Origin of the sequence: Rhizobium sp. C1, assembly GCF_021026335.1 — a bacterium.
Classification (GTDB): domain Bacteria; phylum Pseudomonadota; class Alphaproteobacteria; order Rhizobiales; family Rhizobiaceae; genus Ensifer_A.
In genome coordinates this window covers 618,521-733,519 of record NZ_JAJNCY010000001.1, presented here as the reverse complement: position 1 = coordinate 733,519, position 114,999 = coordinate 618,521, and the positions used below count along the sequence as shown (strand labels likewise).

The following is a 114,999-nucleotide window of genomic DNA, read 5'->3' as shown; positions in this document are numbered from 1 at the left end:
GGCCTTTCCGTAGAAATTTGCGCCAGTTTGAGATTTGGGAGCGTCACGCTTGAAACATCAGCAGCAACGGAGAACGGCGGAACGGAGGCTTTACGCCCTCTCCACCGGACTGCTGACAGCGTTTGCGCTGTCGGGCTGCATGTCTTCATCATTTGAAAACTCGTTCGATCCCAAGCTCCTCAGTGACGCGCGCTCCAAGGAAACCAAGGAAGCGCATGCCGCGCCTATGGCGCAGTCCAAGACGCAAAGACTGGCGATCAATCCGGACACGACGCAGGAAGTCGAGATTCGCAACGGCGAGCCGGTGGCGACCGACCAGCAGGCTGTCATCGCTGCCGCGACTCAGGCCCGCATGGGCGCCATACCGATCCCGAAGAATGCCGCAGCCTTCCGCCCCACGTCGACGGACAAGCAGCTGCAGGTGGCGCTGAATGCCGCGCGCGGCAGCATTTTCTCCACCGCCCCCGCCAAGCCCGAAGAAAAGGCCGCCGCGCAGAAGAGCGGCGTCACGGTCCCGACCTCGGTCCCTGCCCCGAGTTTCAATCCGTCGGTCATCAATATCTATACGCCGCCCGAGGCCGATTCGGCGGCGGAAGCAGCAAGCCCGCAAGCCCAGACCCTTGCCACGGAAGAACGCCCCGCAGCCCCCAAGGGTGGACGTGTCCTGACGCCGGCGGAAACACAGACGCAACCCAAGGTCGCCGGCCTCTTCACCATGCAGCCCCAAAATCCGGTGGCAGTCCCCACGCCGACTGAGCCGCCGGTGCAGGATTTCAACGCGAGCCGCTTCAGCCAGCCGCAGAGCGAGGACAAGACCGCCAAGCTGGAGCCGGCGAATCCCTTGCGCCCGCAGACGCCCCAGCCCGCCAACCCGTTGAGCGCAACCCCGGATGACGGCAGCCGCCCGGTGGCCAAGCTCAATGCCTTCTTCCCGCCCAAGCCCGCCGCCGTCGAGGGCGAAGGCGACGATGGCGACAGCGGCGACGACAATGCGGACGACAGCGAACCCGCAGGCCTAGCACGGCTGATCTCGGCTCCCGGCCTTGCCCGCGTGGCGCCGAACGGCATCTGGATCCAGACGCCCTATGTCGAGACCGACTGCTTCAAGCCGGAGCTTTTGAAAATGCTCCATACCGTCGAAAAGCACTACGGCAAGCCGCCGATCGTCACGTCTGGCTATCGCCCGCCGGTCTGGAACTCGAAGTCCGGCGGTGCGGAACATTCGCTGCACACGACCTGCAACGCAGCCGACATCCAGGTCAACGGCGTGTCGAAATGGGAACTCGCGAGCTATCTGCGCTCCCTGCCGGGCCGTGGCGGCGTCGGCACCTATTGCTACACGAACTCGGTGCACATCGACACCGGCGACCAGCGCGACTGGGACTGGCGCTGCCAGCGCAAGAAGAAGCGCCGGTAAGACGGGTTAAGAATCTGAATTCGTTTTGAAATGCAGCACCGCCTGCGCCCATCCCGATCTTCATGAATTTTTTTTGAAAAACGCGAATTTCCCGCTTGCGGGATGAAATTCCGCTGACTATAAGGTCGCCACACCGCAAGACGGTTCGAAATAAACCTTCTGCGGCACGGCATGCGCCCTTCGTCTATCGGTTAGGACGTCAGATTTTCATTCTGAAAAGAGGGGTTCGACTCCCCTAGGGCGTGCCACTCCCTCCCTTGAATTTCTTCCAGATATCGACATGCGGGCTGCGGCTTGGCATCCTGTTATCTTGCATTAAGATAGGCAGATAGAGCCATGACTTCGCTTGCCTTTTCATCATCCACAGATAAGCAGGAAATCTCCACGCGACCGCGTCGAAAACTGAAATTTATGTCTTGCGGGAATCCGGAACGCTGACTATAAGGACGCCACGCCGCAAGACAGTTCGAAAGAAATGTCTGCAGCACGGCATGCGCCCTTCGTCTATCGGTTAGGACGTCAGATTTTCATTCTGAAAAGAGGGGTTCGACTCCCCTAGGGCGTGCCAACCCTCTTCTTCCTTCATCTCGTTTACGTCTTTTCGATCGGCCAACTCGGCCGGAACAGTTCGAACACGTCACCGGCGTCGCAATAATCCATATAGCCAAGCCTCCCAAGCGGGCGCGCGAGTGCCATATCGAGCCGCCCGTCCCGGATCGCTTCATCACGGATGTGGACGCCGACGACCTGCCCGATGATCATCGTATTCTCCGACGCGAGGCCATCGAGCCCAACCAGCGGCTTGACCTCGACCACGTGGCATTCCAGCGCCGCATAGGCCTCCGCCACGACCGGTGCGTCGACGAGCGTTCCCGCGACCGGTGTGAGGCCGGCCAGAGCAAATTCGTCAGTATCCGAGGGCGCGGGGGCAGATGTGAGGTTCATCGCATCCAGAAGCGCGCGCCCGGCGAGGTTGGTTGTGAAGACGCCGGTCTCCTCGACGTTGCGCTGGCTGTCCTTGCGCCCGCTGGAGGAAAACATGACCAGCGGCGGGCGATCGGCAATCGCCGCAAAAAACGAATAGGGAGCGAGATTCAGCGCGCCCTCCTTCGATTTCGTCCCGATCCAGCCAATCGGGCGCGGCGACACGATCGCCTTGAAGGGATCATGCGTCAGAACGCCAGGTCGATGTCCGGTCTCATAGAACATGGCTCACGCCCCCATCCAGGTGATTTTTTCGGCAAGTTCCGGACGCGGCCGCTCGACCGCAGGGAAATCCGAGGAACCGATATGGATGAAGCCGGCAACCTTCTCGCCCGGCTGAACCCCAAGCAGCGGAAAGGCCTTCTCGTCGAAGGCGAACCATTCCGTCAGCCAGTTGGAAACAAAGCCATGTGCGTTGGCGGCCATCAGGACATTGAGGCACAGCGCGCCGGCCGACATGACCTGCTCCCACTCCGGCACCTTGACATGCGGGGCGGCGGTGCTGATGACGCCGATGACGACGGGCGCGCGGGTGAAGCGGCTGCGCTCGACCTGGATCATCTCACCCGAAAGCTTCGGATCGCGCTCCAGCGCCATCTTCAGCAGTTCTTCGCCGATCTGGGCGCGGATGTCCCCGGTGTAGACGATGAAGCGCCAGGGCGCGATCTTGCCATGGTCAGGCACCCGCACCGCAAGCCGCAGGATATCCTCGATCCCGGCCCGGTCCGGCCCCGGTTCGCGCATCTGAAAGGCCGGAATGGAGCGGCGGACCTTGAGATAGTCGATGAGCGCAGCATTGGTTTCCATGGCATATCCTCTTTTGACACTGATCGGTTCCCGCTTATTGCCGACCGCTCAGGCGGATGCAAGCCAGGGCGTGGGCGCAAAGCGTCGCGGTCATCAAATTGCCGGAAGCCGGCGCTTTATGCTCGCATCCGCAGTTTTGCCTGTGATATGACGGCAATGGTTTGGGCTAGGCCGGACTTCGGCTTCACGCAGGACGACATGACGCGCAAGACATCCACCGCCGCTTTTGCCGCCGCCAGCGCACTTCTTATTGCGATGATGCCGGCGACCGCGGGCGCTGTCGATCCGTTCGCCACCTCCCCGACCGGACAGCCGAAGCTGAAGCTACCGGGGATCAACAGCTTCTCGCCGAACCCAGAACCGCCGCCTGTCCCAAAGGACGGCCGCATCGTGCGCTGCGATGCCAAGCTCACGGCCGATAGCGCCGCGATGCAGAGCGGCATTTCCTGGCACGTATTTTCCACCATTCCCGGACAGGATGGCAAACTGCAGCTGATCGCCGCCTTCGATGGCGGATCGCACAGCTTTCGCCTCGCCCCCGGCGAATACTTCCTCAACGCCGCCTTTGGCCGCGCCACGGCGACGAAGCGCGTTACAGTGCCCGCGAGCGGCGACGTTCCCAATCAGGAACTGGTTCTTGATGCGGGCGGCATTGTGCTCCACGCGGTTTCCGGCAACGACACGAAGATTCCCGACAAGGACCTGAAATTCTCCGTCTATACCAATGACGTGCAGGACGATGGCGAGCGGGGTCTGGTCATGCAGGATGTCGCGCCCAACACGATCATCCGGCTCAATTCCGGCACCTATCACGTCGTCTCGACCTATGGCTCGCTCAACGCCGTCATTCGCGCCGATATCCAGGTGGCGGCCGGCAAGCTGACGCAGGCAACCATCCAGCACCGGGCGGCCCGCATCACCTTCAAACTCGTCTCGTCCGTCGGCGGGGAAGCCATCGCCGATACGGCATGGTCGATCCTCACCAGCTCGGGCGACATCGTATCCGAAAATGTCGGCGCCTTCGCCACGATGGTCCTGGCGGAAGGCAACTACACCGCCGTGGCCCGCAACAAGGACAAGATCTACCAGCGCGACTTCGACGTGAAGGCCGGTCGCAACGCCGATGTCGAACTGCTTCTGAGCCGCGATGCCGCCACGCAGAACCAGATCCCCGCCGGCAACGCACCGAACGCTGCCAGCGAAATGACGACGCCCGACTGAGAAGCCTCCCGAGACGCCCCCGGAGGCGTCGGCGCCCCCCATCTATAGAAGATGCGCTCGAGCGCGCTGCCACCTTATACTCGGCAGCGCAACCGGCTTTGCGAAACCGCTCAAGACCAGTCTCATATTCCGAAACAGAAAAAGGCGGCCCGAAGACCGCCTTTCATGTCTTTTCAAAATCAGACGCTGACGATTATTCGTCGGCAGCCTTCTTCTTGGCCGGAGCCTTCTTCTTTGCAGCCGGCTTTTCTTCAGAAGCAGCCTCGTCGGTAGTTGCCTCTTCAGCAGCGGCTTCCTTCTTGGCGGCAGCCTTCTTCTTCGGAGCGGCCTTCTTGCCTTCAGACTTGCCTTCGGCTTCGTCGTCGGCGAGCAGCTCTTCCTTGGAGACCTTCTTGTCCGTGACAGAAATCTCGTTCAGCAGATGGTCGATGACCTTCTCTTCGAAGATCGGCGCGCGCAGCGAAGCGGCGGCACCGGGCGTGTTGCGGAAGTAATCGAGGATTTCCTTCTCCTGGCCGGGGAACTGGCGCAGCTGTGCGAAGAGCGACTGCTGCATTTCCTCGTCGGAGACTTCGATCTTGGCCTTGTCGCCGATTTCCGAGAGAACGAGGCCGAGGCGGACGCGACGCTGTGCGAGCTTGTTATACTCTTCGCGCGCGGCTTCTTCCGTCGTGTCTTCGTCAGCGAAGGTCTTGCCGGACTGGGCGAGATCCGTGTTGATCTGGCGCCAGATGTTGTCGAACTCGGCAGACACCAGCTTTTCAGGCGTCGCAAAGTCGTACATTTCATCGAGCTGGTCGAGGATCTGGCGCTTCAGCTTCTGACGGGCAACCGAGCTGTACTGGCCTTCGAGCTGGCTGCGAACGATTTCGCGCAGCTTTTCAGCAGATTCGAGGCCGAGCTGCGTTGCCAGTTCGTCGTTGATTTCGACGTCCTTGGCAGCGGCAACATCCTTGACCTTGATGTCGAAAGTGGCTTCCTTGCCAGCAAGGTTCGCAGCCGGGTAGTCAGCCGGGAAAGTCACGGTGATGACCTTTTCGTCGCCAGCCTTGACGCCGACGAGCTGGTCCTCGAAGCCCGGGATGAAGCGGTTGGAGCCGATGACGAGTTCAGCGTCTTCGTCCTTGCCGCCGTCGAAGGCAACGCCGTCAACCTTGCCGAGGTAATCCATGGTGACGCGGTCGCCCTGAGCGGCCTTGCCCTTCTTGGTTTCGTAGGTCTTGGCGCTTTCGGCGATCTGCAGGACCTGCGTATCGACTTCCTCATCGGCGATATCGACGACTTCGCGCGTCACCTTGATCGAGGAAACGTCCTTCAGCTCGAACTTCGGGATCACTTCGTAAGCGATCGTGAATTCGAAATCGGCTTCGGCTGCGAGGATCTTGTCGGCTTCCGACTCGTCCTCGGTCATCGAGATATCCGGCTGCGTCGCGGACTTTTCGCCGCGCTCGGTCAGGATTTCGTTCGGACGAACGCGGACGATCTCGTTGACGAGCTCGGCCATGACCGACTTGCCATACATCTTCTTGAGCTGTGCGAACGGCACCTTGCCCGGACGGAAACCGTTGATCCGAACGCGATCCTTCACACCCTCAAGGCGCTCGTTCATCTGAGCTTCCATGTCCTTGGCCGGGATGACGACCTTGATTTCGCGCTTCAGCCCTTCAGCGAGCGTTTCGATTACCTGCATGTTAAAACCTTCATTTCCAAGCGGCTGCGCGTAACTTGTGCCTCATTGATCGCGAGGCGCGCTGCCGGAACCTCGATTTGCCGGAGTGGCTTCTATGCAAATTCAGGGCGCTTTGGCAAGCAAAATGCCGCATCGCGCGCGCAAAAGCCTCTCGATTGCCTGCCTGTCTGCGACTTTATATATATGGTGCGGGTAGAGGGACTCGAACCCCCACGCCTTTCAGCGGTGGAACCTAAATCCACTGCGTCTACCAATTCCGCCATACCCGCTCTCACGGCAGGCCCGCCCTCTCCTCAAGAAACCGGCCCGCTCGGAAGCCGCCTCTATATCACCCGTCCGGAAGATCGCAACAGAAAAGAGCATATTTCACCCGGCATTGCTTATGAGCATTCCAATGTAACCTCCCTATATTTACGGAGTGCAGGCGCGTGGGCATTAGCAGCTCCTTAAGAGAGCACTGCTATAGTCCCTAAAGATGATAGACAAAAGCCATGCGATATGCGCATGCCACGTATGTCCATTTCGCACTGCACAAAACGGAACGGACAATCTATATTGTGACCATAAGCCGAGCGCAGGAAATTGCTGAACGGCTTGAAACGCGAAATTCGAATTCGGGACTGCCCACTCCTCCTCCCAGGGCGTCTCGTTTAAGACTGACAACACTCCTCCTCCCAGTTGTCAGTCACCTATATGACGCCCGCCGCACCTCCTCCCGCGGCGGGCGTTATAGTTTCAAGGCCTGTTTCCACGCCGCCACCCACATCGTTTCTTCACAATCCACACCACCAATCCGGCCATCTTCCCGTTACCGGAATAGACATTCCAGAAAAACGGTGCCCAGAAGGCTCTTGCATCTCGGAGACCGGAGCGCGCCTGGATGCCGGCCGATTTCAGGCCCTTTTGCGCCCACGCGGACGCACTGCCACAACAATCGATTTAGTTAAAAATTCCTGAACAAAAACGAGCTCTTGCAGATTGCCATGCGCAACGCGCATGGGTGACCTGAGACATTTGCGCTTCATCAATGCTGCGACGCAGCATATAAACGTTTTCAGAGACGAAGAGGCAGCCAGACGCGTTGCCAAACCCTAAAGAAGGAAAAGGCCATGAACATTGCTCGCTCTTTTAACAACTGGCGTAAGTACCGTCAGACGGTTGTCGAACTCGACCGCATGTCGAACCGCGAACTCAGCGATCTTGGTATCGCCCGCGATGAAATTCAGCGCGTTGCCCGCGCCGCCGTTCGCTAATCGGCACAAACACCTTCCTTTGAAAGCCCCGCCGGCTCCGCCTGCGGGGCTTTTTGCTGTTCGGACATTGCGCCAAGCGTTCACAAATGCTTAACACTCAGGTTTAAAAGGTGTTTTCGCACCGCGAGCGACGTCGCCTAGCTCAAAAACGACACCATCATCTGCCTATTTTCGCACCAGCGATTGCGCCGTGGGCAAGCATTTGCACAAATGCATGGCAGGTGATGAAATTCCGCACTGCACATTGCCGCTGCAATGCACTATACAGTCCTCATCGAAAGACCACAGCGATGACGGGGCGGTTATGCGACGCATACCGGCGCATGTGGATCTGGAAAACTTTTGAGGAAACGACCATGAACCCGATCCGTCTTGCCAAGAACTGGCTGTCCTACCGCCGCACCGTATCCGAACTGAGCAACCTGCCTTCGCACACGCTCAGCGATATCGGCCTGACGCGTTACGACATCCGTATGGTTGCTGCCCGCCAGGCACGCTGAGCCACACGGAAGATTGATGCATGTCTTGAACGGCGCCATGAGGGCGCCGTTTTGATTCTGTCGGGAAGCGTCGAACCCGAATCTTGAATTTTTTGTCGTGCTTGCGCCCACGCTCATGATATGGAGCCGCCCATGACAAACATCATCGCCACCTCCATCTCTCCCGTCCACGTCGTCGGCGGCGGCCTTGCCGGTTCAGAAGCGGCTTGGCAGCTTGCCCGCAGCGGCGTTCCCGTCATCCTGCACGAGATGCGCGGCGTCAAAGGCACGGATGCCCACAAGACAGACGGCCTTGCAGAACTCGTCTGCTCCAACTCATTCCGCTCCGACGATGCCGAGACCAATGCCGTGGGCGTCATCCATGCCGAAATGCGCATGGCCGGCTCGCTGATCATGTCATGCGCCGACAAGCATCAGGTTCCGGCCGGCGGCGCACTCGCCGTCGACCGCGACGGTTTTTCGGAAGCGGTCACCCGCGCGCTGGAAGCCGAGCCACTGATCACCGTCGTGCGCGAAGAGATCGACGATTTGCCGCCGGAAGACTGGGACCTCGCCATCGTGGCCACCGGCCCGCTGACCTCGTCCGGTCTCGCCAAGGCGATCCAGAAGGCGACCGGCGAAGACCAGCTTGCCTTCTTCGACGCGATTGCGCCCATCGTGCACCGCGACTCGATCGACATGGACATCTGCTGGTATCAGTCGCGCTACGACAAGGTCGGCCCCGGTGGCACGGGCAAGGACTATATCAACTGCCCGATGAACGAAGAGCAGTATAACGCCTTCGTTGACGCGCTGATTGCCGGCGACAAGACCGGCTTCCACGAATGGGAAGGCACGCCCTATTTCGATGGCTGCCTGCCGATCGAGATCATGGCCGAGCGCGGCCGTGAGACGCTGCGCCACGGTCCCATGAAGCCCATGGGCCTCACCAATGCGCATAACCCGACCGTCAAGGCTTATGCCGTCGTGCAGCTGCGCCAGGACAATGCGCTGGGCACGCTCTACAACATGGTCGGTTTCCAGACGAAGCTGAAATACGGCGCGCAGGCTGAAATCTTCCGCATGATTCCCGGCTTGCAGAATGCCGAATTCGCCCGCCTCGGCGGCCTGCACCGCAACACCTATATCAACTCGCCCGTCCTGCTCGACCGATCGCTGACGCTGAAGTCGCGCCCCGGCCTGCGCTTTGCCGGCCAGATCACCGGCTGCGAAGGCTATGTCGAGAGCGCCAGCATCGGCCTGCTCGCAGGCCGCTTTGCGGCGGCCGAACGGCTGGGCCGGGAGATCGTGCCGCCGCCGCCGGAAACGGCGCTGGGCGCGCTGCTTGGCCACATCACCGGCGGGCATCTGACCACCGACGAAGAGCCCGGCAAGCGCTCCTTCCAGCCGATGAACGTCAATTTTGGCCTCTTCCCGGAACTGGAACCCGGCTCCATTGTCAGACCCGAAGGCATCAAACGCTTCCGCGGCAAGGACAAGGCTATCGCCAAGAAGAAGGCCATGAGCGCCCGCGCTCTTGCCGCCTGCAAAACCTGGCTGGGAACCGCGTAAGGAAAGCAAGCGGGGCTGAAAATTTCAGCGATTCGATGTGCTGATTGCACCCCGTAACGGCGGCCCCGCTCAGGCGGGGCTCAGTACCGTCGAATCGTCACCGCCGCCATTGGCGGCGAAACTGCCGAGAAGCCATAGCGACACTTCCGCCGCCTGTCGCTCGGAAGCAAAGACGAATTCGCCGCTGTCGGTCACGGAATTCTTGAACTCCAGCTGCACCGCGTTGCTGGTTGCCCCGGGCAGAACCGTCACCGTGCCAGGATGCAGCAGCCGACACGACATGGTGCGTCCGCGAAACTGCACACAGCCCACCTTGTTGTCGAAAAGCCTGAGAAACACCGTCTGCCGGTCGGCCGTCGCCACCACATCGCGCACCGCTTCCTTGGGAAAGGCACGGCCGAATTCGATCAGCGCCGGTCCCGCCTCCTCGTCCTCCTCGCGATGACGGGCGGCAAGCTGCATCGAATAGATGGAAAACATGGTGATCAGGAAGATCGCCAGCAGCCAGACATAGATTGCAGGCACGGATCATCTCCGGGGGTTCACACGAAAAACAGGCTTCACGTCTTAAAAGCCGGAGCTTGTCCGAATTTTGCCAAGCACAATTCGACCGGCGCGCAGAAGCTCGAACCAGCTGACCGAGGCTGGTTCAGAGCGAATGCGTCCGCAAGGCGCGCCAAAGGCGCCATTGCGCGCGGAGTTGCCCCGGCGCAATCTCGGTCCCGAACAGCCCCGCCTTCGCCTTGAGCGCTCTTTGCAGCACCGTCCGCGTCAGCGCCGCCGGCAGGAATGGCAGAAAGGCCTCCGTGGAGCGCGGCAAGGCACGACGCGCCTTGTCGAGATGCTCGAGCCCGAAGCTCGCAAACATCTCGATGGCCGCGTCAATCCGCGCCTGATCGGCGCGCGCGAGAAACGCATCGCGGTCGAGACCCGCCGCCGTCAGCATGTCGAGCGGCAGATAGACCTGGCCCCGCGCCGCATGACGCGGCATCAACAGGAGTGCACCGGCCACCGCCTGCGCCACCCCGGCATGTCCCGCCGCCTCCGCATGTGCCTCAACGGCAACGGGCGCGGCAATCATCAGTCCGAGCTGGATCAGCGCCGAGGCGGTTTCCCCCGCGTAGCCTTCGAAATCGTTCCGCGACGGCATGGCATCGTCATAGAGGTCGAAGATCCGCGCCTCGCACATCCGGAGGAAAGCGTTGCGCGGCAGCCTGTAGCGTGTCACCACGTCGAACAGCGCCATTGCAAGCGGTCCTGCGTCAGCGCCGGAGCCTGCCCCCTCGAAGAGATCGCGCCACCATTGCAGGCGAATTTCGCCCGGCAACGGCTCGCGCACCGTGTCACGGATGCGGGCGATCTCGGCATTGAAAAGATAGAGCGCCGACATGTCGCGACGTGTCGCCTCCGGCATCAGCAGACAGGCAAGGTATCGGTCGCGATCCAGTCCCCGCAGCGTCGACAGGCAATAGGAAAAGGCATCATCAAAGGCGGTGGGCATGGAGGTGGACATAAGGACCTGCGTCTCTTTGGCCAGACGGCGCGACAAAAGATCAGACGGCGATGAAGGCCGCAGCCACCGGCCGCTTTTCCGAAAGCATGATATTATAGGTGCGCACCGCCGCCCCCGTGCTCATGGGATCGGAGCTGATGCCATGCGCGCGGAAAAGGGCCTTCAGATCGGCCGATAGGGGACGGATATCAAGTCCGGTTCCAACCAGCAGAAACTCGATCCGTTCCGCCTCTGCGATCACCTTGTCGAAGTCCCGCAGCTGCAAAGGTGTGCCCTCCACCGCCGTCCAGGCATGAATGCCGGACGGCAGGCAGAGGATGGAGCCGCGATGCGACATGTCTGCAAAGCGGAAACCGCCATTGCCATAGACGTCGATCAGCGCCTGCTCTGGGAGATAACCGGGACCTTCGCCCCGGCTCATTTTGCGCCTGCCGGCTTTGCACCCTGATCCTCGACATCCTTCGCATCAGCACCGTCGTCCGACCGCAGCTTGAAGAGAATGAGGATCGGGGCTGCGATATAGATCGACGAATAGGTGCCGACGATCACACCGAACAGCATGGCGATGGTGAAGGACCGGATCACTTCGCCGCCGAAGATCACGAGCGCCAGGATCGCCAGCGAGGTGGTGATCGAGGTCATGATGGTGCGCGACATTGTCTGGTTCGTCGACGAGTCGATGATCAGCGACATCGGCATTTTCTTGTACCGCCGCATCGTCTCTCGAACGCGGTCATAGATGACCACCGTATCGTTGAGCGAGTAACCGACAATGGTCAGCACGGCCGCGATACTCGAGACGTTGAACTCGGTTCCCGTGATGACGAACATCCCGATGGTCAGCAGAACGTCATGCACCGTCGCGATGATCGCGCCCACGGCGAATTGCCATTCGAACCGCAGCCAGACGTAGATGAGAATGCCGATCAGCGCGACCGTCACACCGATCGCACCCGTCTTGGCAAGCTCACCGGACACGGTCGGCCCCACCACCTCGACGCGCGAGAAGCTGTAGTCCTTGTCAAGCTCGCCGCGCACCAGCGAATCGACCGACTGGTCGCCATTGTCGCCGCGATTCTGCGCCTGCACACGGATCAGCGCTTCCTCGGGCGAGCCGAAGCCCTGAACCATGACTTCGCCAAGGTTCAGCTTGGACAAGCGCTCGCGCAACTGTTCCAGATTGGCTTCGCCATGGATCGCCTTGACCTGAAATATCGAGCCGCCGGTAAAGTCGATGCCAAGGTTCATGCCCATCGTCATGAAGCCGACGACGGAAGCAACCGACAGCATGGCCGAGAGACCGAAGTTGAAATTGCGCAGCCGCATGAAGCGGATGTTCGAGCCGTCGAAGAAGCCGGTGCGGACACCCTTCGGCACGGCCTTCGGCCGCGCACGGCGCACCCAGATGGCCACCATCCAGCGCGTCAGCGTATAGGCCGTGAAGACGGTCGTTACGATACCGATCATCAGCGTGATGGCAAAGCCGCGGACCGGCCCGGAGCCGAGGAAGAAGAGCACAGCCGCCGCGATGAAGTGCGTGACGTTGGCGTCGACAATGGTCGCAAAGGCGCGGGTAAACCCGCTTTCGACGGATTGCAGGAACGGCTTGCCGCTCTTGAAGTCCTCACGGATGCGCTCATAGACAAGCACGTTGGCGTCCACCGCCACACCGATGGTCAGAACGATACCGGCAATGCCAGGCAACGTTAGAGTCGCCCCCAGCATCGTCAGGATCGCCAGGATCATGATGACGTTGAGCGTTACTGCCAGATTGGCGATCACACCGAGCAAGCCGTAGAAGACCATCATGAAGACGACGACGAGGACCGTGCCGATCACGCCGGCAATGACGCCGCTCTTGACCGAGTCGGCGCCAAGGCCCGGGCCGACCGTCCGCTCTTCGACCACCGTGAGCGTCGCAGGCAGCGCGCCTGCTCGCAGGAGAACGGCAAGATCGTTGGCCGACTGGACCGTGAAGTTACCCGAAATCTGACCCGAACCGCCAAGGATCGGCTCGCGGATGACAGGTGCGGACAGCACCTGATCGTCGAGCACGATGGCAAAGGGCTTGCCGACATTCTCGCTGGTCGCCTGTGCAAAGCGCGTGGCGCCCTTTGAGTCGAAGCGGAAGGTGACAACCGGTTCGTTGGTTTGCGAATTGAAGCTTGCCTGCGCATCAACGAGGTCTTCACCCGAAACGAGCGCGCGCTTCTCGACGAGATAGGGAACCGGCGGATCGTCCTTGGAATAGAGGATTTCATCCGTCGGCGGCGTCCGGCCGTTCAGCGCATCCTGCGCCGACATGGTCTGATCGACCATGTGGAAAGACAGCTTCGCCGTCTGGTTCAGAATGTTCTTCAGGCGCTGCGGGTCCTGCAGACCAGGCACCTGAACGATGATGCGATCAGATCCCTCGCGCTGGATGGTCGGCTCGGTCGTGCCCAGTTCGTCGACGCGGCGGCGGATAACCTCGGTCGACTGCGTCACGGCGGACGCCATACGGTATTCGATACCCTGATCCGTGATGTTCAGTTTGAGAAGACCGTCACCGGCATCCGAAAGCGTTGCCTCCACAATCGAGCCGCTGGTGAGCGTACCGGCCGAAACCGGCTGCGTCAGCGGCGCCAGCGCCTTCTTGGCGGCGTCAACCTGGCTCAGGTCACGAACGCGGACCTGCACGGTCTGGCCAGTGCCGGTCAGGCCCGTATAACCGATATTGGCCTCGCGCAGCTTGGAGCGCACGTCATCAATGGTCGACTGCAGCCGTTCCTTGACGATGTCGTTGCGGTCGACCTGCAGCATGACATGCGAGCCGCCCTGAAGGTCGAGACCCAGGGTAATCTTGTGTTTGGGGAACCAGGAAGGAAGCTCCGAGAGCGTCTTCTCGCTGATCGCATTCGGCAGCGCGATGATGACGCTGACCGCGATGACGAGCCAGATGAAAATGGTTTTCCAACGGGAATAATAGAGCATGGGACTCTCGGACTCTCAGTAGAAGAAGCCCGCCCGGTTGAGCCGGACGGGCGCAATGTCACTGCTTGGCGACCGGCTCGCCCTTGACGCGAACCTCGGTGATCAGCGAGCGGATGACGCGGATCTTCACGCCGTCTGCAATCTCGACTTCGACTTCCTTGTCGTCGTCATTAACCTTCGTCACCTTGCCGATGATGCCGCCACCGGTCACGACCTGATCGCCACGGCGCACGTTGTTCAGCATTTCTTCGCGACGCTTCATCTGGGTCCGCTGCGGGCGGATGATGAGGAAATACATGACCACGAAGATCAGGAGGAAGGGCGCGATCGACAGCAGAATCTCGGCCGGGCCGCCACCTGCGGCAGGCGTGCCTGCGCTCTGGGCGAATGCTTCGGTGAAGAACATGAAAACTCCTTGCAATTCATGTGTGGAGCGCGATTGCCGCCCCTGGTCTCAAGCCGCCGGAATATAGTGTTCGCGGTCACGAATGCAACAAATAGCTACCTCTTGCGAACGTTTTCCGGACATATCGACCTTTCTGCCAGATTTGCCTCATGTTAGGCCCGGGAAAATCAAGAGAGACACCGGAGGAAACGGCATGTCGAATGATGCGACGCGCGAACTTCTCATCGAGATCAGGCAGCTGCGTGAGGCGCTGGAAAGAATCGCAGGACCGAAGCCAGCCGAAAACGACTGGTCCGCCGCCGACTGCTTCGTCTGGTCGCCCGCCCGCAGCTTCCTGCAGCCGGTCGCGCGCCCGAACCGGGTGAAGCTGGAGCTGATCCACGGCGTCGATCATGTCCGCGACATCCTGTTCGAGAACACCAAACGCTTTGCCGAAGGCTTCCCGGCCAACAACGTGCTGCTGTGGGGCGCGCGCGGTATGGGCAAGTCCTCGCTCGTCAAGGCGGTTCATGCACGGCTCTGCGAAGACCGGGCGCTTGCGCTGAAGCTCGTCGAAATCCACCGCGAGGACATCAACAGCCTCCCGTCGCTGATGGAAATCCTTCGGACAAGCCCGGTGCGGGTCATCCTCTATTGCGACGACCTCTCCTTCGACCATGACGACACCTCCTACAAGTCGCTCAAGGCAGCACTCGACGGCGGCATCGAAGGTCGCCCCGACAACGTCATCTTCTACGCGACATCGAACCGCCGGCATCTCCTGCCACGTAACATGATCGAAAACGAGCAGTCGACCGCGATCAATCCGTCTGAGGCTGTGGAAGAGAAGGTGTCGCTTTCCGACCGCTTCGGTCTGTGGCTCGGTTTCCACAAATGCAGCCAGGAAGACTATCTCGGCATGATCGACGGCTATGCCGCCCATTTCGGTCTGGAAGGGGGTCGCGAGGACCTGCATCACCGCGCGCTCGAATGGGCGACCACCCGCGGCGCCCGCTCCGGCCGCGTCGCCTGGCAATTCGTCCAGGACGAGGCGGGGCGTCAGGGCAAGGCGCTGGGTTGAGGGGAAAACGTCAGGGCAGGCTGCCGGTGACGGCGAGGATAGGTCCCAGCGGCTCACTCTCGTCACGCCGGCCCCAGGCGGGGACCATCATGCTGGAGATCGATCCGTCGAGAAACAGCGCATTCCTGCAGTTCAGGACGTCGCGAAAGAATACCGCGAAATCGTAGAAGCGTACGGGGTCTTTCGTGACGACGAAGACCACCCTGCCCTTGTCATCGACGCCGACGCCGTTGCGCAGTTTCAGGCTGTCGCTCTGTGGCAGGAAGGCCGGGTGGATCTGGCCATCAATGACCAGCATCGGGCCGGATTGCGTGGCAAGCCTCGGCTGGATGCCACTTGACGCATAGGCCTCGGTTTCCATGACACCGGCCTTGCCGTCGTTGCCGATAAAGAACACGCCGTTCGGCCGGAGGAAAAAATTGCCCCAGCCGCCGCCGCGCACCAGCGGATGCTTCTCCACGCCCTCTTCGACATAAAGACCGACCGGCTTGAGGCCGAAATCATACATGCCGGCATTCATGGCGAAGCGGATGACATGCTTTCCGGAGAACCAGATGTCGCGCCCGAGCGCACGGAACCCGCCATAGGGCTTGCCGGTGGCATCCGCATTATAAAGCCGGATATGGTCCTTGGCCGGGTCAAAACTGCAGACGGCATAATCATTGCCGAGATAACCGGTCCATTCGCACGGCGCGGTCGCATGTGCGGAAAGCGGCGCAGCGGCAAACAGCCCCGCCGCCAGCGCCAGAACCCGCCAGCGCGCCAAGATCGTCAGCCCTTGGCCACAGCGTCGAAGGCGAGCAGCTTCTCGAGAAGCCGCGGCATGTCTTTGATGTTCACCATGTTCGGCCCGTCTGACGGCGCATGGTCCGGATCCTCATGCGTCTCGATGAAGAGGCCCGCAACGCCCACGGCGACAGCCGCCCGCGCCAGCGTCTCGACAAACTCGCGCTGGCCACCCGTCGAACCGCCCTGCCCGCTCGGCTGCTGCACCGAATGCGTGGCATCGAAGATCACCGGCGCGCCCATCGCCGCCATGATCGGCAGCGAGCGCATGTCGGAAACCAGCGTGTTATAGCCGAAGGACGCGCCGCGCTCGCACAGCAGCACGTTCGGATTGCCGCTGGCGTTCAGCTTGTTGAGCACGTTCTTCATGTCCCAGGGGGCGAGGAACTGGCCCTTCTTCACATTGATAGCCTTGCCCGTCTTCGCGGCAGCGACCAGAAGATCCGTCTGGCGGCACAGGAAGGCCGGGATCTGCAGGACATCGACCGTCTCGGCGACGATCGCGCATTGCTCCTCGGTGTGAATGTCGGTGATGACCGGAAAACCGAATTCCGCCTTGAGATCCGCAAAGACCTGCATAGCCTTTTCCAGCCCGATGCCGCGCCCGGCCGAAAGCGACGTGCGGTTTGCCTTGTCGAAGGACGACTTGTAGACAAGACCGATCCCGAGCTTGGCGCAGATTTCGGAGAGCGCGCCGGCCATCTCGAAAGCATGGTCGCGGCTTTCCATCTGGCAGGGCCCGGCGATCAGCGAGAGCTTGCCGGTGTTGGAAAACGTCACAGCACTTGCGCCTGAGCCGATCGTCACGCTCGCATTGGTCTTCACGTCAGTCATGCTTTTTCCTCAAACGTATAAAGAACGCCCTGTCCGGGCGCCTCTGGAACGACAAGCCTTGCGCCGATCGTCTCGTGAACCACGCCATTGCGGCGCAAAAGTGTTGCCGTCACCTCAAGCGAGGCGACATAAAACGACACCGCCCGGCCTCTTAAGCCACGCGCATGACCGCAATATTTCTGTCCGAAACGGGCTTCGAATTCCGCATGCGTCACCACGCAGAGACCCGCATTGCCTGCGCGCATGTCAAGACCGCCGCTGATGCGCTCCGGAAGGCCACCACGCGAGGCAACGCCGAGGAAGTCGGCGTGATCCTGCGGATGCGGCTCGCACAGCGTGACCGCTGCAAGTCCGATCACGCCGTTCTCATGCGCCATCAGGGGCGCGCGATCCGCTGCCGGCGTGTTCATGCGCTGACACGTAAAGGCGTAAAAATCCGGCGACCGCAGATCGGCAGCGAAGGCAAGCCGGAACGAGGCCTCGCTTTCCGCCCCGTCCGGTGTCCGGAACGGCCGCGAGAATTCCAGCATTGCGCCACCGGAAAAGCCGGCAGAGACATAGTCCTCATGATCTGCCCGCGCATCGGCGGTCTGGAACACCACGGCCTCAAGCCCTTCGTCCGCGTGACGGAAACGGAAAGCGCGGTCGCGGGCGGTAAAGACATTGCCGGCGCGCGCCGTGTCGAGACTGTCCGCCTCGGCTCCGATCGCCAGCGGCTCGAGATAGGTCCCGTCCTTGAGAAAGACACAGGCGTTTTCGGTGCCGAAGGGATGGCGCGCATCCGGGGCAACCGTGAAGCCGAGCGAACCAAGACGCGCCCGCGCCGTTGCAAGGTCGCTCACCGCCAGAACAAGATGGTCTATCGCCCTTGAAACGGTCATGCCGCACCCCTTTTTTCGGATGCGCTCCATGTGCAACGTTCGCGCGCCGATTTCAAGTGCGGGCCACGATCGGCTCCTCGTCGCCACACTGGTAAACCCACACTGGTAAACAAGGCAGGCAAAATAGAATTAGACTTCCCTAAATATTTACCAAATTGTTTTACAGCATATAATAGAAGTTGCGATAATCTGTGCCTGTCTATGAAACAGAGGGTCCTCATGCTTTAGGACAGTCAACCATGGCACAGGTAATCACCGTGTCGCCTCCCACGGCTGCAGCTGTCAGTGACAGCTTCAAACAGACAACGATGCGGGCGGCGAATTTCAACCCGATGGCGGCAGCCATCGCGGACTGGCATGCCAAGGCTGTCGCCGATGGAGACATCGCCGACCGGCCGCTTCTGCAATTTGTGCATCCGCCGTCACTGGCGCTCACATTTCTGACTGCGACCCATCACAAGGTTCCGCAAACGACGCCTGAACAGGCGACGGCGGCCTATATGGACAACGGCGAAGGCAAGTAAAGCTTCCCGTTGAAGGGTGCTTATGATCGCGCGGCAGCAATGCCGCGCCCGAAATGTCGTGCGCCAATCACCGGCCACGCCGTCCCGTTGCGACATTTTTTTATGTCATAACGTCATTTCCCTCTTGTCAAACGACATGCTGTCAAAATAATTGAGACAACCCGTTGGGAGAATCCAGTCGTGAACGCGACTGGTGCCGAAGGAGCAACCGCCCCGGAAACTCTCAGGCCAAAGGACCAACGGATCGGAACTGCACTCTGGAGAATGGCGGGAAACCGCATGCCGAAGGGATAACAATCTCAGGCAAAGGGACAGAGGGGGCTCAAGGAGAAACCGGCGCGAAAGCGCCCGATCGAATGAGCCGGCGTAATCACGCCCTTGCCCGGAGACCCGCTCTTGAGCGCCGAGACAGATCTGAAAAAGACCCCGCTTCATGCGCTCCATCTGGAGCTCGGCGCCCGCATGGTGCCGTTTGCCGGCCATGACATGCCGGTGCAATATCCCGCCGGCGTACTCAAGGAGCACATCCACACCCGCACCGCCGCCGGTCTCTTCGACGTGTCGCACATGGGCCAGGTTATCGTGAAGGCAAAGTCCGGCGACAATGCCGATGCCGCCAGGGCTCTCGAAACGCTCGTCCCCGTCGATGTCCTCGGCCTCGCACCCGGCCGCCAGCGCTATGCGCTTTTCACCAACGAGACCGGCGGCATTCTCGACGACCTCATGATCGTCAATCGCGGCGACCATTTCTTCGTCGTGGTCAACGCCGCCTGCAAGGACGCCGATTTTGCTCATCTGGAAAAGCATATCGGCGACACCTGCACCGTGACGCCGCTGCCCGAACGCGCGCTGGTCGCGCTGCAGGGCCCGAAGGCGGAAGCCGCGCTTGCCAGCCTCGCGCCCGAAACCGCCGCCATGAAATTCATGGATGTCGCAACCGTCAGCCTCGTCGGCACCGACTGCATCGTCTCCCGCTCGGGCTATTCCGGCGAGGACGGCTACGAAATCTCCGTGCCGAACGACAAAGCGGAAGCGCTCGCCCGTGCGCTCCTCGCCATCGACGGCGTCATGCCGATTGGGCTCGGCGCACGCGACTCGCTCCGCCTCGAAGCCGGTCTTTGCCTCTACGGCAACGATATCGACACGACGACAACGCCGGCGGAAGCCGCGCTGAACTGGGCAATCCAGAAGGTCCGCCGCACCGGTGGCGCGCGCGCCGGCGGCTTTCCCGGCGCGGATGTCGTGCTCAAGGGGCTGGACGAAGGCGTTTCGCGCCTCCGCGTCGGCCTGAAGCCCGAAGGCAAGGCCCCGGTTCGCGGCCATACCGCACTCTTTGCCGATGACGCCGGAACGCAAAAGGTCGGCGAAGTCACCTCCGGCGGTTTCGGCCCGACGGTCGAAGGCCCGGTCGCCATGGGCTATGTCGCCTCCGAATTCGCCGCCACCGGCACAACCATCTACGCGGAAGTGCGCGGCAAATACCTGCCCGTCACGATCTCCGCCCTTCCTTTCATCACACCCGGCTACAAGCGCTGATTTCAGACTCCCAACACTGAGACATAAGGGGAAATCCATGCTCAAATTCACCGAAGAACACGAATGGCTGCTCGTCGAAGGCGATGTTGCCACCGTCGGCATCACTGCCCATGCCTCCGAACAGCTCGGCGATCTCGTGTTCGTCGAACTGCCGGAAGAAGGCGCAACGTTCGCGAAGGGCGCAGCTGCCGCAACGGTCGAGTCCGTCAAGGCCGCATCGGAAGTCTACTGCCCGCTCGACGGCGAGATTGTCGAAGTCAATCAGGCCATCGTCGACGACCCGTCACTCGTCGGCTCGGACCCGGAAGGCGCCGCCTGGTTCTTCAAGCTGAAGCTCGCCAACCCGGCCGATGCGGCCGCGCTGCTGGATAAGGCAGCGTATGAGGCGCTGATCGCTTAAGGCGCTCAAGGGCGCGCTGAGCCAGACCGTCCCCCTCACCCCGCCTCCGCTTCGCTCGGCGGACCTCTCCCCGAAGGGGCGAGGAGAACCGAGAGGCTGCGGCAAACTCCCGCTTCTCCTCATCGGGGAGAAGATGTCCGAAGGACAGATGAGGGGGCGGCCCGCAAGGGCCGAGCAAGCGACAGTCCAAGATGCGAAGACGAGGGACCAGAAAGGCCCCTCAGTACGACACCACTCCCATAAACCGGAACCCACACCGATGACCCGTTACGCCGATTTCACCTTCACGGACTACCAGCCCTATGACTTCGCCAACCGGCGTCATATCGGCCCCTCGCCGGACGAAATGGCCGAGATGCTCAAGGTCATCGGCTATCCGTCGCTCGACGCGCTGATCGACGACACGGTTCCGGCCTCCATCCGCGTCAAGGCGCCGCTCGCCTGGGGTCCGGCACTGACCGAGCGTGAAGCGCTCGACCTGATGCGCGAGACGGCCAACCGAAACCAGCGGCTCACGTCGCTGATCGGCCAGGGCTATCACGGCACGATCACCCCGCCGGTGGTCCAGCGCAACATTCTGGAAAACCCCGCCTGGTACACGGCCTACACCCCCTACCAGCCGGAAATCAGCCAGGGCCGCCTCGAAGCGCTGCTCAACTACCAGACCATGGTCTGCGACCTGACCGGCCTCGACATCTCCAACGCCTCGCTGCTCGATGAGGCCACCGCCGCCGCCGAAGCCATGGCCATGGCGCAGCGCTCGGCCAAGTCCAAGGCCCTGACCTTCTTCGTCGACCAGAACTGCCACCCGCAGACGATTGCGCTCCTGAAAACCCGCGCCGAGCCCTTCGGCTGGTCGATCAAGGTCGGCGATCCGCTCAAGGATCTGATGCCCGGAGTGGTCTTTGGCGCGATCTTCCAGTATCCCGGCACCTACGGCCATGTGCATGACTTCACGCCGCAGATTGAGGCGCTGCATCAGGCGCAGGCGCTCGCCGTCGTCGCAGCCGATCCGCTGGCGCTGGCGCTGCTCAAGTCACCCGGCGAAATGGGTGCGGACATTGCCATCGGCTCGACCCAGCGCTTCGGCGTGCCGATGGGCTTCGGCGGCCCGCATGCGGCTTACATGGCGGCGAAGGATGCGCTGAAGCGCTCCATGCCCGGCCGCATCGTCGGCGTCTCGGTCGATGCGCGCGGCAATCGCGCCTATCGTCTGTCGCTCCAGACCCGCGAACAGCATATCCGCCGCGAAAAGGCGACGTCGAACATCTGCACCGCGCAGGTCCTGCTCGCGGTCATGGCCTCCATGTATGCCGTCTTCCATGGGCCCAAGGGCCTCAAGGCGATTGCGCAGTCGGTGCACCAGAAAACCGTGCGTCTGGCCGAAGGTCTCGAAAAGCTCGGCCTCAAGGTCGAACCGGAAACCTTCTTCGACACGATCACCGTCGATGTCGGCGGTCTGCAGAAGGTCATCCTCAAGGCGGCTGTGGCAGAGGGCGTTAACCTGCGCGCCATCGGCGATACGAAGATCGGCATCACGCTGGATGAGCGCACCCGCCCCTGGGCGCTGGAAGCCGTCTGGCGCGCCTTTGGCGGCGACATGACCGTGGACGAGGCCAAGACGCCGGAATGGCGCCTGCCGGAGAAGAACATGCGCAAGACCGAGTATCTGACGCATCCGATCTTCCACATGAACCGCGCCGAAAGCGAGATGACGCGCTATATCCGCCGCCTCGCCGACCGCGACCTCGCGCTCGACCGTGCCATGATCCCGCTCGGCTCCTGCACGATGAAATTGAATGCGACAGCCGAAATGCTGCCGATCACCTGGCCGGAATTCGCTGAAATCCACCCCTTCGCGCCGGATGACCAGACGGAAGGCTATCGTGCCCTGATCGCCGATCTGGAAGCCAAGCTCTGCCAGATCACCGGCTACGACGCCTTCTCCATGCAGCCGAATTCCGGCGCGCAAGGCGAATATGCGGGCCTCCTGACCATCCGCGCCTATCACAAGGCCTCCGGCGGTGCGCATCGCCACATCTGCCTCATCCCGACCTCGGCGCATGGCACCAACCCCGCCTCGGCCCAGATGGCCGGCATGACGGTCGTTCCGGTCGCGGTTCTGGAGAATGGCGATATCGATATCGCCGACTTCCGCGCCAAGGCCGAAGAGCATTCGGAAAACCTCTCCTGCACCATGATCACCTATCCGTCCACGCATGGCGTGTTCGAGGAGACGGTGCGCGAGATCTGCGAGATCACCCACCAGCACGGCGGTCAGGTCTATCTTGACGGCGCCAACATGAATGCCATGGTCGGCCTCGCCCGCCCCGGCGACATCGGCTCCGACGTCAGCCACCTGAACCTCCACAAGACCTTCGCCATCCCGCATGGCGGCGGCGGTCCCGGCATGGGCCCGATCGGCGTGAAGAGCCACCTGATCCCGTTCCTGCCGACCGACCCACGCTCGGGCGAAGCCGGCGCCGTCTCGGCCGCCCCTTACGCGTCGGGCTCGATCCTGCCGATCTCCTGGAGCTACTGCCTGATGATGGGCGGCGAAGGGCTGACGCAGGCGACGAAGGTCGCGATCCTGAATGCCAACTACATTGCCGCCCGCCTCAAGGGTGCCTATGACGTGCTCTACAAGTCAGCCAAGGGCCGCGTGGCGCATGAATGCATCCTCGACACCCGCCCGCTTGCCGCCAGCGCAGGTGTCACGGTGGACGATGTCGCCAAGCGCCTGATCGACTGCGGCTTCCATGCCCCGACGATGAGCTGGCCGGTTGCCGGGACACTGATGGTCGAGCCGACGGAATCCGAAACCAAGGCCGAGATAGACCGCTTCTGCGATGCCATGCTGTCGATCCGTGCCGAGGCGCAGGCCATCGAAGACGGCACGATGGACAAGCTCAACAACCCGCTGAAGAACGCCCCGCACACGGTCGAAGACCTCGTCGGCGAATGGGACCGGCCCTACAGCCGCGAACAGGGTTGCTTCCCACCCGGCGCCTTCCGTGTCGACAAGTACTGGCCGCCCGTCAACCGTATCGACAATGTCTATGGCGACCGCAACCTCTTCTGCATCTGCCCGCCTGTGGAAGACTACAAGGAAGCGGCCGAGTAAACCGCGCCCGCCAGAACAGGTATCGTCAAATCAAGCCGCCGCGCCGCCGACCCCGCAGCGCGGCGGCTCTCTTTTGTGACAGCCTCATGCACAAATCGGATGCACTCGCGGAAGTCGATTTAGAAAGACTAAAATCTTAACAATGCTTCATGACCCGATTGTAATGCAAATAATCGGACCTCCGGCGTTATTCTGTCCTCGACATCAAGGATAAACCTCGGTGCCGCAGCAGAACAAACAAGACGGAGAAGTATGATGACCATTCACAAAAGTTTGGCAGCGATCCTGATCGCAAGCACTGTTATGAGTGGTGTCGCTTATGCAGCGGATTCGGCAGCCAATACTCAAGCACCTGCAGCTGCAAAGCAGGACACGAAACTCAACAAGGCGATCGACAAGGATGTCGGCAAGCTTTCCAAGGACGGCGCACAGGCGCTGCAGGACATCCAGGCAACGCGCATCGCCATCTTCAACGCTGAGCCGGACCAGGCAAAATCGCTGATCCAGAAGGCCCGGGATGAAATGCAGAAGGCCGCCAAAGACGACAGCGTCTTCATGAAGGCGGTTTCGGAACTGACGCCGGCGAAGAAGGCCGAGCCGGGTGACAAGGCAGAAGCGAACAAGGCAGACGCGACCAAGCCCATAGCCTGGCTGCCGGTCGACTCCCAGATTTCGCTCGGCGAGGATTTCCAGGCCACGCCCGAGAAGATGGCGGCCGTCGCTGACGCCAATCAGAGCCTGAAGAATGCGGATCGCAAGGGAGCCCTCGAAAAGCTCGCCCTCGCCGATGTCGACGTCAAGTTCACCACCGCGGTTCTGCCGCTCGAACAGACGACGAATGACGTGAACAAGGCGGCAGACCTGATCGACCAGGGCAAGTTCTACGAAGCCAACGCGCTGCTGAAGGGGGCGACCGACCACGCCATGCTCAACATCGTCGACATCTACGGCCAGCCCTACAAGGCCAAGGAAACGAAGGCGGCCGACACGAAGACGCCCGACAAGACACACGACAAGGCCGCTGCCAAGGACGAAGCCAAACCCGCAACTTCGACGACCAAGTGACGCCTTTCGGGTAGCCAAAGCAATCAGGCAATATAACGGGCTTGCTGCGGCAGGCTGCGAACGGGGGGCGCTTCAACGCCCCCTTCAACTGGGCATTTCGGAGAAAACGCTTCTCTGAAGTGCCCCTTTTCGCTACGAGACGATCAAACCTCGCCAATCAACCGATCGCAGCGACATCCACCCAGAAGGCGGCGAAGGCGCGGGCGAAACGTCGGTAGAGCTCCATGGTCAGCGGCTTCTCGACATAGGCATTCGCGCCAGCGGCGTAACCATCGGCTATATCGCGGTGGCTGGCCGAGGAAGAGAGCACGATCACCGGCAGGGTCGAAAAACGTTTGTCGGCCCGGATCGCCTTCAGAACATCCATCCCCGCGTCACCGCCGAGGCTGAGGTCCAGCAAGGCGATTTTGCAGGCCCGGCTTTCGAGAAGCTCGACCACCCGGTCTGCGGAGGGACAGTGAAACAGTTCCACCGGTGCATCCACCCCCTCGAACCCCTTCTTCACCAGAGAGAAGTCGATCGGATCGTCCTCGATCACCAGAATGCGCATCGGTTCCACGCTCACGAGGACTGCTCCTTCAGGTTCACATTCTGCGGCAGGCGAACCACGAATCGCGCACCACCGCGATAGGTGGCATCGAGTTCAATAACGCCGCGATGGCTCTCGGCGATCTGCTTGCAGAGCGCCAGCCCGATGCCAAAACCCTCATAAATCTTGTCGTCGCTGTGAAGCCTCTGAAAAGCTGTAAAAATCCGGTCGGCAAATTTCGGGTCGATCCCGATGCCGTTGTCCTCCACCACAAGATTCACCATCGCCCCCTTGTCCGTCGCATAAATCCGTATCCGCGGCGCAACACCCTTGCGCCGATATTTGACCGCGTTGGCGATCAGATTTTGCAACAGATGACGCATCAAATCGGGATCGCCATTGATCGACGGCAATTTTGACAGCAAAAGTTCGGCTTTGGCCTCCTCGATCTGACTTTCCAGATTCTGGATCGCCTGAATGGCGATATCCGCCAGGTTGACACGGCTGAAGGCCGCAATCTTGTAGGCGATCTGCGAATATTCAAGCAGCCGCCTGATCACCCGGTCCATGCGCTGGGCCGAGCTGCGCACCTGTTGCGCATAGACGGTGACATCGGCAAGATTTCCGTTCGCCGCCTCTTCAACGATCATGTCGGCGAACACCGAGATATGACGGAGCGGCGCTTTCAGGTCGTGGGAAACAACGGCCGCGAACTGTTCGAGCGACCTGTTCTTCTTCGCCAGCTCCTCGCTCTGGTGTTTGAGCTCCTGCTGTTGCGAATATTCCAGCGTGATATTGCGCCCGGTTGCGACGATGCCAACGGGCTTGTCGCCATGAAACAGTCCGTGTGCGCTCCAGCGCAACCAGACAAACGAGTTATCGGCCTTGCGCAGACGCTGGTCGAAGGAGACAGGGGGAGCGCCCACCGACAGCTTTTTCAACATGTCCTGCAACGACGTCCCGAACGTATCGGCAAAAAACTCCGGCGAAAGCGCCTGTCCCGTCTCCCAGCCATCCAGACCCAGCGCCTCGGCAAAGGGCGCGTTGATGAATTCCGGCTTGCCGTCGAGACCGATATGAACCACGAAATCCGGCAGGTAGCGCAGGAGCGAGAGGAAATACTCCGCCGTCGCCGCCGGCTTGATCTCGTTGCCGGTCGGCTCGTCGATCCTCTCGTAATAGGTCACGATGAAGTCATTTTCGCAGACATGGGATGTGATCTTCACCCAAAGCCCGTTTGCCAGGCGTTCGATGGTGGCTGCACCGGAAATAAAAGGCCGGCTGAGCCAGCGTTTGGACGCGAAATCCTCCAATGAAATCGCCATCCCGGTAAACTTGGCGCCAAACAGTCCGGCTTTCAGCCCCGCATACACCGTTTCGATCCGGTTCACGCCCGGCACCATCGTAACTCCATGCGAATGATAGAGATCGGCGATGGATTTGTTGGCGACAAGCAGTCTATCCCCAGCATCCCAGACCGTCAGCCCGAAGGGCAGGCTGTCGAGCGCCCGCTGTATATATGAAGGCGCCTCCTCCAGCGCGGCTTCGCGCAGCGGCCAGGCTTCAAGACGCGCGCAATAGCCGATGACGAGATTGCGGGCGAGAAGCGGCTGCACCACCACATTCAACGGATTGGCAATACCGGCGAGCGAAACCGTAAGCCGCGCACAGGCGAGGCTGCAGAGTGCGTGCGACGATATTCCGGGAACCTCAGAGCCGTGCAACTGGTCTTCGCAGAGGCCGAAGCGCGACCTGAATGCCGCGTTGTCGCAGGCATAGCGCCCGTCCAATGTCACGACAAAGGCAGGTTCCGCGATAACCGCAGCGAGGGCATGCCGAATGGCAGAATGGGATAACACGCGTTCAGGGCCTCACCATGCCGGAAGCATCGCGATCTTTCCGTGCCGACAAACCGGCACGACCGACGCGGCAACCGACTCTTACCCCGCTTTGCAGACTTCGGGTAGCGCAAGAAACGTCCAACCCTGAAGATTGTCAATGGAGCGCTTCAATAAGCTGAAACAAATGAAACGCCGGATGGCGGCTCAGGCGCGCGCTTCGAGACCGGCAAGCTTGGCAAGGTCCGCCGGCTTCAACTCGACCGATTCGCCGCAGCCGCAGGCCGACGTCTGATTGGGGTTATTGAAGACGAAGCCTGAGCGCAGCTTGGTGGTCTCAAAATCCATCTGTGTGCCGAGGAGATAGAGCACGGCGGCCGGATCGATCCAGACCTTCGCGCCATCGCGCTCGATGAAATCGTCCTTCGCATTCGGCTCGGAGACGAGGTCAACGGCATATTCCATGCCGGCGCAGCCGCCCTTGCGGATCGACACGCGAAGGCCCTGCGCTTCGGCACCACTGTTTTCGACGATTTCCCTGACCCTACCGGCCGCAGCCTCAGTCAGCGTCATGACCTGAAAAGCCATCTGTCTCTCCTTCCGCAACGGGTTCAAGGCCCGCGCTTCGTGAATCAAAATGTAATCCCGCGCGGTTAAGCCTTCAAGTTGGGCCGCGAAAGATAAAACTCAGTACCAGCCGAGCGCGACCTGCGCCTCTTCCGACATGCGGGCCGGCGACCACGGCGGCTCGAACACCATCTTGACCTCGACGCCGGATACGCCCTCGACCGCACCCACGGCATTCTCGACCCAGCCCGGCATCTCGCCAGCCACGGGGCAGCCGGGCGCCGTCAGCGTCATGTCGATCTTGACCATGCGGTCATCCTCGACATCGATCTTGTAGATCAGCCCGAGCTCGAAAATGTCCGCCGGAATTTCCGGATCATAGACCGTCTTCAGCGCGGAGATGATATCGTCCGACAGACGCGCCAGCTCATCGGCCGGAATGGACGATTGCACAATGCCCTCGCGGACACCGGCCTGGGCCTCGTCCTGAACGGCTTCGCTTGCGCTCTCTGCTTCGTTTACACTCATGGCCATCTCACTTTCAGGCAAAGAACTTGCGCGCCTGTTCCAGCGCCTCGGCCAGTTTGTCGACCTCGGCGCGCGTATTGTACATGGCGAAAGACGCCCTGCATGTGGACGTCACGCCGAAGCGTTTCAAGAGCGGCTGGGCGCAATGCGTGCCCGCCCGAACCGCGACGCCCTGCCGATCGATCACCATCGATACGTCATGGGCATGAATGCCTTCAAGTTCGAAGGAAAAAATGCCGCCCTTGCCCGGCGCATTGCCGAACACTTTGAGCGAATTCACCGCCCGGAGACGTTCCGTCGCATAGGCCGTCAGATCCGCCTCATGCGCCGCAATCGCCGCACGGCCGACCTTTTCCATATAGTCGAGCGCATAGCCGAGCCCGATCGCCTGAACGATCGGCGGTGTGCCGGCCTCGAAGCGATGCGGCGGATCGTTATATGTCACAGCCTCTTCGCTGACGTCGACGATCATCTCGCCGCCACCCATGAAGGGCCGCATCTCTCTCATCCGATCCATCTTGCCGTAAAGCACGCCGATGCCCGACGGACCATAGAGCTTATGGCCGGTCATGACATACCAGTCGCAATCGATGTCGCGGACATCGACGGGCATGTGCACGGCGCCCTGCGATCCGTCGACAAGAACCGGAATGCCCCGTTCATGCGCAATGCGGCAGACTTCCTTGACCGGAACGATCGTGCCGAGCGCATTCGACATATGCGTGATGGCAACGAGCTTCGTCTTTTCCGTCAGCGACTTCTCGAACGCCTCGATATGAAACGCGCCGTCATCATCGACCGGAACCCAGACCAGCTTCGCGCCCTGCCGCTCGCGGATGAAATGCCACGGGACGATGTTGGAGTGATGCTCCATGATCGTCACGACGATCTCGTCGCCCTCGCCGATATGCGGCATGCCCCAGCCATAGGCGACCGTGTTGATCGCCTCCGTCGAGGACTTGGTGAAGACGATTTCGTCCACCGAGCCTGCATTCAGGAAACGACGCACCTTCTCGCGCGACGCTTCGTAGGCTTCCGTCGCGGCATTGGACAGGAAATGCAGGCCGCGATGCACGTTGGCGTACTCGTTGGAATAGGCATGCGAGACCGCATCGATGACGGCCTGCGGCTTCTGGGCCGAAGCGCCGTTGTCGAGATAGACGAGCGGCTTGCCGTAGACTTCACGCGACAGGATCGGGAAGTCCCGGCGAATAGCCTCGACGTCGTATGCGGTCGCGGATGCGTCCATGTCAGTTACCATGCCTTTCGAGCCAGCCTTCGATGACATCTTCCAGCGCTTCGACCAGCGGTTCGTCATCGAGTTCCTCGACCACTTCCGCAACGAAAGCCTGCACCAGAAGCGCCCGCGCCTTCTTTTCCGGAATGCCGCGCGCCATCAGATAGTAAAGATGGTTGCGGTCGATATCGGCGACCGTCGCGCCATGGGCGCACTGCACGTCGTCGGCAAAGATTTCCAGCTCCGGCTTGGTCGAAAAATCGGCCTCTTCGGAGAGGAGCAGCGTGTTGCAGGCCATGCGCGCATCTGTCTTCTGCGCGTCGGGTGCCACCCGGATCTGGCCCTGGAAGACACCGCTTGCCTTGTCGAACACGACATTGCGCACGATTTCGGTCGAGGTCGTGTCCGGCACATCATGACCGAGCGTCATGGTCACATCGGTATGGCTTTCACCGCCGAGCAGGTTGACGACCCGGAAGGTGAAGTCCGAGCCCTCGCCCACCGTCACGCCATGCACTTCCTGGCGGACCAGCTTGCCACCGGCATTGACGATGAAGAGGCGGAGCTTGGCATCCTTTTCGAGCCGGAAATTCATCTGGCCGAGATGGGTATCCGAAACGCCCTGCTCCTGCACGATGACCCAGGTGACATCCGCGCCGGCCTTCAGCGTCAGGTCGGACACGCTGGACACGAGTGCCTGTGCCGCGCCATTGCCCTGCTGACGCTCGACGATGCGGGCGGAGGCCCCGGCGCCAACCGACACGACGAAGCGCCCATGCGACTGCCCGCCCGAATGCAGAACCTGCAATTCGATCGGCTCGGCCAGCGCCGCACCATCGGCCACCGCAATTTCGAGCCCGTCGCGCAGAAAGCCGCCATTGATACGGCCGACCGCATCATCGTCACCGCGTGGCGACATCAGGAATGCGCCCGTACCGTCTTCCAGCATGGCCGCAATACCACGAACGGAAACACCCTCGGCCTTGGCCTTGCGCACGACCTTGCCGTTCTCCAGCGCCAAAACCGCGCTGCCGGCAATCAAGGGCTCAAGGGCTTTCACATCACCATTGGCATGATCCGGCACCTGACGCAGCAGATTGCGCAGGTCCGTATAATGCCAGGCCTCGACGCGGCGCGTCGGCAGGCCACGGGTCTTGATGTCGGTTATCAGGCGGTCGCGGGCCACCAGCACATCGCCATTGCCCGGCAGGTCGCCGACCTGTTCGGTGTAAGCTATGAGAAGCGCATTTTCCGCTTCCGTCAGCTTGATCTGGGGTTGAGCACTCATCGCTTCGTCCTCAAGCCGCCGCTTCGATCACGTCGGCATAGCCGTTGGCTTCGAGTTCGAGCGCCAGAGACTTGTCGCCCGACTTGATGATCTGCCCCTTGTAGAGAACGTGAACCGTATCCGGCACGATGTGTTCCAGCAGACGCTGGTAGTGCGTAATGACGATGACGGCGCGATCCGGCGACCGCAGAGCATTGACGCCATCGGACACGATCTTCAGCGCGTCGATGTCGAGGCCGGAGTCCGTTTCATCGAGCACGCAAAGCTTCGGCTCCAGGAGAGCCATCTGCAGGATTTCGGCGCGCTTCTTCTCGCCACCGGAGAAGCCGACATTGAGCGGCCGGCGCAGCATTTCCGGCGCGATCTTGAGATGCGCGGCCGCATCCTTGACGCGCTTCATGAAGTCCGGCGTCGTCAGTTCGGCTTCGCCGCGCTGCTTGCGCTGCTCATTCAGTGCCACCTTGAGGAACTGCATCGTGGCAACGCCCGGAATTTCGACCGGATACTGGAAGGCCAGGAAAATGCCCTTCGCGGCACGCTCTGCCGGATCAAGCTCCAGAATGCTCTCGCCATTATAGAGAATGTCGCCCTCGGTGACTTCATAGTCCTCGCGGCCCGACAAGATGTAGGACAGCGTCGACTTGCCCGACCCGTTCGGCCCCATGATGGCCGCCACTTCACCGGCCTTCACCGTGAGGTTCAAACCACGAATGATCTCGGTGCCATCCTCGGCGATCCGCGCATGAAGGTTTCTGATCTCAAGCATCGTTTTCTTCCTGTTCATCGGGCGGATCAAAAGCCGCCTGTTTGATATTCCTGTCGCCGGACTAGGTCTGGCATGTTCTTCTTTTGGCGAGGGCGCAACCTCGACCTCCGTCATCCTCGGGCCTCAACGTCGTTATCCTCGGGCCTGTCCCGAGGATCTGCTACGCTCGCCAAAGCAGCTCCGTAAACGGACCCTGCCGCGCCGCCCGCTTCACCCGCAGCTCGCTCGCTGCACCGTCTCATTCTCGTCTTCGTCAGTAGATCCTCGTGACAAGCCCGAGGATGACGTTGAGGGTTTGAATGCCGCTCCAGGTGATCCAACCTTAGTTATAATCATCCCACATCCGCGTATTCGGATGCGGCCTATAGACATTCTCAATCTCGTCAATCCTCTCGAAAAGGTCCAACCAAGTTGGATTGAAATCTTCGATCAGCTTTATCTTCCACTCCCGCACATACCGTTTCAGCGCCTTCTCCCGCCGGATCGCCAAAACGATATTCGGATGGCTTTCGAACCAGACCAGATATTTGGCCTGATACTTCGCCGTAAAACCCTTATTCACTCCATTCCGGTGTTCCCAACTGCGCCCATGAAGGTCGCTAGTAACACCGGTGTAGATCACACCCCGCGGCTTGTCCGACATCATGTAGACGAAGCCGGTCATGCGATGCGCTGCTCCCTCTCCGTCATCCTCGGGCCTGTCCCGAGGATCTGCTACGCCCGCCAAGCCCGCTCGGTGAATGGACCACGCGAGGGAGTCGCTTCACCTGCAGCATTCCATCTGTACCGTCTCAATCTCGTTTTCATCAGTAGGTCCTCGGGACAAGCCCGAGGATGACGACGTTCTTGCCTCACATCCGAACCAACATTCCACATACCCTCTTCAACCCGGTCGCTTCTCGTCCAATTTCCCCTTCTCTTCTGACGTCTTCGCACTCTTGAGAGAGCCGAAAGGCCAAAAGGCAGTCACCTCTCCAAAAGGCGAGAAAATCAACAACAGAAACGCGCCAACGGGCAGAAGAACCAACTTACCGCCAATGTCGCGAAGCGACTCCTCGCCAGAAAGACTACCGACCAAAGCCAAAGCCAGCCCAACGACAAAACTCAACCCGAGTAACACTCCAACAGCAGCGAGACAAAACCTGAAACACTGCCTGATAAACTTCATCGTGCGTTACCCGTGACCAACCCAGCCCAAGCCAATCACCCCACGCTACCCTCAAGCGAAATCCCGATCAGCTTCTGCGCTTCAACCGCAAATTCCATCGGCAGTTCCTGGATCACGTCCTTCACGAAGCCGTTGACGATCAGCGCGATGGCTGCCTCTTCCGGGATGCCGCGTGCGAGGCAATAAAAGAGCTGGTCTTCAGAGATCTTAGAGGTGGTCGCCTCGTGCTCCAGCTTGGCCGTCGCGTTCTTCGCCTCGATGTAAGGGACGGTATGCGCGCCGCACTTGTCGCCGATGAGGAGCGAGTCGCACTGGGTGAAGTTGCGGGCGTTTTCGGCGCGGCGGTTGATTGCCACCTGGCCGCGATAGGTGTTCTGCGAGAAGCCGGCCGAGATACCCTTGGAGATGATGCGGCTCGACGTGTTCTTGCCGAGATGAATCATCTTGGTGCCTGAATCGACCTGCTGATGGCCGTTCGACACGGCAATCGAATAGAACTCGCCGCGCGAACCGTCGCCGCGCAGAATGCAGGACGGGTATTTCCAGGTGATCGCCGAACCGGTCTCGACCTGGGTCCAGGAGATCTTGGAATTCTTGCCCCGGCAATCGCCGCGCTTGGTGACGAAATTGTAGATGCCACCCTTGCCGTCCTTGTCGCCCGGATACCAGTTCTGGACGGTGGAATACTTGATCTCGGCATCGTCCAGCGCGACCAGCTCGACAACAGCCGCATGCAGCTGGTTCTCGTCGCGCTGCGGCGCGGTGCAGCCTTCGAGATAGGAGACGTAAGCGCCTTCTTCGGCGATGATCAGCGTGCGCTCGAACTGGCCCGTATTCTTCTCGTTGATACGGAAATAGGTCGACAGTTCCATCGGGCAACGCACGCCCTTCGGGACATAGACGAAGGAACCGTCCGTGAAGACGGCGCAATTCAGCGTCGCATAGTAGTTATCCGTGACCGGCACGACGGAAGCCAGATATTTCTTCACCAGCTCCGGATGTTCGCGGATCGCTTCCGAGATCGACATGAAGATGACGCCGGCCTTGGCCAGCTCTTCCTTGAAGGTCGTCACGACGGAGACCGAGTCAAAAACGGCATCGACGGCGATCTTCGACGGCTTCACGCCGGCCAGGATTTCCTGTTCTTTCAGCGGAATGCCGAGCTTTTCATAGGTCTTGAGCAGTTCCGGATCGACCTCGTCCAGCGACTTCGGGCCGGACGCCGACTTTGGCGCGGAATAGTAATAGATGTCGTTGAAGTCGATCTTCGGATAGTTGACGCGCGCCCAGGTCGGCTCTTCCATCGTCAGCCAGCGGCGATAGGCGTCGAGACGCCATTCCAGCATCCATTCCGGCTCCTGCTTCTTGGCAGAGATGAAACGGACGATATCTTCCGAAAGACCTTTCGGGGCCTTGTCGGATTCGATCATCGTCTCGAAGCCGTATTTATATTGATCAACGTCGATCTTGCGAACCTGATCAATGGTTTCCTGAACGGCGACCATGGTGTGCTCCAATCTTGCCGGCTCAAGAACCGGCAGCTTGTCATCTTCATCTGTTGGCCGGAGCTTTTGCAGCGATTGCAGCGGCTCCGCAAGGAAAATTGCTTTTCCTCAAGTCTTATCTTGTCACGTATTCAAGCGGCAGCGCCCTGCCGATTGAGCCGCGCCAGAAGCCGTTCAAAGGCGGCAATGGCGTGGTCGATATCGTCTTCCGTGGTTTCCGGCCCAATCGAGGCGCGCAGTGCGCCAAGCTTCGGGTCGAAGCCCATCGCGGCCAGCACATGGCTTTCGCCCACCTTGCCGGACGAACAGGCGGAGCCTGCAGAGAGTGCAACCCCTTCAAGATCAAACGCAATCTGCCCCGTCTCGGATTTCAGCCCTGGCACGGAAAAGAACGATGTATTGGGTATCCTCAGGCTATCCGCGCCATGGATGATGATCTCCGGGCAGACGCGGCGCATCGCGCTTTCCAGCCGGTCCCTCTTAAGCTGGAGGCTCTCAGCCCGTGCTTCAAGGTTTTGGCGTTGATATTCCGCCGCCGCGCCAAAGCCGGCAATCGCAGCGATATTCTCCGTCCCTGCCCGATGCCCCTTCTCATGGCCGCCGCCACGCAAAAGAGGTGCCGGCATCATGGCTTCACCACGCGAAACCAGCGCGCCTGCTCCCTTCGGCCCGCCGATCTTGTGGGCCGAGAGGATCAGGAAATCCGCACCGATGGCATCGATGGAAACCGGCACGCGACCCGCAGCCTGCACGGCGTCGCAAACAAAAATGCCACCGGCCTTGCGCACCAGCGCCGCAACCTCTGCAACGGGCTGAACAATGCCCGTCTCGTTATTCGCCAGCATAACGGCCACCAGCGGCAACCCTGCCGCCATGTCGTGCCCCGAAAGCAGAGTATCCACAGCCTCGAGATCGATGACACCTGCAGCCGTCACCGGTATTTCAACGGCATATTCTTTCGCAAACCGCCCACCCTCGCGAAGCGCAGGATGTTCGATAGACGAAACATACGATTTTGAAACCTTAAGGCGTGAGCGCCCCATACGGAAATCCGGCGTCAGCACCAGATTGGCAGCTTCCGTCGCGCCCGAGGTGAAGACGACATTCGCCGGCTTTGCGCCAACCAGCGCCGCCACCTTGTCGCGCGCCCGGTCGATCACGGCCCGAGCAGCCCGGCCCTCGACATGAACGGACGAGGCGTTACCCGGCAGCGCCAGCGCGGACAGCATCGCGTCACGCGCTTCATCAAGAAGCGGCGCAGTCGCGTTCCAGTCCAGATATGTTCGCTTTCCAGCCATGACTTGCCGTCTATTTCGCCAGCCTTTTGGGATGACGCATTTTTCTTGAAATTTCAGCATTGCATGCCGTAAGAGACATGCCCATCAGGAAAGCGGGCCTAAGTCCGACTTTTTCGAATGGTTCTAAACTAGGTTTAGAAAAGCTGACTTGTTTCGTCAAGTACTAACACGTCCTTTTCGCGGTTAGAACCGGCAACAGACCGGAGAAATTATGCCCGAAATCATTTTCAATGGCCCGGCCGGCCGTCTTGAGGGTCGCTACCAGCCGTCCAAGGAAAAGAACGCCCCGATCGCCATCATCCTGCATCCGCATCCGCAGTTCGGCGGCACGATGAACAACCAGATCGTCTACCAGCTCTTCTACATGTTCCAGAAGCGCGGTTTCACGACGCTCCGCTTCAACTTCCGCGGCATCGGGCGCAGCCAGGGCGAATTCGACCATGGCGCGGGCGAACTGTCCGACGCAGCCTCGGCGCTCGACTGGGTGCAGTCCATGCACACCGATTCGAAGAACTGCTGGGTTGCAGGTTACTCTTTCGGCGCCTGGATCGGCATGCAGCTCCTGATGCGCCGCCCGGAAATCGAAGGCTTCATCTCGGTCGCGCCGCAGCCGAACATCTATGACTTCTCCTTCCTCGCCCCCTGCCCGTCTTCCGGCCTGATCGTCTCCGGCGATGCCGACCGCGTGGCACCTGAAAAGGACGTCAACGGTCTCGTCGAGAAGCTGAAGGCCCAGAAGGGCATTCTCATCACCCACAAGACCATCCCCGGCGCCAACCACTTCTTCTCCAACCAGATGGAACCGCTGATGGCCGAATGCGAGGACTACCTCGACCGACGGCTGGCCGGCGATCTGGTCCCGGAACCGGCGGCGAAGCGGATCCGGTAAGGACGCAGTTTGGGGGACATGCTAACGCTCGCCCCTCACGAACCGTCATCCTCGCCCCTGTGGCGAGGATCTACTGACGAAAACGAGATTTCAACGATCTGGCAGAGCCACCGTGGCTTAAGCAAACTCCCGTTTCAAGCCATTCACGATGGGGCGAGACAGACCATAGCAGATCCTCGGGACAAGCCCGAGGATGACGGAGTGAAAAGCAGCACGCGTCTTCACTTGTCGTTTGCGAGAGAAAACTTTTAAGCGCATCATGCGCCCCATGTGAGTTCTGGTTTCAAACGGATCGGAAGCATGGGCACCATCGTAATCGAAATCACTGCAGAGATAGAAGAGAAGGTTCACGCTGCCGCGGCAATCAACGGGATCACGGCGAGTGAACTGCTTGGAAAAGCAGCGGCTCACATAGCAAAAGACTACGACGCTTATCTGCAGTTTCGCGACATGCAGGAGCGGGGTAAAGGCCGCGTAGAAGAAGGCTTAGCCCTTCTTCGCAAATAGAACGATCGGCCTTAAAAACCCAGCCGCTCTCCCGCATTGACAAACCCACCCCGCCTTGCTCTGATCCCGCTTCCCTTTACGTCTCCGTCAATCAGCAGCACTCAACGATGTCCCAATCCATCCGTTTCGATGCCATCGGCTTTGCCGGGGGCGGCAATCGTTGTTACTGGCAGTCCGGCTTTTGGGAGGCTTTCAACGGCCTTCATCCGCAGCGTCCGGATTACTATGTCACCGTCTCGGCCGGCGCCTATCACTGCGCGATGAATCTCGCTGGCAAGGCGCGGCAGGTGCGCGAGGCGGCGATTGCCTTCGCGGAGAAGGGCCTGCCGGATGTCGTCTGGAAGAACCTCGTCTTCGGCCGCTCGCCCTTCGTTGTTGGCGGCCTGTTCGATGAATTCCTCGCAACCATGTTCGACGACGGCGATCTGGAGACACTGAAGGCCCAGCCGCCCATCCTCATGCAGGTCTCACGCCCGCCGCCGCTCATGCCCTCGGCGATTGCGGCTCTCGGTTCCATTGCCGCCTATCAGCTTGAGAAACGCGTCACCGGCGGAGCCTATTCCAAGGCGGGGCGCTATCTCGGCCTGTCCCCCGCCTGGATTTCGACGCATGAGATGCAGACCGCCCGCGACCTGATCGACGGCCTGCTTGCCACCGCATCCGTGCCGCCCTTCATGCGCGTCGGCCGCATCCATGGCCGTCCCTGCCTCGATGGCGGGCTGGTCGACAATCCGCCGCTTCTGATGCTGGAAGGAACCGAGGAGCAAGGTGGCCGCACACTTCTGCTGACCACCCGGCACGGCCGCGTGCCGCCTTCCACGCCAAACCGCACGGTTGTCAGTCCCTCGGAACCCGTGACCGTGAACAACTTCACCATCCGCGATCCGAATGGATTGCGCCGCGCCTATGAGATCGGCCTGAAAGATGGCGAGGCTTTCGCAAAGACGTTCGGACGGTGAGGCAACCGCTCAGCTTCGATCGGCCAACCAAAGGCAATATGAGCTAACTTACGACTGAACTTTGGTCTCTGGCAGCACCAGCACTCCACCAGACACCGGCGCCCGCACTCCAGTGGTCCCCGGATAGGTCAGCGGCAAGTCCTTGAGAGAGCGCACGGCGAGATAGGCCCAGGCCTCCGCCTCCATGCCCGCGCCGTTGAAGCCCAGATCCTCGGCGATCACCACCCTTGCGCCCTCCTCGCCCGCCATCCGGTCGAGGTCGCCGACAATGGCGCGGTTAAGCCGCCCTCCACCACAGACAATATAGGTGCGCGGCCTCACCGGCAGGTGACGCGCCGATTTCAGGATCGCGGCGGCGCTGACATGGGCGAGCGTCCGCGCGCCATCATGCAGACCGACCTCATGGCTCTCCGGCGGCAGAAAGTCGTTGCGGTCCAGAGAGCGGCGTTTCTCGTCGGTGAAGAAGGAATGCGACAGATAGCGCTCGGCCAGAACCGTGTTCACCACGCCCTCCGAGGCAATCGCCCCGCCGGCATCATAGGGAATGCCGGCCTCCGCCTCGACCCATTGGTCGATCAGCGTATTGCCCGGCCCGCTGTCAAAGGCGACGATCTCGCCATCCGCGCCGATATGGGTGAGGTTCGAAATCCCGCCGATATTGACGAAGACGACCGGGAACTGGTCCCAGTAGAGCCCGCGCGCCAGCGCCGCATGATAGGCCGGCACCAGCGGCGCGCCCTGCCCGCCATGCGTCATGTCATTGGCGCGCATGTCGAAAACGACCGGAATGCCAATTTGTTTAGCCAGCGAAAGACCGTCCCCGATCTGCACCGTATAGCCCTGATCCGGCCGGTGGATGACCGTCTGGCCGTGAAAGCCAACGACCCCGATATCCTCGGCCTTCAGCCAGTTCGCCGCCAGAAAGCGCCTCACCGCATCCGCATGCAGATCGGTGATCTCGCGCTCGATGTCACCGAGGCTCCCCGGCCTCTCGCGGCGCTCCATGATCGCCTTGGCATCCTCCAGCGAGGCCGCCAGCCGCCGGCGAAAGTCGGGCGCATAGGGAAATTCCATTGCCGGGCCGCGCTTGACATAATCTTCGCCATCCGTCTCGATCAGCGCCACATCGACCCCGTCCATCGAGGTTCCGCTCATCAGGCCAATCGCGGTCATGGTCTCAAGCATTCCATAAACTCCCACCTCAAAGATCGCTTTCGATGCGGAATCGGGTGCAATCGCTTGAAAACAGTGCTAAAGGCACGCCCATTACACGTCTACAGTCAAGAGTGCAGAGAGATTACGTCCATGTCCGGCTTCAAGTCCGATTTCCTTCGCACGCTCTCCGAGCGCGGCTTCATTCATCAGGTCTCCGACGAGAGCGGCCTTGATGACCTGCTCGCCAAGGAAACCGTGACGGCCTATATCGGCTACGATCCGACCGCGCCCTCGCTGCATGCGGGCTCGCTCATTCAGATCATGATGCTGCACTGGCTCCAGAAAACCGGCCACCGGCCGATCTCGCTGATGGGCGGCGGCACCGGCATGGTCGGCGACCCGTCCTTCAAGGAAGAAGCCCGCCAGCTGATGACGGTCGATATGATCGAGAGCAACATCGCCTCGATCAAGCAGGTCTTCTCGAACTACCTCAATTATGGCGATGGCCCGAAGGACGCGTTGATGATCAACAACGCCGAATGGCTGCGTTCGCTCAACTATCTCGAATTCCTGCGCGATGTCGGCAAACATTTCTCGGTCAACCGCATGCTGTCCTTCGACAGCGTGAAGACACGGCTTGATCGCGAGCAGTCGCTGTCCTTCCTCGAATTCAACTACATGATCCTGCAGGCCTACGACTTCGTGGAACTGTCGCAGCGTTATGGCTGCCGCCTGCAGATGGGCGGTTCCGACCAGTGGGGCAACATCGTCAACGGCATCGACCTCGGTCACCGCATGGGGACGCCGCAGCTCTACGCCCTGACCTCGCCGCTCCTGACGACAGCGTCCGGCGCGAAGATGGGCAAGTCCGCCACCGGCGCCGTCTGGCTGAACCCGGCCATGCTCTCGGCCTATGACTTCTGGCAGTACTGGCGCAACACCGAAGACGCCGACGTGCCGCGCTTCCTCAAGCTCTACACGACGCTGCCGATGGACGAGATCGCCCGCCTGTCGAAGCTGGCCGGCTCCGAAATCAACGAGGTCAAGAAAATCCTCGCCACCGAAGTGACCGCCATGTTGCACGGGCGCGCCGCTGCGGAAGAGGCAGCCGAGACCGCACGCAAGACCTTCGAGGAAGGCGCATTGGCCGAAAACCTGCCCTCCGTCGATGTCGCGAAAGCCGAACTCGACGCCGGCATCGGCCTCCTGGCACTGCTCGTCAAAGCAGGCTTTGCCGCGTCCAACGGCGAAGCCCGCCGCCACGTCCAGGGCGGCGCGATCCGCATCAACGACAAGGCAGTTACCGACGAGCGCCTGTTGATCGGGTCTGGCGATGTCACCGCCGACGGCGTGATCAAGGTCTCGATGGGCAAGAAGAAGCACGTTCTGGTCCGCCCGGCGTAAGACCCTCGCCGGGTAACCCCTCCTCTCCAACGTCAGTCTCGCCCCTGTGGCGAGGCTGACGGCAGAGGACACGGCAGCCTCTCGCAAAACTCACTGAAACTGGAAAATGCTCCGGAACACGCCCGGCGCGATCAGCGACAGCGGGTTGATCTGCAAGGCCGGCTGCTCGACGGACCCCGCAAGGCGGAAGGTAATGCCGATCAGCCCGCGATCCTTGCCGTTGCCGAGGAAGAGACCGATGATCGGCAGTTCCGCGAAAAGACGGTTCAGCCCATAGGCTGGCATGAAGGTGCCGGTCATATTCATCTGGCCATTGCCGTCGCGAAGCACGCCCTGGAAAGTCGCGCCCACCTGCTCGCCGCGCACGACACCATTTTCGATACGGATCGTTTCACCATCGATCAGGATGCGGCCATAGCCGCGCGAGAATTTCTGGCTGCTGACGTCGATATTCTTCTTCACCGCATCATTCAGGCTCTTGCCGTCCTTGCCGGAGCGGGTCGAGACGATTTCCTGAAGGCGCTGTTCGTTCACCAGCTGGAAATCGCGCACATCGACGACGCCGCGCCAGACGCCATCGGCCAGATAGCGAATGCCGACATTCAGGAGCCCGCCGCGCATATTGTTGTATAGCCCGGTAAAGCGGGCCAACGCACCGGCATCGGTCGCCGTCAGGTCGATCGACCGCGCAATGCCGGTATCCTGTGAGAGCTTCGCCACGACGGCCTGATCGCTGCCCGTCACCGCCGTCAGCTTGACCGCCACCGGCTTGCCCTTCTTGACGGAATAGGCGGCCTCCACGTTCTTGAGGGTCTCGTTGTTGAAACCCGTGATCAGGGCGATCTTGGCGTTCACGGAGAAATCGAAATCGCCGCCCACCGAACTGCCGGGAGACTTCATTCGTGTCAGCAGGCCGCGTGCATCCACCGATTTGCCCGATGCGGTAATGACATAGCGACCGGCGCTGCGCACGATTTTGACCGCTACATCATCGCTTGGCGCAAGCTTGACCTTGGAAAATTCCGCCACGGCCAGCCCCTGGCCATCGGTCTGCAGACTGCCCTTCACCCCAAATCCTTCGCCGGCGAAATCGAAATCGCTGATCTGGAAATGATCTCCCTCCTGGCGGCTGACGAACTCGACGGAGGCCGGGACACCGGCTCCCTTCTCCCAGCCGGCCCAGGGGATGAGAACCTTGGCCTTGTCGAGTCGCGCAGAGACGGCCTGCGACCCGTCATCACGCAACTCGGTGCGCAGATTGAGCGATCCGGAGACAATATCCGCAACGCCCGGCACCAGTTTTTCAAGCTGCTTGGCGTCGAGATCGGCAGTGACCACACGCTGCCGCTTCAGCCGGCTCGCCTTGCTCAACGGCTCGACAAGGCTGAACTGAAGCGGAACGCCATCCACCTTCGCATCCGCCTTCAACCTCGCCGATAGGGGGTTGATTGTCATTTCGCCGTCGATATTGGTGACCTTGTGGTTGCCCAGCGGCCTGTTGACGGAGACGTCGGAAAGCTTCAGCAGCGCCGTCCATTCCGGGGGGCGCGCACCCGCCTCCTCCTTGAGCGCAAAGCGGGCCTTGAGCGAAACGCTCACATGCCCGGAGAAATCTTCCGGCTTGAAGCCCGTATCCTTCATTGAGGAAATCGGCCGGTAGGTCGTCAGCTCCAGGAGTGCAGAGGCATCGCCTGTCAATTTGAATTGCGCCTGGGCGACCACCGGCTCGCGGCTGACGGCATCAATGACGAAACTGCCATCGGTCGCGTCGATCGTGCGGCCCGAGGGAAAATAGGCCGTTCCCTTCTTGATAGTCGTCTGGATGTGATCGCCGATCATCTCGAAATGCGCCACCGTGTCGCGCATCGGCGGAATGTCGCCGGCAATGCTCACGCGCGCATTGTCGATATCGAAGCGGATCTTCAGCTCACTTTCATCCAGCGTGACATGGTCTTCCGGATGAAACGGCAGCCGCCCGGCCGGCAGGAAAACGGCCAGCGACCCGTTGGTGATCGTCCCCCCGAAAAGATTGGCATAAACCCAGTTGCGCCCGTCAGGCGCCATCCAGAACGGCCAGAGCGCGCGGATCGTGTTCGCCGCAACACTTTGGGTGAACAGACCCAGACTGATCTCCGGCGAATCGCCCGGCATGCCGGGCGCCGGCGGCGCCTTGAATTTGACGGTGACCGAACCGCCGATAAATCCCGATTGCGACGAGATCACCATGTCGGGAGCGACAAGCTCCATCTTATCCGGATAAAAAATGCCGAAGGCCTTGCCGACGAAATCGACGGGCTGATCACCGAGATTGGCGGGTGCGGCATGACCGCGGTCGATCAGCAGGTCGATGCCGATTCCGGTCTTCTCGGGCCGGTCCAGCCGGTCCATGTCGATAAACCCGCCCGTGAAAGGAAGCCGCGTCTCGCCGAACTCGAAGACCGAAGGCTCAACCTCGATCTTGTCCGCCTTGAAATCGTAATGCGCAACAAGCTCGGCTTTCGTCACCGGCGAGGCCTTGGCTTCGCCATAGAAGGCGGCGTCGGAAAGCTGCGCTCGCAGTTTCAACGCTCCGGGCTTGTCGGCAGTCGCGCGCTCGGCGTCCACATGGAGCCCCAGATCGCCCTCGAGCCCGATCACCGGCTCGCCGCTACGGCTGCGATCCATGAGGAAGGGGCTGAGATTGAAGCGGGAAAGATCAGCCGTCAGCCCCGAGATCGCGGTGTCGCTGCGTTGTGTGACGGCGCTGAAATCACCCTCCGCGCCATCGACGGAATAATCGCCGGATATGGAGATGTTGCCGTCCGTGCGCCGCTCCAGCAAAATCTGCCGGATCGCCACCTTGGCATGGCGCATCTGCTTGGCCGGGAGTTCGAAATTGATGCCGGTCAGCTTGAGCTGTCGGATATCGGTCTTGGCGCTGGCGTTGTCGAAGGCATCGAGTGCGGCAAAGGCTTCCTTCAGCGCGTTCGGAATGCTGTCGACGCGAAATGCCGCGCTGGCAGCCGACGAATGCTGTGGCAGCGCCTCGAGATTGATCCCGGTTCCATCGACGGAAACTGAAGACACGCTGAGCCTTCCGGTCAGAAGCGACGCCGTCTCTAGGGCAATCTTGACATGTCCCGTCCTGAAGGCCGCGCCCTCACCTTCGGCCGGGCGAATGGCGACATCCTTGGCGTCGATCACCAGCTGGCCGGAGGCGTTGAAGCGAAGGGTGGCGGAGCCGACCTCGGCTGCGAAATTTTCCGCACCGGCCGCCTGCGTCAGGATACTGACCGCTTCCCGCTTCAAGAGGTCGTCAAAGACACCGCGTTCGATGGCGAAATAGAGGCCGCCGACGATCAGCGCGACGAGAAGAACGAGTTCCATGACAGCGACGAAAACACGCCGCACGGCGCCTCTGCGACGGCGCACAATGGTCCGCACCGGTTCGACACATGCCGGAACCGGTTCAATCGGCGCAACATCGCCCTGATCTCCGACGTTTCCGCCGTTGACGTCAGTCATCCGATCAGGGTCTCCTCCCGTAAGAGTTCGAGGGCGATTCACACGGAAACCATATAGCCCGAACCGTTAAAACTGTCTCCCAAAGGGAAAGGAAATCCAATGTCCGAACTGCAGCCCGGCGAACTTGCACCCGACTTTGAAATACCGGCGGACGGTGGAGTGACGTTGTCGTTAAAAGACTATTCTGGCAAGAAAGTGGTGCTGTATTTCTATCCAAAGGCTGATACACCCGCCTGCACGACGGAAGCCGTCGACTTCAGCGCGCTGAAGGCGGATTTCGAGAAGGCCGGCGCCGTCGTCATCGGCGTCTCCCCGGATCCGGTCAAGAAGCACGGAAAGTTTGCAGCCAAGCACAATCTGACCGTGGCGCTCGGTTCGGACGAATCGACCGAGATGCTGCAGCGCTACGGCGTCTGGCAGGAAAAGAGCATGTACGGGAAGAAATACATGGGCGTCGCCCGCACGACCTATCTCATCGGCCCTGACGGCAAGATCCTGCAGACCTGGGCAGGCGTGAAGGTCAAGGGCCACGCCGAAGAGGTGCTTGCAGCGGTGAAGGCAGCCTCCTGACGTGACAGAGAAGCCGGCCATCCCGCATTTCAAGTCACTCCGCGACGGGGCCGTTCAGGCAATCCGCGCGGCAGATCTCGACCTGAAGACGGCACTCGCCTCGACGGTCGCCGAAACATGGTATGGCCGCACACTCTCGCTCCGCCACCCCGGCGATGCGGCCGTGCCGGATCGCCCCGGCCGGCCCGACCGCCCTCTGCTCGTGCCGCCGACGCAAGTGAAGCGGCGCAGCCTCGGCTCGGTAAAAGGTCGGGTCGCGATGCTCCATGCGCTCGCCCATATCGAGCTCAACGCAGTCGATCTGGCCCTCGACATCATCGCCCGATTCGCCTCCGAACCGGTTCCGCGCTCCTTCTTCGACGGCTGGATGCAGGTTGCGTTCGAGGAAGCCAAGCATTTCAATCTCGTGCGCGGACGCCTCAAGGCACTCGGCGCCGATTACGGCGACCTCCCCGCCCATGACGGCCTGTGGCAGGCGGCGCATGACACCCGCAACGACCTGACGGCGCGGCTTGCCGTGGTCCCGCTGATTCTCGAGGCGCGCGGCCTCGATGTCACGCCCTCGCTGCAGGAGAAGATGCGCGAAACCGGCGACAGGGAAAGCGCAGAAGTCCTTGATATCATTTACAATGACGAGAAGGGGCATGTGGCGATCGGCGCCAAGTGGTTCCGTTTTCTCTGCGCCCGCGAGAAGAAGGACCCGGCTGCCACCTTCCAGTCGCTGGTGCGACTGAACTTCCGGGGACCGCTGAAGGCACCCTTCAACGACGTGGCCCGCGCGGAGGCCGGCCTCACCCCCTCCTTCTACCGCGCCCTGACCTCCACAAGCTTTGCATGACAAGGCTTTGCGCGGCCTTCCCAAGGCTCTCGTTAACGCGTCAGAACGATTTGTTAACCTTAACGGTGTGTAATTCCCCCATGAAAACGTGTGGTTTTTTGGTTTGGGGGTAGCCTCGTGGGCAGTGAAGCCGGAAAAAGCGTCTTTGCCAAACGTCGCAAAGCACCAGTCCTGATCCTGGCATCGGGCGACAAGGTCAGACATCTGACGGTCAAGCCGTGGATGACGGCTTTGGGTATTGCAGTGGCCGCGACATTGACGGTGGGATATTTCGGCGCGACGACCTATCTGGTCCTGCGCGACGATCTGCTGGGCGCCTCCATCGCCCGCCAGGCCCGTATCCAGCATGAATATGAGGACCGCATCTCGGCCCTTCGCGCCCAGGTCGACCGCGTCACGTCGCGCCAGCTTCTCGATCAGCAGGTGGTCGAGAAGAAGGTCGAAAAGCTGATGGAGCGCCAATCGGCGCTCACCGACCGACATGGCAAGATCAACGAGCTGATTGAACGCGCCGAAAGTGTCGGCGCCGCCCAGCCGGAAATCCCGGTTCCGGCGACCAAGCCGACGAATGACGACCGCCGCGCCAGCGCCGATTCGCCCTTCGACGCCATTCTCGGCCCGGATGCGAAGTCGGAGACGAAGACGGCCGGCATCGACCCGATCACGACGCGCGCGCTCGGCTTTGCCCCGACAGCGGCCGAATCGCCCGCCAACCGCGCTGATCGCATCTTCAGCAATGTTTCGCTGTCGTTGAAATCCATCGAGCAGCAGCAGATGGCCAAGATCGACAATCTGCGTCTCGGCGCCTCCGAAAAGGCCGATGCGATTGCGACGATCCTGCGCCGCACCGGCATCCAGCCGAAGGACGGCGACAGCACGGAAGACACCGGCGGCCCCTATATCCCTGTCAGCAACCCGACCGGCGACAAGTTCGATCTCAAGCTGACCCAGCTCGACCTCGCGCTCCAGCGCCTGCAGGAAATCCGCAGCCAGGCGATGCGCTATCCCTTCGGCAACCCCATCCCCGGCGCCATGGAAACCAGCGGTTTCGGCTATCGCAAGGATCCCTTTCTGGGAACGCTCGCCCTGCACCCCGGCATAGACTTCCGCGGCAGCATCGGCGATCCGGCCCGCTCGACGGGTGCGGGCGTCGTGATCTCCGCCGGCCCGGCCTCCGGTTACGGCAACCTGGTCGAGATCGATCACGGCAACGGCATCACGACCCGCTACGGCCACCTCTCCGAAATCCTCGTTCGCGTCGGCCAGCATGTCGACACCGGCGACATGATTGGCCGCGTCGGCAATACCGGTCGCTCCACCGGCCCTCATCTGCATTACGAAGTCCGCCGCAACGGCGTCGCGATCGATCCTTCCGGCTTCCTCAATGCCGGCCTGAAGATTACATCGCTGCTTTGAAACGTGATCGCAGCCGCCTTTGACAGGCGGCATCTTTGCGTCCAGTCTGCAAGCCCGGTTCCAACCGGAGACAGCTGCCGTGACGCTCTCGACCCTTCTTGCCTTCGCGCTGACCTTCATCGTCTTTGCCGCCAGCCCCGGCCCGGACAACTTCACCATCTTCACCCGCACCCTATCGGACGGTCTCAGGGCGGGTGCGGCCTACGGGCTCGGCACGGTCACCGGCATTCTCGTATTCCTGACACTCGGGCTTGCCGGTCTCAGCTACGCGGCAGAGGCGCTTGCGCCCTACATGGTCTTCATCCGCACGGCGGGCGCGGCCTATCTGATCTGGATGGGGGCCGCACTCTGGTTCTCGGCCCCGCCCGCCGGCGCGCCCTCGGCGGAAAGGGTCAGCCCGTCGCGTGGTTCGCTTTTCAAGACCTATGCGACCGGCGTCGCGCTCAATATCGGCAATCCGAAAATGCCGCTTTTCTATCTCGCAATCCTGCCGAACGTGGCGACATCCGGCATCACCTTCACAAGCTATGTCGAGCTCGTCGCGATCATCCTGGCCGTGGAGGTTCTGGTCGTCGGCTTTTACGCCGGCCTCGCGCTGAAGGCCCGTGCGCTGACTGCCAGCACCACGGTTCTACGCCGCATGAATAAAGCCGCCGGCGCGATTATGGCGGCAACGGGTGTGGCAATCTTGTCAAACAGATGAAATTTCATCGCGATTAACCGTGGAAGCCCCGGAAAACTTGACTTTCCGGGGCAAGAGGACTAATCCGCACTCGCAACATCGAATGCATACGCAGCCGATTAACCTGTCGTTCTTGCGAACGCGAATGGATTATACCCCTCATTGACCACCTTTTCTGATCTCGGCCTGAGCCCTAAAGTCATTTCCGCAGTTACCGACGCCGGTTACACAATCCCGACGCCCATTCAGGCCGGGGCGATCCCCAAGGCACTGGAACGGCGCGATATTCTGGGCATTGCGCAGACCGGCACCGGCAAGACGGCAAGCTTCGTGCTGCCCATGTTGACGCTGCTCGAAAAGGGCCGCGCCCGAGCGCGCATGCCGCGCACACTGATCCTCGAGCCGACGCGCGAACTCGCAGCACAGGTCGCCGAGAACTTCGAAAAGTACGGCAAGAATCACAAGCTGAACGTCGCGCTTCTCATCGGCGGCGTGTCCTTCGACGATCAGGAAAAGAAGCTGGAACGCGGCGCCGACGTGCTGATCGCAACCCCCGGCCGCCTGCTCGACCATTTCGAGCGCGGCAAGCTGCTGATGAGCGCGGTTGAAATCCTCGTCATCGACGAAGCCGACCGCATGCTCGACATGGGCTTCATCCCTGATATCGAGCGTATCGCCAAACTCATCCCCTTCACGCGCCAGACGCTGTTCTTCTCGGCCACCATGCCGAAGGAAATCCAGGTTCTCGCCGACCAGTTCCTGCAGAACCCGGAGCGCATCGAAGTCTCGACCCGGTCTTCGACCGCACTGACCGTGACGCAGCGTCTCGTTGCCGTACAGTCAAAGGATTACGAGAAGCGCGCAGCGCTTCGCGATCTCATCAAAGCCCAGGAAGAACTCAAGAACGCCATCATCTTCTGCAATCGCAAGAAGGACGTGGCCGACCTCTATCGTTCTCTCGAGCGCCACGGCTTCTCCGTCGGCGCACTGCATGGTGACATGGACCAGCGCTCGCGCATGGCCATGCTGCAAGGTTTCAAGGATAACCAGATCACGCTTCTGGTTGCCTCCGACGTCGCGGCCCGAGGCCTCGACATTCCTGACGTGAGCCACGTCTTCAACTTCGACGTGCCCGTTCATGCGGAAGACTATGTCCACCGCATCGGCCGCACCGGTCGTGCCGGCCGTTCGGGCGCCGCCTTCACCCTCGTTGCCAACCGCGACCGCAAGGCGCTCGATGCGATCGAAAAGCTGATCGACAAGAAGATTGAGTGGCTGAACGGCGATCTCTCGGCGCTGCCGCCGAGCGTGGCCGGCGAAGAGGATGAACGTCGCGGCGGTCGCGATCGCAATGATCGCAGCCGTGGCGGCAAGGGCCGCAGGGACCGTTCCGAAAATCGGAACGAAACCCGCGCGGAGACACGGAAACCGGAACGCGACATCGAAGTCGTGGCCGAGAAGCGCCAGGAAACAATCGAGGAAACACCTGTGGCAAGACCCGCACGCAATGAAGCCGAAAAGAGCCATCGTCAGCCGCGCGACTATCGCGTCAACCCGGCCAATGACGATCATCGCGAGCGGCGTCAGCGCAACCACCGCCGCAACGACGATGACGGCCCGACACCGGTCGGCTTCGGCGACGACATCCCTGCTTTCATGCTGATCGTCGCCAACAGCAAGTAATATGGGGCAGCCGGGAACAGACTTTCCGGGCCTGGGCGTCGGCCTCGTCATCAGACGGGGCCGTTCCATTTTGCTCTACCGCCGCACCCGCTTCCCCGAAACAGGCTCATGGAACATCGTGGGCGGCAAGGTCGACCACATGGAAGCCTGCATCGACGCCGTGCGGCGGGAGGCGGAGGAAGAATCGGGGCTGACGATTGGCGATATCCGCTTCCTCTGCGTATCCGAAAACCGCTTCCCTGAAGATGGTCACCACTGGGTGTCATTGATCTACGTGACCGATGACTTCACCGGCGAACCACGCGTCATGGAGCCGGAAAAGCTCCCTGAATTCGGCTGGTTCGATATCGATGCCCTGCCGGAAAAGGTGTCGAAGTTCACGCTGCATGCCGTGAGCCATCTCTGAGCCAGACTTCTCCGGAAGTCTCTCCATGATATGCAATGGACCGATGATGAGATGCGCGAGGGCGGCATCGTTCGCGCCACCGCGATGGCGCTCGCAAAAATGTGATCGCGTCGCCTTCGCGCCGTCACAAACGGTCACGTTCCAGTGGCTATGGTCGCGCTGCTTCGTTTTCAGTTGTTCGAGGATCACCGTGATGCGCCTTCACCTGCCCACACTTGCCAGCTTTCTCCTTCTCGCTGCCGCACCTGTTGCCCATGCCGACCCCAACGCGCTGTGGAACATCGTCCACGGCAAATGCGTGGTGGACACGGCTCCCTGCGTCCGCGTCAACAAGGAAGAGCATTTCGCGCTGCTTAAGGACCAGCGCGGCGTCGCCCAGCATCTGCTGATCCCGACGGAGAGGATCACCGGCATCGAGGACAAGGCGCTGCTGGATCCGGCAACGCCCAATTTCTTTGCCGATGCCTGGAGCGAAAAGCAGGCCGTCGACGCCAAGCTGCCCCGCCCCTTGCACCGCGACGAACTGAGCCTGGCCGTCAACGCCCAGAGCGCCCGCACCCAGAACCAGCTGCATATCCATATCGATTGCCTCAGCACCAAAGCCCACGACGAACTGGCCAGCGTGCTGGACGAGATCAAGCCGGAATGGGCGCCTCTGCCGGTCGAGATCGACGGCCATCACTTCATGGCAGAGCGCGTGATGGGCGAGACGCTCGGCAACTACAATCCCTTCCTCGCGCTGGCCAAAACCCTGAAGGATCCGGCAACGGAAATGGCCTATCAGAATCTCGATGTGGTCGGGGCCTATTTCAAGGAAGGCCCCGGCTTCATCATCCTGACGGACACGGCCTTCCCGACAACCACTGGCATGGCCGGCGGCGAGGACCTGCAGGACCATAGCTGCGCCATCGACAAACCGGCGTAATCAAAATCAACTTCGCTCATGAACTAGCAGCAAGTTCAATTGGACGGATAGAAACGGACGCAATAGCCTTTTTCCATCGACCGAAGGAGATCGCCTTGTCCGCCGAAATTGTCATCCGACCCGTTGCCCGCGAAGATCACGAAATCTGGATGCCGCTCTGGAGAGGCTACCAGCGTTTTTACAAGACCGACATTCCAGACGAGACCAGCGCCGTCACCTGGCGGCGTTTCCTCGATCCGGATGAGCCGATGTTCGCTGCGCTCGCCTTTCAAGAGGGGCGCGCCGTCGGCATGGTGCATTACATTTTCCACCGCTCCTGCTGGACGGTCGGCGATTATGTCTATCTGCAGGATCTCTATGTCGAGGAGGGTCTTCGCGGCGGCGGCATCGGCCGACAGCTGATCGAATTCGTCTATCAGGACGCCAAATCCAAGGGCGCATCGCGCGTCCACTGGCTGACGCATGAGACGAACACCGACGCGATGAAGCTCTATGATCGGATCGCCTCGAAATCCGGTTTCATCCAGTACCGGCAGCTGTTCGCGTGAAATGCGCCCTCACCTGACGTGCCTGCGCAAGGCGCAGGCCTCGAAGGGTCCTCTGCCACAGTCTGATCCTTCGACGCTGTCCTTCGGATAGCGCTTCAGGATGAGACGAGAGGTTGCTGCGAGGGCTCAGGCAGCCTCTGCGGCCTGGGCTTTTTCGCCGCGCGCGGCCAGCTGCAGGATCTTCGGCTTCGGGACAAGCTCCGATGCCGGCGTCCAGTGGATCAGTTCCATACGTCCGTCGAAATGCTCGACAACCGCCGTGCAGCTCTCCACCCAGTCGCCCGTATTGATGTACTGGATACCTTCGATATCCTCCATCACCGCATGGTGAATATGGCCGCAGACGACGCCGTCCACCTTGTGGCGGCGGGCTTCTTCGGCGACGAAATGCTGGAACTCGCCGATAAAATTGACGGCATGCTTGACCTGCAGTTTCGCCCAGGCCGAGAACGACCAGTAAGGCAGGCCGAGCCGGCGGCGAACGGCAGCGAGGCCGCGATTGACGAGGATCGCCGCATCATAGGCCCAGTCGCCGAGATAGGCGAGCAGGCGGTAGTTGCGCACGACGATATCGAACTCGTCGCCGTGGATGACGAGATATTTCTTCCCATCGGCCGCCTCGTGGATCCAGTTCAGCGCCACTTCGATGCCGCCGAAATGCATGCCCGGAAAGTCGCGCAGGAATTCATCGTGATTGCCCGGCACATAGATGATGCGCGCGCCCTTGCGCGCCCTGCGCAGGAGCTTCTGGACAACGTCGTTGCAGCTCTGCGGCCAGTGCCAGCTGCGCTTCAGGCGCCAGCCGTCGATAATGTCACCGACCAGAATATAGGTCTCGGCCTCGTGGTAACGCATGAAATCGATGAGAAAGTCGGCCTTGGCCGCCTTCGAGCCCAGATGGACGTCGGAAATGAAGATGGTGCGGAATGTCCTTGCCTCGGGTTCGGCGCTCATCGTCCCAGCCTTTCATCGCTGCGCTAATCATGGTTCTGAAAACCAGACTCGTGTTTCAGGATGATGACAGAAAGGCTTCCTTACGGCCGGTCGAATGACGGTGTATTGCAATTTGGTTAACGCTGAGGCGGAGATGGGTATTTTTTGTCATGCAGCGGGTGCATGCCAGAAAATCGCGGGCGGCGGCACAGAGATACTCCCGCAGCCCGACAATTGGTGTAAGGAAGATTCCGACACCAAAAAAAGACCACCGGAGATGGCAGGCATGGATTCGCTTGATGACAACAAGGCGCAGGGCGCCCCGCAATCGGCAGACCTCGACGCGCAGGCGCTTTTCTATCATCGCTATCCTCGACCCGGCAAAATGGAAATCCAGGCGACCAAGCCGCTCGGCAACCAGCGCGACCTCGCACTCGCCTATTCGCCCGGCGTCGCCGCTCCCTGCCTCGCCATCAAGGAGGATCCGGCCACGGCCGCCTTCTACACGGCGCGATCCAACCTCGTCGCCGTGGTTTCGAACGGTACGGCCGTTCTCGGGCTCGGCAATATCGGCGCGCTGGCCTCCAAGCCCGTGATGGAAGGCAAGGCCGTCCTCTTCAAGAAATTCGCCGGCATCGACGTCTTCGACATCGAAATCAACGCGCCGGCCGTTGAAGACATGGTCAAGGTCGTCTCCGCGCTGGAGCCCACCTTCGGCGGCATCAACCTTGAAGACATCAAGGCGCCGGAATGTTTCGAGGTCGAGCGTCAGCTGCGCGAGATCATGGACATCCCGGTCTTCCACGACGATCAGCACGGCACCGCCATCATCGTCGCCGCGGCAGTCCTCAACGGCCTTGAACTCGCCGGCAAGGATATCGCCACCGTCAAGATCGTTGCCTCGGGTGCGGGTGCTGCAGCGCTCGCCTGCCTCAACCTGCTTGTGGCTCTGGGTGCGCGCCGGGAGAACATCTGGGTGCACGATATCGAAGGCCTCGTCTACAAGGGCCGCGAAGCCCTCATGGACGAGTGGAAATCGGTCTATGCACAGGACAGCGACAAGCGGGTTCTGGCCGAATCCATCGCGGGCGCGGATATCTTCCTCGGCCTGTCGGCGGCCGGCGTGCTGAAGCCGGAACTGCTGGAACAGATGGCCGAGAAGCCACTCATCATGGCGCTCGCCAACCCGACGCCGGAAATCATGCCCGACCTCGCCCGCAAAGCCCGCCCCGACGCGATGATCTGCACGGGACGCTCGGACTTCCCGAACCAGGTCAACAACGTCCTCTGTTTCCCCTACATCTTCCGTGGCGCGCTGGATTGCGGCGCCCGCACGATCAACGAGGAAATGAAGCTCGCCGCCGTGCGCGCCATCGCGTCGCTGGCCCGCGAGGAGCCTTCGGATGTGGCTGCGCGGGCCTATTCCGGTGAAACTCCGGTCTTCGGCCCGGAATATCTCATCCCCTCGCCCTTCGATCAGCGCCTCATCCTGCGCATCGCGCCTTGCGTCGCCAGGGCGGCTGCCGAAACCGGCGTTGCCACGCGCCCGATCCAGGATTTCGACGCCTATCTCGACGAGCTGAACCGCTTCGTCTTCCGCTCCGGCTTCATCATGAAACCGCTCTTTACCGCCGCCAAGACAGCCGCGAAGAAGCGAGTCATCTTCGCCGAAGGTGAAGACGAGCGCGTACTGCGCGCAGCCCAGGTTCTGCTCGAAGAAGGCATTGCCAAGCCGATCCTCATCGGCCGCCCCTCGATCCTGCAAACCCGCCTCGAACGTTTCGGCCTGAAGATCCGGCCGGATGTCGATTTCGAAGTCATCAATCCGGAATCCGACCGCCGCTATCGCGACTATGTGGATGAGTATTTCGCCCATGTCGGCCGCAAGGGCGTCACGCCGGAAGCGGCCCGCACGATCGTTCGCACCAATTCGACCGTGATCGGCGCACTCGCCGTCAAGCGCGGCGACGCGGATGCGCTCATCTGCGGCCTCGAAGGGCGCTATGACCGGCACTTGCGCGACGTCAAGCAGATCATCGGCAAGAAGCCCGGCGTCATCGACTTCTCGGGGCTTAGCCTGCTGATCTCACAGCGCGGCGCGACCTTCTTCACCGACACCTATGTCACCTACAATCCGAGCGCCGAAGAAATTGCCGAAATGACGATCATGGCGGCCCGCGAAATCCGCCGCTTCGGCATCAAGCCGCGCGCCGCCCTCGTCTCGCATTCGAATTTCGGCTCGCGCGATTCCGAATCCGCCGCCAAAATGCGCCGCGCCACCCAGCTCGTACGCGAACAGGCCCCCGATCTCGAGGCCGACGGGGAAATGCACGGTGATTCCGCCATCTCGGAAATCCTGCGCAAGCGCGTCATGCCCGACTCCACGCTCTCCGGCGAAGCCAATCTGATTGTCTTCCCGACGCTGGACGCCGCCAACATCACGCTCGGTATCGTGAAGTCGATCACGGAAAGCCTGCATGTCGGTCCGATCCTGCTCGGCGCGGCCATGCCAGCCCATATCCTGACACCCTCCGTCACCTCGCGCGGCGTCGTCAACATGGCAACGCTGGCCGTTGTCGAAGCGTCACACCCTGAAGGCGGTCTCTGAACCGGAACGTAACTCGACGGTTGCCAAGGACCCGGCCATTGTTTATCCCGTAGATTTTAAGGGATATGCGATGCCGGGCCAGACTGGCTACCATGCGCTTGTTGACGCACTTGCGAGAATGCCAGCTTCAGACCCGAGTGCATTCCTGTCGGCGCTCCGGGCCACCTACGGGCTTACCCAAATCATCTATGCCGATGTCGAACGGCATGGAGAGACCTTCCGCCAGGGACAACTGATCCACACGCCCAACCAGCCGCTGGAACGACTGATCCGCAACGAAGGCTTTCTGCCTCTGACGCCGCTTTTCAGCGCGATCTCCGGCCTTTTCGGCCCGCAGGTGATGGATCCCCGCCCGCTCGGCGATAAGGATCCACAGACGGCGAGGACACTAACGGCCTGTGATCTCGCCCGCCCCATGCTCGTCTTCCCGCTCGTCCCGTCGCGCCCGGGCGTCGCCTTTTTCATGTGCAATTCGAACGAGATGCAAGGCTGGCCTCAACCGGTTGAAATTCTGCTTCGGGACATTACCGCTCTGGCAGGGCTGTTCCATGCCAAGCAGCTCGCGGCCGCAGGCGTCACGCCGCAGGCCCGGCATACGCCCGGTCGGCAACACCAGCTGACCCCGCGTGAACGTGAAGTCCTGCAATGGGTGGCCGAGGGAAAAACCTATTGGGAAATCGCCCGCATTCTCGGCATATCGGAACGGACGGTTCGCCATTTCATGGCCAACTGTCGTGAAAAACTCGACGCCGTCTCCAACAAGCAGGCGGTCGCCCGCGCGGTGGCCGGCAACCTCATCAACATCCGCCACGGCGGCGCTCAGCCCCTTTCCTGACACGGACATCTCCTTCGCATACAACCAAACTACACTTATTAAAAGTTGTCCATACAGACAATACGCAATTATTGATTTACATGCTGAAATTCTCCGGTCAATGACCATCCGGAGAATAGCCTTGATCGAAATCTTTTCAGGCCTTGAACGCCACTTCAGACCCCAGGCTCTGGCGCCCATGTTTCAGTTGCGCAAGCGTGTCTTTCACGACCTGCTCGGCTGGGACGTGACAGTGCGCGGCGACATCGAAATCGACCACTACGACGACGTCAATCCCATCTATGTTCTCTCCTACGAGCCGGAAACGCGGCGTCTGCGCGGTGCTTTGCGCCTCTTGCCGACGCTTGGGCCAAACATGCTGGACGACACCTTCCCCGTCCTGCTGGGAAGCAGTCCGATGATCCGCAGGCCGGACATCTGGGAATCAAGCCGCTTCTGCATCGATCCGGAAATCTCGCAGGATCGCGCCTCCAATCAGGTGACGGTCGCAGCCGCCGAACTGATGTGCGCCGTCGGCGAACTCGGCCTTGCCTCCGGCATCCGCCAAATCGTCACGGTCACGGATGTCTTCCTGGAGCGCATGTTCCGCCGCATGGGCTGCCCCGGCACACGCATCGGCGAACCACGGAAGATCGGAAGCGTCTATGCCGTTGCGGTGAGCTGGGATGTCAACGACAAGCTGCTCACGGACATGAAGGCGATCGCCGGGATTTCCGGCCCGCTTCTGGCGACACCGCCCGAAATGCGGATTGCAGCGGCAGCTTGAACAAAGTTGCGGCTCCTGTCGTTATTAAGCAAAAGAGCGCGTTCTGATTGCGAGATCGGCCCGATTGCCTCACAATGGGTGATCTCAACGAACGCTTTGCCTGACCGACAGGAGCCGTCGACTTGGTTTGGTCCACAAGACTTAGTCCGAAATTCGCCGTCAGACATGTCGCGCGACGCCGTGCGGAAGCGCTTGTCCTGCTGGCCGCCCTTTCCCTGGCCGGCAGCGCGGGCGCGACCTCCATTTGCGGTTCGATCCGCATGGAACTGAATTCGGACACGGAAACCATCGGCAACACCCGCGAAACCCGGGTCTATCAGCAAGCCATCTCCCGCCAGCAGGATGAAATCGACGCGGTGCAGCGCGATCTGCGCCGCTTCGGCTGCTCGTCCGGCAGCGTCCTGGTGTATGGCGGCGAGAATGCCGAAGCCTGCGACCGCCTCAGCGGCACGCTGGACCGGATGTATGACAATCTTGCCGAGTTACAGAACCATGACATTCCGCTCGTCACGCACTCCATGAGCCCGGCGCGACGTGCAGAGCTTCTGGATGCCTTGGAACGCAACGGCTGCAACGATGTGCCGGACACACCGCGCATGGCACGCAAGACAACTCCGAGCGAGGCGGCAAGCTACGATCTCGAAGCGCAGCGGCATGACCTGCAACTGCGTCAGCCCCAGCGGCAGCCGGGCATCCCGAATTTCGCTGGCAGCGACCGGGTCGGCAGTCTGCAGACGGTCTGCGTCCGCACCTGCGACGGCGGATTCTTCCCCATCTCCACCAACACGAGCCCGGCAAGCTTCGAGCGCGATGCGCAGGTCTGCTCGATGATGTGCCCGGGCGTCGAGACAGAACTCTTCTATCACGGCGTCGGAACCCAGGAGATGTCGGAGATGGTCTCCGCCAATGGAGGCATGCCCTACAGGCAGGAACCCTATGCCTTCAAGTTCCGCAGCACGGCGCGCAAGCCAGACAAATCCTGCAGCTGCAACTTCTCCGCCTATTACCGCGAGATGATGAAGCGAGAGGCAGCGAAACCCAACGGTGCCGACGCGCCGGCGCAAGACCATTCCTCGACGGAGACGGCACCGCAACAGCCCTACTCCTCGATCCTCAATCTCGACACGAAACCGGCACTGCCGCCTGCTCCCGCCGCCAAGCCGGCCCCGAAAAATCCCGCGGCAGCTGCAAAGCCCCCGGAACCCGGTCCTGCCCTGCCCTATGATCCCTCGAAGTCCAATGTCCGCAAGGTCGGCCCCCAATTCCTGCCCGGGAAGGACACCGCCATCGATCTGCGTCATCCGAAGGACGGACCGGAGAATTGATCGGTCAACCGCAAGGCGCCGTGTCGCCCTGCCAGCCCTCCTCGAAGACCAGATCCTCCAGCGGCAGGCGTTGCCGCCAGCCTTTCAGCGCCAGTTCCGGTTCCGTGTAGAGCTGGTCGACATAGCCGATGCAAAGCCACGCGATGATCTGCACATGCGCCGGGATGCCGAGGATTGCCTTCACCTCGTCTTCATGGAAAATGCTGACCCAGCCGACGCCGACGCCTTCTGCGCGCGCGGCGAGCCAGAGATTCTGCACCGCGCAAACGGTGGAATAGGCATCCATCTTGAGGTTATGTGTGCGCCCGAGGATCACCTTGCCGCCGCGTGTCGGATCGCAGGTAACGCAGATCGAAAGCGGGGCCTGGCGGATGCCTTCCAGCTTCAGCCGCAAATAGGCCGCCTGCCGCTCGTCCTGAAACATCGCCGCAGCTTCCGCGTTGGCGCGCGCAAAGGCCTGCGCAACGCGGGCGCGAGTCTCTTCGCGTTTCACCAGGATGAAATTCCACGGCTGCATGAAGCCGACGGAGGGCGCGCTATGCGCCGCCTTCAACAACCGCTGGATCAGATCGTCAGGCAAGGGGGCCGACAGAAACTGACTGCGCACATCGCGCCGCGTCTCGATGGCGCGGTATACCGCCGCACGGTCTCCGGATGAAAAGGCTCCCGCCTCGGCCAGCGCATCGCGCGCCGCCGCATGATCAAGCTCCGCCATCGCAAATCCCCGCAACGCGAAACCCGCCCGCCGTCCGCGCGGGCTGAGGCTATCTCGCCAGGCCGGTCTTCTGGCTTGAGGATCATCCGCCGATCGCCTTGGCCTTCCCGAATTGCTCCAGTGGCCTGAGACCGCCCGAAAGTGCGGCTCTTGATATGCGACCAGCGTCCCCTCTCACAGCGTTGGGCACGCGCCGGATTTTGACCGGCTTCCCGATTCTCCCGCCTCGGCGGGCACCTGACGGAATTGGGATGACACAGGCGGGAGGTGAAGGCAAGGAAGAACACCATCGTCTCGTGCGGTCAGCGAGGGTGATGAACGTCTTGCACCAAGGTCCGCCCAGAGCCGTCCTTCTCGGGCCTGTCCCGAGAAGCTGCTGAAGAAACCGGGTATGGTGCGGTTCAAAATAAGCTCTGAGGCCGACGCGCGCAGCGCAAGACGAGCCATTCAAGAGGCATCTGGAGTCTGCGTAGCAGATCCTCGGGACAGGCCCGAGGACGACGGTCAGCGCCGCGCAGGACCTCTTTTCCCGCAAATCAAAGCTAGCCGCATGGCTTAGCTAGGAAAGAAATCCAGCCTTCCCAAGGGTGCAAGGCGGCCGATCAGACCTCAAAACAATCCCACCTTCCGGCACTCCCGCTCCGCCTCATACCGGCTGATGCCGATATCCGCCAGCTGCTCGTCGGTGAGCTCCGAAAGGTCCATGCGCGAGCGATTGAGGATGAAGGCCCAGCGGAGTGCGGCAAGGACTGTCGCGACGCGGACGCCGAATGTCACCGTCGCGACCGGAGCCCGTTTGAGCGATACACTTTCCATCATTGTCTCCATCGTCTTCATCATTGTCACCCTTCCCGCGGACCTTTCTTGCCTTTCGCTGAAACTCGACTATGATGCCTTATCGATTGACTCTCAGATTGCTTCAATACGGATAATTGTCACCATGACAAATTGGCTTCCATCCCTGCAGGAAGGTTCGGGCCCGCTATATGTCCGCCTGGCCGATCAGATCGAGGCGGACATCGCAGCAGGCATCTTGCCGCCCGGTGCGAAGCTTCCGCCCCAGCGCGACCTGGCCTACGACATCAAGGTGACAATCGGTACAATCGGCCGGGCCTATGCGCTGGTGCGCGAGCGGGGTCTTGTCTCCGGCGAGGTGGGACGCGGCACCTATGTCCTGCCGCAGCAGGAGGAGCCCGCCAATGACGGGCGCGACCGCATCGTCAGCGCCTTTTCCGGCACCCGCCTGCCCGTGCCCCCTGCCGGAAAGCTGCGCTTTGACACAACGGCGGCCCCCGATGTGGGACAATCCGGCCCGATCGAGACATTCCTGACGCGCACCGTTCGCGACTATCGCGACGAGATTTCCAGCTACACCCGCATCGTTCCGGATCGCTGGAAGGAGGCTGGGCGAAAGTGGCTTTCCAACGCCTCATGGCAACCGTCTCTTGACTGCATTGTCCCCGTGCTCGGCGCCCATGCTGGCATCATGTCGGTGATCCATGCCATCTCGCAGCCCGGCGACTATATCGCCTTCGAAGAGCTGACCTATGCGCAGGTCTCACGCGCCGCCGCCATGACGGGCCGGCGCATTGTCACCGTCGCCTCCGACGAGGGCGGCATCCTGCCGGACGATCTGGAGCGGGTCTGCGCCCAGAAGCACCCGAAGGCGATTTTCCTGATGCCGTCGGCGCAAAACCCGACAGCCGTGACGCTCTCCGTCGAGCGGCGCAAGGCGATAGCGGAGATCGCGCGGACGCACAACGTCTGGCTGATCGAGGACAATCTCTATGGCGCGATGACCGAGGACGGCCTGCCCTTTCTGGCCGAACTCGCGCCCGACAAGACCTTCCACATCGGTGGCCTCTCGAAGTCTGTGGCAGCCGGCGTGCGCGGCGGCTGGGTGGCATGCCCGCCGCATTTCGCCGCCCGCGTCAACATCACGCACAAGCTGACGACCGGTGGCATTCCTTTCGTACTTTTCGAACTCTGCGCCTCGCTGGTCCTATCCGGCACCGCCAGCACGATCCGCCGGCAGGTTCTGGCCGAATGCCGGACACGCGAGGAGACGGTGGAGGCGATCTTCGGCGATCTCGACATCAGCCACCAGCGCGGCGCGCCGTTCTTCTGGCTGCGCCTGCCCGAACCCTGGCACGCCGGCACCTACAAGCAGGCCGCCTTCGACCGCGGCATCCTCATCGACGACGAGGACGAGTTTAAACCCGCCCGCTCGGACAAGGTCCATCATGCGGTGCGCATCAGTTACTCCTCGCCGCAGGACAGGAAAGATGTTGAAAACGGCCTGAAAACGCTGAAAGCGCTCATCGATGCCGGCCAGACCGGCTATGATACGGATGCCTGACACAGGCATGTCGCGCAAAAGTGTGCTGCGCTTTTGCGATAACGACATGCTCAAAAACAAAGACTTAAAGCCTGTTGCGTTCCATCGTTTTTCACGCAACAGGCTTTAGCGTCCGGCATCGGCAACGCATGACCCAGAGCGCATCTTGAACGTCACCATCCTGCACAATCCCCGCTGCTCGACCTCCCGCGCGGTTCTCGACATGATCCGCACGGCCGGTCACGATCCGGCAATCGTCGAATATCTCAAGCATCCGCCGGAACGCGCCGAGCTTGTCCGCATGCTGGTGGCACTTGAGATGAACCCTCGGGAGCTGATGCGCCGCAAGGAAGCGCTTTACAAGGAGCTGAACCTGGACGACCCGTCGCTGTCGGACAACGATCTTCTCGACGCCATGTTGGCGAACCCGATCCTCATCGAGCGCCCCATCGTCATATCCGAAAACGGCATAAGGCTCGGTCGCCCCAAGGAACGGGTTCTCGAGATTCTATAAGGAAATATTTTGATTATCATATATTCAGATAATCAAGCTGGATAGAATTTCGTTTTCGGTGATGTCCTCATATCCGAGACCGGCAGCCTCGAAAGCGTCAGTCAAACGCCCGAAATTCTCGGGCGTTGCGGTCTCTATGCCAATCAGGATCGAGCCGAAATTCCGCGCCGATTTCTTTAGATATTCGAAACGAGCAATATCGTCTTCCGGGCCCAGAAGGTTCAGGAAGTCCTTCAGCGCGCCCGGGCGCTGGGCAAGCCGCAGGATGAAATATTTCTTGAGACCGGAATGGCGCATGGCGCGCTCTTTCACGTCAGGCAGCCGCTCGAAGTCGAAATTGCCGCCGGAGACGATGGCGACGATCCGCCTGCCCTTCAGCCGCTCCGCTGGCAGCTGAGCCAGTGCGGCAATCGACAGCGCGCCTGCCGGCTCCAGCACCACGCCCTCTATGTTCAGCATCTCGATCATCGACACACAGATGGCATTCTCGGCAATCGTCATGACCTGGTCGGACGAGAAGGCCGAAAGAGCCGAATAATTCAGATCGCCGATCCGCGCCACGGCGGCTCCGTCGACGAAATTGTCGACCTTGGCAAGCGTCACCGGCCCGCCTTCGCTCAGTGCTCGCTTGAGGCTCGGCGCGCCCTCCGGCTCGCAGAAGAGAAATCCATCCCTGGGCACGGTGCCCTCAAGATATCCGCTCACGCCGGACGACAATCCACCGCCGCCGACAGGAATGACGACCAGATCGGGCACGCTGCCATCTGGCAGCTGCGCCAGGATTTCTGCCGCAACGGTCGCCTGACCTTCAATGATATCGGGATGATCGAAGGGCGGCACCATGATGGCGCCGGTTGCTTCTGCATGGTCGCGGGCGGCCTTGTAGCACTGGTCGAAGAAGTCACCGAAGAGCTTGATCTCGATGAAGCCGGCGCCGAACATGCGCGTCTTCTCGATCTTCTGCTGCGGCGTCGTCACAGGCATGAACACCGTGCCGCGTACGCCAAAATGCCGGCAGACATAGGCAAAGCCCTGCGCGTGATTGCCGGCAGACGCGCAGACGAAGGTCTGCACCGTCCCTCCCTCGCCGATCGCTTTCCTGAGAAAATTGAACGCGCCGCGGATCTTGTAGGAGCGCACCGGCGACAAATCCTCGCGCTTCAGCCAGATTTCGGCGCCATAGTGTGCGCTCAAATGATCATTGAGCTGCAGCGGCGTTTCCGGGAAAAGCCCGCGCATGGCGCTCAGCGCATCTTCAATACTCTGCCTGTCCAAGATCGGCCTCTTTGCCCTATGCCTGAATGCCCATGGCTATGGCATACCGCCGCGCCTTAGGCCACCCCATTTTCGCCTCCGGAACGCAGGCTTTGCAGGGCGCGTAACCGGCAAGTGCCTTGGGCGGTCTCCCGTTGGGACGCCGGTCAGACATATGCCTTGCGCAGATTTCTGGCGTGACTTCGGCATTTCCTCCGGCAAGCGGCCTTGATTGCGGCCGCAAGCTCGGCTAGGCGGAAAGGAAGGTTGCGGGCGTGGCGAAACTGGTAGACGCAAGGGACTTAAAATCCCTCGGCCTTGGCTGTACGGGTTCGACCCCCGTCGCCCGCACCAGACACTCGCGCCCTTCGACATGAATCAGGCGAGCCGCTCGGGTTCCGGCATTCGCCGATTGTGGCAGCAACCGCCCGTTTTGCGGGAAGCGGCGAGAAGGAAAGGTAAGTCCATGAAGTTTCTCATCGTGATTGCGGCCTGTTGCGTGATCGTGGCAACGCTGGGCGCAGGCTTTGTCGGCTACACCTTCTACACCAAGGGCCGGACGGAAGGCCTGCAGGCGCAGTGCGCTGAACTGGCAAAAACGGATCCCGCGACGATGAGTGATCTGGAGCGCGTTCAGGCAAAATCTCTCGCGCAGAAATGCAACGGCTGAGGCAGCCGCCGAAGCAGAAAGCCCCTGCCCCAACTGGCCGCTCAACCCAACGAAAAACGCGCGCCCTTCCGGACGCGCGTTCTTCAATCAGATACGTCTGAAAACAATCAGGCAGACTGCTTGGCTGCGATCTTGGCAACATGCGCGCCCTGGAAGCGTGCGCCTTCGAGTTCGATTTCCGAAGGCTGACGCGAGCCGTCGCCGTTGGTGATCGTGGTAGCGCCGTAGGGCGAGCCGCCCTTGACTTCTTCCGTGCCCATCTGGCCCTGGAAGGCGTAAGGCAGGCCGACGACAACCATGCCGTGGTGCAGGAAGGTCGGGATGAAGCCCATGATGGTGGTTTCCTGGCCGCCGTGCTGCGTAGCGGTCGAGGTAAACATGGAGCCGACCTTGCCTACGAGCTTGCCGTTGAACCACAGGCCGCCGGTCTGGTCCCAGAAGTTGCGCATCTGCGATGCAACCGTGCCGTAACGCGTACCGGCACCGACGATGATGGCGTCGTATTCGGCGAGTTCTTCAACGGTTGCGATCGGGGCAGCCTGATCGAGCTTGTAATAGGACGCCTTGGCGACTTCTTCCGAGACGAGTTCCGGAACGCGCTTGACGGTCACTTCAGCGCCGGCAGACTTTGCGCCTTCGGCAACGGCGTAAGCCATGGTTTCGATATGGCCATAGGCGGAATAGTAGAGAACGAGAACTTTTGCCATCGTGGTATCCTTTCGTGGGAACAACCGATCAAGACGATGCCGGGACAATAGTCGGTTGCGTTGTTCAATAAAACCGGCCCGGTTGAAACGCAGTGTTCACAGAAATGCGTTGAAATTTCACCGCTGCGTCACATATCGCACTGCAAAATCTCCTTGCAATGCGCCGGAGACAGTCCCATTTTCTGGAACGCAAGTCCCGCCCGGAGAAAGACCTTGACCCAGCATAAGATCGTGACCGCCGCCATGCTCGCCATTGGCGACGAACTCCTCTCGGGCCGCACCAAGGACAAGAATATCGGCTATCTCGCCGAAAATTTGACGATAGCGGGCATCGATCTGAAGGAAGTGCGCATCGTCTCCGATGATCAGGACGCCATTGTCGCGGCGGTCAACGCGCTGCGCTCGAAATATGATCTCGTCTTCACCTCCGGCGGAATCGGCCCGACGCATGACGACATCACGGCGGATGCAATGTCAGCCGCCTTTGGCCTGCCCTGCCTGCACGATCCGGATGCCATGCGCCTGCTGGGCGCAATGTATGAACGCCGCGGGCTCGAATTCAACGAGGCCCGCCAGCGCATGGCGCGCATGCCTGCGGGTGCGCGCCATATCGAAAACGCGGTCTCCACCGCGCCGGGCTTCATCGTGGAAAATGTCCATGTCATGGCCGGCGTTCCCGCCGTGTTCCAGGCCATGCTCGGCTGGTTGTTGCCGCAGCTGCCGACGGGCGTGCCGGTGATGAGCCGCACCGTCGTCTCCCCCTTTGGCGAGGGCGAGATCGGCAAGCCGCTCGCCGAGTTACAGAAGAACCACCCGGAAACCTCCATCGGCTCCTACCCTAAATTTGACGGAAACGGCTTCTATACCGAGATCGTCGTCAGGGCGCGCGATGAGGCCGTGCTCCAGGCGGCCGTTTTGGATGTCGAAGCCATGCTCAATGCGATCCGCAAGGCGCGCGAGGCGGCAAAGGCCTGAAGAACGGCCACCTGCCCCACTTCCCCACTTGATCCCCAACTTGCCCCTCGGCTTGACCAAGGTCAAAGCGCAGGCGCCTGCGACGCGCGAAGCTACCTCCATGGAACCGGCGAGGTATCTCGCGCGCTTATAGAAAGCATCTATCGCCGGCTGGCAATTTGTCAAAGGATCAGGAGGCACACCATGTCGATCAAGACCATACTTGCCGTTCTCAATTCCCCCGAAGCTGCTGACAGCGTCATCGAGACGGGCGTGGCGCTGGCAAACAAACATGATGCGCATCTGATCGCCGTGTATGCCGAAGCGCCGGAGCAGGTCTTCATCTACGCGCCCATGGAAATTCCCGACCCCGCCGCCATCATGGCGCTGCAGGAAGCCGCCGAACAGCGCGCGGCCACCATCCAGGCCAAGTTCCTCGCGATCACCGAACGCGAAGGCGTCTCGCATGAATGGCGCAAGTTCCGCGGCGCCGGCGGCTATTCGTCGGCCGGCGTGGTTGACAGCGCCCGTAGCGCCGATCTGGTGCTGTGCGCGCAATTCGACGAAAAGACCACCTCGGCCCAGCGCGCCGATATCGAAGTGCTGATCTTCGAATGCGGCCGCCCGGTCATCATGGTTCCCTATATCCAGACCGCACCCAAGCCGATCGAACGCGTGCTGATCGCGTGGAATGGCTCGCGCGAGGCCGCCCGCGCCGTCTTCGATGCCATGCCGTTCCTGCTGGGCGCCAAGGAGGTCGAGATCTTCTCGGTCGATGCGCGCAACGACATGAACCAGTCATCTGATTTCGCCGGCTCGGAACTCGGCGTGACGCTCGCTCGCCATGGAATAAAGGTCAATGCCAACAATGTCGAATCGGGTGGCAAGCCGATCGGCGCGGTCATTGAAAACCGCGCCTCTGACTTCTCTGCCGACCTGCTCGTCATGGGCGCCTACACCCACTCGCGCATCCGCGAGCGCATCTTCGGCGGCGCAACCAAGACACTCCTCGGCTCCATGACGACGCTGACGCTGATGTCGCGCTGACATTTGCCCACAGCGCGGGTTTGCGGACCCGTTGCAAAATCGGGAATTTTCCGGTTAGAGAAAATGCCACGCCCCGTTCTCCGGGGCGTGGCATTTTGTTTTGGCCCACCATTGCCCAGCGCCTTGCTGATTGGAGATTGCTGATGTCCCTGCCCGAAAAAGCCTTTCCCGTCTCCTGGGACCAGTTTCACCGCGACGCCCGCGCGCTCGCCTGGCGTCTGGCGGGTCTGGGGCAGGAGTTCCGCGCCATCGTCTGCATCACCCGGGGCGGCCTCGTGCCGGCGGCCATCATCTCGCGCGAACTCAACATCCGCCTCATCGACACGGTCTGCATCGCCTCCTACCACGACTACGTGAACCAGGGGGATATGAACCTGCTCAAGGGCATTGCCAGCGACCTCCTGACGGAAGACGGCGCCGGCGTTCTGGTGGTGGACGACCTGACCGACACCGGCAAGACCGCGCTGGAAGTGCGCGCCATGCTGCCGAAGGCTCATTTTGCCTGCGTCTACGCCAAGCCGAAGGGCGTCCCGACCATCGACACCTTCGTCACCGAAGTCAGCCAGGACACCTGGATCTACTTCCCCTGGGACATGGGCTTCACCTATCAGGAGCCGATCGCAAAGGGCCACAAGGGCTGATCGATCAAGGCGCGAAGATCGAAGCCGGTTTTCGCAAGGCAAGATTTGAAGTTTCAAAGAATGAGAGCGCTGTGCACCCTTAAGGGCGCACAGCGCTCTCATGTTTGGAGGCAACCTCTTTCAGCTGCTTCAGAAAGTCACCGGCAACGGGCACATAGAGGGCGTGTTGCTTGCCATGGCCGAGCAACGGACCATGATATATCGCGACCAGTTTCGACGATACCGGGTCTGCATCCTCGCCTCCCATGAAAAGGCCGGATCCGGATGTTCCGGGTCCGCCGCTGCAACTTGAAAGGACAAGAGGCAGAGCAGGCGTGCCTCCGACAGGGCTCTTCCCCACCAGGTGACATCTCTCCTTGGTCGGTGTTGGCTTCCCGTCCTTGAGAAAGGCCTCAGTGTAACCGGCGATCTCGGTCGCGGCGCCCCCACGATACGAGGCTGGGTCGATTGCCGACACGGAGTATGGCGTCGCGTCCTTGACGGCTGTCTTCAGCTTGACGACCGCCCAGTCATTCTTCACGAACTCATGTTTCTCTGTTCTGCAGCGGCCGGGCTTCTGATTTTTCCAATCCTCGGGCCTGAGCGACGTGCCAAAGCGGCTTGCCGCCATGTCGATTTCGTAACGACGACCGCTTTCCATCTGAAACGCGCAGGACCAATCTGCCGTGTAGGGCTGGCAGGTCGAGTGATTTATGAAATTGTGCGCAGCGGTCGTCACAATGTCCTTTTCCATCGTGATCTGTCCGGTGCCGTGACCATACTGGTCCGGCTTGCCGTCCGAAGCAGGCTTGTGGCAGGTCACGGTGCCGAAAGAGAGATAGATGCCGTGCTTGTCCACCTCCGTCAGCGCCGTGCGTTCCCCATTCCAGACGGGTTTCTTGACGGGGTGATCCTGTGACCAAGCCGTGGCCCCAGGCGCAACAGTCGAAAGACCCAAGAGAATTTTTGATAGCGTACGGAGGGTGCAATTCATGGAAGGCTTCCGGTTGTTCCAGACCACGACAAGTCGGCCTCAACGTTTCGCTACCGGTCTGTCAGGCCCACGCCCATGACCATTCGCATTCCGATCCGACTGAAGGTATTGATTTCGGGAAGTTGGCACGCAGTCAAGAGGACAGGACACGCGCAAGTCGCATGGTTTGAACAAACGCGTATGCCTGCGGCACCTGCGATCGACAACAATATTTACGGGACGACTTTTTTCCAAGGTCAGACCAGGATTGCGTCCGCGAGATTTGCCAAATAGCATTTTCCATGTGCATTCATAAAACCCTGTATTTCAAAGGAATTTCAGACATGAGAAAAATAAGCCGTCGTGACATTCGCCTTCTCGCCGTTTCCGCCGCCTTCCTCGTCAGCGGTTCGACCGCAGCCTTTGCGGAAGAAGTCGATGAGTGCGGCGCGATGATGGAAGATCTCTCGATCGTTCCCTACCAGTCCTGGGGCTCGGCCAGCGCCAGCGACAAGAAGGCCTGGGAAGACAAGAACTGCAACCGCAACATCTGTCTCTACATGGAAGAGAAATACAACGTCGAGGCGGGCAAGTCCTGGGGCAGCCTGCCAGGCAATCTGCAGAAGCTGTGGGACGATCCGAAGATGAACTGCAACATGGCCGTGCAATAAGCAGATGAGAGAGGGTGTATTAGCCCCAGCACACGGAAACCGTTAAAGGCGGCCTTTGCGCCCTGCCATCGGCTCAAAAGATCAGAGAGCGCTCTCAGCAGCCGCAGCCGCCGAAAGCGCTCTGTCTTTTTACTCGGCAGCGACGATCTTGCCGTCTTCCCACTTGTAGAGCGAGAAGCTCTTCGACGTCAGGTCGCCCGTCTCGCCATAGGTGAGCTTGCCAATGGCGGTGGGGATGGACATACCGCTATGCAGGGCCTTGGAAACGGCCTCTGCGTCATCCGCCTTGCCGGCCTTCTCGATACCGGCCTTCAGAACTTCGACGGCCGCATAGGCATTCAGCGTGAAGGCTTCGGCCGGAATGTTCTTGGCGGCCAGCGCGTCCATCGCGGCCTTCGCATCCGGGCTCTTGGTGGCGTCCGACGCATTGGTGAACAGTGTGCCCGCAGCCGACTTGGTGCCGATCGCCCAGAATTCGGTGTTCGACAGGCCGTCGCCGCCGATCAGCTGGGCATTGATCGACAGGTCATGCAGCTGGCGCACCAGAAGGCCGCCCTCCGGGTGGTAGCCGCCGAAATAGATGAGATCGATCTTATCGGCCTTGATGCGGGTCGTCAGCGCGCTGAAATCCTTGTCGCCGGGCGTGATCGCTTCGTCCAGCACTTCCTTGACGCCGGCCTTGTTCAACGTCGCCTTGAAGGCATCCGCCAGCCCCTTGCCATAAGCGCCCTTGTCATTGACGATAGCGATGCGCTTGTCCTTGAAATGCGTCAGCACATATTGCGCCGCCACTTCGGCCTGCTGGTCGTCGCGACCGCAGGTGCGGAACACGTTGCTGAGGCCGCGCTTGGTGAGATCCGGGGCCGTCGCCGTCGGCGTCACCATGACGATGCCATTGTCGGCCAGAACGTCGGAAACGGGGATGGCGACGCCGGACGTGACCGGACCGACGACAAAATGCACACCCTCACCCACCAGCTGGTTGGCCGCCGAAACGCCCTGCTTCGGCTCGCCGCCGTCGTCGGCGAACTTGAGCACGACCTTCTCGCCAAGGATGCCGCCCTTCTTGTTGATCTCGTCGACGGCGACCTGCGCACCGTTCTTCACCTGCTCGCCATAGGCGGCGACCGGGCCGGTCAGCGGTGCGATGAGGCCGATGGTGATGTCGGCATGGGCAAGCGGCGCAAAGGTCAGCGTGGCGACAAGCGTCGCAGTCAAAGTCTTCAATGTCATCGTTATCTCCTTGGCGGGGTCCTCGCCCCAATGAAACGTCGCTTCCGCTAGAAGGACCGTCTCCGGCCAGAGGCCGCGCCAAAAAGACGATCGATGCGGATGCGATCCATGTCCCTGCCGGCCATGTTTGGCTCGACCAGGACACATTCGATTTCTAGGAATTTTGCCGGCGGCCTGCAAGGAAATAACCAGAAATGCTGAAGTTTTAGCCAGATGCCTTGAGAAATGGCAAAAAAGACCGACCAGACCCGGTAGGCTCTCGCGACAGCCGGCTGGGCCACCGCAGGCCGGACCCGGAATTTCCCTTGCAAAACGACGCCTTCGACGCGTTTCCTGTCACCGCCATACAACCGTCCGAGGCTCGCCCAGAGGCTCAACCGCATCAGGCAAGGCCGTATTTTCATTATCCGCATTTTAATATCCGGGCTCGAAAAATTTGCGATTTTTGTGCTCTGCAGCACAAGTTTACACCCCCGAAATCTCGCAGACGGGCTCCCTGCCCCTGCAGCATCGCTCCGCAAATGCCTGTTTTTCCTTAAGGGTTTTTTTCATCCACAGTTTCCACAGCAATACCCACAACATCTAGGGGCCTCCCTACTATGGTGAACAAGGTCTTGACCGAATCGCACGAAACAAAGTCTATTGGTCCTCACGTTGCGGCGGCGGCGGAATCGAAGAGTTCACGAGGTCGGTTCAATCACAAAAAGATGGGCTTTCGAGAGGCCCGAATGCGGATGATCCGCATCGGTCCGAGGGGGAAAGCCATGTCTTGCGCCAGCCCGCAGCGAACAAAATGGGGTCTGGATTTAAAAAGCTGTTAACACTATATTTAGCGTTTGCAGCCAACCTCACCACAAGATACAGGGTCGGGACCAACGAGTCTCACCCGCTTGACAGGGACTGAGCAACTGGCTGCGCGCCGAACACGTGCGAAGCCGGAACGGAAAAATTGTGTCTGCAGTTAGGGACGGCAGGCAGCGGCAGAAAAAGGACTGACAGGATGCGCATCGAACGTCGTTTCACCAAGGAAGGCCAGTCGGCTTACGCGGAAATTCCTTTCCGCCAGGCGACCAGCGAAATCCGCAATCCCGATGGCTCGATCGTCTTCCGCGCTGCCGATATCGATGTTCCGGCCCAGTTCAGCCAGGTCGCGACCGACGTTCTGGCACAGAAATATTTCCGCAAGGCCGGCGTACCTGCGCGCCTGAAGAAGGTCGAGGAAAACAATGTTCCCTCGTGGCTGTGGCGCTCCGTCGCGGACGAAAAGGCGCTGAAGGCGCTGCCCGAGGGCGAGCGCTATGGCGCGGAGACCGATGCGCGTCAGGTCTTCGATCGTCTGGCCGGCACCTGGACCTATTGGGGCTGGAAGGGCAAGTATTTCACCTCTGAAGAAGATGCCCTCGCCTTCCGCGACGAGCTTGCCTACATGCTCGCCACCCAGCGCGTAGCGCCCAACTCGCCGCAGTGGTTCAACACCGGCCTGCACTGGGCCTATGGCATCGACGGCCCCGGCCAGGGCCATTTCTATGTCGACCCCTTCACCGGCAAGCTGACGCAGTCGAAGTCCGCTTACGAACATCCGCAGCCGCATGCCTGCTTCATCCAGTCCGTCGAGGACGATCTGGTCAACGAAGGCGGCATCATGGACCTGTGGGTGCGTGAAGCCCGTCTCTTCAAGTACGGCTCCGGCACCGGCTCCAACTTCTCGAACCTGCGCGGTTCGGGCGAAAAGCTCTCCGGCGGCGGCCGTTCCTCCGGCCTCATGTCCTTCCTGAAGATCGGCGACCGCGCAGCCGGCGCCATCAAGTCGGGCGGCACGACGCGCCGCGCCGCCAAGATGGTCGTGGTCGATATCGACCACCCGGATATCGAGGAATATATCAACTGGAAGGTCAAGGAAGAGCAGAAGGTTGCGGCCCTTGTGACCGGCTCGAAGATCGTCGCCAAGCACCTCAAGGCGATCATGAAGGCCTGCGTCAATTGCGAAGCCGAGAACGGCGCCTGCTTCGACCCGAACGAGAACCCGGCCCTCAAGCGCGAAATCCGCGCCGCCAAGAAGTCCTCCGTTCCGGAAAACTACATCAAGCGCGTCATCCAGTTCGCCGAACAGGGCTACAAGGATCTTGAGTTCAAGACCTATGACACGGACTGGGATTCGGAAGCCTATCTCACCGTTTCCGGCCAGAACTCCAACAACTCGATCTCGGTCAAGGACGACTTCCTGCGCGCCGTCGAGGCTGACGGCGAGTGGAACCTGACCGCCCGCAAGGACGGCAAGGTCGTCAAGACGCTGAAGGCCCGCGCCCTTTGGGAACAGGTCTCCTATGCCGCATGGGCGTCTGCCGATCCGGGCATCCATTTCAACTCGACGATGAACGACTGGCACACCTCGCCGGCCGCGGGCTCGATCCGCGCCTCGAACCCGTGCTCGGAATACATGTTCCTCGACGACACGGCCTGCAACCTCGCATCGCTGAACCTGATGCAGTTCAAGGACGCCGCCACGAAGCGGATCGACATTGCTTCCTACGAGCATGCCGTTCGCCTCTGGACGCTGGTTCTCGAAATCTCGGTCATGATGGCGCAGTTCCCGTCGCGCCGTATTGCCGAACTCTCCTACGAATACCGCACGCTCGGCCTCGGCTACGCCAATATCGGCGGCCTGCTGATGTCGTCGGGCATTCCCTATGACTCGACCGAAGGCCGCGCCATTGCGGGTGCCTTGACCGCCATCATGACCGGCGTCTCCTATGCGACGTCCGCTGAAATCGCCTCGGAACTCGGCCCCTTCCCGGGCTATGCGCCGAACCGCGACAACATGCTGCGCGTCATCCGCAACCATCGCCGCGCCGCCCACGGCGAGACGTCCGGCTATGAAGCCCTCTCGGTCAATCCGGTCGCCCTCATCCACGGCGATTGCCCGGATGCGGACCTGATCAACCATGCCACGGCTGCCTGGGACAAGGCGCTCGAGCTCGGCGAAAAGCACGGCTACCGCAACGCCCAGGTCTCGGTCATTGCCCCCACCGGCACGATCGGCCTCGTCATGGATTGCGACACGACCGGCATCGAGCCCGACTTCGCACTCGTCAAGTTCAAGAAGCTCGCCGGCGGCGGCTACTTCAAGATCATCAACGCTGCCGTTCCGGAAGCGCTGCGCTCGCTCGGCTATTCGGAAAGCCAGATCGCCGAAATCGACGCCTATGCCGTCGGCCATGGCAACCTGAACCAGGCCCCCGGCGTCAACCCCTCGACGCTGCGCGCCAAGGGCTTCACGGATGAAAAGATCGAGGCCGTCAACGGCGCACTCAAGTCTGCCTTCGACATCAAGTTCGTCTTCAACCAGTGGACGCTCGGCGCCGACTTCCTGAAGGACACGCTGAAGGTCACCGACGACCAGCTCTCCGACATGAGCTTCAACCTGCTCGAGCATATCGGCTTCTCCAAGAAGGATATCGAAGCGGCGAACGTGCATGTCTGCGGCGCGATGACGCTGGAAGGCGCACCGTTCCTCAAGAACGAGCACCTGCCCGTCTTCGATTGCGCCAACCCCTGCGGCAAGATCGGCAAGCGTTATCTCTCGGTCGAAAGCCACATCCGCATGATGGCGGCTGCCCAGCCCTTCATCTCGGGCGCGATCTCCAAGACGATCAACATGCCGAACGAGGCAACCGTTGATGATTGCGGCGCAGCCTACATGCTCTCCTGGAAGCTCGGTCTCAAGGCCAACGCGCTTTACCGCGATGGCTCCAAGCTCTCCCAGCCGCTCAATGCCTCGCTGATCGAGGACGAGAGCGACGAGGATGCGCTGGAGGACCTGATCCAGCAGCCGCAGGCCGCCCAGGCCGTCACGATCACCGAAAAGATCGTCGAGCGCGTCATCGAGAAGGTGATCCGCGACCGCGAAAAGCTGCCGAACCGCCGTCAGGGCTATACCCAGAAGGCCGTCGTCGGCGGTCACAAGGTCTATCTCCGCACCGGCGAATTCGGCGACGGCCGTCTCGGCGAGATCTTCATCGACATGCACAAGGAAGGCGCTGCCTTCCGTGCAATGATGAACAACTTCGCCATCGCCATCTCGCTCGGCCTGCAATATGGCGTGCCGCTGGAAGAATATGTGGAGGCCTTCACCTTCACCAAGTTCGAGCCGGCCGGCATGGTTCAGGGCAATGACGCGATCAAGTCGGCGACCTCGATCCTCGACTACGTCTTCCGCGAACTCGCCGTCTCCTATCTCGGCCGCAACGACCTTGCCCATGTCGACACGTCCGACTTTGGCAACACCGCGCTCGGCAAGGGCATCCAGGAAGGCAAGACCAACCTGATCTCCACCGGCTGGACCCGCGGCCACAAGCCAACGCTCGTCTCGGGCGGCCATGCGCCGCTCTCCGAGCCGAAGGGTGCAGCAACGGCCGCCCCCTCGACCGCTCGCGTGTCCAACATCATGGCCTTCTCCGGCTCGGCCGCCCGCAAGATCGAAGCGGTCGCCTCGGAAGAGCCCGCCACCAGCTTCAAGCGTGACTACGAGGAACGCGCCGCCGAATTCGCCGAGGAAATCGCCGAAGAGGTCGTCACCCCCGAAGTCACCGCCCTCTTCTCCGACAAGGCCGCAGCCGATGCCGCCGCCGCCAAGTCGGACGCCAAGAAGATCGAAGCCGACCGCCGCATGAAGTCGATGATGCAGGGCTACACGGGCAACATGTGCTCCGAATGCCAGAACTTCACGATGGTGCGGAATGGCACGTGCGAGAAGTGCGACACGTGCGGGGCGACGAGCGGGTGCTCTTGAGCCCTCGTGGATAAGTCGTAACCCGGCTTAGCCAACACGCAATTTGACGCTATGCTCTCCCCGCGGTGATTGGGTTCGCCGCGGGGAATTTGGTTTTTGGGGTGGAGGTATTTTGAAAAATCCAATAGATTGGACTGATGGATTTGGCTGCGGCGCGATGTTCGTTGCGACTGCATACACGTTGGCTCTTGCTGGCTTCCTTCATATTGAGAAGTCAGACTTGCCGACATACGCGACAATCTGGGCGGCTCTTTTGGCGCTGTTTGGCGCCTGGCTTAGTCTTCGCGCAATTAGACAGCAAAACCAAACAACCATCGATATTTTTACCGAAAGCGAAGCCAAAAAGATAATAGCTGCGCGAGCAATCCTTTCTATCTTCCTCTCGGAACTCAGCGAAGCTGCAATACAGAATATAGCCAGAAATTTCTCGATGGATTTGCTCCCTCTTCGCAAAGAGCTAGCCTCACGCGACTTCGTTCCTTTCTCATTTGATACAATAGATAGGCTGAAAGATTGCGTTCCTCTATTCCCGCCGGAAATATCACAAAGAATTATAAAAATTCTATCAATATATCAAATAATGAAGTCGCGCGACGGCACAAGGAACAATGTCCTTATTACAGGCAACCCCGAATTGGTTTACGGAGAACACAACGCGATTGACAGCGCCATAAACTGGGCGGTCATAAACAGCATGATAGATTCAGTTTATCCATACGCAAGAGGCATAGATAATCACGAAATAACGATTATAACGAAAGAGGATGTGGCGCTCTCATTTCTCCAAGCCGGAATATTTTCTGACGACATCGGAAAGATATCGAAACTGATCGAAAGCCGACAAAATTCTGGCGATTTGGAAATGAATTTTCTAAAGAGATTTGAAAAACTCCAGAGCATCTGAAATCTGAGTTTATCGAAATCCTTGACTTACCCATATTTAGCAGAAGCCGCAGACAAGGCCACAACCAACCTGACGAAGCACCGCGTCAGCTTCGTGAACGCTTGCGACGTCTTCAACGATCCGTTCGCAATCGATGTCGAAGAACGGTCAATGGACTACGGTGAAGCACGTCGCAGGATCGTCGGATTTGGCCACGGACGCGTTCTGACGATCATCTATACGGAGCGCGGCGAGAACAAGATCCGCCTAATCTCCGCCCGAAAAGCCACGCCCATCGAGCGGCGCGAGTATGAAAATGGACAATGGTAAGACCGCCCAATCCGACTGGACAGCCTTCGACGCCCTCACCGACGCCGAGGCAGAAGCCAATGCGCTTGCCGATCCCGACAATCCGCCGGCCAGCGCTGAGCAGTTGGCGCCGTCGCGCCGCATGCCGCAAGTCCGGGTCATACGACGTGCGCTGGGCCTGACACAGGAAGAGTTCGCAGCGCGCTATCGCATTCCGCTCGGCACCTTGCGCGACTGGGAACAGGGCCGCACCGAACCCGACCAACCCACCCGTGCCTATCTCAAGGTCATCGCCATCAATCCGGAAGGCACGGCACGTGCGCTGGCTGCGGGCGTGGCTTGAGCCATCAGGGCGACGCGCCCTCTCCTTCCGTCATACCGGCCTTGAGCCGGTATCCAGCCAGCCCGCGTCTGCGGGCTGAAACGACTCTCGACACGCGCCGCGGCAAAGAACGAGTCTGCCGCGCGATGGACATCGCGCGCTGGATGCCGGATCAAGTCCGGCATGACGAAGTTCGTGGGATCTGCCGCAGAAAAAATTCATCCCTCAATTTCCCCGCACTCTTCTCCGCGCTTATCCTGTGGTTCTCCCGTCACCGGATGAGCCAGCGACGACTGGTTCAGGCGGGAGGAGAGCCTGATGTGATGTTTCGTAACGTGCGGGACATTCTGTCAGGGGGCGCGGGCGGCGGTGGATCTGACACATCAACCGAAACGACTCCCCCGATGGGCTGCGAATAGCTCGGCGGCCTGGCTACGCCAGAGAACCCGTCTGCCTCCGCAGACGGTTTAGCGAGACGGCCCGCGCTTGAGGAATGGAGTCGGATGAGGCTCCCCTTGCAGATCTCGACGGGTCGCGCTGGCGCTCCGCCGCATTTTTAAACTACCAATCAGGGCGGCGCGTCAGCGTGGCTCTCCGGAAGTTTTTGGCCCGAGACAGGGGCAAGAGCGATAGACCGGAGGATAACTCGGGAGAGGTTTTTTTCCGGGGGTTTTTGCGTGGCAGCACCTCACTCTCCCCCCTTGAGGGGGAGATGTCAGCGAAGCTGACAGAGGGGGGGGGAGCCACAAGTGAGACGGCCCATGAGGATCAGAATATGCCGAACCATACCCCCCTCTGCCCTGCCGGGCATCTCCCCCTCAAGGGGGGAGAATGGCAAGTGGCCTGCTCAGAACTCTTCCCAGCCCTCTTGCGCAGCCGGAGCCGCCGAAGACCCGGCGCGGGCAACGCGAGACGGAGCCGCGACGGTTCGCGGCGCGGAAGAGCGGGCGGGAGCCGCCATAGCAGCCGCCGTCTGGCGCAACATGACTGAAGGCGAAGCCGAAACCCGGATGTCGCCGAAGGAGAACTTGGAGATGAGCGAGCGGAGCGTCTGGGCCTCGTTGGCCAGAGCAGCGGAAGCGGCGGTCGATTCCTCCACCATGGCGGCATTCTGCTGCGTCGTTTGGTCCATGTGGTTAACGGCGCTGTTGACTTCCGCCAAGCCCGTCGACTGCTCCTTGGCCGATTGGGCGATTGCCTCCATATGGCCGTTGATCTCGACGATGAAGCCGCCGATCTCGTTCAGCGCCGCACCGGTATCGCGCACCAGCTTGACGCCGGCATCGACTTCGGTGGCCGAATTCTTGATCAGCGCCTTGATTTCCTTGGCCGCATTGGCCGAACGGCCAGCCAGCTCGCGCACTTCCTGCGCCACGACCGCAAAGCCCTTGCCAGCTTCGCCGGCGCGCGCGGCCTCGACCCCGGCATTGAGCGCCAGAAGGTTCGTCTGGAAGGCGATTTCGTCGATCACGCCGATGATGTTGGAGATCTGCTGCGACGACTGCTCGATACGGCGCATGGCGTCTTCGGCATTCGCGACAACCTTGCTCGAGGTCAGCGCCGACTGGTTGGCGCGCCCGGCAATGGTCCGAGCATCCTCGGTCCGGCGGGTCGAATTGCTGACATTGACGGTGATTTCGTCAAGCGCTGCGGCTGTCTCTTCCAGCGAGGCCGCCTGCTGCTCTGTGCGGCGGGACAGATCGTTCGCGCCGGCGGCAATCTCGTGGCTGCCATTCTCCACCGCGCCGACGGCGTTGGAAATCTCGGCAAGCGTTTCGGAAAGCTGCCGCACGGAGCGATTGAAATCGTGACGAAGCTGTTCGAAATCGGGCGCAAAAGCCTCCTCGATCTGGAAACCGAGATCGCCATTCGCCAGCCGCTGCAGAGCTGCAGCGAGACCGGAGGTGGCAATGCGCAGCCGCTCGGCCGCATTGGCCTCGGCCTGACGCTCCGCCTCCAGCCGTTCTGCCTCGGCGCGATTGCGCGCCTCTTCCGCCTCGCGCTCCAGCGCCTTGTTGGTGATTGCGGCCTGACGAAACACCTCGACGGCACCCGCCATCGCGCCGATCTCGTCGCTACGACCCGCAAATGGAATGGCGCTGGCGGTATCGCCGGCTGCCAGAGCGCCCATCGACTTCGTAATACGGCCAATCGGCATCGCGACGCCGCGAATGACAAAAATACCGGCCAGAAGCGCCATCAGCGCAGCGAACCCCGCCAGCCCCTCGGCAATCAGGATCGTACGCGCGGTCTCTGCCCGCACTTCGGCGCCGCTCAGCTCCGCGCTCTTCTGTCCGCTCGCCACGATATCGCCGGTGATCTTCGACAGCGTATTGCCAATGCCGCTCATCGAGGCGAGATACATGCGGGCATTCTGTTCCTTGCCCTGCGTCGAATAGAACAGCAGCGTCTTGCCCATCTTGTTGTAGGCCGTCAGCTGCTTGTCGAGTTCGGCGAGCGCCGCCTTGTCGCCCGTCTCGCCCAGAAATTCGGAATAGGCCTTCAGCGTGGCGGCAAGCTTGTCGTTGATGGCGGCAATGGTCTTCTCGACCTCCGCCTTGGCCGGCTTGTCCGCCGCGAGCAGATGCTGACCATAGGCCTCACGCAGCTTCACGGTCGCAATATCCATGTCCTTCGACATGACAATGCTGGACATTGTTGTTCTGGCCAGCAGATCGAAGCGTTGATCCGTGGTCTTCATCGACATGATCGAGCCCGCGGCGATCACACCCGAGACAACCGCGAGGCTGCCGATGGCGGCGATCAGACCCGTCCGGATGCTGGGGCGGCGAACGGAGAATGTCAGGCGCTTCATGGAAACTCCAGTGTCGATCATCAATTTCATTCAAATCTGACTGAAATTGTTAGCCTGAAGGCGTTAAAACACTGTTTCATCATGTCCTAAGGTATTCGCCAAATGGCGCCCTCCACGTTACCACATGGTGGATCGTGCACGGTCAGGCCACTCGCGATCATAGGCGGCGCCGTCAAAGCCCGCCTTGATCGTCTGCATCATCTCGCCCACGCTCGGCAGCGCACTGGGGTCGCGATGCTTCTGAGGGTTCCACAGATCGGAGCGGATCAGGGCGCGGGCGCATTGGGAATAAACCTCCTCGATGGCGATGACGATCACCGAACGCGGGTGCCGGCCATCCATGGTGAAACGGGTGGTCACCTCAGCATCGACAGTGACAATGGCCCTGCCATTGACCCGCATCGCATTGTTGGAGCCTGGAATGAGAAACATCAGCGCCACACGCGGGTCGCGGACGATGTTGGAGAGCGAATCGATGCGGTTGTTGCCGCGCCAGTCGGGCAGCATCAGCGTGCGCTCGTCCTCGATATGGATCACCGTGCTGGCATCCCCGCGCGGCGAGCAATCCAGCCCCTCCGGCCCCACGGTCGCCAGCGCCACAAAGGGCGAGGCCTCCAGCATGCGCCGGTATTCCGGCGTCAGGAAAGGCGTGACCTTGAGAAGCGATGTCTGGCCCGGCTCGCCATAAAGCGCCTGAAGTTCCTCAACAGATGTCACCGCCTGCATATCTCTCACAGCCCCATTTCGTCAGAGCCCGAACCTATCACGACTGCGGCGAGACTGTATGAAGCATTTGTGCAGAGACCGATGATGAGCGGAGAAATTTCGTGATGGCTTCAATCGCTTCCGGTGAATTGACGATGCGACGATGTCCCAGCCCATCGAGCCAGGCGAGCGTGACATGCGGCCCGGCATCGGCATAGGCGCGGGCCGCCTCCGCCCCCACCTCCTTGTCTTCCGATGCATGCAGCACCAGCGTCGGAATACCGCTGCGGGCCAGATAGCCCGGCGCGAAGGAAGCCTCGACCGGACGCCCCGTGACCCGCTGCACCTCCGCCGTGAGGGCCGCAGCGACACGCCGGTTCAGCCCCAGCCCCCGGCAAAAATAGGCGAGCACACGCCGGACATCTGCGGGCGCGGCAATAACCACCAGACGCGGCGGCGAAAGCGGCCGCCCATCCAGCAGCCCATGCGCAGCCAGCACGGTCATATAGCCTCCGAAGGAATGACCGATCATGGCATCGAAGGGACCGAATCGATGCCAGACGGCAGCCTGCGTCGCAATGGCGCTGCCTGCATGAAGCGATGCGCCCGGGCTGTCGCCGTGACCGGGCAGATCAATGGCATAGACGAAAAATCCGGTCTCCCGAAGCCCGGTCACAAGCCCTTGCGTCAGCGCGATGCGCGATCCCCAGCCATGCGTGAACATCACGCGGAGACCATTGCCCGGCCCGATCGGCGCAAAGACATGGACAGCCACCGGCCGCCCGTCAATCTCCACCGTCTCGCGACGGGCTTGCGCCATCAGGGGCGCCGACGCGGCAAAAAGCGCCCGTTCCTTCTCCGTCTGTGGTTCAGGGTTGCGGGTCCGGGTGAAGAGGCGAAAAGCCAGTCGTCCGGCCTGCCGAGGCGAAACGAAACTGAGGAGGTTCACCCCTCGCCCCAACATCCTCAGCATCGCAACGTTCATGTCCGCTCTCCGTCAATTTGTTCAACCTTGTACATTATTGACTCTCATTGCACAAGATTGAACAATTTTCGCCTGGGAGGGTGACGAAAACAGCCAGGAATGCGATGATAGGCAACAAAGAAGATGCAAGGCCCCTCATGACCGCCACACGCCAGTTTCCTTGGGATCATCCGCGCTTCAAAAGCTGGATTGCGGTGGGTCGCGCCTGTCAGGTGATGAACCAGGTGCTGGCCCGCGAAATCGCAACACTCGACATCAAGCCGCCGCATCTCGACATTCTCGTGAACCTCTACCGTTTCGAGGGGCTGACGCAGCAGGATCTGGCGCGCAAGCTTCTGGTCGGGCGATCCAATATGTCGATGTTGCTGCCGCAGATGGAAAAACGGGGACTGATTACCCGGCGAGGCGACGACAATGACCGGCGCGTACTCAGGCTCTACCTCACCGAGGACGGCCGCGCGCTCGCTGAAAAGGCGATGGAAATCCAGACAAAGGTGATCGACCGGATGATGGAAACCTCCACGCTGGAGGAATGCATGTCGGTCGCAAACGTCATGGAGCGGCTGACCGCCGCGCTTCTCCTGCGCGACGGTCGATAACCCGTTTGTGTTTGCGGCTTCAAGCCGGAAGCGGCGAAAACAGAGTCTTCACGCCATGCGGCTTGCTCATCAGATATTGCGGCGGCGCCTCGACGGTTTCGCCGAAATGCGCGGCGGCGTGCCAGGGCCAACGCGGATTATAAAGCACGGCGCGGGCCAGCGCGATCAGATCGGCATCGCCGGCCTTGAGGATCGCTTCGGCCTGCTCGAATTCGGTGATGAGCCCGACAGCGACAACCGGCATCTTCACCGCCCGCTTGACGGCGCGGGCAAATGGCACCTGATAGCTCGGCCCGATGGTCATCTTCGCATCCGGAACCAACCCGCCGCTCGAGATATGGATCGCATCGCAGCCGCGGGCCTCCAGCGCCTGGGCGAAAGCGACCGTGGATTCCTCGTCCCAACCGCCCTCCTTCCAGTCCGTCCCGGACACGCGCACCGTCAGAGGCTTGCCGGCTGGCCAGATGGCGCGCACCGCGTCGAAAACCTCCAGCGGGAATCGCATGCGGTTGTCGAGGCTGCCGCCATACTCGTCCGTGCGGTGGTTCGACAAAGGCGAAAGGAACTCGTGGAGAAGATAGCCATGGGCCGCGTGGAGCTGGACCGCGTCGATACCGAGGCGCAAGGCCCGTCGAGCGGCATCTGCGAAGCCATCCCGAACGCGAATGAGCCCCGCCTTGTCGAGCGCGAGCGGTGCATCGTAAGTTTCGCGAAACGGAACTGCGCTAGGAGCAATTGTCTTCCAGCCGTTCTCGGCATCGGGCGCAATCTGCTGGCCACCCTTCCATGGAACCTCGGAGGAAGCCTTGCGCCCGGCATGGGCCAACTGGATGGCAATTGGCATTGAAGACCACGCTCTGATGCCATTCAGCACGCGTTCCATCGCCTTCTCACAGGCATCCGAGTAAAGGCCGACATCACCGTAGGAGATGCGTCCCTCTCGTGTGACAGCCGTCGCCTCGATCGTCAGCATCCCCGCGCCCGAAAGAGCGAGATGCCCCAAATGGATCATGTGCCAGTCGGTCATTTGGCCGTCTTGCGCGGAATATTGACACATCGGCGCGATGACGATTCGATTCTTCAGTTCCAGCGCGCCGACCTTGAGCGGCGAGAACAGCGTTGTCAAAGCCATGAAAACTCTCCGAGAATGTGGATAAAATAATAAGGGGGGGAGCTCTTATGTGTGGGCCAAAAGAGCGCGCCGCAAGAGGCGTGCAGCAGATTCCTGAGCTTACAGAAGCCCGAGTTCGGCGAGCTCGCGTTTCATCTCTTCGGGCATGTCATCCAGCCCCGTCCCGGCGCTGCCGAGATCCCTCGGCGCATCCTTCGCCTCAAGATAACGCCAGCCCTGAAATGGTCGCTTGGGCTGCATGACGGTCTCAACGACCTCGGGGCCGAGAATGAGTTCGGCACGGGTAATGCCATCGCCGCCGACGGTTTCGCGAATGTCGAGAATCGGTTGCCGGGCCTTCACCTGGCCCTTGATCACCCAATAGAGCGAACCACCATTGATAATCTCGTCGCGACGCTTGGGAAACATACGCGTCACATGACTGGAATGCGGCTCCATGCCGGCGGCCATGGCCAGCAGCGACCGCTCGGCAACCCACTCGCGCAGATCTTCGATGGAATCCGCGCCGACGCAAAGCTTGATGATGTGCAGTGTCATGGCGTCTTTGAACGCCTTTCAGACCGGTGCGTCAAGACGGGAATTGCGCGGAGAAATCAGCATTCGACCACGTTCACGGCGAGGCCGCCGGTCGAGGTCTCCTTGTATTTCTCGCTCATGTCGTTGCCGGTCTGACGCATCGTCTCGATACAGGCGTCCAGCGGTACGAAATGCTGTCCGTCACCCTTGACCGCCAGCGAGGCCGCCGTGACCGCTTTGACGGCACCAAGCGCGTTGCGCTCGATACAGGGCACCTGCACGAGGCCAGCGACCGGGTCGCAGGTCATGCCGAGATGGTGTTCGAGTGCAATTTCGGCGGCATTCTCGATCTGCTCCGGCGAACCGCCCATGACCGCGGCCATCCCTGCTGCAGCCATGGCCGCCGCCGAGCCGACCTCGCCCTGACAGCCGACTTCGGCGCCCGAAATCGAGGCATTGTGCTTGATGATGCCGCCGACCGCCGCAGCGGTCAGCAGGAAATCGTGAATGCCGTCCCGATCGGCATCCGCATGGAACTGTTTGTAATAGCGGATCGTCGCGGGAATGACGCCGGCAGCACCGTTCGTAGGAGCCGTCACCACACGCCCGCCCGCCGCATTTTCCTCATTGACCGCCATGGCATAGACACTCAGCCAGTCATTGGCGAAGAGCGGGTTGGGACGATTGGAGCGCCACTCCTCCTGTAGCTGATCATGGATGCCCTTCGCCCGGCGACGCACTTTCAGGCCTCCGGGCATGATGCCCTCGCCGCGCAAACCACGCTCGACACAGGAATCCATCGCCTGCCAGATGGCATCAAGACCCTCATCAAGCGCCGAACGGCTCATCATCGCCTCTTCATTCGCTCGTTTCATCTGCGCGATCGTCAGGCCGGAACGTGCTGCCATTTCAAGCATTTGCTTCGCAGAGGCAAACGGAAACGGCACATTGGCCGGCGGCTTCTTGTCCTTCTCGCGACGCATCGCCTCCAGCTCGGTATCGGTGACCACGAAGCCGCCGCCGATGGAGTAATAGACCTGTGTCAGCAGAAGCCGGCCGTCCTGATCGAAGGCGGAAAGCCGCATGCCGTTGGCGTGACCGGACAAGGGCTGCTTCTTATCGAAAACCAGATCCTCGGCCGGATTGAAATGATAGGCAGGATGGCCCGGCGGCGTGACGCTGCGCGTCTTTTCCACGTCCTCGATGATGGCGTCCATCCGGTCCGGATCCACCTTGTCCGGCAACTCGCCCGCCAGACCGAGGATAACCGCCCGGCCCGTGCCATGCCCGATGCCGGTATGGGCGAGCGAACCATGGAAGCTGGCCTTCAGCGACGCGACATGGGCGCTCTGCGGACGCGGCCAGTCATCGGACAGGATCAGCTCGAGAAACCGCGCCGCGGCCGACATCGGCCCCATCGTGTGCGAGCTGGAGGGCCCGATACCGATCTTGAAAACGTCGAAGACGGAGAGAAACATGATTGGCGCCCGGCTGGTTAGGATTCAACCTCCCCATCTTATCCGCCGCCCGGACTTTCGTAAGCCACCAATCGGCATGCGATGACGATTTAGCGACACCGGGCCGGCGCGGCAGGAGCGCGAGGACCGGCGCGCAGCATTTCATTCGGAAGACCCGGTTGTCCACAGCCGCAGTGCTTTCGCCGAACGGGAATTCGTGGCAGAAAATGGCATGACCGCGCTCGACTATCTCGCCCTCAGCATCTTTCTCATTCTCTGGTGGGGCTTCTCCTGGCTGACCAGCGGAAAGCCGAAGATCGCGCGCCCGGCGCTCACCCATCTGGTCAACAGTTATCGCAGCGCCTGGCTGCGCAATTCGTTGACCCGCGACCTCAAGATGATCGACACCCAGATCATGGCGGGCCTGCAGAACGGCACGGCCTTCTTCGCTTCCGCATCGATGTTCGCGCTTGGCAGCTGCTTCCCCCTTCTCGGCGCCTCCGAGAGCGTCGGCGAAATCTATGCGACGCTGCCGCCCTTCTTCCAGACAGGACAGGAAGGCTTCGAATTCAAGGTGGTCGGCCTTGCCGCGATCTTCGCCTATTCCTTCTTCAAGTTCGGCTGGGCCTATCGTCTCTTCAATTACTGCACGATCCTGTTCGGATCGATTCCGATGCCGAAACACACGCATGAGGATCCCGCCGCGACCGAGCGCGCTGTAGAGCGCGTGATCGAGCTCAACATTCTCGCGGGCAAGCATTTCAATGCGGGTCTGCGCGGCATCTTTCTCTCCATCGGCTATATCGGCTGGTTCTTAAGCCCCGTGCTCCTCATCGCGTTGACCGCCTTCGTGATCGGCGTCCTGGTGCGGCGGCAGTTTTTCTCGGAGGCGCGCGCCGCCCTGTTGTGAGGCCGCCGCAAAAAAGGCGGTTCGCCCCTTCAAGCGGGTCCTCAGACGCGCCCTGTCCAACAGAAGATGAAAGCGAAAACGATGAGCCAGGACAACACGCTCGAACAGCCCGTCGGCCGGTTGCACTGGATGGATGCGCTGCGCGGCATCGCACTCATCACCATGGCCACCTATCATCTGACCTGGGATCTGGAATTCTTCCACTACCTCGCGCCGGGAACGGCCAGCAGCCTGCCCTTGAAGATCTACGCCCGCTCCATTGCATCAAGCTTCCTGTTTCTGGCCGGGTTCAGTCTTTATCTCGCCCATGGTCGGGAGATCCGCTGGCACTCATTCTGGCAGCGCTTCGCCAGGATTGTCGCGGGCGCGCTGGTGGTCACGGTCGCCACCTTCTTCGCCATGCGCGACGAGTTCATCTATTTCGGCATTCTGCACAATATCGCCGCCGCAAGCCTCATCGGGCTTCTCTTCCTGCGCGCCCCGCCGATCCTGACGATTCTGGTCGCCGCAGCGGCGCTCGCCGCCCCGTTCGGGCTGCGTGACAGCCTCTTCAACACGCCGGCGCTCTATTGGGTCGGCCTGTCGGAAACCGTGCGCCGCTCCAACGACTATGTGCCGCTCCTGCCCTGGCTTGCACCATTTCTGACTGGTATCGCAGTCTCACAACCTCTAATAAAGTATCGACTCATAAAAATTCTGACCGGCGATCACGCAAAAAAATTCCACATCTTTTCGTGGTTATCCACAGCTGGTCGCCACAGTCTCGCCTTCTACCTGCTTCACCAACCGATCCTGATCGCTATAGTTTGGTGCATCGCACAAGTGTTTCCGGCAGCCAGCCCCGATCCAGCTTTGTCATATATGCAGAGTTGCAAGGCGGCCTGTGCAGCACAGCAGCCCGAGTCCTTTTGTAGTTCGTTCTGCGGCTGCACTTTGACAGAGCTCAAGAGCCAGAACCTGTTCGACGTACTGGAACGAGGCGAACTCGACGTCAACAACGACGCGCGTGTACTTGGCATTAGCCGCCAATGTACGAGGACTGCGCTGGGACAGGAATGAGGCTTGATAGACATGAACGAGTTTCGATCGCGCCCCCTGAATTTTCCTTGGCCGCCGCTGTTTTATATCGCGGCTTGCATGATCGGCTTTGCAATCGAAACGCGAGCGCCCTCGCCGCCCGGTTTTCACATGACCATGCTCGCGCCGCTCGCCGGATGGGCGCTCATCACCATGGCCGTCAGCCTCGACATCTGGGCCCTGAAGACGCTGCATGATGGCGCGACGGCCGTCATGCCGATGAAATGCGCCAGCCGCCTCGTCACCTGCGGCCCCTACCGCTTCACGCGCAACCCGACCTATCTGGCTTATACGCTGCTGCTGATCGGCATCGGCCTGGTCGCCAGCTGCGCCTGGGTCATGATTGGCGCCGTCGTCGCGGCCGCGCTGACGACCTATCTCGCCATCCGCCCGGAGGAATTCCATCTTCTGTCGCGCTTCGGCTTCGAGTTCGAACGCTATTGCCACGGCACTCGCCGCTGGCTGTGAAAAGACGACACATGGACAACAGCAAAAAGGCCGCCGGATACTGATCCGGCGGCCTTCTCTGTTAAGCGAATTCAAACTGTGAAATCACGTCCCGACGCCGATTTCGGCAAGACGTGTCAGACACTGTTCCTCGATCAGATCGAGCTCGGTGATCGTGTCCTCGATGTCCTTGCGCTTCTGCTTCAGTTCGTCGCGCTTTTCGGAAACGCGCTTCATCATCAGCGTCAGCTGACCGGATTCGCCCGGCGGATCCTTGTAAGCCAGTATAATCTCGCGGATCTCGGCAATGCTGAATCCGATGCGCCGGCCGCGCAGAATGTTCTGGATGATACGGCGATCCGATGGCCGGAAAAGCCGCGTCCGGCCGCGCCGCTCGGGATTCACAAGGCCCTCGTCTTCGTAAAAGCGCAGCGTCCGGGTCGAAATGCCAAACTCCCGCGTCAATTCCGTGATAGTGTAGAGCTTGTCCACGTCGTTCTTTCCAAATCGATTTATGCGACTATTCTATTGACCTTGACGTAAAAGTCAATGCGCGGTTCGATTTCGTTGGTAAGGTATTTATGACTGTGGCCGGGACGTCAAAGTACGCCGTACCACCAGGATGCGAGGCCGAGGAACGAGAAAAAGCCGGTGACATCCGTGACCGTCGTCACGAAGACTGCCGAGGCGACGGCGGGGTCGACGCCGAGCCTGTCGAGAAGTAGCGGGATGAGGATGCCGCCGAGCGCAGCCGCCAGCATGTTGATCAGCATGGCCGAGGCGATGATGCCGCCAATGCTGACATCATGGAACCAGAGCCCCGCAACCACGCCGATCAGCACGCCGAAGATCAGTCCGTTCAGAATGCCCACGCCCGCCTCGCGGCCGATGATCCTCGCGGCGTTGTAGATGTCGAGATCCTTTGTGGCGAGCGCCCGCACCGTCACGGTCATGGTCTGCGACGCCGCATTGCCGCCCATGCCGGCCACGATCGGCATCAGCACGGCCAGCGCCACCACCTTTTCGATGACGCCGTCGAACAGCGCGATCACGGAGGCCGCCAGAATGGCCGTCAGCAGATTGACGAGAAGCCACGGTACGCGCGATCGCGACGTGCTGAGCACGGTGTCGGAAAGCTCTTCGTCGCCGACGCCGCCAAGGCGCATCAAGTCCTCCTCCGCCTCCTCCTGGATGACGTCGACCACGTCATCGATGGTCAGCACGCCGACCAGACGGCCGTTTTCGTCCACCACGGCGGCGGAGAGAAGGTCGTATTGCTCGAAGAGCTGGGCAGCCTCTTCCTGGTCCATCTCGGCGGGCACCGGATGGTTCATCTCGCGCATGATCTCCTCGATCTTCAAACCGCGCGTCGAGCGCAGGATGCGATCGAGATCGACGGCGCCGAGCAGCTTGAAGGTCGGATCGATGACGAAGATCTGCGAGAAGCTGTCCGGCAGATCGCGCTCGTCGCGCAGATAGTCGATGGTCTGGCCGACGGTCCAGAACGGCGGCACAGCGACGAATTCCGTCTGCATGCGCCGGCCGGCCGAGCTTTCCGGATAATCGAGCGCCCGGCGCAGGCGAACCCGCTCGGTAAACGGCAGCTGCGCGAGGATTTCTTCGCGGTCTTCCTTGTCGAGGTCTTCGAGAATGTAGACGGCATCGTCCGAATTCATCTCGCCGATGGCCGCCGCCACCTGCTCGTTCGGCATCTGCTCGACGATTTCGAGGCGGATCGCCTCATCGACCTCGGTCAGTGCGGTAAAGTCGAAGGCATCGCCCGCCAGCCGCACCAGCGCATGCCGCTCCTCCGGCTCCAGCGCCTCGATGAGGTCGCCCAGTTCGGATTCGTGCAGGCGCGCGACATTGTGCCGAAGAAACTCGACATCCTCCGCCTCCAGCGCCTCGCCGATCAGCGCCAGATAATCCTGCCGGACAAGACCGTCTTCGTCATAAATGTCGACATGGTCATGCGGATCAGCGGATGCAGACAAGCGCTCGCGTTCCAGTTCGCCGGTTTCAGCCATCGGCGTCTCCTGTTCAAAGAGATGAATTGTTCGGGTTCGCGCCGCCATCCAGCGAGCCTCACCGTGCTAGCCGAAAAGTGCGCTTGCGTCCACCGACGTAACGGCAGGCAGGCTTGAAAAACGGAGGCAAATCCCTGTTTTTCCGACAGGATCGACTGTCTGCGCGCGCATGTGGCGAACTTTACCTTTCTTTACAAATGTCAGGAACGACGGAAACGTTCCTTCTCCATGATGGCTCTCATCGAAAAGCCCGCCGCAATGGCAACGGAGACACGACATGGAAGCGAATGAAAACATGCAAGACACGCCAAAGAGCGCCCTGCCCTGGAAGAAGCGCTCCGCCATCACCGGTCTGGCGATCGTCGCCGTCACGATTGCCGGCGTAGGTGCCTTCGCGATTGCCAAGGATGGCCCCGACGGCTTCGGCCCTCCCGACATGGAAATGGCCGACATGGGCATGGGCGGCCATCACGGCGGCATGATGCAGAAGGTCAAGGGCGGCTTCATGGAACACCGCATGATCAAGGCGCTCGACAGCGTGGATGCCACCGACGAGCAGAAACAGAAGATCAAGGCGATCTTCGACAAGGCCCGCGAAGACGTGAAGGCGACGCGCGGTGAGCCCGGCCAGATGCGCGACCAGATGAAGGCGCTGTTCGAAAAGCCGACCATCGACCGCGACGCCGTGGAAGCCATGCGCAAGGCCCGCGTCCAGAAGATGGACGATGCCTCGAAGATCATGACCACCGCCATGGTCGATGCCGCGGAAGTGCTGACGCCCGACCAGCGCGCCAAGCTGGCGAAGGAATTCGCCGAAAAATCGCACGGTCACCGCCCGCGCTGGTGATGCTATAAGGGCTCGGGGATTCCCCGGGCCATTCAGGAAGGACTACACAGCATGACGGCGGACATACTCATCATCGACGATGATACGAGGCTCACCGCCATGTTGGAAGATTACCTGAAGAAACAAGGGTTTGCCACGCGCGCCAGCGCGACCGGCAAAGACGGCCTGGCGGAAATCGCCCGCACTCCGCCGGCCGTCGTCATTCTCGACCTCATGCTGCCTGACCTCGACGGCTTTGAGGTCTGTCGGAAGGTCCGCGCCACCTCGGACCTTCCGATCCTCATGCTGACCGCCAAGGGCGAAGAGACCGACCGCATCGTCGGCCTGGAACTCGGCGCCGACGACTATCTCCCCAAGCCCTTTTCGCCGCGCGAACTTCTCGCACGCCTGCGCGCCATCCTCCGCCGCAGCCAGGGCATGATGAATCCCGGCCGCGATTCCGATATCCTCACCTTCGGCGACCTCGAAATCGACCGTGGCGCGCGCCAGATCCGCGTCGCCGGCGAGGAGCGCCAGATCACCGGCTATCAATATGATCTTCTCGTGGCGCTCGCCGAAAATGCCGGCCGGGTGCTCTCCCGCGACCAGCTGATGGACATGGTCAAGGGCGAGGAGCTGGAAGCCTTCGACCGCTCCATCGACGTGCACATCTCGCGCATCCGCGCCGCGATCGAGACCGACCCCAAGCATCCGCGCCGCATCATCACCGTACGCGGCGCCGGCTATCTCTTCGCCCGCCACCAGACGCCGGCAGGTGGCGCATGAACTTCATCCGCCGCTCGCTCTTCCTGCAATTCTACGCGACGATCCTGATGGGTCTGGCGCTCGTCGCGCTCGTCTTCGTCGCCTTCGCCGCCATCGGCAAGTTCGACCAGCGCGATCCGCTCTCCGCCCGCCTCGGCCCCTTCATCGATTCCGTGCTGCCGCCGCCGGGCGAGAACTTCAATCTGGAGCGCGCCGTGCACCGCATGTCGGACACCGTGAACGCCGATATCAGCGTCTATGACAAGCAGGGCACGCTGATTGCCAATGCCGGGCGCCCGGTGCCGGCGGATGTCACGACCGACGACCCCAAGGGTTTCCGCCCGCCGGGCCGTACCTTTGCGTTTGAAACGCCCGATGGCCTGAGGGTCGTCGCTCGCAGCCGCCGGCCGCCCGGCCCCCACAGGCAGAATGTCGCCTTCGTCATTCTGCTGATTGCCGCAGCGCTTGGCCTCGCAGCACTCCCCGTCACACGCCGTCTCACCCGCCGGCTGGAAACGCTGAAGACGGGCATGGACACCTGGAGCGCCGGCGCGCTGGAAACCCGCCTCACCGTGGAAGGCAATGACGAGATCGCCGATGTCGCACGCACCTTCAACATGGCCGCCGGCCGCATCGAAGACCTCGTGACCGCGCAGAAAAACCTGCTCGCCAATGCCAGCCACGAACTGCGCTCGCCGCTCGCGCGTCTCCGCATGGCAATCGAAATGTTCGAGGCCGACCCGGCCGAAAGCCTGAAGACCGAGATCGTCCGCAACATGGCCGAACTCGACGAACTGGTCGAAGAAATCCTGATCTCCAGCCGCCTGCAGGCCGGCCGCACGGAGAGTTTCGAGGACATGGTCGATCTCGTGGCCATCGCGGCGGAAGAAAGCGCCCATTCCGACGCCGCCGACGCCGTGACCGTCACCGGCCCCTCCACCCTCATCCGCGCCAACGGCCGCCTCATCCGCCGCCTGATCCGCAACCTCCTGCAAAACGCCACCCGCCACGGCAAGCCCCCCATAGAAGTTTCCGTAACGGAAACCCCCGACGCACTTCACCTAACGGTGACCGACCACGGCGACGGCATCCCGGAAGGCGAACGCGAACGGATTTTCGAGCCGTTCTACCGGCCAGCGGGGCGCGCGGAAGCCGCGGGGGGATGGGGGATCGGGCTGGCGCTTGTGCGGCAGATCGCCGAGCTGCATGGGGGGAGCGTGGTGTGCGAAGCGGCGGAAGGTGGCGGGGCGGTGTTTAGGGTGAGGTTGCCGAGGAGCTGATATCTCCCGTGCGGTCAACAATAGCCTTGAAAATGAAGACAGCTTATCGCATAGATGTTCTCTATTTGTTCGATCAAGGGAATCTGCTTCATGAGCTATTTGGGAATCGATGCAGCTATCACAGAATGCGCTCAAGAGATCGATCGCATTCACAATCATCTTACAGCTATCGACAATGGACTGCGCCACTACACCGAGAATGAAAAAGGTGAGTTGAAGCTCGACTGCACCTCCCGCGAGAAAGAGCGCGAGCAAGAAGCACTTAAGATGCAATATAACTACTTGAATATATACAAAAACTTCGAGAAAAACAGTTAGTACCAGAGCAGCTATTCTAACTGAAACACAACAAAAAACCCGGCTTTCGCCGGGCTCTTTTTGTCTCGGCTTGAGAGCCGAATGGTGCGGTCGAGAAGACTCGAACTTCCACGTCTTGCGACACAGCGACCTCAACGCTGCGCGTCTACCAATTCCGCCACGACCGCATCGTGGTAGAGCCGAATTGCTCCGGCGCGGCTGCATGTAGCAAAAGCCTCTGGGGTGCACAAGTGGACGATGACGTTTTTTTGATGCTGTGGATGGATTTTCGCGAGGCGCTTTGAGGCAGGCCGCCGCAACCCCTTGCGCGACAGGGGTTCGACGCCCTAAATGCAGTCAAAACAAGGAAATGCCTCCCATGCTTCGCCAGGATATCGCCCCCTCCATGCATCCCGCGGAAGACTGTCCGCCCGTGCGCTGGTGGATTTCGGACGGTTTGATTCCCTATGAGGAGGCCGTCGCGGAGATGGAACGGCAGGTAGCGCTCATTGCGGACGGCAAGGCAGACGAACTTGTCTGGCTGCTCGAACATCCGCCGCTCTACACGGCCGGCACCAGCGCGGACGTGAAGGACCTCGTGCAGCCGGATCGCTTCCCCGTCTTCCAGACCGGGCGCGGTGGCGAATATACCTATCACGGCCCCGGCCAGCGGGTCGCCTATGTCATGCTGGACCTCAAGCGCCGGCGGCAGGATGTGCGGGCCTATGTGGCGGCTCTTGAAGAAGTCATCATCCGCACGCTCGATGCCATGAACGTCAAGGGCGAGCGGCGCGAGGATCGCGTCGGCGTCTGGGTGCGCCGGCCGGAAAAGCCGCTGCTCCCCGATGGCTCCATGTCGGAAGACAAGATCGCAGCGCTCGGCATCCGCCTGCGCAAATGGGTGAGCTTCCACGGCCTGTCGCTGAATGTCGATCCGGACCTCGACCATTTCGGCGGCATCGTGCCCTGCGGCATCTCGGCCTACGGCGTGACGAGCCTTGTCGATCTCGGCCTGCCGGTCATGGTGGCGGATGTGGATATCCGGCTCCGCGAGGCCTTCGAGGAGGTCTTCGGACCGACGGTGCAGGTCGCCGGCTGAAACAGTTCAGCGCAGCCCGAAGAGCAGATCGGCTGAGAAGATGATCGCATAGCTGTGGATGATCACGGCGGCATAGAGGCCGAGCCCGACCAGCAGACGCTCTGCCGGGCGCATGGGCGTAAGCTCGTCCCGCATTTTCACGGCGCCGGCGCTGATCATGCTGAGAAGCGCGAAGATGGCGAGCGACAAGACCAGAATGTCCTGCGGTACTCCGACTTGCCAGCCGGTGACGGCGATGACGGCGGAAATGCCGAAACTGCCCAGCATCTGCATGCCGAGCCCCGGAAAGATCCGCCGCAGCACCTGCCCGCCATCGAAGCGCGCCATGGGCAGGAGGTTCAGGAGATTGAAGCCGCCGAGAACCAGGATCAGCACGAGAAGCGGCCGGTCGAGCACAGCCGTCGCGTTACTCTTCATCGCCGCCTCATGGCCGACAATCGCGATCGGCACGACGAAGGCGGACATGCCCGCCCCCATCAAGGCGCAGGTCGCGGCCTCGAAATGGGAATTGTAGGGCCGCCCGCCCATCGCGATTCCGCCCAGAAGCGGCACGAAGATCATCCGCGCCGTGCGATGCCCGAAGGCACGATAGGCCGCCATGTGGCCGAGTTCATGCATGACGATGACCAGCGTCAGGATGGTGGAAAGCACCAGTCCATTGAGAGTCAGCCCGAAAAAGGGCCAGAACAGCAGCGTGGAGACGACGGCCAGAAACACCTGCATCGGTGGACGTTCGAACACGCCGACCTTCTTCGCCTCACCCGTCTTCAGCCAGCCCTCCAGCGAGCGCATTTCACGGCGCAGCGCAAAATAGCGGTAAACGAGGAATGCGATGCCGCGGTAGCGGTCCGTCTGCTCCACCGTGAGTTCCGTCACCCCGCCATCGGCCCGCAGCCGCCGCCGTTCGTGGAAGGACGCCCAGACAGTGGGATCGAGGACCGTGTCGTCGACGACACGTGTCGAAAAGGCAAACCGGTCTTCGCGGGAAATCTCAAGAACGCGCTCGATCGGCGCGCCCTTGCGATCGAGATTCTGGTAGGCCTGGCGGGCAAAGCGCCCGGCCGGATCTTCGGCGCGCGAAGACAGCAGAGACGGGTTCCAGTCGGCATGTTCGCCGAGCGGATCGATGGCCGACCAGAGATGTTCGGGCCGTGCCTCGAACCTGCGAGTCATCCTCAGCGTCCGCACGCCCACGGGTGCGGCCATGATCAGCCAGAGAAGGAACAGGTTGATCCCCAGAAGGATCAGACCCGGATTGATTGTGTCCACCGTCAAAACCTCGATACAACGCGGAGGAGAACATGAAGGATAACACGCGAAAGTTAACGGTCACCTGCGACTTACCCGCGTACCACTCCCGCAGCGACACAAGCGCGCAGCACCGCCCCAGACCTGCGAATGCGGCTCCGGCTGGGCTTTCGCCGCGTTGACAAGCGTCGGATTCCTTGCATCTTCTTCTACCGGGAGCGGAGGATATTTCATGGAATTTGATTACGTCATTGTCGGCGGCGGATCTGCCGGATCGGTCCTGGCTGCGCGGCTTTCGGAAGATGCGCGCATCACGGTCTGCCTGCTGGAGGCGGGCGGCGAAGGGCGCGGGCTCGTCACTCGCATGCCCTTCGGCACCATCGCCACCCTGCCCGGCAAGCCGAAAATCACCAACTGGGCTTTCGAGACGGTCCCGCAGAAAGGCCTGAACGGCCGGCGCGGATACCAGCCCCGGGGCAAGGCGCTCGGTGGCTCCAGCGCCATCAACGCCATGCTCTATATCCGCGGCCAGCCGGAGGATTATGACGGCTGGGCGCTCGACGGCTGCCCCGGCTGGGGCTGGCACGACATGCTGCCCTGGTTCCTGAAGTCGGAAGGCAACCAGCGCGGCACCTCCGCGCTTCATTCCGGTGACGGCCCGCTGCAGGTGTCCGACCAGCAGACCCCGCGCTCACTCGCGGACGATTTCATCCGCGCGGCAGAGGAATGCCAGATCCGCCGCAACGACGATTTCAACGGCCCCGAACAGGAAGGCGTCGGTCTCTACCAGGTGACACAGTTCCATGGCGGCGCGAAGAATGGCGAGCGCTGCTCGGCCGCTGCGGCCTATCTGCATCCGGCGATGGGTCGCCGCAATCTCAAGGTTCTCACCGGCGTTCAGGCGCAGCGCATTCTTTTTGAAGGCAAGCGCGCCGCCGGCGTCCGCTACAAGGAGAAAGGCACAGAGCGGAACGTGCGCGCCCGCCGCGAGGTCATCGTCTCCTCCGGCGCCTTCGGTTCGCCGCAACTCCTCATGCTCTCAGGGATTGGCCCGGCGGCACATCTGAAATCGCTCGGCATCGAGGTGCTGAACGACCTGCCCGGCGTCGGCCAGAACCTGCAGGACCATCTCGATTACGTTCTGCCCATCTTCACCACCATCAAGGACACGGTTGGCATTGGCGCGGCCGGAACGGCCAAGATCATTGCGGAAGCCCTGCGCTGGCGGCGCGACGGAACCGGTATGCTCGCCACGCCCTTTGCCGAAGGCGGCGCCTTCATCAAATCGAGCCCCGATGTCGACCGGCCGGACCTGCAATTGCATTTCGTGCTCGGCATTCTCGATGATCATGCCCGCAAGCTGCATCCCGGCTATGGCTATTCGATCCATGTCTGCGTGCTGCGCCCAAAAAGCCGCGGTGAAGTGAAGCTCGCGAGCCGTGACGCGGCAGCCGCCCCGCTGATCGATCCGAACTATCTCGCCGATCCGCAGGACGCCGATCTGATGCTCAAGGGTGTCAAGCGCGTCCGCGCCATTGCCGCCGCGCCGTCTCTCGCCCGCCATTTCAAGCGCGAATTGTTTCCGCTTAAAGACGGCAGCGACGCCGAACTGATGGCGCATGTCCGCGCCCGCGCCGACACGATCTACCACCCGGTCGGCACCTGCCGCATGGGCAACGGGCCGATGTCCGTGGTGGATACAAGCCTCAAGGTGCGCGGCGTCGAAGGGCTTCGCGTCATCGACGCCTCGATCATGCCGAACCTCATCAGCGGCAACACAAATGCGCCGACGATCGCGATCGCCGAGCGCATGGCGGTCGAAATCGCTGCGGCGGCCCGGGGATGATTTTTGCCGCGGCAGGGCTTGAGCCGGTGCCGCGCGCCGTGCCACAACATGGCTCGACATTTGATTTATCAGAAGAATCGGAAGGAAGCCCCCATGGATGTCCGCGCCGCCGTTGCCGTTCAGGCAGGAAAACCGCTCGAGATCATGACCGTCCAGCTCGATGGCCCGAAGGCCGGAGAAGTGCTGGTTGAAATCAAGGCGACCGGCATCTGCCACACCGACGATTTCACCCTGTCGGGCGCCGACCCGGAAGGCCTGTTCCCGGCCATTCTCGGCCATGAGGGCGCCGGCATCGTCGTCGACGTCGGTCCGGGCGTCACCTCGCTGAAGAAGGGCGATCACGTCATTCCGCTCTACACGCCGGAATGCCGCGAATGCTATTCCTGCACCTCGCGCAAGACCAACCTCTGCACCTCGATCCGCGCCACCCAGGGCCAGGGCGTGATGCCGGACGGCACGAGCCGCTTCTCGATCGGCAAGGACAAGATCCACCACTATATGGGCTGCTCGACCTTCGCCAATTTCACCGTTCTGCCGGAAATCGCGCTCGCCAAGATCAATCCCGACGCGCCCTTTGACAAGGTCTGCTACATCGGCTGCGGCGTGACGACCGGCATCGGCGCCGTCATCAACACGGCCAAGGTCGAGATCGGTTCGACCGCGATCGTCTTCGGCCTCGGCGGCATCGGGCTCAACGTGCTGCAGGGCCTGCGGCTTGCCGGTGCCGACATGATCATCGGCGTTGATATCAATCCGGACCGCAAGGCATGGGGCGAAAAATTCGGCATGACGCATTTCGTCAACCCGAAGGAAGTCGGCGAAGATATCGTCCCCTACCTCGTCAACATGACGAAGCGTCATGGCGACCTGATCGGCGGCGCGGATTATACGTTCGACTGCACGGGCAACACCAAGGTCATGCGCCAGGCTCTGGAAGCCTCCCATCGCGGCTGGGGCAAGTCGGTCATCATCGGCGTTGCCGGCGCGGGCCAGGAAATTTCGACGCGTCCGTTCCAGCTGGTCACCGGCCGCAACTGGATGGGCACGGCCTTCGGCGGCGCACGCGGCCGCACGGACGTGCCGAAGATCGTCGACTGGTATATGGACGGCAAGATCCAGATCGACCCGATGATCACCCACACCATGCCGCTCGAAGATATCAACAAGGGCTTCGACCTGATGCACAAGGGCGAGAGCATCCGCGGCGTCGTACTTTACTGATGACAGCTGCGACCTACAGCGTCGAGATCAGGGACATGGGCGGATTTTCCGCCCATGAACTTTATGTGCTCCTGAAACTGCGCGTCGATGTCTTCGTGGTCGAGCAGAACTGCCCCTATCCCGAGCTTGACGGCAAGGACGATCAGGCGCTGCACCTCATGCTGAAACGCGGAGGCGAGATCATTGCGGCCGCTCGCATCTTCCCGCCGCATGACGATGTGCCCGCCAAGATCGGCCGCGTCGTCGTCTCGCCCGCCCATCGCGGCGAACGGTTGGGCGGGGCTCTGATGCAGGAGGCGCTGAAGACCTGTCACAGCCGCTTTCCCGGCGCACCGGTCTTCCTCTCTGCGCAAAGCCATCTGCAACGCTTCTACGGCAGCTTCGGCTTCAAGCCGGTTTCGGGAGAATATGTCGAAGATGGCATTCCGCACATCGATATGCTGAAGGCCGACTGACCGTCCGGAGGCGGGATAGGGTCTGCATCTTCATGGATGAAAAAACAAAAAAGCCCGCAAAACCAGAAGGTCTCGCGGGCTATTTAAATTCGTTCCGTTGCGTCAGCCAGCCAGTGCCTGAGCTACGGCCTCGACTGCCTCCGCGGCCTTCGCCCCATCCGGACCGCCGGCCTGCGCCATGTCGGGACGGCCGCCGCCGCCCTTGCCGCCAAGTGCGGCAGAGGCGATGCGGACGAGATCGACGGCGCTGAAGCGGCCGGCGACATCCTCCGTTACGGCAACCACGGCGCTCGCCTTGCCGTCGGCCGACACGCCCACGAAGCAGACAACGCCGCTCTCGACGCTCTTCTTGCCTTCGTCGGCGAGACCCTTCAGGTCCTTCGGCTCGACGCCCGTCACGACCTTGCCGAGATACTTCACTCCATTGACCTCACGGACCTCCTGGGCTCCACCACCGGCGGAACCGCCGAGCGCCAGCTGGCGGCGCGCCTCGGCGAGTTCACGCTCCAGCTTGCGGCGCTCGTCCATCAGAGACTCGACGCGGCCCACAATCTCGCCCTGCCCGACCTTGAGCAGACCGGCCAGCGTCTTCACGCGCTCGTCCTGGGCAGCCAGATAATCGCGGGCAGCGGAACCGGTCAGAGCCTCGATGCGGCGAACGCCGGCACCGACCGCGCTCTCGCCGAGAACATGGACGAGGCCGATATCGCCTGTGGCGCGCACATGCGTACCCCCACAGAGTTCGACAGAATAGGGCTTCCCGGCCTTGGCGCCGCGAACGCCCGTCCCCATGCCGACAACGCGAACCTCGTCGCCATACTTCTCGCCAAACAGCGCCATCGCGCCTTCCGCGATCGCATCGTCCACACTCATAAGGCGCGTCGTGACCGGCGCGTTCTGAAGCACGATTTCGTTCGCCATTTCCTCGACGATCTTCAGCTCTTCCTCCGACATCGGCTTCGGATGCGACACGTCGAAACGCAGGCGCTCGGGCGCAACCAACGAGCCCTTCTGGGCGACGTGGGTGCCGAGCACTTCGCGAAGCGCCTCATGAAGAAGATGGGTGGCGGAATGGTTGGCGCGCAGCTGGCCGCGGCGGTCGTGATCAACCGTCAGGAGGGCCGCATCGTTGACCTTGATCGTGCCCGAAACGACGCTGCCATAGTGCACGAAGAGGCCCTCGCCCTTCTTCTGCACATCGCTGATCTCGACCTTGGCCGAACCCGCCACGAGGACCCCGGCATCGCCCATCTGGCCGCCGGATTCACCGTAGAACGGCGTCTGGTTTACGATGATCTGCACCGCCTCGCCTTCCGAGGCGCTGTCGACCGACTTGCCGTCCTTGACGATCGCCTGGACGGCGCCCTCGGCTTCCTCGGTGTCGTAGCCGAGGAACTCTGTCGCACCGAACTTCTCTTTCAGTTCGAACCAGATCGTTTCGGTCTGCGCCTCGCCGGACCCCGCCCAGCTCTTGCGGGCCTCGGCCTTCTGGCGCTCCATCGCGTCGGTGAAGCCGGCGAGATCGACATTGATTTCACGGGCGCGCAGCGCGTCCTGCGTGAGGTCGAGCGGGAAGCCATAGGTGTCATAGAGCTTGAAGGCCGTTTCGCCGTCGAGCATATCGCCCTTCGAGAGCGTCGAGGTGGCGTCGGACAGCAGGCCGAGACCGCGCTCCAGCGTCTTGCGGAAGCGGGTTTCTTCGAGCTTCAGCGTTTCGGAAATGAGCGCTTCTGCGCGCACCAGCTCCGGATAGGCCTGACCCATTTCGCGCACCAGTGTCGGCAGCAGCTTGTAGATCAGCGGATCGCGCGCGCCGAGCAGCTGAGCATGGCGCATCGCGCGGCGCATGATACGGCGAAGCACATAGCCACGGCCTTCGTTCGACGGCAGCACTCCATCGGCAATCAGGAAGGCGGACGAGCGCAGGTGGTCGGCAATGACCCGATGCGAGGCACGATGCTCGCCCTCAGCCGCAACGCCAGTCGCCTCGACCGAGGCCGCGATCAGGTTTCGGAACAGGTCGATATCGTAATTGTCATGCTTGCCCTGCAGGAGCGCAGCGATGCGCTCGAGGCCCATGCCGGTGTCGATGGATGGACGCGGAAGTCCCACGCGCTCCTCCTTCGACAATTGCTCGTACTGCATGAAGACCAGGTTCCAGATTTCGATGAAACGGTCGCCATCTTCTTCCGGCGAACCGGGAGGGCCGCCCCAGATATGTTCGCCGTGATCGTAGAAGATTTCCGAGCACGGCCCGCAGGGGCCGGTATCACCCATGGCCCAGAAATTGTCGCTTGTCGGAATGCGGATGATGCGGCGCTCGGAAAGGCCGGCGATCTTCTGCCACAAACCATGCGCCTCGTCGTCCGTATGGTAGACCGTGACCAGAAGCCGGCTCTTGTCGATACCGAATTCCTTGGTGATCAGGTTCCAGGCAAGCTCGATGGCGCGCTCCTTGAAATAGTCGCCAAAGGAGAAGTTGCCGAGCATTTCAAAGAAGGTGTGATGGCGCGCGGTATAGCCGACATTGTCGAGGTCATTGTGCTTGCCGCCGGCGCGCACGCATTTCTGCGCGGTCGCAGCCGTCGTATAGGGCCGGCTTTCAAGTCCGGTGAACACGTTCTTGAACTGCACCATGCCGGCATTGGTGAACATGAGTGTCGGGTCGTTGCGCGGCACGAGCGGGCTCGAGGCCACGACTTCATGTCCGTTCTTCTTGAAGTAATTCAGAAACGACGACCGGATTTCATTCACGCCACTCATGGGAGCCCTTCAATATTCTTTTTCGACCGAACACGGCCAGAACCCCGCAAGAGCCGGGGAAACAAGCGCTTTTATAACCCGCTTGCGCAACTGTCCAGACTTGAGCATGCAAGGAAATATGCAAAAGAAAACCGGCCGCATCGCTTAAGGATGCGGCCGGTCTCAGAAGAACATCCCGAAGGATTTGAAATTACATGTCGGCAGCCAGATCGCCGTCGTCGCCATCCGGACCGCCCTTGTCGAGCAACTGGTCGGCGAGAAGGCCGGCATTCTGGCGCAGCGCCATCTCGATTTCATTCGCAAGGGCAGGATTGTCGCGCAGGCACTGCTTGGCGTTTTCACGGCCCTGGCCGAGACGCTGGCTGTTATAGGAGAACCATGCACCCGACTTCTCGACGATACCGGCCTTGACGCCCAGGTCGACAAGCTCACCCGTCTTCGACACGCCTTCGCCATACATGATGTCGAATTCGACCTGCTTGAAGGGCGGCGCCATCTTGTTCTTGACGACCTTGACGCGCGTCTGATTGCCGACAACCTCTTCCCGATCCTTGACAGCACCGATACGGCGGATGTCGAGACGGACCGAAGCATAGAACTTCAGAGCATTACCGCCCGTCGTCGTTTCCGGCGAACCGAACATGACGCCGATCTTCATACGGATCTGGTTGATGAAGATGACCATGCAGTTCGAGCGCGAGATCGAGGCGGTGAGCTTGCGCAGCGCCTGGCTCATGAGGCGGGCCTGCATGCCCGGCAGGCTGTCGCCCATTTCGCCTTCGATTTCGGCGCGCGGCGTCAGTGCCGCCACCGAGTCGACGACAAGCACGTCGATCGCGCCGGAGCGCACCAGCGTATCCGTGATTTCCAGTGCCTGTTCGCCCGTGTCCGGCTGCGAGATCAGCAGGTTCTGCAGATCGACGCCAAGCTTGCGGGCATAGACCGGGTCGAGCGCGTGTTCGGCATCGACGAAGGCGCAGATGCCGCCCTTCTTCTGGGCTTCCGCAATCGTCTGAAGCGCCAGCGTCGTCTTGCCCGAGCTTTCCGGGCCGTAGATTTCCACGATACGCCCCTTCGGCAAACCGCCGACGCCGAGCGCGATGTCGAGCCCGAGCGAGCCCGTGGAAACCGTTTCGATCTCGATGATGTTCTCGTTCGAGCCGAGCTTCATGATGGAGCCCTTGCCGAACGAACGCTCGATCTGTGAAAGTGCGGCTTCAAGAGCCTTGCTTTTATCCACCGATTTGTCCTCTACCAGCCGCAAAGAATTCTGTGCCATGGGTCCACCTTTAGGTTATTGAAGCAGCCTGGGCAACAGCGCCGCCGATGCCGATTTTGTACATGATATGTTCTCATTTCGCAAGAGCCATTCAAGCAATTGAGAAAGATGAGGAAATTGACACATGTTCACATTATGTTTCGCCTGTGAATTCAACAGCTTCATAGGGAGTGGCAGCAGCGCGTCATCCCCGGCGGCAACCTTTGATTCGGAAAGGACCGGCCGATGAGCGGCGCACGAATCGTCGTGGTTGGCGGCGCCCATGTCGATCGGCGCGGCCGCATTTTCGGGGACACCAGGCCCGGCGCCTCCAATCCGGGCGCCTGGTTCGAGGAAGCCGGCGGCGGCGGCTTCAACGCGGCGCGCGCCCTCGCCCTGCTCGGCCATGATGTGACGATGGTCAGCGTCGCGGGCGGCGATTCGGGTGCGGCGCTTGTCGAGGCCGCGGCAGCCCGCACGGGCGTGACACTGAACGGCTTTACCTTCCTCGACCGGCAGACGCCGAGCTACACGGCGATCCTCGAGGCCGATGGCAATCTGGTGATCGCGCTGGCCGATATGGGGCTTTACGATCTGATGACGGCGCGTCGGCTGAAGGTAAACTGGCTGCGCGAAACGCTGGAACAGGCCGACTTCATCCTTTGCGACGCGAATCTGCCCGGCGAGACGATCGCCATGCTCGCGGCGGACGCATCCGCCCGCGCCATCCCCATCGCCGCGATCGGCATTTCGCCGGCAAAGATCGTGCGCCTGATCCCCGCCCTGCCCGCACTCGATTTCGTGTTCATGAACGAGGCAGAAGCAGCAACGCTCGCCGGCCCGCAGACAGACGCGCACGACTGGCCGAAACGGCTTGCCGAACGCGGGTTGAAGGGCGGCGCGATCACCCGTGGCATGAAGCCCGCGCTCCTTTGGCGGGACGGTGCAGCTGTCGAGCTCGCCCCGCCGGCGGTCGAGACGATCGGAGATGTCACCGGCGCCGGCGATGCCTTCGCGGCAGGAGCCATCGACGCATTTTTGGCCGATGCGACAGTTTCCGATATGATACGCCAGGCAACGGCGCTGGCGCGCCTGACGGTGCTGTCGCCGCTGGCCGTTGCGGAAAATGTAAACCGTCAGTCGCTTTCCGAAATCCTGGCTCTTGTGCCGCAACCGGAAATGCTGGATTGAAACGGCAGGAACAAGGAAGAAACCCATGAATACGAACATCAACCCGGCCGCGAACGTCGTTTTCAGCCAGGAAGTCGCAGAGGCCAAGGCGCGCGGCGCCGCCATCGTCGCCCTTGAATCGACCATCATCACGCATGGCATGCCCTATCCCGGCAATCTCGAAATGGCGAAAAGCGTCGAGGGAATCATTCGCGACGCGGGCGCCGTTCCGGCAACCATCGCCGTGATTGACGGCACGCTGCATATCGGCCTTGAAGCAGACCAGCTGGAAACGCTGGCGCAGACGCAGGGTGCCATGAAGCTCTCGCGCGCCGACTTCGCCTTTGCGATTGCAGAGCACCGCACGGGCGCGACCACGGTCGCCGCCACGATGATTGCCGCAGCCCGCGCCGGCATCTCGGTCTTCGCAACCGGCGGCATCGGTGGCGTCCATCGCGGCGCCGAACAGAGTTTCGACATCTCCGCCGACCTGGAAGAACTTTCCCGCACCGCCGTCATCGTGGTCTCCGCGGGCGCCAAGGCGATCCTCGACGTGCCGAAGACGCTGGAAGTGCTCGAAACCAAGGGCGTTCCGGTCGTCACCTTCGGCCAGGAAGAATTCCCCGCCTTCTGGTCGCGCTCCTCGGGCCTCAAGAGCCCGCTGTCGCTAAACACCGCCGCAGCAATCGCCAATTTCCAGAAGACGCGCGCCGAGTTCGGCATCCATGGCGGCATGCTGATCGCCAACCCGGTGCCGGAAGCCGACGAAATCCCCCGCGACGAGATGGAAATCTATATCGGCCGCGCGCTGGCCGATGCGGAATCAGATGAAATCCAGGGCAAGGCTGTTACGCCTTACCTGCTCGATTCGATCTTCCGCATCACCGAAGGCCGCAGCCTGAAAACGAATATTGCGCTCGTCGAGAACAACGCCAGGCTGGCCGCCGAAATCGCGGTGGCGCTGACGGTTGCCTGAGACCGGCCCGGAGGCACTGCAGACCTCGTTTGCGGTGCCATTCTTTTTCGAACAGCCTGCGCGTCACCCCACTTTGGCCGCACGCTGCCCCCCCCCCGCAATATTGATGGTCTTTGTCATCCGCGAATCCTGCTAATCAGGAGATAGCGCCACCACAGGCGTGCTTCTGGAGCAAGGCGGGTTAGCATGTTCTCCATCCTGATACCGAGCAATCGACCGTTCGATGCCGCGCTCCGCTCGCTCGACAGCGCGCTGCAATATGTCGAAAAACGAAGCGGCTTTCTGATCGTGTCGGACAATTCCGGCGACGCACGGAAGCAGAAGGCCCTGCTCGGCTGCTCGCCTAACCTCATTTATTCGGTGCCGGACGACATGAGCGCCCAAGGTAATCTTCTGAATGCGATCAACATGGCAACAACCGATTTCGTCATGCTCATGGGCGACGACGACGAGATCTACGAGAGCCCCGATGAGCCGCCCCTGGATCTGTCGACATTGCCGGCGGATTATGTCGGGGTCAAACCGTTGATTGCGGTTACGAATGCAGAAGGACAAATCAAGCGCGTCAAGGATTTTGCGCTGGAGCAGAATACGGCAAGCGAAAGAATGTTCGGCTATAACGAGAATTCGGGCGGCGACAATTCCGCCTTTTACAGCATCTTTCGACGCCTTCCTTTCTCGAACCTCCTGAAACACTTCTACGCCGAGCATCCGACCAAGCCGGGAAATGCGGACTGGGCGTTGGCCTACACGCTGTTTTCCTACGGGAAATTGGCCTATGACCCCAGCACGATCCTGAAATACAATTTCCAGAAATGGGAATCCGGTCAACAGGTTGACGCGCAGGTAAAGGCGATCTTCACTGCGGCGAACCTCGATGCGAGCGCAGCGCATTACCGGCAATTGCTCATCTATCTCGACATGATGATCCTGTCGCACAGCCATGTGTCCCCACTCGGGGACGAAGACAAGGCCGATATCGCGGAGAATGCCGGGCGATCGTTTCTGCAGGGTTTCCTGAACCGCGTTGTCCAGACACCTGAAGTGTACGATCCCAAGGTCGTGGCGGCTGTCCGAATGTGGATGGATCGAGACGCGCGCAACCCGCAAGACGACCTGCAGCGTGCGATCGATCTCACGGGTTTCATCGACCCCTCCCTGCCGGGGCGCTACAGGACATTTCTCGAGGTCTCGCGGGCGGCTTGAGGCCGCGAACCTCAGGCGGACAGGCCGCAACGACAGCCGGAATCGAAAAGGCCCGGACAGAGCCGGACCTTACCGTTTGAAAAAGCGAAAGCCGTTCAGTTGGCCGAGGCGAAGGCGATTGACTGCGCCATTTCGGTGGCGCTGCGACGCTGATCTTCGCTGGCGACAGAAAAGGCCTGCTCCTGCAGGTCCTGAACCCAGACCTTGTCGTCAGGCTGACAGTGATCGAGCGCCGCCGTCATATAGGCAAGGCCGCGCACCGTCTGGCCCTGCTGGAAAAGCAGGCTGCCGAAAAGCGCGGTGGCGCCCACATGGCCCTTCTTGCGGGCATGGTTCAGCCACTTCATGGCTTCCAGCACATCCGGCTTGCCGCCCTGGCCCGCCAGGATCATCTTGGCAAGCTGGAACTGCGCCTCGGAAACGCCGAAGGTGGAAGCGACCTGGAAATAGAGCTGCCGTGCTTCCGCCGGATCGGCCTTGACCGGGCTGCCGGGAATACCGTTGAGATAATAATGCGCCAGCGCCATCAGCGCGTTGATGAAATAGCCGGTATCGGCAGAGCCTGGCTCGATGCCCTTGCCCGCAATGTCGCTATACATCTTGAAGGCCTCGAAGTCGTCACGGGTCACCCCGTCGCCATCGGCATACATGTTGGCCAGCGCCCAGCGCGACCCGGTGTGGCCCTTCTCGGCGGCGTAGCGATAGGCCTCCACGGCTTCCGATTTCTGCCCGGCCTTGTAAGCCTTGAAGCCGAACTTGAAGAGATCGAACGGACCGGAGTCCTTGTTGACGCCCGCATTCGGATCGAACGCATAGCACGGCTTGAGGGGCATGATAGACAAGGTAGCGAGCAGCCCGACCACGGCCGGCGTCGCGAACCTCAACGCTGTCTTTACCATGATGTCACGCATCTCCCGTCCCGCACATGCGCTCGTCGCCCGGATATGGCACTCCGTTTCACGCGGACGCGAAACCCCATCCCAGGCGCACATGAGAAAAGAATGTTTCCCTCTTCCCGTCGCGCGCCCATCGGCATCAAACTCAAAAATGCGGCCTGGTTCATAATGTCCTTGAGGCGCGCCCTCCGCATCATCCCCTCCCGCCAACCTTGCGGAACGTACTGATGCGCCTGTCAAATCCAGAGCGCCCTTTGCTGTTAACAAGCTGCTCCTGCTTTGTGGCGGGAAATGGACAAATTGTAAGGTGGAGCCGGCCGACGAAGATGATCCGGTGAAAGATGTTGCTGAATCGTCACATTTTCCGACACAGGCACCAGAAAAAACAAACCCGGCGCCAGAAAATCGCGCCGGGTTAAGTCTTTATTAACCTTACCGAAATCTCAACCGGCTTCGGCAATCCGCGAAAGCGCGACAAGAAGGCTCGCCTTCTGACCCTCCAGTTCGGCGAGTTTCTCGCGTTCGGCCTCGACGACCTCCGGCTTGGCATTCTCGACGAACTTCTCGTTCGACAGTTTTGACGAAATCTTGGCGATATCCGCCTCGATCTTCGCGAGTGTCTTTTCCAATCGGCCCTTCTCGGCGACAAGATCGATCAGACTACCGAGCGGCAGGCAAACGGTTGCCTCGCGCACCACGATCTGTGCCGAGCCCTTCGGCGCGTGATCGGCAAAGGAGATCGCCTCGACGCGCGCCAGACGCTGCACCGCTGCATCGTGACGCTCCAGCCGGCCGGCTGTCAGCGAATGCGCACCCACGACGACGAGCGGCGCAGTGGCAGCTGGCGGGACGTTCATTTCGGAACGCGCAGAGCGGATACCGGAGACCAGATCGATCAGCCAGTTGATTTCGTCGGCGGCCGCATCGTCCTCGAAGTCCGGCGTCGGCCATTCGGCATGGCAAAGCAGCTGTTCGCGCGGGGCGCCTTCCGGTGCCGTCACAGCCCAGAGCTCTTCCGTCATGAAGGGCATGAACGGATGCATGAGCTTGTAGGTCTCTTCGAGAACATAGGCAGCCGTCGCCTGCGCTTCGGCCTTCGCGCCTTCGTCCTCGCCGTTGAAGATCGGCTTCAGGAGTTCGAGATACCAGTCGCAGAACTGATTCCAGACGAACTTGTAGATCGCCCCGGCCGCATCGTTGAAGCGGTAGGAGGTGATCGCTGCCGTGACTTCACGTGCAGCACGGGAGAACTCGGTCAGGATCCAGCGGTTGACCGTCAGCGCAACCGCTTCCGGGACGAAATGCGGATCAGCGGCACCGACACCGTTCATCTCGGCGAAACGCGTGGCGTTCCAGAGCTTGGTGCCGAAGTTGCGGTAGCCGGCAATGCGCGCCGGGTCGAGCTTCACGTCGCGCCCTTGCGCCGCCATGATGGCCAGCGTGAAGCGCAGCGCATCCGCACCATATTCGTCGATGAGTTCGAGCGGATCGATAACGTTGCCCTTGGACTTCGACATCTTCTGCCCGTTCTTGTCGCGCACCAGCGCATGGACATAAACGGTGTGGAACGGCTCGACCGGGTTGCCGTCCTCGTCCTTCATGAAGTGCAGGCCCATCATCATCATGCGGGCGACCCAGAAGAAGATGATATCGAAGCCGGTGACGAGAACATCCGTCTGGTAATACTTGTCGAGTTCCGGCGTCTGTTCGGGCCAGCCGAGGGTCGAGAAGGGCCAGAGCGCGGACGAGAACCACGTATCAAGAACGTCTTCATCGCGGGTCAGAATCTCGCCCGGCTGGAAGTTCTCAAGCTTCTCCTCGACCCAGGCCTTCCAGGGGCCTTCATGCGCGATGTAGTGCTGGATGGCGGCGTGCAGCGCCTCTTCCTCGGTCTTTTCGACGAAAACCTGACCGTCCGGACCATACCAGGCCGGGATCTGGTGACCCCACCACAGCTGACGCGAGATGCACCACGGCTGGATGTTTTCCATCCACTCGTAATAGGTCTTTTCCCAGTTCTTCGGCACGAACTTGGTGCGGCCTTCGCGAACGGAAGCGATCGCGGGCTCGGCGAGCGTCTTGGCGTCGACATACCACTGTTCGGTGAGCCGCGGTTCGATCGGCACACCGCCACGATCGCCATGCGGCACCATGTGCTTGTGCGGCTCGATTTTGTCGACGAGGCCCTGCTCCTCCAGCATCTCGACGATCAGCTTGCGCGCGGCAAAACGATCGAGACCCTGCAGCGAGGCAATGGTGTTCTTCAGCTCCGCCGTATCGGCGAGACCGTCCAGGAACTCTTCGTTGCCCTCGATATCGATCTTGCCGTCGATGGAGAGCACATTGATCATCCTGAGGTTCTGGCGCTTGCCGACCTCGAAGTCATTGAAGTCGTGCGCAGGCGTCATCTTGACCGCACCGGTGCCGGCGTCCGGATCCGGATATTCATCGGCGACGATCGGGATCAGGCGACCGGTCAGCGGCAGCACGACATGCTTGCCGACGATGGCCTGATAGCGCACATCGTCCGGATGAACCGCAACGCCGGTATCGCCCAGCATGGTTTCGGGGCGTGTCGTTGCCACAACGAGATAGTCACGCGTTTCCCACTCGGTTGCCTTTCCGTCTTCATCGAAGGCGACGGGGTGCTGATAGGTGACGCCCTTTTCCAGCGGGTAGCGCAGATGCCAGAGATTGCCGTTGACCTCGACCTGCTCGACCTCAAGGTCGGAGATCGCGGTCAAGAGCTTCGGGTCCCAGTTCACAAGGCGCTTGTCCTTGTAGATCAGGCCTTCCTTGTACAGCGTGACGAAGACTTCGAGAACGGCGGCGGACAGCCCCTCGTCCATGGTGAAGCGCTCACGCGACCAGTCGCAGGAGGCACCGAGGCGCTTCAACTGGTTGAAGATCAACCCGCCCGATTCCGCCTTCCACTCCCAGACCTTCTCGATGAAAGCATCGCGGCCCATGTCGCGGCGGCCCGGCTGCTTCTCTGCGGCAAGCTTGCGTTCGACAACCATCTGGGTCGCGATGCCCGCATGGTCCATGCCCGGTTGCCACAGCACGTCCTTGCCGCGCATGCGCTCGAAACGAACCATGATGTCCTGCAGCGTATTGTTGAGCGCGTGGCCCATATGCAGCGAACCGGTCACGTTCGGCGGCGGGATGACAATGGTGAAGCTTTCCGCATCCGGCTTCGCATTCGCGCCGGCGCGAAACGCTTGCGCAGCGTCCCACCTCTTGGCGATTTCCGGCTCTACGCTTTTGGAATCATAGGTTTTGTCAAGCATGGCGGATCAGCTTCTTCATGTGTTCATGGGGTCCGGTTTGTAAACCGGATGCACATCATGAAGTCAACAAAAAAGCCATTCCGTGACAAAGCACGGAATGGCAATCCGACAAGCATTGTCCCACCCCTCCAGAAGGCGTCCCTTCGTCCGGGGTCAACAGGACGACGACATGGACAACGGACCGTCGGTATACGATCTTTGACGAATGAAACTATAGCTGCCTGGCGACATCCCGCCAAGCCATATTCTGAAATTCTCATACGACGTGTTTGTTTCAGCCGGCGATATAGGCCTTGATATGCTCCGCCTCGCTCTCGATCGCGCGGATATGTGCCTTGACGACGTCACCGATGGAGATGATTCCGACCAGACGACCATCCCGCTCGACCGGAATATGCCGGGCGCGCCGGGCGCTCATGAGCTGCATGAGACTGTCGACCGTCATGTCTTCGGTGCAGCGATAGACATTCGACCACATGACATCAGCGATGGACCGCGACAGACATGACGCGCCGTGATCGGCAATGGCGCCGACAATATCGCGCTCGGCGATGATGCCGACGATGCGCCTGCTGTCATCCACCACGACCACGGCACCGATGCGCCGCTCATGCAGAACCTTCGCCACATCGGCAACGGTGGCCTTCGGACCAATCGTGACGACATCGCTGCCTTTTTCGTTCAGAATTGCCTTGACGTTCATTGGCTTCTCCCAAATCCAATGCCACATTCGCTTTTCGCGATCGCAAGACTTGCGCTCCTCCTGCAAGCCTCACAACAAGGTTATGGTGCTACGGACTTGGCTTCAATGCAAGTTTTTCCCGCAGTTGTTCTTTAAGCGCGCCCTTTTCCGACAGGATCAAACAGCGGAAACAGAAGAAAACCCGCCAGAAAGCCACCGAGATGTGCCTGCCAGGCAATGGCCTGAGCCTGACCGGGCACACCGACGCCAAGGCCCGCGAGAACGACATTCGCCACCAGCCAGAAGGCGATGAAGAGGAGAACCTCGCGGCTCTTCAGTGCTTCGACGACGGAAAGCCGGCGCTGGATCGCCGAAAGCGCCGGATCGCGCATCCCTCCGTCACCTGCCCAGACAAAGCGGCAGGCCGCGCCCGTCAGCCCCGAGATTGCACCCGAGGCCCCGACCAGAAGCGCCCCGGACCCGATATTGGCCAGCCAGAAGGCAAAGGCGGCGACAACGGACGTGAGCACCCAGAAGGCCGCAAATCGCAAGCCGCCGATGCGCAGCACGACCGGCGTTCCGAAAACGGCGAGCCAGATGTCGTTGAAGATCACATGCTCCCAACCGCCATGGAGAAATGCATAGGTCACGGGAGATATCAGCGCAGAAACCGTTTCGCCGGACAACGAGCCGTCATAGCGCGCCGGAATGAAGCCGCCGTAATAATAAAGCGCCTGCACCGTCGCGTCATCGAACACCCATTCCACCAGAGCCTCGATGCCGAGCGTCACCGCCACCACCAAGACGATGGCGAAGGGCACGTTGAACAGCGGCTCGCGGCCACGCGGCGGCTGGTCGTCAGGCTCTGGGCCGCTTTTAGCGGCGTCCTCTCCCATGTTTCGCATGTCCTGGGCCGGATGATCGCGCTCGTTTTCCATGACTGTCCTGAACTCCGCCGATGACACACACCCTCAATTACGGATCGCGGCGACAAAAGAGAAGCCGCCCGCCGCAAAAATCTCGATGCAGAATTTCAATCCGGGAAAACCAAGTGTTAACCGGACGAGCGCTAATGCTGTTCAAGGTAAATCTTGAGATTCGCAGGAAAAAGATGGACACGACGCAGATCGCGCAAAGCCGGGTGCCCATGGCCAACGACCAGCGCATGTTCCAGCGCGTGTCGGTCAGCCTGCATGGACGCATGCTGTCCGCATCTCGCGAAGAAACCGATTGCGTGATCGTCGACATGTCGCCGGGCGACGCCCAGATCGAGGCGGACGCCCATGTTCAGCTCGGCGACCGCATCATCGCCTATATCGACCATATCGGCCGCATCGAAGGCGAAGTCCTGAGCCTCGGCTCGAAGGGACGATTCGTGATTTCGGTCAACGCCACGGAGCGCAAGCGCGAGAAGCTCGCCGCCCAGCTGACCTGGATCGCCAACAAGCACGAACTCGGCCTGCCGGAAGATCGCCGCCACGAACGCCTCGCGCCCCGCAACAATCGCTCGGAAATCGTCCTCGACGACGGCCGCGCCTATCCCTGCCGTATCATCGACCTGTCGCTTTCTGGCGCAGCCATCGAAATCTCCGTCCGTCCCGCCATTGGCACCGCAGTCCAGCTCGGCAACATGCGCGGCCGCGTGGTGCGCCACTTTCAGGAAGGCGTTGCGATTGAGTTTTCGGCGCTACAGACACGGGAATCGCTCTCCGGGTTGCTCTAATTCGGCGCTGGTACTGCAAAATAACATTTGGCGTTTTTAGCGGAACATGAAGTGCTATGGCGTGACAGCCGTAGCAGCTATTTCTTTTCGCGCACCATGCCGGGCACGTTCAAACCGTTCGGCCCGTAAAGCAATATTCCGCTGGCGCAAACGCCATCACGATCCTCCTTTTCAAGGTCAGCGATTTGTTGGCGTGCATCAGCGCGCACGAGCTCCCCATCGGGTCCGCCCAGCCTGATACCGTGCATGGTTAGAACCAAAGCTCCAGCCATATTGTCGCTTTCTAGAGCAGGACACAGCTTTGCAATGGCCAAGACGGTTGCGATATGATGCATTGCATTTCGCTTTTCACGCGCTCCCGCAAAAACAGGGCCGGTGATTAGACCTAAAATAGCAGTCACGAGAACCAAAACTCTCATAGCCACCCCCCAATGAAATTCCACCATAACAGGAAAATCTTGATATATACACGCATAAAATACGAACAATTTTAATCAAATTCGCCTCAAGATTTATTCTTATTCTATTCAAATTTTATTCTTATTATCATAAGTATTGAGCCGAATTAGACTGGAAAGTTTCGCGTGATATAAAAATATCGCTGCTATTGCTGTTCTCAACACGGGAGAATAGCAATGCAAAGAACAATAAGAATAGCGCTTGCCGCCCTCGCCTTCATCGTCTCCGGCACCGCCAGCGCATTTGCCCTGCCGGCCAACATGCTGAGCCTGGGCGCGACCAATCCGCCCATCGGCCATTACGAATATTGCAAGCGCAATCCTGGCGACTGCCAGCCGAATACGGACGGCCAGCAGGCCTTTCGGCTCGACGAGACGAACTGGAAGACGATCCTCAGGATCAACTACAACGTCAATACGACGATCAAGCCGATGACGGACCAGGAGCTTTACGGCGTAGAGGAATACTGGGCGATCCCCACCACCGCCGGCGACTGCGAAGACTACGCGCTGCTGAAGCGCAAGCTCCTGCACGAGGCAGGCGTTCCCTATTCCGATCTGCTGATGACGGTGGTTCTCCAGCCGAACGGCGAAGGCCACGCCGTCCTGACCGTGCGCACCGATCGCGGCGACTTCGTCCTCGACAACATGCGCAACAAGGTCATGCTGTGGTCGGAAACCGAATATCGCTTCCTCAAGCGCCAGGCCACCGACAATTCGGCCAAATGGGTGAAGCTCGACGACGGTCGCACCACCGCGGTTGGTTCGCTTCGCTGAACCGTTCCCCAGCGAGCATGGGAAACGCGGCCTCACAGGGCCGCGTTTTCAGTTTCAGGGTTTTCGGCGTCAGTGAAGGTTGAAGGCCAGCCGCACGAGGTTCAGGACGACATAGCCGTAAAGCGCGGCCCAGCCGCCGGCCGCGAGCCATCCGGTCGCCTGCTGGGCCGGCGTTTCCTCGCCTGACCGCCAGCCTTCGACAAGCCGGGTCGCAAACAGGCCCGGACCGCAGATCATCGCCGAAGACCAGAAGACGAACAAGCGGCCGAGGCGCCCCTCGGACCCCGCGCCTCGCTCGGCGGCGGCATAAAGCCCACCCCCCTGAACGACAAAGCCGCACAGCGCCAGCGGAACGGCGAATCCGGTCAACAAACACAATACAAGATCGGCGAAATTCATCATTTGTTAACCCTATTCCAACAGGGTTGAGCGAGCAAGAAACGTGCCGCGATTTTCTGTGTTCTTTCGGACCAGACCCGCCCCGCAACGGGACAAAGGGCCGGCGCGTCAACAAGGGGCGTGCAGAGATGGCACAGGACATGATCGATTCGGCGCCGGTCCTCTCCGCCGGTCTCGTGCGCAAGACAGTCATCGGCGCGATCATTCTGGGCTCGCTCACCGTCGGCCTCAGCCTTGCCGGCAAATGGTATGGCAAGCGCATCGCCGTCGGTGAATATTCCGCCAGCACTGCGCCGGTCGACATCACGATCGGCCCAGACCGGCTGAGCCTTCCGCAAAACGTCATCCGCTTTCCCGAGCAGCGATTCTCCGGCAAGCAGGAGCAGATAAATCTCGCTCTGCAATGGCCGGAAATGAAGGGCTACGATGCCGCAAGCGCCCACCGCTTCTTCGACATCTCCGATGCTACCTCGCTGATATTCCTGCAAATGTCCCAGTCGATCATGACCCGCGACATGTCCGGCCGAGTGGGCCCGATCTATTCGCGGCTGTTCGACGGCCCGGCCGAACAGGGCCCGGCTGGCCTGTCGCTGCACCGATTCCGTCAGGGGTCCGGTTACGGCGACGAAGTTCTGCTGACCGATCCGAACGGCGGCGCGGAACCCTATGCCGTGCGCTGCGTCCTGCCCGCATCCCCGTCCCAATCGACGGGAGCGGACTGCCAGCGCGACGTCATCGCCGGGTCCGACCTCAGCGTTCAGTACCGATTCTCTGCAAATCTCCTGAAAGACTGGAAGCGGCTCGACGACGCTGTACGCGCTTACGCCGCCGCCCATCTCGCCAGCTGAATCCGCCCCCATTGAATCCGCACTTTTCGAACCGGAGGCCCGCACCGCCGGCGCCACCGTTTGGGTGCGTTCCGCGCCCGCTTTTTCCCGAGAATTTGAGCAAACTCGTAAACGCGCCATTCATCATAAACCGATTGGTAACGCTATCCGGTTAGTGTCCTCCCAATGGCGTCGAGGAGGGATGGCGCCGGCTAAACAGGTGAGCAATCGTAAGAGTAAAAAAGTGGCAATGCTGAAAAACTCCCAGAAAAAACGTTCTACAGCCGGCAACTTCGTCGGATTGTTCCGGAAGATCGTCGTCGCGATCATTGCAGGCACGTTTTTTGCCGCCAGCACCGCCTATGCAGCCAAGCAGGCCGGCATTGTCATTGATGCCAACACGGGCAAAGTGCTGTACAATCAGGATTCAGGCGGCCTGCGTTACCCCGCGTCGCTGACGAAAATGATGACGCTCTATCTCGTCTTCGAAGCGCTGAATTCCGGCAAGCTGACCAAATCGACACCCATCACCATGTCGGCCACGGCAGCAGGACAGGCTCCGACCAAGCTCGGCGTCCGCGCCGGCGGCACCTTTACGGTCGAACAGGGCATTCTCGCCCTCGTCACCCGCTCGGCCAACGACGTGGCCTGGGCATTTGCAGAAACGCTCGGCGGTTCCGTTCCGAACTTCGGCAAGATGATGACGGCGAAGGCTCGTTCGCTCGGCATGCGCAACACGATCTACGTCAATCCGAACGGTCTGCCTGACGACCGTCAGGTGACGACGGCGCGCGACCAGGCGGTCCTCGGCATCGCACTGCGTCAGCACTTCCCGCAATATTACAGCTACTTCTCGGTCCGGTCCTTCCGCTTCGGCAAGCAGGTGATCGGCAACCACAACCATCTGCTCGGCCGCGTGGCCGGCGTTGACGGCATCAAGACGGGCTATACGCGCGCCGCCGGCTCCAACCTCGCAACGTCGGCGGTGGCCGATGGTCATTCCATCGTCGTTGTCGTTCTGGGAGAACGTTCGGCCGGTGCCCGCGATTCGCGCGTCACCCAGCTTGTGAAGCGCTACCTGCCGCTCTCTTCCAGCGGTCGCGGCAACTATGTGATTGCCCGCTCTGCACCCGCCGCAGCACCGAGCGCCGTCGAAATCCCGGCGCCTGTCCGTTCTGCAGCCTCCATGGCCTCCACCCCGGTGGAAGTCGCCTCGGCCAGCAATTCGGATCTGCCACCCGTCGCAGTCCCGGCGCCGGCAGCAGAGCCTGCCGCAGAGATCAACCGCATCGATCAGGCTTTTGGCGACGCACCGCGCGTTACGCCGAGGAAGCCCTCGCCCTTCGAAAAGTCGAAGAATGAAGATGAAGACAGCACCGAAGTCCGGACGGCGTTTGCCGCCCAGAAGGCCGAAACGCTGATCAAGTCCGAAACCAAGGCCGAAAAGAAAAAGGTCGAGAAGGAAAAGGAAGTCGCCAAGTCCAAGGATGACGAGGATGAAGACGGTGTGGATCAGGTGACCACAGCCTCCACCTCGCGCTCTTCCAAGGACAAGGGCTGGACCATTCAGGTTGGCGCAGCGCCGAGCAAGGAACTCGCAGAGGGTCTTCTCGACAAGGCAAAGGCCAAAGGCGGCAAGGTATTGCGTTCCGCCGACCCCTATACG

Annotated in this window: 105 protein-coding genes, 5 tRNA genes and 2 riboswitches (1 of these 112 running past the window's edge); of the genes, 60 read left to right on the top strand and 50 right to left on the bottom strand. The window is 61.1% G+C overall.

Translation table 11 applies throughout. The features are described 5' to 3' along the window. Positions 1-49 precede the first annotated feature (49 nt). The 3 genes from LQK83_RS03655 to LQK83_RS03645 all read left to right on the top strand — a co-directional run bounded on the left by LQK83_RS03655 (position 50) and on the right by LQK83_RS03645 (position 1,985). The gene (locus LQK83_RS03655) at positions 50-1,417 is read left to right on the top strand and encodes a YcbK family protein (RefSeq protein WP_230835906.1); all 1,368 of its coding nucleotides are present in this window, start codon (positions 50-52) and stop codon (positions 1,415-1,417) included. 173 nt (positions 1,418-1,590) lie between these two features. After that, positions 1,591-1,665: transfer RNA gene (locus LQK83_RS03650), tRNA-Glu, on the top strand. Positions 1,666-1,910: 245 nt separating this feature from the next. Next, a tRNA-Glu gene (locus LQK83_RS03645) sits at positions 1,911-1,985 on the top strand. A gap of 23 nt (positions 1,986-2,008) precedes the next feature. Here the strand turns inward: LQK83_RS03645 and LQK83_RS03640 are convergent. Both LQK83_RS03640 and LQK83_RS03635 read right to left on the bottom strand, forming a co-directional pair. Continuing rightward, positions 2,009-2,626, bottom strand: coding sequence for a flavin reductase family protein (locus LQK83_RS03640; protein ID WP_230835905.1), 618 nt, complete (start codon positions 2,624-2,626; stop codon positions 2,009-2,011). 3 nt (positions 2,627-2,629) lie between these two features. Continuing rightward, positions 2,630-3,208, bottom strand: a complete 579-nt coding sequence (locus tag LQK83_RS03635) for a nitroreductase family protein (RefSeq protein ID WP_230835904.1) — start codon at positions 3,206-3,208, stop codon at positions 2,630-2,632. 198 nt (positions 3,209-3,406) lie between these two features. Between LQK83_RS03635 and LQK83_RS03630 the strand changes: the two genes are divergently transcribed. Then, positions 3,407-4,429: a hypothetical protein gene (locus LQK83_RS03630; protein WP_230835903.1), complete on the top strand. Its 1,023-nt coding sequence runs from the start codon at positions 3,407-3,409 to the stop codon at positions 4,427-4,429. A gap of 193 nt (positions 4,430-4,622) precedes the next feature. Here LQK83_RS03630 and tig read toward each other — a convergent pair whose 3' ends face one another. Continuing rightward, positions 4,623-6,119 carry a trigger factor gene (tig, locus tag LQK83_RS03625; RefSeq protein ID WP_230835902.1) on the bottom strand — a complete coding sequence of 499 codons (1,497 nt, stop codon included), beginning with the start codon at positions 6,117-6,119 and terminating at the stop codon, positions 4,623-4,625. Positions 6,120-6,303: 184 nt separating this feature from the next. Beyond that, positions 6,304-6,388, bottom strand: a tRNA-Leu gene (locus LQK83_RS03620). Positions 6,389-7,228: 840 nt separating this feature from the next. Between LQK83_RS03620 and LQK83_RS03615 the strand changes: the two genes are divergently transcribed. The 3 genes from LQK83_RS03615 to trmFO all read left to right on the top strand — a co-directional run bounded on the left by LQK83_RS03615 (position 7,229) and on the right by trmFO (position 9,423). After that, positions 7,229-7,372: a DUF1127 domain-containing protein gene (locus tag LQK83_RS03615; protein ID WP_230835901.1), complete on the top strand. Its 144-nt coding sequence runs from the start codon at positions 7,229-7,231 to the stop codon at positions 7,370-7,372. A 356-nt stretch (positions 7,373-7,728) separates the two neighbouring features. Further along, positions 7,729-7,872 (top strand): DUF1127 domain-containing protein, encoded by a 144-nt coding sequence (locus tag LQK83_RS03610; protein ID WP_230835900.1) that lies wholly within the window; start codon positions 7,729-7,731, stop codon positions 7,870-7,872. A gap of 132 nt (positions 7,873-8,004) precedes the next feature. Further along, entirely contained in the window at positions 8,005-9,423 is a 1,419-nt protein-coding gene (gene trmFO / locus LQK83_RS03605) for a methylenetetrahydrofolate--tRNA-(uracil(54)-C(5))-methyltransferase (FADH(2)-oxidizing) TrmFO (protein ID WP_230835899.1), read from the top strand. Positions 9,424-9,492: 69 nt separating this feature from the next. Here the strand turns inward: trmFO and LQK83_RS03600 are convergent, their stop codons facing one another. The 5 genes from LQK83_RS03600 to yajC form a co-directional block, all read right to left on the bottom strand. After that, positions 9,493-9,948, bottom strand: a complete 456-nt coding sequence (locus LQK83_RS03600; RefSeq protein ID WP_230835898.1) for a hypothetical protein — start codon at positions 9,946-9,948, stop codon at positions 9,493-9,495. Positions 9,949-10,072: 124 nt separating this feature from the next. Next, a complete protein-coding gene (locus tag LQK83_RS03595) occupies positions 10,073-10,936 on the bottom strand; it encodes a phytoene/squalene synthase family protein (protein ID WP_230835897.1) in 864 nt (287 codons plus the stop codon). A gap of 40 nt (positions 10,937-10,976) precedes the next feature. Beyond that, positions 10,977-11,357, bottom strand: coding sequence for an Mth938-like domain-containing protein (locus LQK83_RS03590; RefSeq protein WP_230835896.1), 381 nt, complete (start codon positions 11,355-11,357; stop codon positions 10,977-10,979). Beyond that, complete coding sequence (secDF, locus tag LQK83_RS03585) at positions 11,354-13,909, bottom strand: protein translocase subunit SecDF (RefSeq protein WP_230835895.1); 2,556 nt, start codon at positions 13,907-13,909, stop codon at positions 11,354-11,356. The genes LQK83_RS03590 and secDF overlap by 4 nt, the downstream gene beginning before the upstream one ends. 58 nt (positions 13,910-13,967) lie before the next feature. Continuing rightward, positions 13,968-14,315, bottom strand: coding sequence for a preprotein translocase subunit YajC (gene yajC / locus LQK83_RS03580; protein WP_230835894.1), 348 nt, complete (start codon positions 14,313-14,315; stop codon positions 13,968-13,970). A 193-nt stretch (positions 14,316-14,508) separates the two neighbouring features. Here yajC and LQK83_RS03575 point away from each other — a divergent pair, with 193 nt between their 5' ends. Next, on the top strand, positions 14,509-15,375 hold the full coding sequence (locus LQK83_RS03575; RefSeq protein WP_230835893.1) for an ATP-binding protein: 867 nt from the start codon (positions 14,509-14,511) through the stop codon (positions 15,373-15,375). 10 nt (positions 15,376-15,385) lie between these two features. Here the strand turns inward: LQK83_RS03575 and LQK83_RS03570 are convergent, their stop codons facing one another. Genes LQK83_RS03570 through LQK83_RS03560 form a run of 3 tightly spaced genes read right to left on the bottom strand, consistent with a single transcriptional unit; the run spans position 15,386 to position 17,876 of the window. Beyond that, positions 15,386-16,141 carry a phosphodiester glycosidase family protein gene (locus LQK83_RS03570; protein WP_442966692.1) on the bottom strand — a complete coding sequence of 252 codons (756 nt, stop codon included), beginning with the start codon at positions 16,139-16,141 and terminating at the stop codon, positions 15,386-15,388. Positions 16,142-16,146: 5 nt separating this feature from the next. Further along, positions 16,147-16,995, bottom strand: coding sequence for a 3-deoxy-8-phosphooctulonate synthase (gene kdsA / locus LQK83_RS03565; RefSeq protein WP_230835892.1), 849 nt, complete (start codon positions 16,993-16,995; stop codon positions 16,147-16,149). Further along, a complete protein-coding gene (locus tag LQK83_RS03560; RefSeq protein WP_230835891.1) occupies positions 16,992-17,876 on the bottom strand; it encodes a VOC family protein in 885 nt (294 codons plus the stop codon). The genes kdsA and LQK83_RS03560 overlap by 4 nt, the downstream gene beginning before the upstream one ends. Before the next feature lie 239 nt (positions 17,877-18,115). Here LQK83_RS03560 and LQK83_RS03555 point away from each other — a divergent pair, with 239 nt between their 5' ends. From LQK83_RS03555 to LQK83_RS03535, 5 genes are all read left to right on the top strand, one after another. Then, positions 18,116-18,400, top strand: coding sequence for a hypothetical protein (locus tag LQK83_RS03555; protein ID WP_230835890.1), 285 nt, complete (start codon positions 18,116-18,118; stop codon positions 18,398-18,400). A 155-nt stretch (positions 18,401-18,555) separates the two neighbouring features. Then, positions 18,556-18,649: riboswitch (glycine riboswitch) on the top strand. 147 nt (positions 18,650-18,796) lie between these two features. Continuing rightward, entirely contained in the window at positions 18,797-19,936 is a 1,140-nt protein-coding gene (gcvT, locus tag LQK83_RS03550) for a glycine cleavage system aminomethyltransferase GcvT (protein WP_230835889.1), read from the top strand. Between the two features lie 37 nt (positions 19,937-19,973). Next, the gene (gcvH, locus tag LQK83_RS03545) at positions 19,974-20,336 is read left to right on the top strand and encodes a glycine cleavage system protein GcvH (protein WP_230835888.1); all 363 of its coding nucleotides are present in this window, start codon (positions 19,974-19,976) and stop codon (positions 20,334-20,336) included. Positions 20,337-20,595: 259 nt separating this feature from the next. Then, the gene (gcvP, locus tag LQK83_RS03540; RefSeq protein ID WP_230835887.1) at positions 20,596-23,460 is read left to right on the top strand and encodes an aminomethyl-transferring glycine dehydrogenase; all 2,865 of its coding nucleotides are present in this window, start codon (positions 20,596-20,598) and stop codon (positions 23,458-23,460) included. A 255-nt stretch (positions 23,461-23,715) separates the two neighbouring features. After that, positions 23,716-24,525, top strand: coding sequence for a YfdX family protein (locus LQK83_RS03535; RefSeq protein ID WP_230835886.1), 810 nt, complete (start codon positions 23,716-23,718; stop codon positions 24,523-24,525). Positions 24,526-24,682: 157 nt separating this feature from the next. Here the strand turns inward: LQK83_RS03535 and LQK83_RS03530 are convergent, their stop codons facing one another. From LQK83_RS03530 to LQK83_RS03485, 10 genes are all read right to left on the bottom strand, one after another. Further along, on the bottom strand, positions 24,683-25,090 hold the full coding sequence (locus tag LQK83_RS03530) for a response regulator (protein ID WP_230835885.1): 408 nt from the start codon (positions 25,088-25,090) through the stop codon (positions 24,683-24,685). Continuing rightward, positions 25,087-26,850, bottom strand: coding sequence for a sensor histidine kinase (locus tag LQK83_RS03525; RefSeq protein WP_230835884.1), 1,764 nt, complete (start codon positions 26,848-26,850; stop codon positions 25,087-25,089). Before LQK83_RS03525 ends, LQK83_RS03530 begins: the two co-directional genes overlap by 4 nt. A 249-nt stretch (positions 26,851-27,099) precedes the next feature. Then, positions 27,100-27,480 (bottom strand): Fe-S cluster assembly scaffold SufA, encoded by a 381-nt coding sequence (sufA, locus tag LQK83_RS03520; RefSeq protein ID WP_230835883.1) that lies wholly within the window; start codon positions 27,478-27,480, stop codon positions 27,100-27,102. Between the two features lie 99 nt (positions 27,481-27,579). Beyond that, positions 27,580-27,987, bottom strand: coding sequence for an SUF system Fe-S cluster assembly protein (locus tag LQK83_RS03515; protein WP_230835882.1), 408 nt, complete (start codon positions 27,985-27,987; stop codon positions 27,580-27,582). A 13-nt stretch (positions 27,988-28,000) separates the two neighbouring features. Beyond that, complete coding sequence (locus LQK83_RS03510; protein WP_442966707.1) at positions 28,001-29,248, bottom strand: cysteine desulfurase; 1,248 nt, start codon at positions 29,246-29,248, stop codon at positions 28,001-28,003. After that, the gene (gene sufD / locus LQK83_RS03505; protein WP_230835881.1) at positions 29,238-30,512 is read right to left on the bottom strand and encodes a Fe-S cluster assembly protein SufD; all 1,275 of its coding nucleotides are present in this window, start codon (positions 30,510-30,512) and stop codon (positions 29,238-29,240) included. The genes LQK83_RS03510 and sufD overlap by 11 nt, the downstream gene beginning before the upstream one ends. Positions 30,513-30,522: 10 nt before the next feature. Further along, positions 30,523-31,278, bottom strand: a complete 756-nt coding sequence (sufC, locus tag LQK83_RS03500) for a Fe-S cluster assembly ATPase SufC (RefSeq protein WP_109857525.1) — start codon at positions 31,276-31,278, stop codon at positions 30,523-30,525. Positions 31,279-31,600: 322 nt separating this feature from the next. Continuing rightward, positions 31,601-31,942, bottom strand: a complete 342-nt coding sequence (locus LQK83_RS03495; RefSeq protein WP_230835880.1) for a GIY-YIG nuclease family protein — start codon at positions 31,940-31,942, stop codon at positions 31,601-31,603. A 539-nt stretch (positions 31,943-32,481) separates the two neighbouring features. After that, entirely contained in the window at positions 32,482-33,951 is a 1,470-nt protein-coding gene (gene sufB / locus LQK83_RS03490; protein ID WP_230835879.1) for a Fe-S cluster assembly protein SufB, read from the bottom strand. 131 nt (positions 33,952-34,082) lie between these two features. Continuing rightward, positions 34,083-35,249 (bottom strand): cysteine desulfurase family protein, encoded by a 1,167-nt coding sequence (locus tag LQK83_RS03485; protein ID WP_230835878.1) that lies wholly within the window; start codon positions 35,247-35,249, stop codon positions 34,083-34,085. Between the two features lie 211 nt (positions 35,250-35,460). Between LQK83_RS03485 and LQK83_RS03480 the strand changes: the two genes are divergently transcribed. The 3 genes from LQK83_RS03480 to LQK83_RS03470 all read left to right on the top strand — a co-directional run bounded on the left by LQK83_RS03480 (position 35,461) and on the right by LQK83_RS03470 (position 37,604). Beyond that, complete coding sequence (locus LQK83_RS03480) at positions 35,461-36,138, top strand: alpha/beta hydrolase (protein WP_112629218.1); 678 nt, start codon at positions 35,461-35,463, stop codon at positions 36,136-36,138. A gap of 300 nt (positions 36,139-36,438) precedes the next feature. Next, on the top strand, positions 36,439-36,645 hold the full coding sequence (locus tag LQK83_RS03475; RefSeq protein WP_230835877.1) for a hypothetical protein: 207 nt from the start codon (positions 36,439-36,441) through the stop codon (positions 36,643-36,645). Positions 36,646-36,752: 107 nt separating this feature from the next. After that, positions 36,753-37,604, top strand: coding sequence for a patatin-like phospholipase family protein (locus LQK83_RS03470; RefSeq protein ID WP_230835876.1), 852 nt, complete (start codon positions 36,753-36,755; stop codon positions 37,602-37,604). Between the two features lie 48 nt (positions 37,605-37,652). On the opposite strand, the gene LQK83_RS03465 is transcribed toward LQK83_RS03470, so the two are convergent. Beyond that, on the bottom strand, positions 37,653-38,789 hold the full coding sequence (locus LQK83_RS03465; protein WP_230835875.1) for an anhydro-N-acetylmuramic acid kinase: 1,137 nt from the start codon (positions 38,787-38,789) through the stop codon (positions 37,653-37,655). Positions 38,790-38,909: 120 nt separating this feature from the next. On the opposite strand from LQK83_RS03465, the gene tyrS reads away from it, so the two are divergent. Beyond that, positions 38,910-40,163, top strand: coding sequence for a tyrosine--tRNA ligase (gene tyrS, locus LQK83_RS03460; protein ID WP_230835874.1), 1,254 nt, complete (start codon positions 38,910-38,912; stop codon positions 40,161-40,163). A gap of 90 nt (positions 40,164-40,253) precedes the next feature. Here the strand turns inward: tyrS and LQK83_RS03455 are convergent, their stop codons facing one another. Next, a complete protein-coding gene (locus LQK83_RS03455) occupies positions 40,254-43,667 on the bottom strand; it encodes a YhdP family protein (RefSeq protein ID WP_230835873.1) in 3,414 nt (1,137 codons plus the stop codon). A gap of 99 nt (positions 43,668-43,766) precedes the next feature. On the opposite strand from LQK83_RS03455, the gene bcp reads away from it, so the two are divergent. The 8 genes from bcp (at position 43,767) to LQK83_RS03415 (ending at position 50,735) form a co-directional block, all read left to right on the top strand. Then, complete coding sequence (gene bcp / locus LQK83_RS03450; RefSeq protein WP_230835872.1) at positions 43,767-44,237, top strand: thioredoxin-dependent thiol peroxidase; 471 nt, start codon at positions 43,767-43,769, stop codon at positions 44,235-44,237. Between the two features lies 1 nt (position 44,238). Then, on the top strand, positions 44,239-45,075 hold the full coding sequence (locus tag LQK83_RS03445; RefSeq protein ID WP_230835871.1) for a ferritin-like domain-containing protein: 837 nt from the start codon (positions 44,239-44,241) through the stop codon (positions 45,073-45,075). Positions 45,076-45,192: 117 nt separating this feature from the next. After that, positions 45,193-46,491: a M23 family metallopeptidase gene (locus LQK83_RS03440; RefSeq protein ID WP_230835870.1), complete on the top strand. Its 1,299-nt coding sequence runs from the start codon at positions 45,193-45,195 to the stop codon at positions 46,489-46,491. 79 nt (positions 46,492-46,570) lie between these two features. Beyond that, entirely contained in the window at positions 46,571-47,194 is a 624-nt protein-coding gene (locus LQK83_RS03435; protein WP_230835869.1) for a LysE family translocator, read from the top strand. Between the two features lie 141 nt (positions 47,195-47,335). Continuing rightward, the gene (locus LQK83_RS03430) at positions 47,336-48,856 is read left to right on the top strand and encodes a DEAD/DEAH box helicase (protein ID WP_230835868.1); all 1,521 of its coding nucleotides are present in this window, start codon (positions 47,336-47,338) and stop codon (positions 48,854-48,856) included. Between the two features lies 1 nt (position 48,857). After that, the gene (locus LQK83_RS03425) at positions 48,858-49,262 is read left to right on the top strand and encodes an NUDIX domain-containing protein (RefSeq protein ID WP_230835867.1); all 405 of its coding nucleotides are present in this window, start codon (positions 48,858-48,860) and stop codon (positions 49,260-49,262) included. 193 nt (positions 49,263-49,455) lie between these two features. Next, positions 49,456-50,187: a CDP-diacylglycerol diphosphatase gene (locus LQK83_RS03420; RefSeq protein ID WP_230835866.1), complete on the top strand. Its 732-nt coding sequence runs from the start codon at positions 49,456-49,458 to the stop codon at positions 50,185-50,187. A 95-nt stretch (positions 50,188-50,282) separates the two neighbouring features. Then, a complete protein-coding gene (locus LQK83_RS03415; RefSeq protein ID WP_230835865.1) occupies positions 50,283-50,735 on the top strand; it encodes a GNAT family N-acetyltransferase in 453 nt (150 codons plus the stop codon). A gap of 126 nt (positions 50,736-50,861) precedes the next feature. Here LQK83_RS03415 and LQK83_RS03410 read toward each other — a convergent pair whose 3' ends face one another. Next, positions 50,862-51,689, bottom strand: a complete 828-nt coding sequence (locus LQK83_RS03410; protein ID WP_230835864.1) for a UDP-2,3-diacylglucosamine diphosphatase — start codon at positions 51,687-51,689, stop codon at positions 50,862-50,864. A 265-nt stretch (positions 51,690-51,954) separates the two neighbouring features. Between LQK83_RS03410 and LQK83_RS03405 the strand changes: the two genes are divergently transcribed. The 4 genes from LQK83_RS03405 to LQK83_RS03390 all read left to right on the top strand — a co-directional run bounded on the left by LQK83_RS03405 (position 51,955) and on the right by LQK83_RS03390 (position 57,202). Beyond that, positions 51,955-54,276 carry an NADP-dependent malic enzyme gene (locus LQK83_RS03405; RefSeq protein ID WP_230835863.1) on the top strand — a complete coding sequence of 774 codons (2,322 nt, stop codon included), beginning with the start codon at positions 51,955-51,957 and terminating at the stop codon, positions 54,274-54,276. Between the two features lie 70 nt (positions 54,277-54,346). Further along, positions 54,347-55,111, top strand: coding sequence for a helix-turn-helix domain-containing protein (locus LQK83_RS21725; protein ID WP_330166260.1), 765 nt, complete (start codon positions 54,347-54,349; stop codon positions 55,109-55,111). 121 nt (positions 55,112-55,232) lie between these two features. Then, positions 55,233-55,877, top strand: coding sequence for an acyl-homoserine-lactone synthase (locus LQK83_RS03395; protein ID WP_230835862.1), 645 nt, complete (start codon positions 55,233-55,235; stop codon positions 55,875-55,877). Positions 55,878-55,999: 122 nt separating this feature from the next. Beyond that, complete coding sequence (locus LQK83_RS03390) at positions 56,000-57,202, top strand: DUF2865 domain-containing protein (RefSeq protein WP_230835861.1); 1,203 nt, start codon at positions 56,000-56,002, stop codon at positions 57,200-57,202. A 4-nt stretch (positions 57,203-57,206) separates the two neighbouring features. Here the strand turns inward: LQK83_RS03390 and bluB are convergent, their stop codons facing one another. Together bluB and LQK83_RS03380 are read right to left on the bottom strand one after the other, a co-directional pair. Next, positions 57,207-57,917, bottom strand: coding sequence for a 5,6-dimethylbenzimidazole synthase (gene bluB / locus LQK83_RS03385; RefSeq protein ID WP_230835860.1), 711 nt, complete (start codon positions 57,915-57,917; stop codon positions 57,207-57,209). A gap of 43 nt (positions 57,918-57,960) precedes the next feature. Beyond that, positions 57,961-58,173: riboswitch (cobalamin riboswitch) on the bottom strand. A 353-nt stretch (positions 58,174-58,526) separates the two neighbouring features. Beyond that, positions 58,527-58,757 (bottom strand): DUF1127 domain-containing protein, encoded by a 231-nt coding sequence (locus LQK83_RS03380; protein ID WP_230835859.1) that lies wholly within the window; start codon positions 58,755-58,757, stop codon positions 58,527-58,529. A gap of 100 nt (positions 58,758-58,857) precedes the next feature. On the opposite strand from LQK83_RS03380, the gene LQK83_RS03375 reads away from it, so the two are divergent. Next, entirely contained in the window at positions 58,858-60,276 is a 1,419-nt protein-coding gene (locus LQK83_RS03375) for an aminotransferase-like domain-containing protein (RefSeq protein WP_230835858.1), read from the top strand. A gap of 145 nt (positions 60,277-60,421) precedes the next feature. Beyond that, positions 60,422-60,769 (top strand): arsenate reductase (glutaredoxin), encoded by a 348-nt coding sequence (arsC, locus tag LQK83_RS03370; RefSeq protein WP_230835857.1) that lies wholly within the window; start codon positions 60,422-60,424, stop codon positions 60,767-60,769. A 24-nt stretch (positions 60,770-60,793) separates the two neighbouring features. Here the strand turns inward: arsC and ilvA are convergent, their stop codons facing one another. Continuing rightward, entirely contained in the window at positions 60,794-62,008 is a 1,215-nt protein-coding gene (gene ilvA / locus LQK83_RS03365; protein WP_230836284.1) for a threonine ammonia-lyase, read from the bottom strand. A gap of 284 nt (positions 62,009-62,292) precedes the next feature. Between ilvA and LQK83_RS03360 the strand changes: the two genes are divergently transcribed. Then, positions 62,293-62,377, top strand: a tRNA-Leu gene (locus LQK83_RS03360). Positions 62,378-62,489: 112 nt separating this feature from the next. Continuing rightward, entirely contained in the window at positions 62,490-62,693 is a 204-nt protein-coding gene (locus LQK83_RS03355; RefSeq protein ID WP_230835856.1) for a hypothetical protein, read from the top strand. Positions 62,694-62,800: 107 nt separating this feature from the next. Here the strand turns inward: LQK83_RS03355 and wrbA are convergent, their stop codons facing one another. Further along, positions 62,801-63,400 (bottom strand): NAD(P)H:quinone oxidoreductase type IV, encoded by a 600-nt coding sequence (gene wrbA / locus LQK83_RS03350; protein ID WP_230835855.1) that lies wholly within the window; start codon positions 63,398-63,400, stop codon positions 62,801-62,803. A gap of 213 nt (positions 63,401-63,613) precedes the next feature. Between wrbA and LQK83_RS03345 the strand changes: the two genes are divergently transcribed. The 3 genes from LQK83_RS03345 (at position 63,614) to gpt (ending at position 66,042) form a co-directional block, all read left to right on the top strand. Further along, a complete protein-coding gene (locus LQK83_RS03345) occupies positions 63,614-64,375 on the top strand; it encodes a competence/damage-inducible protein A (protein ID WP_230835854.1) in 762 nt (253 codons plus the stop codon). Between the two features lie 183 nt (positions 64,376-64,558). Next, positions 64,559-65,401 (top strand): universal stress protein, encoded by an 843-nt coding sequence (locus tag LQK83_RS03340; RefSeq protein WP_230835853.1) that lies wholly within the window; start codon positions 64,559-64,561, stop codon positions 65,399-65,401. A 143-nt stretch (positions 65,402-65,544) separates the two neighbouring features. Next, positions 65,545-66,042, top strand: a complete 498-nt coding sequence (gpt, locus tag LQK83_RS03335; RefSeq protein WP_230835852.1) for a xanthine phosphoribosyltransferase — start codon at positions 65,545-65,547, stop codon at positions 66,040-66,042. Between the two features lie 79 nt (positions 66,043-66,121). Here the strand turns inward: gpt and LQK83_RS03330 are convergent, their stop codons facing one another. Then, the gene (locus tag LQK83_RS03330) at positions 66,122-67,042 is read right to left on the bottom strand and encodes a hypothetical protein (RefSeq protein ID WP_230835851.1); all 921 of its coding nucleotides are present in this window, start codon (positions 67,040-67,042) and stop codon (positions 66,122-66,124) included. A 296-nt stretch (positions 67,043-67,338) separates the two neighbouring features. Between LQK83_RS03330 and LQK83_RS03325 the strand changes: the two genes are divergently transcribed. Then, a complete protein-coding gene (locus tag LQK83_RS03325) occupies positions 67,339-67,665 on the top strand; it encodes a hypothetical protein (RefSeq protein ID WP_230835850.1) in 327 nt (108 codons plus the stop codon). Between the two features lie 129 nt (positions 67,666-67,794). Here LQK83_RS03325 and LQK83_RS03320 read toward each other — a convergent pair whose 3' ends face one another. After that, positions 67,795-68,898 (bottom strand): branched-chain amino acid ABC transporter substrate-binding protein, encoded by a 1,104-nt coding sequence (locus tag LQK83_RS03320; RefSeq protein ID WP_230835849.1) that lies wholly within the window; start codon positions 68,896-68,898, stop codon positions 67,795-67,797. A 47-nt stretch (positions 68,899-68,945) separates the two neighbouring features. Continuing rightward, a complete protein-coding gene (locus tag LQK83_RS03315; RefSeq protein ID WP_230835848.1) occupies positions 68,946-69,359 on the bottom strand; it encodes a hypothetical protein in 414 nt (137 codons plus the stop codon). A 539-nt stretch (positions 69,360-69,898) separates the two neighbouring features. Here LQK83_RS03315 and LQK83_RS03310 point away from each other — a divergent pair. From LQK83_RS03310 to LQK83_RS03295, 4 genes are all read left to right on the top strand, one after another. Beyond that, positions 69,899-73,687: a vitamin B12-dependent ribonucleotide reductase gene (locus LQK83_RS03310; protein WP_230835847.1), complete on the top strand. Its 3,789-nt coding sequence runs from the start codon at positions 69,899-69,901 to the stop codon at positions 73,685-73,687. A gap of 112 nt (positions 73,688-73,799) precedes the next feature. Then, entirely contained in the window at positions 73,800-74,591 is a 792-nt protein-coding gene (locus tag LQK83_RS03305; protein ID WP_230835846.1) for a hypothetical protein, read from the top strand. A gap of 21 nt (positions 74,592-74,612) precedes the next feature. Further along, a complete protein-coding gene (locus LQK83_RS03300) occupies positions 74,613-74,900 on the top strand; it encodes a BrnT family toxin (RefSeq protein ID WP_269065158.1) in 288 nt (95 codons plus the stop codon). Continuing rightward, positions 74,887-75,222, top strand: a complete 336-nt coding sequence (locus LQK83_RS03295) for a helix-turn-helix domain-containing protein (protein WP_442966691.1) — start codon at positions 74,887-74,889, stop codon at positions 75,220-75,222. The genes LQK83_RS03300 and LQK83_RS03295 overlap by 14 nt, the downstream gene beginning before the upstream one ends. Positions 75,223-76,048: 826 nt before the next feature. Here the strand turns inward: LQK83_RS03295 and LQK83_RS03290 are convergent. From LQK83_RS03290 to LQK83_RS03280, 3 genes are all read right to left on the bottom strand, one after another. Next, entirely contained in the window at positions 76,049-78,016 is a 1,968-nt protein-coding gene (locus LQK83_RS03290; protein WP_230835844.1) for a HAMP domain-containing methyl-accepting chemotaxis protein, read from the bottom strand. Positions 78,017-78,133: 117 nt separating this feature from the next. Then, a complete protein-coding gene (locus tag LQK83_RS03285; protein WP_230835843.1) occupies positions 78,134-78,742 on the bottom strand; it encodes a pyridoxamine 5'-phosphate oxidase family protein in 609 nt (202 codons plus the stop codon). Between the two features lie 37 nt (positions 78,743-78,779). Further along, complete coding sequence (locus LQK83_RS03280; protein WP_230835842.1) at positions 78,780-79,541, bottom strand: alpha/beta fold hydrolase; 762 nt, start codon at positions 79,539-79,541, stop codon at positions 78,780-78,782. Positions 79,542-79,843: 302 nt separating this feature from the next. On the opposite strand from LQK83_RS03280, the gene LQK83_RS03275 reads away from it, so the two are divergent. Next, on the top strand, positions 79,844-80,305 hold the full coding sequence (locus LQK83_RS03275; RefSeq protein WP_230835841.1) for a MarR family winged helix-turn-helix transcriptional regulator: 462 nt from the start codon (positions 79,844-79,846) through the stop codon (positions 80,303-80,305). A gap of 19 nt (positions 80,306-80,324) precedes the next feature. Here the strand turns inward: LQK83_RS03275 and LQK83_RS03270 are convergent, their stop codons facing one another. The 3 genes from LQK83_RS03270 to LQK83_RS03260 all read right to left on the bottom strand — a co-directional run bounded on the left by LQK83_RS03270 (position 80,325) and on the right by LQK83_RS03260 (position 83,431). Then, positions 80,325-81,437 (bottom strand): NADH:flavin oxidoreductase/NADH oxidase, encoded by a 1,113-nt coding sequence (locus LQK83_RS03270; protein ID WP_230835840.1) that lies wholly within the window; start codon positions 81,435-81,437, stop codon positions 80,325-80,327. 99 nt (positions 81,438-81,536) lie between these two features. After that, positions 81,537-81,974 carry a DUF1489 family protein gene (locus tag LQK83_RS03265; RefSeq protein ID WP_230835839.1) on the bottom strand — a complete coding sequence of 146 codons (438 nt, stop codon included), beginning with the start codon at positions 81,972-81,974 and terminating at the stop codon, positions 81,537-81,539. A 56-nt stretch (positions 81,975-82,030) separates the two neighbouring features. After that, on the bottom strand, positions 82,031-83,431 hold the full coding sequence (locus tag LQK83_RS03260; RefSeq protein WP_230835838.1) for an L-serine ammonia-lyase: 1,401 nt from the start codon (positions 83,429-83,431) through the stop codon (positions 82,031-82,033). A gap of 211 nt (positions 83,432-83,642) precedes the next feature. Between LQK83_RS03260 and LQK83_RS03255 the strand changes: the two genes are divergently transcribed. From LQK83_RS03255 to LQK83_RS03245, 3 genes are all read left to right on the top strand, one after another. Then, positions 83,643-84,320 (top strand): DUF599 domain-containing protein, encoded by a 678-nt coding sequence (locus LQK83_RS03255; protein WP_230835837.1) that lies wholly within the window; start codon positions 83,643-83,645, stop codon positions 84,318-84,320. A gap of 81 nt (positions 84,321-84,401) precedes the next feature. Then, on the top strand, positions 84,402-85,379 hold the full coding sequence (locus tag LQK83_RS03250) for a heparan-alpha-glucosaminide N-acetyltransferase (RefSeq protein ID WP_230835836.1): 978 nt from the start codon (positions 84,402-84,404) through the stop codon (positions 85,377-85,379). Positions 85,380-85,391: 12 nt separating this feature from the next. Then, positions 85,392-85,865, top strand: a complete 474-nt coding sequence (locus LQK83_RS03245; RefSeq protein WP_230835835.1) for a methyltransferase family protein — start codon at positions 85,392-85,394, stop codon at positions 85,863-85,865. 84 nt (positions 85,866-85,949) lie between these two features. Here the strand turns inward: LQK83_RS03245 and LQK83_RS03240 are convergent, their stop codons facing one another. Further along, positions 85,950-86,336, bottom strand: coding sequence for a MerR family transcriptional regulator (locus tag LQK83_RS03240; protein WP_230835834.1), 387 nt, complete (start codon positions 86,334-86,336; stop codon positions 85,950-85,952). Between the two features lie 107 nt (positions 86,337-86,443). Further along, positions 86,444-87,871 (bottom strand): magnesium transporter, encoded by a 1,428-nt coding sequence (gene mgtE, locus LQK83_RS03235; protein WP_230835833.1) that lies wholly within the window; start codon positions 87,869-87,871, stop codon positions 86,444-86,446. Between the two features lie 277 nt (positions 87,872-88,148). Here mgtE and LQK83_RS03230 point away from each other — a divergent pair, with 277 nt between their 5' ends. The 4 genes from LQK83_RS03230 (at position 88,149) to LQK83_RS03215 (ending at position 91,060) form a co-directional block, all read left to right on the top strand. Next, positions 88,149-88,718, top strand: a complete 570-nt coding sequence (locus tag LQK83_RS03230) for a Spy/CpxP family protein refolding chaperone (RefSeq protein ID WP_230835832.1) — start codon at positions 88,149-88,151, stop codon at positions 88,716-88,718. 51 nt (positions 88,719-88,769) lie between these two features. Further along, complete coding sequence (locus LQK83_RS03225; protein WP_230835831.1) at positions 88,770-89,483, top strand: response regulator; 714 nt, start codon at positions 88,770-88,772, stop codon at positions 89,481-89,483. After that, positions 89,480-90,742, top strand: coding sequence for a sensor histidine kinase (locus tag LQK83_RS03220; protein WP_230835830.1), 1,263 nt, complete (start codon positions 89,480-89,482; stop codon positions 90,740-90,742). The genes LQK83_RS03225 and LQK83_RS03220 overlap by 4 nt, the downstream gene beginning before the upstream one ends. Positions 90,743-90,832: 90 nt before the next feature. After that, the gene (locus tag LQK83_RS03215) at positions 90,833-91,060 is read left to right on the top strand and encodes a hypothetical protein (RefSeq protein ID WP_230835829.1); all 228 of its coding nucleotides are present in this window, start codon (positions 90,833-90,835) and stop codon (positions 91,058-91,060) included. An 82-nt stretch (positions 91,061-91,142) separates the two neighbouring features. Here the strand turns inward: LQK83_RS03215 and LQK83_RS03210 are convergent. After that, positions 91,143-91,227 (bottom strand) — tRNA-Leu (locus LQK83_RS03210). Between the two features lie 191 nt (positions 91,228-91,418). On the opposite strand from LQK83_RS03210, the gene lipB reads away from it, so the two are divergent. Beyond that, positions 91,419-92,138, top strand: a complete 720-nt coding sequence (gene lipB, locus LQK83_RS03205; RefSeq protein ID WP_230835828.1) for a lipoyl(octanoyl) transferase LipB — start codon at positions 91,419-91,421, stop codon at positions 92,136-92,138. 6 nt (positions 92,139-92,144) lie between these two features. Here the strand turns inward: lipB and LQK83_RS03200 are convergent, their stop codons facing one another. After that, positions 92,145-93,407, bottom strand: a complete 1,263-nt coding sequence (locus LQK83_RS03200) for a hypothetical protein (protein ID WP_230835827.1) — start codon at positions 93,405-93,407, stop codon at positions 92,145-92,147. A gap of 211 nt (positions 93,408-93,618) precedes the next feature. Here LQK83_RS03200 and LQK83_RS03195 point away from each other — a divergent pair, with 211 nt between their 5' ends. From LQK83_RS03195 to LQK83_RS03185, 3 genes are all read left to right on the top strand, one after another. After that, positions 93,619-95,232, top strand: a complete 1,614-nt coding sequence (locus tag LQK83_RS03195; protein WP_230835826.1) for a GMC family oxidoreductase — start codon at positions 93,619-93,621, stop codon at positions 95,230-95,232. Between the two features lie 93 nt (positions 95,233-95,325). Further along, positions 95,326-96,453, top strand: coding sequence for an S-(hydroxymethyl)glutathione dehydrogenase/class III alcohol dehydrogenase (locus LQK83_RS03190; protein ID WP_230835825.1), 1,128 nt, complete (start codon positions 95,326-95,328; stop codon positions 96,451-96,453). Next, the gene (locus LQK83_RS03185) at positions 96,453-96,908 is read left to right on the top strand and encodes a GNAT family N-acetyltransferase (RefSeq protein ID WP_230835824.1); all 456 of its coding nucleotides are present in this window, start codon (positions 96,453-96,455) and stop codon (positions 96,906-96,908) included. The genes LQK83_RS03190 and LQK83_RS03185 overlap by 1 nt, the downstream gene beginning before the upstream one ends. A 102-nt stretch (positions 96,909-97,010) precedes the next feature. Here LQK83_RS03185 and alaS read toward each other — a convergent pair whose 3' ends face one another. After that, the gene (gene alaS / locus LQK83_RS03180) at positions 97,011-99,671 is read right to left on the bottom strand and encodes an alanine--tRNA ligase (protein WP_230835823.1); all 2,661 of its coding nucleotides are present in this window, start codon (positions 99,669-99,671) and stop codon (positions 97,011-97,013) included. 190 nt (positions 99,672-99,861) lie between these two features. After that, entirely contained in the window at positions 99,862-100,950 is a 1,089-nt protein-coding gene (gene recA / locus LQK83_RS03175) for a recombinase RecA (RefSeq protein WP_230835822.1), read from the bottom strand. Between the two features lie 225 nt (positions 100,951-101,175). Between recA and LQK83_RS03170 the strand changes: the two genes are divergently transcribed. The 3 genes from LQK83_RS03170 to LQK83_RS03160 all read left to right on the top strand — a co-directional run bounded on the left by LQK83_RS03170 (position 101,176) and on the right by LQK83_RS03160 (position 104,281). Beyond that, positions 101,176-102,120, top strand: coding sequence for a carbohydrate kinase family protein (locus LQK83_RS03170; RefSeq protein WP_230835821.1), 945 nt, complete (start codon positions 101,176-101,178; stop codon positions 102,118-102,120). 25 nt (positions 102,121-102,145) lie between these two features. Further along, a complete protein-coding gene (locus tag LQK83_RS03165; protein WP_230835820.1) occupies positions 102,146-103,075 on the top strand; it encodes a pseudouridine-5'-phosphate glycosidase in 930 nt (309 codons plus the stop codon). A gap of 186 nt (positions 103,076-103,261) precedes the next feature. Then, the gene (locus LQK83_RS03160) at positions 103,262-104,281 is read left to right on the top strand and encodes a hypothetical protein (RefSeq protein ID WP_230835819.1); all 1,020 of its coding nucleotides are present in this window, start codon (positions 103,262-103,264) and stop codon (positions 104,279-104,281) included. A 95-nt stretch (positions 104,282-104,376) separates the two neighbouring features. Here LQK83_RS03160 and exoR read toward each other — a convergent pair whose 3' ends face one another. The 4 genes from exoR to LQK83_RS03140 form a co-directional block, all read right to left on the bottom strand. Then, entirely contained in the window at positions 104,377-105,180 is an 804-nt protein-coding gene (gene exoR / locus LQK83_RS03155; RefSeq protein WP_330166259.1) for an exopolysaccharide production regulator ExoR, read from the bottom strand. A gap of 440 nt (positions 105,181-105,620) precedes the next feature. Further along, the gene (locus tag LQK83_RS03150; protein WP_230835818.1) at positions 105,621-108,467 is read right to left on the bottom strand and encodes a valine--tRNA ligase; all 2,847 of its coding nucleotides are present in this window, start codon (positions 108,465-108,467) and stop codon (positions 105,621-105,623) included. A gap of 274 nt (positions 108,468-108,741) precedes the next feature. After that, positions 108,742-109,170 carry a CBS domain-containing protein gene (locus LQK83_RS03145; protein ID WP_230835817.1) on the bottom strand — a complete coding sequence of 143 codons (429 nt, stop codon included), beginning with the start codon at positions 109,168-109,170 and terminating at the stop codon, positions 108,742-108,744. A gap of 131 nt (positions 109,171-109,301) precedes the next feature. After that, positions 109,302-110,087 carry a rhomboid family intramembrane serine protease gene (locus tag LQK83_RS03140; RefSeq protein ID WP_230835816.1) on the bottom strand — a complete coding sequence of 262 codons (786 nt, stop codon included), beginning with the start codon at positions 110,085-110,087 and terminating at the stop codon, positions 109,302-109,304. 173 nt (positions 110,088-110,260) lie between these two features. On the opposite strand from LQK83_RS03140, the gene LQK83_RS03135 reads away from it, so the two are divergent. Next, on the top strand, positions 110,261-110,872 hold the full coding sequence (locus tag LQK83_RS03135; RefSeq protein WP_230835815.1) for a PilZ domain-containing protein: 612 nt from the start codon (positions 110,261-110,263) through the stop codon (positions 110,870-110,872). A 77-nt stretch (positions 110,873-110,949) separates the two neighbouring features. Here the strand turns inward: LQK83_RS03135 and LQK83_RS03130 are convergent, their stop codons facing one another. Further along, positions 110,950-111,291, bottom strand: a complete 342-nt coding sequence (locus LQK83_RS03130; protein WP_230835814.1) for a hypothetical protein — start codon at positions 111,289-111,291, stop codon at positions 110,950-110,952. Positions 111,292-111,507: 216 nt separating this feature from the next. Here LQK83_RS03130 and LQK83_RS03125 point away from each other — a divergent pair, with 216 nt between their 5' ends. Further along, positions 111,508-112,107 carry a transglutaminase-like cysteine peptidase gene (locus LQK83_RS03125; RefSeq protein ID WP_230835813.1) on the top strand — a complete coding sequence of 200 codons (600 nt, stop codon included), beginning with the start codon at positions 111,508-111,510 and terminating at the stop codon, positions 112,105-112,107. 69 nt (positions 112,108-112,176) lie between these two features. On the opposite strand, the gene LQK83_RS03120 is transcribed toward LQK83_RS03125, so the two are convergent. Beyond that, positions 112,177-112,509, bottom strand: a complete 333-nt coding sequence (locus LQK83_RS03120; protein ID WP_230835812.1) for a hypothetical protein — start codon at positions 112,507-112,509, stop codon at positions 112,177-112,179. 125 nt (positions 112,510-112,634) lie between these two features. On the opposite strand from LQK83_RS03120, the gene LQK83_RS03115 reads away from it, so the two are divergent. Both LQK83_RS03115 and LQK83_RS03110 read left to right on the top strand, forming a co-directional pair. Then, complete coding sequence (locus LQK83_RS03115; RefSeq protein ID WP_230835811.1) at positions 112,635-113,354, top strand: hypothetical protein; 720 nt, start codon at positions 112,635-112,637, stop codon at positions 113,352-113,354. 229 nt (positions 113,355-113,583) lie between these two features. Further along, positions 113,584-114,999 carry the 5' portion of a D-alanyl-D-alanine carboxypeptidase gene (locus tag LQK83_RS03110; RefSeq protein WP_230836280.1) on the top strand. It continues 132 nt past the right edge of the window, so only the first 1,416 of its 1,548 coding nucleotides appear in the window; its start codon is at positions 113,584-113,586; its stop codon lies beyond the right edge, outside the window.

What these genes read in the sequence shown, in the direction of transcription:
- LQK83_RS03340 (WP_230835853.1), top strand. Translation starts at nt 64,559, where the DNA reads ATGTCGATCAAGACCATACTTGCCGTTCTCAATTCCCCCGAAGCTGCT.
- LQK83_RS03245 (WP_230835835.1), top strand. Translation starts at nt 85,392, where the DNA reads ATGAACGAGTTTCGATCGCGCCCCCTGAATTTTCCTTGGCCGCCGCTG.
- LQK83_RS21725 (WP_330166260.1), top strand. Translation starts at nt 54,347, where the DNA reads ATGCCGGGCCAGACTGGCTACCATGCGCTTGTTGACGCACTTGCGAGA.
- LQK83_RS03120 (WP_230835812.1), bottom strand. Translation starts at nt 112,509, where the DNA reads ATGATGAATTTCGCCGATCTTGTATTGTGTTTGTTGACCGGATTCGCC.
- sufB (WP_230835879.1), bottom strand. Translation starts at nt 33,951, where the DNA reads ATGGTCGCCGTTCAGGAAACCATTGATCAGGTTCGCAAGATCGACGTT.
- LQK83_RS03275 (WP_230835841.1), top strand. Translation starts at nt 79,844, where the DNA reads ATGACCGCCACACGCCAGTTTCCTTGGGATCATCCGCGCTTCAAAAGC.
- LQK83_RS03150 (WP_230835818.1), bottom strand. Translation starts at nt 108,467, where the DNA reads ATGCTTGACAAAACCTATGATTCCAAAAGCGTAGAGCCGGAAATCGCC.
- yajC (WP_230835894.1), bottom strand. Translation starts at nt 14,315, where the DNA reads ATGTTCTTCACCGAAGCATTCGCCCAGAGCGCAGGCACGCCTGCCGCA.
- LQK83_RS03215 (WP_230835829.1), top strand. Translation starts at nt 90,833, where the DNA reads ATGAGCTATTTGGGAATCGATGCAGCTATCACAGAATGCGCTCAAGAG.
- sufD (WP_230835881.1), bottom strand. Translation starts at nt 30,512, where the DNA reads ATGAGTGCTCAACCCCAGATCAAGCTGACGGAAGCGGAAAATGCGCTT.
- trmFO (WP_230835899.1), top strand. Translation starts at nt 8,005, where the DNA reads ATGACAAACATCATCGCCACCTCCATCTCTCCCGTCCACGTCGTCGGC.
- gpt (WP_230835852.1), top strand. Translation starts at nt 65,545, where the DNA reads ATGTCCCTGCCCGAAAAAGCCTTTCCCGTCTCCTGGGACCAGTTTCAC.
- LQK83_RS03375 (WP_230835858.1), top strand. Translation starts at nt 58,858, where the DNA reads ATGACAAATTGGCTTCCATCCCTGCAGGAAGGTTCGGGCCCGCTATAT.
- LQK83_RS03475 (WP_230835877.1), top strand. Translation starts at nt 36,439, where the DNA reads ATGGGCACCATCGTAATCGAAATCACTGCAGAGATAGAAGAGAAGGTT.
- LQK83_RS03610 (WP_230835900.1), top strand. Translation starts at nt 7,729, where the DNA reads ATGAACCCGATCCGTCTTGCCAAGAACTGGCTGTCCTACCGCCGCACC.
- secDF (WP_230835895.1), bottom strand. Translation starts at nt 13,909, where the DNA reads ATGCTCTATTATTCCCGTTGGAAAACCATTTTCATCTGGCTCGTCATC.
- LQK83_RS03320 (WP_230835849.1), bottom strand. Translation starts at nt 68,898, where the DNA reads ATGACATTGAAGACTTTGACTGCGACGCTTGTCGCCACGCTGACCTTT.
- LQK83_RS03195 (WP_230835826.1), top strand. Translation starts at nt 93,619, where the DNA reads ATGGAATTTGATTACGTCATTGTCGGCGGCGGATCTGCCGGATCGGTC.
- LQK83_RS03230 (WP_230835832.1), top strand. Translation starts at nt 88,149, where the DNA reads ATGGAAGCGAATGAAAACATGCAAGACACGCCAAAGAGCGCCCTGCCC.
- LQK83_RS03220 (WP_230835830.1), top strand. Translation starts at nt 89,480, where the DNA reads ATGAACTTCATCCGCCGCTCGCTCTTCCTGCAATTCTACGCGACGATC.
- LQK83_RS03145 (WP_230835817.1), bottom strand. Translation starts at nt 109,170, where the DNA reads ATGAACGTCAAGGCAATTCTGAACGAAAAAGGCAGCGATGTCGTCACG.
- LQK83_RS03510 (WP_442966707.1), bottom strand. Translation starts at nt 29,248, where the DNA reads ATGGTAACTGACATGGACGCATCCGCGACCGCATACGACGTCGAGGCT.
- LQK83_RS03130 (WP_230835814.1), bottom strand. Translation starts at nt 111,291, where the DNA reads ATGAGAGTTTTGGTTCTCGTGACTGCTATTTTAGGTCTAATCACCGGC.
- LQK83_RS03455 (WP_230835873.1), bottom strand. Translation starts at nt 43,667, where the DNA reads ATGACTGACGTCAACGGCGGAAACGTCGGAGATCAGGGCGATGTTGCG.
- LQK83_RS03285 (WP_230835843.1), bottom strand. Translation starts at nt 78,742, where the DNA reads ATGCAGGCGGTGACATCTGTTGAGGAACTTCAGGCGCTTTATGGCGAG.
- LQK83_RS03425 (WP_230835867.1), top strand. Translation starts at nt 48,858, where the DNA reads ATGGGGCAGCCGGGAACAGACTTTCCGGGCCTGGGCGTCGGCCTCGTC.
- LQK83_RS03495 (WP_230835880.1), bottom strand. Translation starts at nt 31,942, where the DNA reads ATGACCGGCTTCGTCTACATGATGTCGGACAAGCCGCGGGGTGTGATC.
- tyrS (WP_230835874.1), top strand. Translation starts at nt 38,910, where the DNA reads ATGTCCGGCTTCAAGTCCGATTTCCTTCGCACGCTCTCCGAGCGCGGC.
- LQK83_RS03225 (WP_230835831.1), top strand. Translation starts at nt 88,770, where the DNA reads ATGACGGCGGACATACTCATCATCGACGATGATACGAGGCTCACCGCC.
- LQK83_RS03170 (WP_230835821.1), top strand. Translation starts at nt 101,176, where the DNA reads ATGAGCGGCGCACGAATCGTCGTGGTTGGCGGCGCCCATGTCGATCGG.
- LQK83_RS03185 (WP_230835824.1), top strand. Translation starts at nt 96,453, where the DNA reads ATGACAGCTGCGACCTACAGCGTCGAGATCAGGGACATGGGCGGATTT.
- LQK83_RS03260 (WP_230835838.1), bottom strand. Translation starts at nt 83,431, where the DNA reads ATGTTTCTCTCCGTCTTCGACGTTTTCAAGATCGGTATCGGGCCCTCC.
- LQK83_RS03290 (WP_230835844.1), bottom strand. Translation starts at nt 78,016, where the DNA reads ATGAAGCGCCTGACATTCTCCGTTCGCCGCCCCAGCATCCGGACGGGT.
- LQK83_RS03250 (WP_230835836.1), top strand. Translation starts at nt 84,402, where the DNA reads ATGAGCCAGGACAACACGCTCGAACAGCCCGTCGGCCGGTTGCACTGG.
- gcvP (WP_230835887.1), top strand. Translation starts at nt 20,596, where the DNA reads ATGACCCGTTACGCCGATTTCACCTTCACGGACTACCAGCCCTATGAC.
- LQK83_RS03615 (WP_230835901.1), top strand. Translation starts at nt 7,229, where the DNA reads ATGAACATTGCTCGCTCTTTTAACAACTGGCGTAAGTACCGTCAGACG.
- LQK83_RS03635 (WP_230835904.1), bottom strand. Translation starts at nt 3,208, where the DNA reads ATGGAAACCAATGCTGCGCTCATCGACTATCTCAAGGTCCGCCGCTCC.
- LQK83_RS03595 (WP_230835897.1), bottom strand. Translation starts at nt 10,936, where the DNA reads ATGTCCACCTCCATGCCCACCGCCTTTGATGATGCCTTTTCCTATTGC.
- LQK83_RS03465 (WP_230835875.1), bottom strand. Translation starts at nt 38,789, where the DNA reads ATGCTTGAGACCATGACCGCGATTGGCCTGATGAGCGGAACCTCGATG.
- LQK83_RS03140 (WP_230835816.1), bottom strand. Translation starts at nt 110,087, where the DNA reads ATGGAAAACGAGCGCGATCATCCGGCCCAGGACATGCGAAACATGGGA.
- LQK83_RS03405 (WP_230835863.1), top strand. Translation starts at nt 51,955, where the DNA reads ATGGATTCGCTTGATGACAACAAGGCGCAGGGCGCCCCGCAATCGGCA.
- LQK83_RS03590 (WP_230835896.1), bottom strand. Translation starts at nt 11,357, where the DNA reads ATGAGCCGGGGCGAAGGTCCCGGTTATCTCCCAGAGCAGGCGCTGATC.
- LQK83_RS03115 (WP_230835811.1), top strand. Translation starts at nt 112,635, where the DNA reads ATGGCACAGGACATGATCGATTCGGCGCCGGTCCTCTCCGCCGGTCTC.
- LQK83_RS03190 (WP_230835825.1), top strand. Translation starts at nt 95,326, where the DNA reads ATGGATGTCCGCGCCGCCGTTGCCGTTCAGGCAGGAAAACCGCTCGAG.
- LQK83_RS03480 (WP_112629218.1), top strand. Translation starts at nt 35,461, where the DNA reads ATGCCCGAAATCATTTTCAATGGCCCGGCCGGCCGTCTTGAGGGTCGC.
- bcp (WP_230835872.1), top strand. Translation starts at nt 43,767, where the DNA reads ATGTCCGAACTGCAGCCCGGCGAACTTGCACCCGACTTTGAAATACCG.
- LQK83_RS03630 (WP_230835903.1), top strand. Translation starts at nt 3,407, where the DNA reads ATGACGCGCAAGACATCCACCGCCGCTTTTGCCGCCGCCAGCGCACTT.
- alaS (WP_230835823.1), bottom strand. Translation starts at nt 99,671, where the DNA reads ATGAGTGGCGTGAATGAAATCCGGTCGTCGTTTCTGAATTACTTCAAG.
- recA (WP_230835822.1), bottom strand. Translation starts at nt 100,950, where the DNA reads ATGGCACAGAATTCTTTGCGGCTGGTAGAGGACAAATCGGTGGATAAA.
- LQK83_RS03270 (WP_230835840.1), bottom strand. Translation starts at nt 81,437, where the DNA reads ATGGCTTTGACAACGCTGTTCTCGCCGCTCAAGGTCGGCGCGCTGGAA.
- LQK83_RS03310 (WP_230835847.1), top strand. Translation starts at nt 69,899, where the DNA reads ATGCGCATCGAACGTCGTTTCACCAAGGAAGGCCAGTCGGCTTACGCG.
- LQK83_RS03470 (WP_230835876.1), top strand. Translation starts at nt 36,753, where the DNA reads ATGTCCCAATCCATCCGTTTCGATGCCATCGGCTTTGCCGGGGGCGGC.
- LQK83_RS03135 (WP_230835815.1), top strand. Translation starts at nt 110,261, where the DNA reads ATGGACACGACGCAGATCGCGCAAAGCCGGGTGCCCATGGCCAACGAC.
- LQK83_RS03165 (WP_230835820.1), top strand. Translation starts at nt 102,146, where the DNA reads ATGAATACGAACATCAACCCGGCCGCGAACGTCGTTTTCAGCCAGGAA.
- LQK83_RS03280 (WP_230835842.1), bottom strand. Translation starts at nt 79,541, where the DNA reads ATGGCGCAAGCCCGTCGCGAGACGGTGGAGATTGACGGGCGGCCGGTG.
- LQK83_RS03255 (WP_230835837.1), top strand. Translation starts at nt 83,643, where the DNA reads ATGACCGCGCTCGACTATCTCGCCCTCAGCATCTTTCTCATTCTCTGG.
- LQK83_RS03575 (WP_230835893.1), top strand. Translation starts at nt 14,509, where the DNA reads ATGTCGAATGATGCGACGCGCGAACTTCTCATCGAGATCAGGCAGCTG.
- LQK83_RS03420 (WP_230835866.1), top strand. Translation starts at nt 49,456, where the DNA reads ATGCGCCTTCACCTGCCCACACTTGCCAGCTTTCTCCTTCTCGCTGCC.
- LQK83_RS03380 (WP_230835859.1), bottom strand. Translation starts at nt 58,757, where the DNA reads ATGATGAAGACGATGGAGACAATGATGGAAAGTGTATCGCTCAAACGG.
- LQK83_RS03560 (WP_230835891.1), bottom strand. Translation starts at nt 17,876, where the DNA reads ATGACCGTTTCAAGGGCGATAGACCATCTTGTTCTGGCGGTGAGCGAC.
- LQK83_RS03265 (WP_230835839.1), bottom strand. Translation starts at nt 81,974, where the DNA reads ATGACACTGCACATCATCAAGCTTTGCGTCGGCGCGGATTCCATCGAA.
- LQK83_RS03355 (WP_230835856.1), top strand. Translation starts at nt 62,490, where the DNA reads ATGAAGTTTCTCATCGTGATTGCGGCCTGTTGCGTGATCGTGGCAACG.
- sufA (WP_230835883.1), bottom strand. Translation starts at nt 27,480, where the DNA reads ATGGCTTTTCAGGTCATGACGCTGACTGAGGCTGCGGCCGGTAGGGTC.
- LQK83_RS03410 (WP_230835864.1), bottom strand. Translation starts at nt 51,689, where the DNA reads ATGAGCGCCGAACCCGAGGCAAGGACATTCCGCACCATCTTCATTTCC.
- LQK83_RS03515 (WP_230835882.1), bottom strand. Translation starts at nt 27,987, where the DNA reads ATGAGTGTAAACGAAGCAGAGAGCGCAAGCGAAGCCGTTCAGGACGAG.
- LQK83_RS03485 (WP_230835878.1), bottom strand. Translation starts at nt 35,249, where the DNA reads ATGGCTGGAAAGCGAACATATCTGGACTGGAACGCGACTGCGCCGCTT.
- LQK83_RS03535 (WP_230835886.1), top strand. Translation starts at nt 23,716, where the DNA reads ATGACCATTCACAAAAGTTTGGCAGCGATCCTGATCGCAAGCACTGTT.
- LQK83_RS03160 (WP_230835819.1), top strand. Translation starts at nt 103,262, where the DNA reads ATGTTCTCCATCCTGATACCGAGCAATCGACCGTTCGATGCCGCGCTC.
- mgtE (WP_230835833.1), bottom strand. Translation starts at nt 87,871, where the DNA reads ATGGCTGAAACCGGCGAACTGGAACGCGAGCGCTTGTCTGCATCCGCT.
- LQK83_RS03125 (WP_230835813.1), top strand. Translation starts at nt 111,508, where the DNA reads ATGCAAAGAACAATAAGAATAGCGCTTGCCGCCCTCGCCTTCATCGTC.
- LQK83_RS03555 (WP_230835890.1), top strand. Translation starts at nt 18,116, where the DNA reads ATGGCACAGGTAATCACCGTGTCGCCTCCCACGGCTGCAGCTGTCAGT.
- bluB (WP_230835860.1), bottom strand. Translation starts at nt 57,917, where the DNA reads ATGGCGGAGCTTGATCATGCGGCGGCGCGCGATGCGCTGGCCGAGGCG.
- tig (WP_230835902.1), bottom strand. Translation starts at nt 6,119, where the DNA reads ATGCAGGTAATCGAAACGCTCGCTGAAGGGCTGAAGCGCGAAATCAAG.
- gcvH (WP_230835888.1), top strand. Translation starts at nt 19,974, where the DNA reads ATGCTCAAATTCACCGAAGAACACGAATGGCTGCTCGTCGAAGGCGAT.
- sufC (WP_109857525.1), bottom strand. Translation starts at nt 31,278, where the DNA reads ATGCTTGAGATCAGAAACCTTCATGCGCGGATCGCCGAGGATGGCACC.
- lipB (WP_230835828.1), top strand. Translation starts at nt 91,419, where the DNA reads ATGCTTCGCCAGGATATCGCCCCCTCCATGCATCCCGCGGAAGACTGT.
- kdsA (WP_230835892.1), bottom strand. Translation starts at nt 16,995, where the DNA reads ATGACTGACGTGAAGACCAATGCGAGCGTGACGATCGGCTCAGGCGCA.
- LQK83_RS03640 (WP_230835905.1), bottom strand. Translation starts at nt 2,626, where the DNA reads ATGTTCTATGAGACCGGACATCGACCTGGCGTTCTGACGCATGATCCC.
- exoR (WP_330166259.1), bottom strand. Translation starts at nt 105,180, where the DNA reads ATGGTAAAGACAGCGTTGAGGTTCGCGACGCCGGCCGTGGTCGGGCTG.
- wrbA (WP_230835855.1), bottom strand. Translation starts at nt 63,400, where the DNA reads ATGGCAAAAGTTCTCGTTCTCTACTATTCCGCCTATGGCCATATCGAA.
- LQK83_RS03325 (WP_230835850.1), top strand. Translation starts at nt 67,339, where the DNA reads ATGAGAAAAATAAGCCGTCGTGACATTCGCCTTCTCGCCGTTTCCGCC.
- LQK83_RS03295 (WP_442966691.1), top strand. Translation starts at nt 74,887, where the DNA reads ATGGACAATGGTAAGACCGCCCAATCCGACTGGACAGCCTTCGACGCC.
- ilvA (WP_230836284.1), bottom strand. Translation starts at nt 62,008, where the DNA reads ATGCGCGGGCTTTTCCCGGAAACGCCGCTGCAGCTCAATGATCATTTG.